General features: G+C 70.9%; 102 protein-coding genes, 11 tRNA genes, 1 other RNA gene, 3 pseudogenes and 1 riboswitch (2 of these 118 only partly in view). Of the genes and pseudogenes, 60 read left to right on the forward strand and 57 right to left on the reverse strand.

The genetic code is table 11. The features are described 5' to 3' along the window. Positions 1-815, reverse strand: the 5' portion of a protein-coding gene (locus ABT137_RS11850; RefSeq protein WP_351706311.1) for a PA14 domain-containing protein. Its footprint begins 1,237 nt before the window's first position; 815 of the gene's 2,052 nt are visible here — the first part of the coding sequence; it begins with the start codon at positions 813-815; its stop codon lies beyond the left edge, outside the window. Between the two features lie 324 nt (positions 816-1,139). Between ABT137_RS11850 and ABT137_RS11855 the strand changes: the two genes are divergently transcribed. Then, a complete protein-coding gene (locus ABT137_RS11855) occupies positions 1,140-1,460 on the forward strand; it encodes a GYD domain-containing protein (protein ID WP_351706313.1) in 321 nt (106 codons plus the stop codon). A gap of 107 nt (positions 1,461-1,567) precedes the next feature. On the opposite strand, the gene ABT137_RS11860 is transcribed toward ABT137_RS11855, so the two are convergent. Continuing rightward, entirely contained in the window at positions 1,568-2,059 is a 492-nt protein-coding gene (locus tag ABT137_RS11860) for a MarR family winged helix-turn-helix transcriptional regulator (protein ID WP_351706316.1), read from the reverse strand. A 143-nt stretch (positions 2,060-2,202) separates the two neighbouring features. Between ABT137_RS11860 and ABT137_RS11865 the strand changes: the two genes are divergently transcribed. From ABT137_RS11865 to ABT137_RS11900, 8 genes are all read left to right on the forward strand, one after another. Next, positions 2,203-2,571, forward strand: coding sequence for an HGxxPAAW family protein (locus tag ABT137_RS11865; protein ID WP_351706319.1), 369 nt, complete (start codon positions 2,203-2,205; stop codon positions 2,569-2,571). Between the two features lie 207 nt (positions 2,572-2,778). Beyond that, positions 2,779-3,651 carry a DUF2797 domain-containing protein gene (locus ABT137_RS11870; protein WP_351706322.1) on the forward strand — a complete coding sequence of 291 codons (873 nt, stop codon included), beginning with the start codon at positions 2,779-2,781 and terminating at the stop codon, positions 3,649-3,651. Positions 3,652-3,916: 265 nt separating this feature from the next. Beyond that, a complete protein-coding gene (locus ABT137_RS11875; protein WP_150134013.1) occupies positions 3,917-4,657 on the forward strand; it encodes a response regulator transcription factor in 741 nt (246 codons plus the stop codon). Then, complete coding sequence (locus ABT137_RS11880; protein ID WP_351706324.1) at positions 4,654-6,342, forward strand: sensor histidine kinase; 1,689 nt, start codon at positions 4,654-4,656, stop codon at positions 6,340-6,342. The genes ABT137_RS11875 and ABT137_RS11880 overlap by 4 nt, the downstream gene beginning before the upstream one ends. Before the next feature lie 14 nt (positions 6,343-6,356). Next, positions 6,357-7,850: a bifunctional glycosyltransferase family 2/GtrA family protein gene (locus ABT137_RS11885; protein ID WP_351706326.1), complete on the forward strand. Its 1,494-nt coding sequence runs from the start codon at positions 6,357-6,359 to the stop codon at positions 7,848-7,850. Beyond that, positions 7,847-10,114 carry a glycosyltransferase family 39 protein gene (locus ABT137_RS11890; RefSeq protein WP_351706329.1) on the forward strand — a complete coding sequence of 756 codons (2,268 nt, stop codon included), beginning with the start codon at positions 7,847-7,849 and terminating at the stop codon, positions 10,112-10,114. The genes ABT137_RS11885 and ABT137_RS11890 overlap by 4 nt, the downstream gene beginning before the upstream one ends. 110 nt (positions 10,115-10,224) lie before the next feature. Next, a complete protein-coding gene (locus ABT137_RS11895) occupies positions 10,225-11,607 on the forward strand; it encodes an MFS transporter (RefSeq protein ID WP_351706332.1) in 1,383 nt (460 codons plus the stop codon). A 162-nt stretch (positions 11,608-11,769) separates the two neighbouring features. Next, positions 11,770-12,504: a TetR/AcrR family transcriptional regulator gene (locus tag ABT137_RS11900; RefSeq protein ID WP_351706335.1), complete on the forward strand. Its 735-nt coding sequence runs from the start codon at positions 11,770-11,772 to the stop codon at positions 12,502-12,504. A gap of 218 nt (positions 12,505-12,722) precedes the next feature. Here ABT137_RS11900 and ABT137_RS11905 read toward each other — a convergent pair whose 3' ends face one another. The 4 genes from ABT137_RS11905 to ABT137_RS11920 form a co-directional block, all read right to left on the reverse strand. Next, a complete protein-coding gene (locus tag ABT137_RS11905; RefSeq protein WP_351706338.1) occupies positions 12,723-13,196 on the reverse strand; it encodes a PPOX class F420-dependent oxidoreductase in 474 nt (157 codons plus the stop codon). Between the two features lie 54 nt (positions 13,197-13,250). Next, positions 13,251-14,072 carry a YceI family protein gene (locus tag ABT137_RS11910; RefSeq protein ID WP_351706341.1) on the reverse strand — a complete coding sequence of 274 codons (822 nt, stop codon included), beginning with the start codon at positions 14,070-14,072 and terminating at the stop codon, positions 13,251-13,253. A gap of 130 nt (positions 14,073-14,202) precedes the next feature. Next, positions 14,203-16,686: an MFS transporter gene (locus ABT137_RS11915; protein WP_502984505.1), complete on the reverse strand. Its 2,484-nt coding sequence runs from the start codon at positions 16,684-16,686 to the stop codon at positions 14,203-14,205. Positions 16,687-16,793: 107 nt separating this feature from the next. Next, on the reverse strand, positions 16,794-17,378 hold the full coding sequence (locus ABT137_RS11920; protein WP_351706347.1) for a MarR family winged helix-turn-helix transcriptional regulator: 585 nt from the start codon (positions 17,376-17,378) through the stop codon (positions 16,794-16,796). 205 nt (positions 17,379-17,583) lie between these two features. On the opposite strand from ABT137_RS11920, the gene ABT137_RS11925 reads away from it, so the two are divergent. After that, the gene (locus tag ABT137_RS11925; RefSeq protein ID WP_351706350.1) at positions 17,584-17,787 is read left to right on the forward strand and encodes a hypothetical protein; all 204 of its coding nucleotides are present in this window, start codon (positions 17,584-17,586) and stop codon (positions 17,785-17,787) included. A gap of 114 nt (positions 17,788-17,901) precedes the next feature. On the opposite strand, the gene ABT137_RS11930 is transcribed toward ABT137_RS11925, so the two are convergent. Then, a complete protein-coding gene (locus ABT137_RS11930; protein WP_351706353.1) occupies positions 17,902-18,144 on the reverse strand; it encodes a hypothetical protein in 243 nt (80 codons plus the stop codon). A gap of 172 nt (positions 18,145-18,316) precedes the next feature. On the opposite strand from ABT137_RS11930, the gene ABT137_RS11935 reads away from it, so the two are divergent. Next, positions 18,317-18,499 (forward strand): hypothetical protein, encoded by a 183-nt coding sequence (locus tag ABT137_RS11935; protein WP_351706355.1) that lies wholly within the window; start codon positions 18,317-18,319, stop codon positions 18,497-18,499. A 289-nt stretch (positions 18,500-18,788) separates the two neighbouring features. Here the strand turns inward: ABT137_RS11935 and ABT137_RS11940 are convergent, their stop codons facing one another. The 4 genes from ABT137_RS11940 to ABT137_RS11955 form a co-directional block, all read right to left on the reverse strand. After that, positions 18,789-19,715 carry an RNA polymerase sigma factor SigF gene (locus tag ABT137_RS11940; protein ID WP_351706358.1) on the reverse strand — a complete coding sequence of 309 codons (927 nt, stop codon included), beginning with the start codon at positions 19,713-19,715 and terminating at the stop codon, positions 18,789-18,791. Positions 19,716-20,043: 328 nt separating this feature from the next. Further along, positions 20,044-20,946, reverse strand: coding sequence for an RNA polymerase sigma factor SigF (locus ABT137_RS11945; protein WP_351706656.1), 903 nt, complete (start codon positions 20,944-20,946; stop codon positions 20,044-20,046). Between the two features lie 184 nt (positions 20,947-21,130). Further along, the gene (locus ABT137_RS11950; protein ID WP_351706361.1) at positions 21,131-21,424 is read right to left on the reverse strand and encodes a Dabb family protein; all 294 of its coding nucleotides are present in this window, start codon (positions 21,422-21,424) and stop codon (positions 21,131-21,133) included. A 17-nt stretch (positions 21,425-21,441) separates the two neighbouring features. Further along, positions 21,442-21,618, reverse strand: a complete 177-nt coding sequence (locus tag ABT137_RS11955) for a hypothetical protein (protein WP_351706364.1) — start codon at positions 21,616-21,618, stop codon at positions 21,442-21,444. A gap of 233 nt (positions 21,619-21,851) precedes the next feature. Between ABT137_RS11955 and ABT137_RS11960 the strand changes: the two genes are divergently transcribed. Beyond that, the gene (locus tag ABT137_RS11960; protein ID WP_351706367.1) at positions 21,852-22,055 is read left to right on the forward strand and encodes a PLDc N-terminal domain-containing protein; all 204 of its coding nucleotides are present in this window, start codon (positions 21,852-21,854) and stop codon (positions 22,053-22,055) included. Positions 22,056-22,101: 46 nt separating this feature from the next. On the opposite strand, the gene ABT137_RS11965 is transcribed toward ABT137_RS11960, so the two are convergent. From ABT137_RS11965 to ABT137_RS11980, 4 genes are all read right to left on the reverse strand, one after another. After that, positions 22,102-22,186, reverse strand: a tRNA-Ser gene (locus ABT137_RS11965). 100 nt (positions 22,187-22,286) lie between these two features. Then, positions 22,287-22,718, reverse strand: coding sequence for a tRNA adenosine(34) deaminase TadA (gene tadA, locus ABT137_RS11970; protein ID WP_294006499.1), 432 nt, complete (start codon positions 22,716-22,718; stop codon positions 22,287-22,289). Positions 22,719-22,774: 56 nt separating this feature from the next. Continuing rightward, a complete protein-coding gene (locus ABT137_RS11975) occupies positions 22,775-23,302 on the reverse strand; it encodes a tRNA adenosine deaminase-associated protein (RefSeq protein ID WP_351706370.1) in 528 nt (175 codons plus the stop codon). 419 nt (positions 23,303-23,721) lie between these two features. Next, positions 23,722-23,928, reverse strand: a complete 207-nt coding sequence (locus ABT137_RS11980; protein WP_351706373.1) for a hypothetical protein — start codon at positions 23,926-23,928, stop codon at positions 23,722-23,724. Positions 23,929-24,044: 116 nt separating this feature from the next. Here ABT137_RS11980 and upp point away from each other — a divergent pair, with 116 nt between their 5' ends. Further along, the gene (gene upp, locus ABT137_RS11985; RefSeq protein WP_351706376.1) at positions 24,045-24,680 is read left to right on the forward strand and encodes a uracil phosphoribosyltransferase; all 636 of its coding nucleotides are present in this window, start codon (positions 24,045-24,047) and stop codon (positions 24,678-24,680) included. A 263-nt stretch (positions 24,681-24,943) separates the two neighbouring features. On the opposite strand, the gene ABT137_RS11990 is transcribed toward upp, so the two are convergent. Both ABT137_RS11990 and ABT137_RS11995 read right to left on the reverse strand, forming a co-directional pair. Continuing rightward, on the reverse strand, positions 24,944-25,612 hold the full coding sequence (locus ABT137_RS11990; protein WP_351706379.1) for a LytR C-terminal domain-containing protein: 669 nt from the start codon (positions 25,610-25,612) through the stop codon (positions 24,944-24,946). A 111-nt stretch (positions 25,613-25,723) separates the two neighbouring features. Next, entirely contained in the window at positions 25,724-26,020 is a 297-nt protein-coding gene (locus ABT137_RS11995) for a type II toxin-antitoxin system VapB family antitoxin (protein WP_003999914.1), read from the reverse strand. 115 nt (positions 26,021-26,135) lie between these two features. Between ABT137_RS11995 and ABT137_RS12000 the strand changes: the two genes are divergently transcribed. After that, the gene (locus tag ABT137_RS12000; RefSeq protein ID WP_351706382.1) at positions 26,136-27,683 is read left to right on the forward strand and encodes a helicase HerA-like domain-containing protein; all 1,548 of its coding nucleotides are present in this window, start codon (positions 26,136-26,138) and stop codon (positions 27,681-27,683) included. Between the two features lie 41 nt (positions 27,684-27,724). Here ABT137_RS12000 and ABT137_RS12005 read toward each other — a convergent pair whose 3' ends face one another. The 4 genes from ABT137_RS12005 to ABT137_RS12020 form a co-directional block, all read right to left on the reverse strand. After that, a complete protein-coding gene (locus ABT137_RS12005) occupies positions 27,725-27,853 on the reverse strand; it encodes a hypothetical protein (RefSeq protein WP_351706385.1) in 129 nt (42 codons plus the stop codon). Between the two features lie 68 nt (positions 27,854-27,921). Beyond that, positions 27,922-28,266 (reverse strand): hypothetical protein, encoded by a 345-nt coding sequence (locus ABT137_RS12010; RefSeq protein WP_351706388.1) that lies wholly within the window; start codon positions 28,264-28,266, stop codon positions 27,922-27,924. A 297-nt stretch (positions 28,267-28,563) separates the two neighbouring features. Further along, positions 28,564-29,214: an HdeD family acid-resistance protein gene (locus ABT137_RS12015; RefSeq protein WP_351706390.1), complete on the reverse strand. Its 651-nt coding sequence runs from the start codon at positions 29,212-29,214 to the stop codon at positions 28,564-28,566. A 141-nt stretch (positions 29,215-29,355) separates the two neighbouring features. Then, positions 29,356-29,964: an HhH-GPD-type base excision DNA repair protein gene (locus tag ABT137_RS12020; RefSeq protein ID WP_351706393.1), complete on the reverse strand. Its 609-nt coding sequence runs from the start codon at positions 29,962-29,964 to the stop codon at positions 29,356-29,358. 147 nt (positions 29,965-30,111) lie between these two features. Between ABT137_RS12020 and ABT137_RS12025 the strand changes: the two are divergent. From ABT137_RS12025 to ABT137_RS12050, 6 genes and pseudogenes are all read left to right on the forward strand, one after another. Beyond that, positions 30,112-32,224, forward strand: a pseudogene (locus ABT137_RS12025) (penicillin acylase family protein). Beyond that, positions 32,217-32,855 (forward strand): GNAT family N-acetyltransferase, encoded by a 639-nt coding sequence (locus ABT137_RS12030; RefSeq protein WP_351706396.1) that lies wholly within the window; start codon positions 32,217-32,219, stop codon positions 32,853-32,855. The pseudogene ABT137_RS12025 and the gene ABT137_RS12030 overlap by 8 nt, the downstream one beginning before the upstream one ends. Further along, positions 32,809-33,315, forward strand: a complete 507-nt coding sequence (locus ABT137_RS12035; RefSeq protein WP_351706399.1) for a cupin domain-containing protein — start codon at positions 32,809-32,811, stop codon at positions 33,313-33,315. Before ABT137_RS12030 ends, ABT137_RS12035 begins: the two co-directional genes overlap by 47 nt. Continuing rightward, positions 33,312-34,082 (forward strand): SDR family NAD(P)-dependent oxidoreductase, encoded by a 771-nt coding sequence (locus ABT137_RS12040; RefSeq protein ID WP_351706402.1) that lies wholly within the window; start codon positions 33,312-33,314, stop codon positions 34,080-34,082. The genes ABT137_RS12035 and ABT137_RS12040 overlap by 4 nt, the downstream gene beginning before the upstream one ends. A gap of 224 nt (positions 34,083-34,306) precedes the next feature. Beyond that, on the forward strand, positions 34,307-36,100 hold the full coding sequence (locus ABT137_RS12045) for a copper resistance CopC/CopD family protein (protein WP_351706659.1): 1,794 nt from the start codon (positions 34,307-34,309) through the stop codon (positions 36,098-36,100). Between the two features lie 267 nt (positions 36,101-36,367). Further along, complete coding sequence (locus ABT137_RS12050) at positions 36,368-36,823, forward strand: YflT domain-containing protein (RefSeq protein ID WP_351706405.1); 456 nt, start codon at positions 36,368-36,370, stop codon at positions 36,821-36,823. Between the two features lie 73 nt (positions 36,824-36,896). Here the strand turns inward: ABT137_RS12050 and ABT137_RS12055 are convergent, their stop codons facing one another. Beyond that, positions 36,897-37,406, reverse strand: a complete 510-nt coding sequence (locus ABT137_RS12055) for a DinB family protein (RefSeq protein WP_351706408.1) — start codon at positions 37,404-37,406, stop codon at positions 36,897-36,899. Next, positions 37,403-37,636 carry a hypothetical protein gene (locus ABT137_RS12060; protein ID WP_351706411.1) on the reverse strand — a complete coding sequence of 78 codons (234 nt, stop codon included), beginning with the start codon at positions 37,634-37,636 and terminating at the stop codon, positions 37,403-37,405. The genes ABT137_RS12055 and ABT137_RS12060 overlap by 4 nt, the downstream gene beginning before the upstream one ends. 120 nt (positions 37,637-37,756) lie before the next feature. On the opposite strand from ABT137_RS12060, the gene ABT137_RS12065 reads away from it, so the two are divergent. The 4 genes from ABT137_RS12065 to ABT137_RS12080 all read left to right on the forward strand — a co-directional run bounded on the left by ABT137_RS12065 (position 37,757) and on the right by ABT137_RS12080 (position 43,632). Then, entirely contained in the window at positions 37,757-38,554 is a 798-nt protein-coding gene (locus ABT137_RS12065) for a bestrophin-like domain (protein ID WP_351706414.1), read from the forward strand. A 301-nt stretch (positions 38,555-38,855) separates the two neighbouring features. Continuing rightward, positions 38,856-42,050, forward strand: coding sequence for an FG-GAP repeat domain-containing protein (locus ABT137_RS12070; protein WP_351706417.1), 3,195 nt, complete (start codon positions 38,856-38,858; stop codon positions 42,048-42,050). 346 nt (positions 42,051-42,396) lie between these two features. Then, positions 42,397-42,726, forward strand: coding sequence for a hypothetical protein (locus ABT137_RS12075; protein WP_351706420.1), 330 nt, complete (start codon positions 42,397-42,399; stop codon positions 42,724-42,726). A gap of 372 nt (positions 42,727-43,098) precedes the next feature. Continuing rightward, a complete protein-coding gene (locus ABT137_RS12080) occupies positions 43,099-43,632 on the forward strand; it encodes a hypothetical protein (RefSeq protein ID WP_351706423.1) in 534 nt (177 codons plus the stop codon). A gap of 443 nt (positions 43,633-44,075) precedes the next feature. On the opposite strand, the gene ABT137_RS12085 is transcribed toward ABT137_RS12080, so the two are convergent. Together ABT137_RS12085 and ABT137_RS12090 are read right to left on the reverse strand one after the other, a co-directional pair. Continuing rightward, positions 44,076-44,336 (reverse strand): hypothetical protein, encoded by a 261-nt coding sequence (locus tag ABT137_RS12085; RefSeq protein WP_351706426.1) that lies wholly within the window; start codon positions 44,334-44,336, stop codon positions 44,076-44,078. Positions 44,337-44,567: 231 nt separating this feature from the next. Continuing rightward, positions 44,568-44,867 carry a putative quinol monooxygenase gene (locus tag ABT137_RS12090; protein WP_351706429.1) on the reverse strand — a complete coding sequence of 100 codons (300 nt, stop codon included), beginning with the start codon at positions 44,865-44,867 and terminating at the stop codon, positions 44,568-44,570. Positions 44,868-45,138: 271 nt separating this feature from the next. Here ABT137_RS12090 and ABT137_RS12095 point away from each other — a divergent pair. Further along, a pseudogene (locus tag ABT137_RS12095) lies at positions 45,139-46,140 on the forward strand (tyrosine-type recombinase/integrase); the annotation flags it as partial. 79 nt (positions 46,141-46,219) lie between these two features. On the opposite strand, the gene ABT137_RS12100 reads toward ABT137_RS12095, so the two are convergent. After that, positions 46,220-46,307: transfer RNA gene (locus ABT137_RS12100), tRNA-Ser, on the reverse strand. A 72-nt stretch (positions 46,308-46,379) separates the two neighbouring features. Between ABT137_RS12100 and ffs the strand changes: the two genes are divergently transcribed. The 6 genes from ffs to ABT137_RS12130 all read left to right on the forward strand — a co-directional run bounded on the left by ffs (position 46,380) and on the right by ABT137_RS12130 (position 55,067). Further along, an RNA gene (gene ffs, locus ABT137_RS12105) (signal recognition particle sRNA small type) lies at positions 46,380-46,478 on the forward strand. Between the two features lie 45 nt (positions 46,479-46,523). Beyond that, on the forward strand, positions 46,524-48,734 hold the full coding sequence (locus tag ABT137_RS12110) for a DNA polymerase III subunit gamma and tau (protein ID WP_351706435.1): 2,211 nt from the start codon (positions 46,524-46,526) through the stop codon (positions 48,732-48,734). A 145-nt stretch (positions 48,735-48,879) separates the two neighbouring features. Then, entirely contained in the window at positions 48,880-50,133 is a 1,254-nt protein-coding gene (purD, locus tag ABT137_RS12115; protein WP_351706438.1) for a phosphoribosylamine--glycine ligase, read from the forward strand. Positions 50,134-50,410: 277 nt separating this feature from the next. Further along, complete coding sequence (locus ABT137_RS12120; RefSeq protein WP_351706441.1) at positions 50,411-52,255, forward strand: M48 family metalloprotease; 1,845 nt, start codon at positions 50,411-50,413, stop codon at positions 52,253-52,255. A 254-nt stretch (positions 52,256-52,509) separates the two neighbouring features. Beyond that, on the forward strand, positions 52,510-54,006 hold the full coding sequence (locus ABT137_RS12125) for a N,N-dimethylformamidase beta subunit family domain-containing protein (RefSeq protein WP_351706444.1): 1,497 nt from the start codon (positions 52,510-52,512) through the stop codon (positions 54,004-54,006). A 107-nt stretch (positions 54,007-54,113) separates the two neighbouring features. Then, on the forward strand, positions 54,114-55,067 hold the full coding sequence (locus ABT137_RS12130) for a phosphoribosylaminoimidazolesuccinocarboxamide synthase (protein ID WP_351706447.1): 954 nt from the start codon (positions 54,114-54,116) through the stop codon (positions 55,065-55,067). Between the two features lie 92 nt (positions 55,068-55,159). Here the strand turns inward: ABT137_RS12130 and ABT137_RS12135 are convergent. The 8 genes from ABT137_RS12135 to ABT137_RS12170 all read right to left on the reverse strand — a co-directional run bounded on the left by ABT137_RS12135 (position 55,160) and on the right by ABT137_RS12170 (position 59,676). Next, positions 55,160-55,232: transfer RNA gene (locus ABT137_RS12135), tRNA-Gly, on the reverse strand. Positions 55,233-55,254: 22 nt separating this feature from the next. Beyond that, the gene (locus ABT137_RS12140) at positions 55,255-55,869 is read right to left on the reverse strand and encodes a response regulator (protein WP_351706450.1); all 615 of its coding nucleotides are present in this window, start codon (positions 55,867-55,869) and stop codon (positions 55,255-55,257) included. After that, a complete protein-coding gene (locus ABT137_RS12145; RefSeq protein ID WP_351706453.1) occupies positions 55,866-57,137 on the reverse strand; it encodes a sensor histidine kinase in 1,272 nt (423 codons plus the stop codon). The genes ABT137_RS12140 and ABT137_RS12145 overlap by 4 nt, the downstream gene beginning before the upstream one ends. Before the next feature lie 25 nt (positions 57,138-57,162). Further along, positions 57,163-57,930 (reverse strand): ABC transporter permease, encoded by a 768-nt coding sequence (locus ABT137_RS12150; protein ID WP_351706456.1) that lies wholly within the window; start codon positions 57,928-57,930, stop codon positions 57,163-57,165. Next, complete coding sequence (locus ABT137_RS12155; protein ID WP_351706459.1) at positions 57,927-58,850, reverse strand: ABC transporter ATP-binding protein; 924 nt, start codon at positions 58,848-58,850, stop codon at positions 57,927-57,929. The genes ABT137_RS12150 and ABT137_RS12155 overlap by 4 nt, the downstream gene beginning before the upstream one ends. Positions 58,851-58,993: 143 nt before the next feature. Next, positions 58,994-59,069 (reverse strand) — tRNA-Gly (locus tag ABT137_RS12160). An 81-nt stretch (positions 59,070-59,150) separates the two neighbouring features. Continuing rightward, a tRNA-Gly gene (locus ABT137_RS12165) sits at positions 59,151-59,222 on the reverse strand. A 136-nt stretch (positions 59,223-59,358) separates the two neighbouring features. Then, positions 59,359-59,676, reverse strand: coding sequence for a histone-like nucleoid-structuring protein Lsr2 (locus ABT137_RS12170; protein WP_351706462.1), 318 nt, complete (start codon positions 59,674-59,676; stop codon positions 59,359-59,361). 384 nt (positions 59,677-60,060) lie between these two features. On the opposite strand from ABT137_RS12170, the gene purS reads away from it, so the two are divergent. From purS to purL, 3 genes are read left to right on the forward strand one after another with little or no spacing between them, the layout of a single operon-like run. Beyond that, a complete protein-coding gene (gene purS / locus ABT137_RS12175) occupies positions 60,061-60,324 on the forward strand; it encodes a phosphoribosylformylglycinamidine synthase subunit PurS (RefSeq protein WP_351706465.1) in 264 nt (87 codons plus the stop codon). Beyond that, positions 60,321-61,001 carry a phosphoribosylformylglycinamidine synthase subunit PurQ gene (gene purQ / locus ABT137_RS12180; protein ID WP_351706468.1) on the forward strand — a complete coding sequence of 227 codons (681 nt, stop codon included), beginning with the start codon at positions 60,321-60,323 and terminating at the stop codon, positions 60,999-61,001. The genes purS and purQ overlap by 4 nt, the downstream gene beginning before the upstream one ends. Next, a complete protein-coding gene (gene purL / locus ABT137_RS12185) occupies positions 60,998-63,256 on the forward strand; it encodes a phosphoribosylformylglycinamidine synthase subunit PurL (RefSeq protein WP_351706471.1) in 2,259 nt (752 codons plus the stop codon). The genes purQ and purL overlap by 4 nt, the downstream gene beginning before the upstream one ends. Before the next feature lie 57 nt (positions 63,257-63,313). On the opposite strand, the gene ABT137_RS12190 is transcribed toward purL, so the two are convergent. From ABT137_RS12190 to ABT137_RS12200, 3 genes are all read right to left on the reverse strand, one after another. Beyond that, on the reverse strand, positions 63,314-63,892 hold the full coding sequence (locus tag ABT137_RS12190) for a Uma2 family endonuclease (protein WP_351706474.1): 579 nt from the start codon (positions 63,890-63,892) through the stop codon (positions 63,314-63,316). A 126-nt stretch (positions 63,893-64,018) separates the two neighbouring features. Further along, positions 64,019-64,489, reverse strand: a complete 471-nt coding sequence (locus ABT137_RS12195) for a Clp protease N-terminal domain-containing protein (protein WP_351706477.1) — start codon at positions 64,487-64,489, stop codon at positions 64,019-64,021. A gap of 1 nt (position 64,490) precedes the next feature. Then, positions 64,491-64,694 (reverse strand): helix-turn-helix domain-containing protein, encoded by a 204-nt coding sequence (locus ABT137_RS12200; protein ID WP_351706480.1) that lies wholly within the window; start codon positions 64,692-64,694, stop codon positions 64,491-64,493. An 88-nt stretch (positions 64,695-64,782) separates the two neighbouring features. Here ABT137_RS12200 and ABT137_RS12205 point away from each other — a divergent pair, with 88 nt between their 5' ends. From ABT137_RS12205 to purM, 4 genes are all read left to right on the forward strand, one after another. Beyond that, positions 64,783-65,580: a maleylpyruvate isomerase family mycothiol-dependent enzyme gene (locus ABT137_RS12205; RefSeq protein WP_351706483.1), complete on the forward strand. Its 798-nt coding sequence runs from the start codon at positions 64,783-64,785 to the stop codon at positions 65,578-65,580. Positions 65,581-65,631: 51 nt separating this feature from the next. Continuing rightward, on the forward strand, positions 65,632-66,078 hold the full coding sequence (locus ABT137_RS12210; RefSeq protein ID WP_351706486.1) for an META domain-containing protein: 447 nt from the start codon (positions 65,632-65,634) through the stop codon (positions 66,076-66,078). 243 nt (positions 66,079-66,321) lie between these two features. Beyond that, a complete protein-coding gene (gene purF / locus ABT137_RS12215; protein WP_351706489.1) occupies positions 66,322-67,851 on the forward strand; it encodes an amidophosphoribosyltransferase in 1,530 nt (509 codons plus the stop codon). 31 nt (positions 67,852-67,882) lie between these two features. Continuing rightward, entirely contained in the window at positions 67,883-68,953 is a 1,071-nt protein-coding gene (purM, locus tag ABT137_RS12220) for a phosphoribosylformylglycinamidine cyclo-ligase (protein WP_351706492.1), read from the forward strand. Between the two features lie 82 nt (positions 68,954-69,035). On the opposite strand, the gene ABT137_RS12225 is transcribed toward purM, so the two are convergent. Both ABT137_RS12225 and ABT137_RS12230 read right to left on the reverse strand, forming a co-directional pair. Beyond that, entirely contained in the window at positions 69,036-69,299 is a 264-nt protein-coding gene (locus ABT137_RS12225) for a DUF3073 domain-containing protein (RefSeq protein ID WP_046733692.1), read from the reverse strand. A 300-nt stretch (positions 69,300-69,599) separates the two neighbouring features. After that, positions 69,600-70,691: a Leu/Phe/Val dehydrogenase gene (locus ABT137_RS12230; protein ID WP_351706495.1), complete on the reverse strand. Its 1,092-nt coding sequence runs from the start codon at positions 70,689-70,691 to the stop codon at positions 69,600-69,602. 266 nt (positions 70,692-70,957) lie between these two features. Here ABT137_RS12230 and ABT137_RS12235 point away from each other — a divergent pair, with 266 nt between their 5' ends. Beyond that, positions 70,958-71,800 (forward strand): DUF8083 family protein, encoded by an 843-nt coding sequence (locus ABT137_RS12235; RefSeq protein WP_351706498.1) that lies wholly within the window; start codon positions 70,958-70,960, stop codon positions 71,798-71,800. A 631-nt stretch (positions 71,801-72,431) separates the two neighbouring features. Then, the gene (gene bldC, locus ABT137_RS12240; protein WP_003949541.1) at positions 72,432-72,638 is read left to right on the forward strand and encodes a developmental transcriptional regulator BldC; all 207 of its coding nucleotides are present in this window, start codon (positions 72,432-72,434) and stop codon (positions 72,636-72,638) included. Positions 72,639-73,152: 514 nt separating this feature from the next. Here the strand turns inward: bldC and ABT137_RS12245 are convergent. The 5 genes from ABT137_RS12245 to ABT137_RS12265 form a co-directional block, all read right to left on the reverse strand. Further along, the gene (locus tag ABT137_RS12245; RefSeq protein ID WP_351706501.1) at positions 73,153-73,344 is read right to left on the reverse strand and encodes a DUF6274 family protein; all 192 of its coding nucleotides are present in this window, start codon (positions 73,342-73,344) and stop codon (positions 73,153-73,155) included. A gap of 154 nt (positions 73,345-73,498) precedes the next feature. Further along, positions 73,499-73,573 (reverse strand) — tRNA-Asp (locus ABT137_RS12250). A gap of 94 nt (positions 73,574-73,667) precedes the next feature. Then, complete coding sequence (gene hrpA, locus ABT137_RS12255; protein ID WP_351706504.1) at positions 73,668-77,612, reverse strand: ATP-dependent RNA helicase HrpA; 3,945 nt, start codon at positions 77,610-77,612, stop codon at positions 73,668-73,670. Between the two features lie 189 nt (positions 77,613-77,801). Beyond that, positions 77,802-78,095, reverse strand: coding sequence for a hypothetical protein (locus ABT137_RS12260; protein ID WP_351706507.1), 294 nt, complete (start codon positions 78,093-78,095; stop codon positions 77,802-77,804). Positions 78,096-78,163: 68 nt separating this feature from the next. Then, positions 78,164-81,055, reverse strand: a complete 2,892-nt coding sequence (locus ABT137_RS12265; RefSeq protein ID WP_351706510.1) for a PKD domain-containing protein — start codon at positions 81,053-81,055, stop codon at positions 78,164-78,166. Positions 81,056-81,239: 184 nt separating this feature from the next. On the opposite strand from ABT137_RS12265, the gene ABT137_RS12270 reads away from it, so the two are divergent. Continuing rightward, entirely contained in the window at positions 81,240-81,722 is a 483-nt protein-coding gene (locus ABT137_RS12270) for a PH domain-containing protein (RefSeq protein ID WP_351706513.1), read from the forward strand. 52 nt (positions 81,723-81,774) lie between these two features. Here ABT137_RS12270 and ABT137_RS12275 read toward each other — a convergent pair. The 4 genes from ABT137_RS12275 to ABT137_RS12290 form a co-directional block, all read right to left on the reverse strand. After that, a tRNA-Phe gene (locus ABT137_RS12275) sits at positions 81,775-81,848 on the reverse strand. A 24-nt stretch (positions 81,849-81,872) separates the two neighbouring features. Further along, positions 81,873-81,947 (reverse strand) — tRNA-Asp (locus tag ABT137_RS12280). Between the two features lie 37 nt (positions 81,948-81,984). Beyond that, positions 81,985-82,057: transfer RNA gene (locus ABT137_RS12285), tRNA-Glu, on the reverse strand. An 81-nt stretch (positions 82,058-82,138) separates the two neighbouring features. Next, the gene (locus tag ABT137_RS12290) at positions 82,139-83,818 is read right to left on the reverse strand and encodes a metallophosphoesterase (RefSeq protein ID WP_351706516.1); all 1,680 of its coding nucleotides are present in this window, start codon (positions 83,816-83,818) and stop codon (positions 82,139-82,141) included. A gap of 106 nt (positions 83,819-83,924) precedes the next feature. Here ABT137_RS12290 and ABT137_RS12295 point away from each other — a divergent pair, with 106 nt between their 5' ends. The 10 genes from ABT137_RS12295 (at position 83,925) to ABT137_RS12340 (ending at position 96,504) form a co-directional block, all read left to right on the forward strand. Further along, positions 83,925-84,278, forward strand: coding sequence for a metallopeptidase family protein (locus ABT137_RS12295; protein ID WP_218162377.1), 354 nt, complete (start codon positions 83,925-83,927; stop codon positions 84,276-84,278). An 86-nt stretch (positions 84,279-84,364) separates the two neighbouring features. Then, entirely contained in the window at positions 84,365-84,889 is a 525-nt protein-coding gene (locus ABT137_RS12300; RefSeq protein WP_351706519.1) for a hypothetical protein, read from the forward strand. Positions 84,890-85,454: 565 nt separating this feature from the next. Continuing rightward, on the forward strand, positions 85,455-87,671 hold the full coding sequence (locus tag ABT137_RS12305) for a DEAD/DEAH box helicase (RefSeq protein ID WP_351706522.1): 2,217 nt from the start codon (positions 85,455-85,457) through the stop codon (positions 87,669-87,671). 178 nt (positions 87,672-87,849) lie between these two features. Beyond that, positions 87,850-89,973: an FG-GAP repeat domain-containing protein gene (locus tag ABT137_RS12310; RefSeq protein ID WP_351706525.1), complete on the forward strand. Its 2,124-nt coding sequence runs from the start codon at positions 87,850-87,852 to the stop codon at positions 89,971-89,973. A gap of 101 nt (positions 89,974-90,074) precedes the next feature. Beyond that, complete coding sequence (locus tag ABT137_RS12315; protein WP_351706527.1) at positions 90,075-91,601, forward strand: amino acid permease; 1,527 nt, start codon at positions 90,075-90,077, stop codon at positions 91,599-91,601. 109 nt (positions 91,602-91,710) lie between these two features. Continuing rightward, positions 91,711-91,783, forward strand: a tRNA-Lys gene (locus ABT137_RS12320). Positions 91,784-92,475: 692 nt separating this feature from the next. Continuing rightward, on the forward strand, positions 92,476-94,080 hold the full coding sequence (locus ABT137_RS12325) for a sensor histidine kinase (protein WP_351706530.1): 1,605 nt from the start codon (positions 92,476-92,478) through the stop codon (positions 94,078-94,080). Continuing rightward, on the forward strand, positions 94,071-94,754 hold the full coding sequence (locus tag ABT137_RS12330; RefSeq protein WP_351706533.1) for a LuxR C-terminal-related transcriptional regulator: 684 nt from the start codon (positions 94,071-94,073) through the stop codon (positions 94,752-94,754). The genes ABT137_RS12325 and ABT137_RS12330 overlap by 10 nt, the downstream gene beginning before the upstream one ends. A gap of 239 nt (positions 94,755-94,993) precedes the next feature. Then, complete coding sequence (locus tag ABT137_RS12335) at positions 94,994-96,040, forward strand: alpha/beta hydrolase family protein (protein WP_351706536.1); 1,047 nt, start codon at positions 94,994-94,996, stop codon at positions 96,038-96,040. Between the two features lie 161 nt (positions 96,041-96,201). Continuing rightward, on the forward strand, positions 96,202-96,504 hold the full coding sequence (locus ABT137_RS12340) for a 5'-methylthioadenosine/S-adenosylhomocysteine nucleosidase family protein (protein ID WP_351706662.1): 303 nt from the start codon (positions 96,202-96,204) through the stop codon (positions 96,502-96,504). Positions 96,505-96,763: 259 nt separating this feature from the next. Here ABT137_RS12340 and ABT137_RS12345 read toward each other — a convergent pair whose 3' ends face one another. Together ABT137_RS12345 and ABT137_RS12350 are read right to left on the reverse strand one after the other, a co-directional pair. Continuing rightward, positions 96,764-98,239: a sensor histidine kinase gene (locus ABT137_RS12345; protein ID WP_351706539.1), complete on the reverse strand. Its 1,476-nt coding sequence runs from the start codon at positions 98,237-98,239 to the stop codon at positions 96,764-96,766. After that, complete coding sequence (locus ABT137_RS12350; RefSeq protein ID WP_351706542.1) at positions 98,226-98,906, reverse strand: response regulator transcription factor; 681 nt, start codon at positions 98,904-98,906, stop codon at positions 98,226-98,228. Before ABT137_RS12350 ends, ABT137_RS12345 begins: the two co-directional genes overlap by 14 nt. A gap of 128 nt (positions 98,907-99,034) precedes the next feature. Here ABT137_RS12350 and ABT137_RS12355 point away from each other — a divergent pair, with 128 nt between their 5' ends. After that, positions 99,035-100,567, forward strand: a complete 1,533-nt coding sequence (locus ABT137_RS12355; RefSeq protein WP_351706545.1) for a glycosyltransferase family 39 protein — start codon at positions 99,035-99,037, stop codon at positions 100,565-100,567. Between the two features lie 338 nt (positions 100,568-100,905). Here the strand turns inward: ABT137_RS12355 and ABT137_RS12360 are convergent, their stop codons facing one another. Together ABT137_RS12360 and ABT137_RS12365 are read right to left on the reverse strand one after the other, a co-directional pair. Beyond that, positions 100,906-101,247: an alcohol dehydrogenase catalytic domain-containing protein gene (locus tag ABT137_RS12360; RefSeq protein WP_502984504.1), complete on the reverse strand. Its 342-nt coding sequence runs from the start codon at positions 101,245-101,247 to the stop codon at positions 100,906-100,908. A 106-nt stretch (positions 101,248-101,353) separates the two neighbouring features. Continuing rightward, positions 101,354-101,554, reverse strand: a pseudogene (locus ABT137_RS12365) (SDR family oxidoreductase); the annotation flags it as partial. A gap of 203 nt (positions 101,555-101,757) precedes the next feature. Between ABT137_RS12365 and ABT137_RS12370 the strand changes: the two are divergent. After that, positions 101,758-102,243 carry a MarR family winged helix-turn-helix transcriptional regulator gene (locus tag ABT137_RS12370; RefSeq protein ID WP_351706551.1) on the forward strand — a complete coding sequence of 162 codons (486 nt, stop codon included), beginning with the start codon at positions 101,758-101,760 and terminating at the stop codon, positions 102,241-102,243. A 103-nt stretch (positions 102,244-102,346) separates the two neighbouring features. On the opposite strand, the gene ABT137_RS12375 is transcribed toward ABT137_RS12370, so the two are convergent. Further along, positions 102,347-102,997 (reverse strand): FMN-dependent NADH-azoreductase, encoded by a 651-nt coding sequence (locus ABT137_RS12375; protein ID WP_351706554.1) that lies wholly within the window; start codon positions 102,995-102,997, stop codon positions 102,347-102,349. A gap of 149 nt (positions 102,998-103,146) precedes the next feature. On the opposite strand from ABT137_RS12375, the gene ABT137_RS12380 reads away from it, so the two are divergent. Beyond that, on the forward strand, positions 103,147-103,815 hold the full coding sequence (locus tag ABT137_RS12380) for a nitroreductase (protein ID WP_351706557.1): 669 nt from the start codon (positions 103,147-103,149) through the stop codon (positions 103,813-103,815). A gap of 90 nt (positions 103,816-103,905) precedes the next feature. Here ABT137_RS12380 and ABT137_RS12385 read toward each other — a convergent pair whose 3' ends face one another. The 3 genes from ABT137_RS12385 to ABT137_RS12395 form a co-directional block, all read right to left on the reverse strand. Beyond that, positions 103,906-104,493 (reverse strand): O-methyltransferase, encoded by a 588-nt coding sequence (locus ABT137_RS12385; protein WP_351706560.1) that lies wholly within the window; start codon positions 104,491-104,493, stop codon positions 103,906-103,908. A 54-nt stretch (positions 104,494-104,547) separates the two neighbouring features. Continuing rightward, complete coding sequence (locus ABT137_RS12390) at positions 104,548-105,189, reverse strand: GTP cyclohydrolase II (protein WP_351706563.1); 642 nt, start codon at positions 105,187-105,189, stop codon at positions 104,548-104,550. 151 nt (positions 105,190-105,340) lie between these two features. Further along, a complete protein-coding gene (locus ABT137_RS12395) occupies positions 105,341-105,865 on the reverse strand; it encodes a MarR family winged helix-turn-helix transcriptional regulator (RefSeq protein WP_351706566.1) in 525 nt (174 codons plus the stop codon). 130 nt (positions 105,866-105,995) lie between these two features. Between ABT137_RS12395 and ABT137_RS12400 the strand changes: the two genes are divergently transcribed. Beyond that, the gene (locus tag ABT137_RS12400) at positions 105,996-107,126 is read left to right on the forward strand and encodes a dihydrofolate reductase family protein (protein WP_351706569.1); all 1,131 of its coding nucleotides are present in this window, start codon (positions 105,996-105,998) and stop codon (positions 107,124-107,126) included. Positions 107,127-107,202: 76 nt separating this feature from the next. On the opposite strand, the gene ABT137_RS12405 is transcribed toward ABT137_RS12400, so the two are convergent. Then, the gene (locus ABT137_RS12405; protein ID WP_351706572.1) at positions 107,203-108,129 is read right to left on the reverse strand and encodes a helix-turn-helix domain-containing protein; all 927 of its coding nucleotides are present in this window, start codon (positions 108,127-108,129) and stop codon (positions 107,203-107,205) included. A 149-nt stretch (positions 108,130-108,278) separates the two neighbouring features. Between ABT137_RS12405 and ABT137_RS12410 the strand changes: the two genes are divergently transcribed. The 5 genes from ABT137_RS12410 to ABT137_RS12430 all read left to right on the forward strand — a co-directional run. After that, a complete protein-coding gene (locus ABT137_RS12410) occupies positions 108,279-109,229 on the forward strand; it encodes a nuclear transport factor 2 family protein (protein ID WP_351706575.1) in 951 nt (316 codons plus the stop codon). 57 nt (positions 109,230-109,286) lie between these two features. Beyond that, positions 109,287-110,081 carry an MBL fold metallo-hydrolase gene (locus tag ABT137_RS12415; protein WP_351706578.1) on the forward strand — a complete coding sequence of 265 codons (795 nt, stop codon included), beginning with the start codon at positions 109,287-109,289 and terminating at the stop codon, positions 110,079-110,081. 93 nt (positions 110,082-110,174) lie between these two features. Continuing rightward, positions 110,175-110,248 (forward strand) — tRNA-Met (locus ABT137_RS12420). Positions 110,249-110,658: 410 nt separating this feature from the next. After that, a riboswitch (cyclic di-AMP (ydaO/yuaA leader) is annotated at positions 110,659-110,817 on the forward strand. A gap of 9 nt (positions 110,818-110,826) precedes the next feature. Then, positions 110,827-111,864, forward strand: coding sequence for a M23 family metallopeptidase (locus tag ABT137_RS12425; protein ID WP_351706581.1), 1,038 nt, complete (start codon positions 110,827-110,829; stop codon positions 111,862-111,864). A gap of 190 nt (positions 111,865-112,054) precedes the next feature. Next, positions 112,055-112,626, forward strand: partial view of an aldo/keto reductase gene (locus ABT137_RS12430; protein ID WP_351706584.1) — the 5' portion only. 391 nt of this gene lie beyond the right edge of the window; the window shows 572 of its 963 coding nt (coding positions 1-572); its start codon is at positions 112,055-112,057; the stop codon falls past the right edge of the window.

Genomic DNA, 112,626 nt, shown 5'->3' on the forward strand with positions numbered 1-112,626 from the left:
GGCGTCGCCGGCCCCGTGCGGTCCACGGTCACGGCGGCGGCGTCGAGGCTGCCGGCGGACTCGCGGCCCGCCTTGTCGACGGCGCGGACCTCGTACAGGAAGGTCTGGCCCGTGGCGGGTGTCGCGTCCACGAAGGAGGGCGAGGTGAGCAGCGACGAACCGCTGACCTTCGCCCACTGGGTGGTGCTCAGCCGGCGGTAGACGCGGTAACCGGCGAGGTCCATCTCCTTGTTCGCGGCCCAGCGCAGGGTGGTCTTCCCGGTGCCCCGGTTGTAGGCGGCGGTGAAGCCGGTCGGGGCGAGCGGCTTGACCGTGTCGACGGCGGCCTCGGTGCGCGGAGCGTACGTGAACGCGGCGTTGGCGGTGCCGGTCCAGGCGATGTAGTCCACGCGCAGCGTGTGCTTGCCGGCCGGGACGGTCAGGTCGACGGTCCTGCGGGCGGTGGCGGAGACGTTCTTCCACAGGTCGATCTTCCGCACACCGTCGACGTAGACGCGCATGCCGTCCTGCGTGGCGGCGGAGAGCCGGAAGGGACCGCCGGATCCGAAGTCCCGGGTGAGGGACCAGCGGACGGAGAAGTTGTCTTTGGGGAGCGTGACGCCGGGCGGGTCGCCGTAGCCATAGTTCTCGGCGATGGCGGAGTCGCAGGCGGTCAGCTTCGGCGTACCGCTGAAGGTGGAGTTGCCGAAGTACTGCGCCTTCCAGACGGGAGAGGCGCAGGTGACGGCCGCGGAGGCGGGGGAGGCCGTGATCAGGCCGCCGGTAGCGGCGAACGCGGCCGTCGCGGCCAGCACGGTCAGCCGGGTACGAGTCATCACAGGGAGTGGGCCCCTTTCGGGCCTGTGAGAAGCATGTGAAACAGGTGGCGCCTGTGTGACCCATGAGGCGGGGACAGGGTTGCCCTGCGGACGTCGTCGATGGTCACGCCTTCATTCCGCCGCCTCTCTTCTCCTCAAGCGGTTGTCCGCCGTGGAGTCGGGTGTCGACCATCCGCCGCACAGCCCCGTGAGCCGGCGAGGCGGCACGCGCACGTGCCGATGTGGCTTACGAGTGAATTCAGCCGTTCGCCGGTCGGCCTGCGGCGCAGTGGCGGGAAGGCCCTTCTGCACACCGGACAGATCACGGGCAGGGAGCGCCCCATGCCGAAGTTCCTCATCCAGGCCACCTACACGCCCGAGGGCACGAAGGGCTTGCTCAAGGAAGGCGGGAGCGGCCGTCGCGCCGCCGTCGAGGATGTCGTCGCCGGCCTCGGGGGGACGGTCGAGGCCATGTATTTCTCCTTCGGAGAGGACGACTTCGTGTGCATCCTCGACTTTCCCGACGCGGTCTCCATGGCCGCCGTCAGTCTCGGCGTCAAGGCCAGCGGCGCGCTCCGCACCCGGGCCACGCCCCTCCTCACTCTCGACGAGATCGACGAGGCCGCCCGCCGCCAGGTCACCTTCCGCCCTCCCGGCGCGTAGGCCGAGACGGCGTCCGCGACGGCGGACGTCCCGGACGTGGACCGGCTCCGGGCCGTCCTGGACCGGAATCTGAGGCGGCTCTGGGCGGCGAACGGCTTCGTGCGGGCTCAGCAGGGTTCCGTCGGGTCGCTCCTGTTGAGCTTTTCCAGGTATGCGTGGGCGAGGGTGGTCGCGCGGGTGAACCAGTCGGTGAGGATGGCGAGTTCGTCGGGGGTGTAGTCGGCGAACAGGTTGGTGAGGCGGGCGTAATGGCCCGCGTAGACCGCCTCGACGCGGGTGACGGCTTCCGGGACCGCGGCGACGCGGACCCGGCGGCGGTCGTCGGGGTCGGGGCGGCGGGTGACGTATCCCGCGCGTTCCAGGCGGTTGAGGATGCCCGTCACCGCGCCGGTCGTCACGTGGGCGCGGGCGGCCAGGTCGCCCGCGGTCAGCAGGTCGTCGCCCGCCTCCAGGACGAAGGCGAAGCACGTGAGGTCCGTGACGTTCACCCCGAGCCGCCGGGCCAGTTCCTGCTGGCCGATCACGTGGGCCGCGATGAGGTGGTCCATGGCGGACAGCGCCCGGGCCGGGTCCGCGGGAGGTCGCGGCTTGCCGTGCATGGTCGTTCCCGTTTCCCTGGAGATCCGCGGATTCCCTTAGCGCGTGAGAGGTATGGGGAGTAAATTTCTCACTCGGTGAGGGATTCTAGTCGCCCTCGCGTCGGACTGGGTGTTTCCGCTGCCTATGAGGGGGAGACGGGTACGTGAGTCAGCACGACGAAGGCCACACGGTGGCAGGGTGGACCGGTACCGCGATCGCGACCGTCGGAAGCGGTCTGCTGGGACTGGGCGTCTGCACGGTCTCGGCCGCCGCCCTGATCGCGGGGCTCGCGGTGTGTGCCGTGAGCGTCCTGGTCACCTGGTATCTGCATCTCGCGGGGTGGGGCAAGCCGCCGGGCCCGCGGCCCCGGGCGCAGTGGCCCCTCCGGGTGCGGGACGCCGGCGCCCGCGACGGCCACCCCGGATGCGTCTCGTGCCGGCTGGCGGGCCGGGGACGGCGTACCGCGTCCGCGCTCCAGCCGGTGTCCGTCACCGGCGAGGCGGAGCCGGCGACCGCGGAGGCCGGCGGCTGATCGGGAGGAGGGCTCAGGATCCCGTCGCTCAACCGGCCTGAGGGTCCCTCCTGCCCGACTGGCTTGGGGGTCCCTCCTGTCCGACTGGCTTGGGGATCCCCCCGCCCAACCGGCCTGGGGATCCTCCCTGTCCAACCGGCCTGAGGATCCCCGGCCGCCGTCGGCTGCCCGGGCCGTTGTCAGTGCCGCCGTCTACCCTCGCGAGTGATGGCACAGGTGTGGAAGTGCTCGGGGCTGCGGTGGTCGGACGACGGACCCGTGCTGTGGTGGAGCGGCGGGCGGTGCAGTCCGCTCGCCCGGGGGAAGCGGGTGGCCTTCGGGATCGCGGAAGGGGGTGTGCGGGAGTGTGTGGGGGCGCGTGGGCATGCCTGTCCGACCCGGACCCCCGTCTCCGGCCGGAGTACCGGAGCCCGGTGCGAGGAGTGTGCGCGCCTGGACCGGGCGCACTCCGTGGCCGCCGACACCGTCGCCGACGATCCCCGGCCGTACCACGTGTATCTGGCGTGGTTCGGGCCCGGCATGGTCAAGGTGGGGATCACGGCGGTCGAGCGGGGGTCGGCCCGGCTGCTGGAGCAGGGGGCCGTGTGCTTCAGCTGGCTGGGCGCCGGGCCGCTGATGGCCGCCCGGCGGGCCGAGGAGCTGTTGCGGGCCGCGCTGCGGGTGCCGGACCGGATCCCGTACGGCGACAAGCGTGTCGTGCGGGCTCTGCTGCCGGCGGCCCGGGCCGAGCGGGCGGCCGAGATCGAGGGACTGCACGCGCTTGCTGTCGCGCTCGGCGGCTGGCCCGAGTCGCTCGTCCCGGAGCCGTGCCAAGTCGTCGATCACATGGGGGTGTTCGGGCTGGACGGGGTGGCCGCCGCCGTCGGTGAGGTGGCCCAGCTGGTGCCGGGCGGCGTGGTGAGCGGTGAGCTGCTCGCGGCGGCCGGGCCGGATCTGCATCTCGCCACCCGGCGCGGTGTCGTCGTCCTTGACACGCGCTTGCTGCCCGGGTGGGAACTGACCGCTGCCCGGGTCGGGGAGGAAGGCCAACTTCTGGTGCCGGTAAGGGAGTTCGAGGCTCCCCAGGACGGGCTCTTCTGAGTGCCGGCAGCCCCCGGAAGCCCTCCCCGTGCGGGAACCGCTCCGCGTGGGTACGCTCTCATCAGCGGCTCATCGGCGCTTCATCAACGGTCCGGGGCGTGGCCCGGACGTACATGATCCGCACAGCCCGGCGCGAGCGCGGTCACGAGTTCATGCACGCGTGATGGGATTCCCAGGTGTTCCCTGAGAGGCGCCTGTGTGTTTCTTAGGGAAATCACAGATTAGTGAAAGCGTGTTCTCAGAGGACCCCGACAAGGTGTCCACCATGACCACGACCTCGCCCCAGGGGCGCACCGAACTGCTGAGGCCGGACGGGAGCCCCGTCCGAGTGCTTGTGGTGGACGACGAGCTGTCGATCACCGAACTCCTTTCCATGGCCCTCCGATACGAGGGCTGGCAGATCAGGAGTGCGGGCGACGGCCAGGGCGCCATCCAGACCGCCCGGGAGTTCCGCCCCGACGCCGTCGTTCTCGACATGATGCTGCCCGACATGGACGGCCTCACCGTGCTGGGGCGCCTGCGGCGCGAACTGCCGGACGTGCCGGTGCTGTTCCTGACCGCGAAGGACGCGGTCGAGGACCGGATCGCGGGTCTCACGGCCGGCGGCGACGACTACGTCACCAAGCCCTTCAGCCTGGAAGAGGTCGTGGCCCGGCTGCGCGGGCTGATCCGCCGCTCCGGTGCGGCCGACCGGCGCTCCGACTCCGTGCTCGTCGTCGGTGACCTCACCCTGGACGAGGACAGCCACGAGGTCTCGCGGGCCGGGGAGTCGATCCACCTCACCGCCACCGAGTTCGAGCTGCTGCGCTTCCTGATGCGCAACCCGCGGCGGGTGCTCAGCAAGGCCCAGATACTCGACCGCGTGTGGTCGTACGACTTCGGCGGGCAGGCCAACGTGGTCGAGCTCTACATCTCGTACCTGCGACGGAAGATCGACGCCGGCCGGGAGCCGATGATCCACACCCGGCGTGGCGCCGGCTACCTGATCAAGCCAGCCGCGTCATGAGCGGGCGACGACGGCCGCGTACGCAGAAGCTACGAGCGGGAAAACCGCGCACCCTGCGGACCCGGCTCGTCGTCGCGTCCGTGGTGCTGATCGCCGTGGTCTGCGCGGTGATCGGCACGGTGACGACGCTGGCGCTGCGCTCTCATCTCTACGACCAGCTCAACGGCCAGCTCGACGAGGTGTCCGCGCGAGCGGCCGGCGGGTTCGGCGACCAGCCGCCGGACGCCATCAAGAACGGCAGCAAGCTGCCCGGCCAGCAGGGCACGGACGGCAGTTCCGGCTCCTCCGACACGGACGCGGCCGCCAGGAAGAAGCCCGACACCACGCCGACCAACCTGGGCCAGTTCGTCACCAAGGGCCCACAGCCCCCCGGCACCCTCGTCGCCAGCGTCGAGAACGGCTCGATCACCGACGCCAAGGTCGGTGACAAGACGAACGACGACCTGAACATCCCGCAGATGAACGCGCAGAGCCTGACGGAGGCTCAGCTCAAGGTTCTCGGCTCGGTCGCGCAGGTGGAGGGCAAGAAGTACACCGTCGACATCCCGGGCATGGGCAGCTACCGGGTCGCCTACGTGCACGGGAACAAGGGCTACTACTACGTCGGTATTCCGACCGCGGACGCCGACAACACCATCAGCACGCTGATCCTCGTCGAGATCAGCGTCACCGCCGCCGGCCTCATCGCCGCCACCCTCGCCGGCACCGTCATCGTCGGCGTCGCCACCCGCCCGCTGCGTCGCGTCGCCGCCACCGCCACCCGGGTCTCCGAACTCCCGCTGCACACCGGCGAGGTGAACCTCAGCGAGCGGGTGCCGGAGTCCGAGTGCGACCCGCACACCGAGGTCGGCCAGGTCGGTTCCGCGCTCAACCGGATGCTCAACCACGTGCACGGCGCCCTGCACGCCCGCCAGCAGAGCGAGATGCGGGTACGGCAGTTCGTCGCCGACGCCAGTCACGAGTTGCGGACCCCGCTCGCCTCCATCCGCGGCTACGCCGAGCTGACCCGGCGCGGCAGGGAGCAGGTCGGGCCCGACACCCGGCACGCCCTCGGCCGTATCGAGTCCGAGGCCGGGCGGATGACCCTCCTCGTCGAGGACCTGCTGCTGCTCGCCCGGCTGGACGCGGGGCGGCCGCTGCAGTTCGAGCACACCGACCTCATCCCGCTCGTCGTCGACACGATCAGCGACACGCGTGCCGCCGGCATGGACCACAACTGGCGCCTCGACCTGCCCGACGAGCCGGCGCTGGTCGCCGCCGACGCGGCCCGTATCCAGCAGGTGCTGATCAACCTGCTCGGCAACGCGCGCAAGCACACCCCGCCGGGGACCACCGTCACCGCCCGCATCGAGCGGCGCGGGCCGTGGATGTGCGTGGACGTCGAGGACAACGGGCAGGGCATCCCGCCGGATCTGCTGCCGCACGTCTTCGAGCGGTTCGCGCGCGGTGACTCCGCGCGGTCGCGGTCCACGGGGTCCACCGGACTCGGGCTCGCCATCGTGCAGGCCGTCGCGACCGCACACGGCGGCGCCGTCACCGTGGACAGCGTGCCCGGCCGTACGGTGTTCACCCTCTATCTGCCCGCGCTTGCCCCGGCGGCTCCCCAGCCTTCCCCCGAAACGAATTGGCAATCGCACTCACAGGCACAGCACAGTGCCACCACATGGGTGCAACAGGGCGCTTGACGAGAGTCGATGCCATGCGAACCGACTCTTCTCCCGGCACCCTGCCGGCGCGGGAGCACCTCCCGGCCGGCAACGCCGGAACGCCTGTCCTGGACGTAGTGATCCCCGTCTACAACGAGGAGAAGGACCTCGGCCCATGCGTCCTCAGACTGCATGAGCACCTCAAGCACACCTTCCCGTACGCGTACCGCATCACCATCGCGGACAACGCGTCCACGGACACCACCCCCCAGGTGGCGAGGCAGCTTGAGGCGGAGATCGCCGAGGTGAAGTCGTTCCGGCTGGAGCAGAAGGGCCGCGGCCGTGCGCTGCGGACCGTCTGGTCGGCCTCGGACGCGCCGATCCTCGCGTACATGGACGTCGACCTGTCGACCGACCTGAACGCGCTGCTGCCGCTGGTGGCACCGCTCATCTCCGGCCACTCCGACCTGGCGATCGGTTCCCGGCTGGCCCGCTCGTCGCGCGTGGTGCGCGGCGCCAAGCGGGAGTTCATCAGCCGCTCGTACAACCTGATCCTGCGCGGCTCGCTGCAGGCGCGCTTCTCGGACGCGCAGTGCGGCTTCAAGGCGATCCGCCGCGATGTCGCACAGGTACTGCTGCCGATGGTCGAGGACACCGGCTGGTTCTTCGACACCGAGATGCTGGTGATCGCCGAGCGCGCGGGCCTGCGCATCCACGAGGTGCCGGTCGACTGGGTCGACGACCCGAACTCGACCGTGCACATCGTGAAGACGGCGACCGAGGACCTCAAGGGCGTGTGGCGGGTCGGCAAGGCCCTGGCCACCGGTTCGCTGCCGCTGGACCGGGTCGCCCGGCCGTTCGGCGACGACCCGCGCGACCGTGACATCCAGGACGTGCCGAAGGGCCTGGCCCGCCAGCTCGTCGGGTTCTGCGTGGTCGGCGGTCTGTCGACCCTCTTCTACCTGGTCCTCTACAGCCTCTTCCGGGAGTTCTCCGGTTCGCAGATCGCCAACGCGCTGGCGCTGCTGGTGTCGGCGGTGGCGAACACGGCCGCCAACCGGCGCCTCACCTTCGGGGTGCGCGGCCGGGGCGGGGCGGTCCGGCACCAGGCGCAGGGCCTGGTCGTCTTCGGCATCGGCCTCGCGCTGACCAGTGGCTCCCTCGCCGCCCTGAACGCGGCGAGCAGCGACCCCGCGCACTCCACCGAGCTGGCGGTGCTGATCGCCGCCAACCTCGCGGCGACCGTGCTGCGCTTCCTGCTCTTCCGCGCCTGGGTCTTCCCGGACCGCGACGGCACCGGCCGGCCGGAGTCGACGGTGGTGGCCCAGCACACGCCGTCGTCCCCGACGTACACGACCGGCGGATACCAGCCGTACCAGCCCCAGGGCCCGCTCCCGCAGCGCCCGACGCAGACGCCGTACGCCCAGAACGGCACCACGACCACTCAGTTCCGCGCCGGTGAAGCCGCGGACGGCACCTGGAGGGACAGCACCATGCAGCTGCAGCCGGTGCGCCCCCACGACACCGAGCCGGGGGACCCCCGATGAGTACCAACACCGACCACACGACCCAGTGGGGCCCGCCCCCGACCGCGCCCCCCACGGCTCCCCCGCAGCCGCAGCACGCGCCCGACGCCCAGGCCGCCGCACCGGCACCGGCACCGGCCCCCGGGGCGGGTGAGCCGAAGCAGCCCTTCGTACGGAGACTGTGGCGCGGCCGCCCCGAGGACCCCCGCTGGGTGCGCCCGGCCTTCTTCGGCCTGCTGCTCGCCACCGCGGTGCTGTACTTCTACAACCTGAGCGTCAACGGCTACTCCAACTCCTTCTACTCGGCCGCCGTCCAGGCCGGCACCAAGAGCTGGAAGGCGATGTTCTTCGGCTCGCTGGACGCGGGCAACGCGATCACCGTCGACAAGCCCTCGGCGTTCATGTGGCCGATGGAGATCGCGGCCCGGATCTTCGGCCTGAACTCCTGGACGATCCTCGGCCCCGAGGTCCTCATGGGCGTCGGCACGGTCGCGGTCGTCTACGCCTCCGTGCGCCGCCGGTTCAGCCCCGCGGCCGGCCTGATCGCGGGCGCCGTGCTCGCGCTCACCCCCGTCGCGGCGCTGATGTTCCGGTTCAACAACCCGGACGCCATGCTGGCCCTGCTGATGGCGCTGGCCTGCTACTTCGTCGTCCGTGCCGTCGAGGACGGCAAGACGAAGTGGCTGGTGTGGGCGGGCGTGGCGATCGGCTTCGCCTTCCTCGCCAAGACGCTCCAGGCGTTTCTGATCCTGCCGGCGCTGGCCTTCGTGTACGCGGCCGTCGGCCCGCACACGTGGAAGAAGCGGATCGGGCAACTGGCCCTGGCGACGGTCGCGCTGGTCGTCGCCGGCGGCTGGTGGGTGGCGATCGTCGAGCTGTGGCCGGCCTCCTCCCGCCCCTACATCGGCGGCTCGCAGGACAACAGCTTCCTGTCGCTGACCTTCGGCTACAACGGCCTCGGCCGCATCAGCGGCGACGAGACCGGCAGCGTCGGCGGCGGTGGCGGCACCGGCACCGGGCGCTGGGGCGCGACCGGCTGGAACCGGATGTTCAACGACGAGATCGGCAGCCAGATCTCCTGGCTGATCCCGGCCGCGCTGATCCTCCTGGTCGCCGGTCTGGTGGCGACCCGCAAGCTGAAGCGGACCTCGGTGACCCGGGCCTCGTTCCTGGTCTGGGGCGGCTCGCTGCTGATGACCATGATCGTGTTCAGCTACATGGCGGGCATCTTCCACCAGTACTACACGGTCGCCCTCGCCCCCTACATCGCCGCCGTGGTCGGCATGGGCGCGGGACTGCTGTGGGAGAAGCGCGCCGAGCTGTGGGCGTCGATCACCCTCGCCGCCGCGGTGGTCTCGGCCGCGGTCTGGGGCTACGTCCTTCTCAACCGCACCTCCACCTACCTGCCCTGGCTGAAGTACCTGGTCCTGATCGGCGGTCTGGCCGCCGCGCTCGGCCTGGTCTTCGCGGGCCGGATCTCGCGGCAGCTCGCCCTCGGCGCGGCCGCGGTCGGCCTGCTGGCCGCGCTGGCGGGCCCGACGGCGTACACCCTCAGCACGGTGAACTCCGCGCACACCGGCTCCATCCCGACGGCCGGTCCGGCGGGCGCCAGCATGATGGGCTTCGGCGGCGGTGGCGGTCCCGGCGGCGGCCGGGGCGGCTTCGGCGGCGCCACGGGCGGCGGCACCACGCAGGGCCAGGGCCAGGGCCAGGGTCAGGGTCAGGGTCAGAACGGCACCGGCGGCTTCCCGGGCGGTGGCACCGGTGGTACCGGGGGCTTCGGCGGCGGTATGCCGGGCCAGAACCAGCAGGGCGGCAACGGCACCACGCAGAACGGCACCGGCGGCTTCCCCGGCGGTGGCCGGATGGGCGAGGGCGGCGGCATGGGCGGCGGCGGTGGCGCCGGCGGTCTGCTGAACGGCGCGACCGTCACCTCCGAGGCCAAGGCGCTGCTGCAGAAGAACTCCTCCCAGTACACCTGGGTCGCGGCGGCCATCGGCGCCCAGAACGCGGCGAGCTACCAGCTCTCCACCGGTGACGCGGTGATGGCGATCGGCGGCTTCAACGGCACCGACCCGTCCCCGACGCTGGCCCAGTTCGAGAAGTACGTGGCGGACGGCAAGATCCACTACTTCATCTCCTCCGGCACCGGAGGCGGCGGCATGGGCGGCAGCAGCAGCGGCACGGCCTCGCAGATCACCTCGTGGGTCGAGAAGAACTTCAAGAAGGTGACGGTGGGTTCGTCCACCTTCTACGACCTCACACAGAAGGCGAGCACCAGCTGACGGACTCCTGAACAGCGGCGCAAGGGCGGTGACCTCCATGGTCACCGCCCTTTGCCGTGCCCCGGAAACTGCGTTGTACGCCGTATAGGAACTGCCTTACGGTGTACAACATGACTTCTCAGGGCCACCCCCAGCGCTGGCTGATCCTCGGTGTCATCTGTCTCGCCCAGCTCACCGTGCTGCTCGACAACACCGTCCTCAACGTGGCCATCCCCTCCCTCACCCGGGAGCTGCACGCGGCCACCGCCGACATCCAGTGGATGATCAACGCGTACTCACTCGTCCAGTCCGGCCTGCTGCTCACCGCGGGCAGCGCGGCCGACCGCTACGGCCGCAAGAAGATGCTGATCGCGGGCCTGGTCCTGTTCGGCGCGGGTTCGCTGGCCGCGGGTCTGGCCAACTCGACGGGCCAGCTGGTCGCGGCGCGGGCCGGCATGGGCGTGGGCGGCGCGCTGCTGCTGACGACGACCCTGGCCGTGGCGATGCAGATCTTCACCGCCGACGAGCAGCCCAGGGCCATCGGCATCTGGAGCGCGGTCAACGCGCTGGGTTTCGCCGCCGGACCGCTGATCGGCGGGTTCATGCTCAACCACTTCTGGTGGGGCGCGATCTTCCTGATCAACCTCCCGGTGGCGGCGCTGGCCCTGGCGGCCGTCATCGCCCTCGTCCCCGAGTCGAAGAGCCCCCAGGGCGACCGCCCCGACCTGCTCGGCGCGCTGCTCTCCACGGTCGGCATGGCCGCGCTGGTCTTCGCGATCATCTCCGGCCCGGAGCACGGCTGGACGTCGGTGCGGGTGCTGGGCACGGCCGCCGTGGCGGTACTGGTGCTCAGCCTCTTCGCGTACTGGGAGAACCGGATCCCGTACCCGATGCTCGACCCGCACTTCTTCCGGGACCGCCGCTTCATGGGTGCCGTCGCCGGGGCGGTCCTCATCACCTTCGGCATGGGCGGCGCGCTGTTCCTGCTCACCCAGCACCTGCAACTCGTTCTCGGGTACGGCCCGTTGGAGGCCGGCCTGCGCACGGCGCCGCTCGCGCTGACGGTCGTCGCCCTCAACTTCAGCGGTCTGTCGGCCAGGTGGGCGACGCGGCTGGGGACGCCGGTCGCGATCGCGCTCGGCATGCTGCTGATGTCACTGGGCCTGGTGTCCATCGCCGTACTGGACGCGAGCGGTTACGGCGGCACGCTGCTCGGGTTGCTGCTGATCGGCGCGGGGTGCGCGCTCGCCAACCCGGCGATGGCGCACGCCATCATGAGCGCGATTCCTCCGGAGAAGGCCGGGGTGGGCGCCGGGATCAACGGCACGCTGGCGGAGTTCGGGAACGGGTTGGGGGTGGCCGTGCTGGGTGCGGTGCTCAGTTCCTGGGTGGCGTCGGGGAAGTCGTTGTCGGCGGGGTTGGGGGCGGGGCAGTTGGTGGGGGCGGCTGCGGTGGTGGCCGGAGGGTTTGTGGCGGCGGGGCTCCTCAGGAGGGCGGAGAAGAATGTCGCCTGAGGGGGAGGGGGGGGGTACTTGTCCAGCGGCGGGTGCGGGTGGATTGTGGCTGGTCGCGCCCACGCGGCGGAGCCGCATATCGGACACAGCCCCGCGCCCCTAAAAGCGGGACGCACTGCAGCCTTAGCATCTTGAGAAGTGATGGTGGAGGAAGGTGTCGTGATGGCGCGGGCCAGTGTGTGGCTGGAGGAGAAGGTCGGCAAGGGCGGTCGTAGTGGTCAGCCGTCCGGGCTCGACCGGGCCCGGATCACCTCCGTCACCGTCCGGCTCCTCGATGCCGACGGCCTCGACAAGTTCTCCATGCGGCGGCTGGCGGCCGAGCTCAACGTGACCGCCATGTCCGTGTACTGGTACGTCGACACCAAGGACGACCTGCTCGAACTCGCCCTGGACGCGGCCTTCGGCGAGCTGACCCTGCCCGATGCCGCCGTCGGCGACTGGCGGGAGCAACTGCGGGCGCTCGCCACGGAGTACCGCGCCCTGCTGGTCCGCCACCCCTGGCTCTCCCCGCTGGCCGGCCGCTACCTCAACATCGGCCCCCACTCGCTCGCCTTCTCCCGGGTGGTCCAGCAGGTGGTCCGCCGCGCCGGCCTGCCCGCCCACGGCGTGACCGGCGCGATCTCGGCCGTCTTCCAGTTCGTCTACGGCTACGGCACGATCGAGGGCCACTTCGCCGAGCGCGTGGCGGCGGCCGGCATGACCCAGGACGAGTACTTCAACACCGCGATGAACGCGGTGACCGAGGCCCCGGCGACGGCACAGATCATCGAGGAGTCCAGGGACCTCATGGCGGCGAGGGGCGGCGACACCGTCGCCGAGATGCTGGACAGGGACTTCACGTTCGCGCTGGATCTGCTGATCGCGGGCATCGAGGCGATGGTGGCGAAGGGCACCTAAGCGGGTCCGGCGAAGGGTGCTGCGGCTGCGGGCGCTGCGGTTCGGCAGCGCCCCGTACGGGGCGCTGGGGGAGGAACTGCGCGACCAGCCACGACGGCGCCCACCGCTGGCTCCGCGACACCGTCCGCCGGGCTCTGTGCACACCGGCAGCGGCTGCCGAGATCACCGCGGCGGACGCCGTCGCCCCCGAGTAGCCCGACCTGCGAAGCGAACTGCGCTTACGCGTCCGGCGTAGCCAACCGCGCCGGGAATCCCCCGGTGGCCACCGGCCCCCACTTCTCCGGGGTCACCCGGATGATCGACTTACCCTGCTTCACCATCGCCGCCCGGTACTCGTCCCAGTCCGGGTGCTCTCCGGCGATGTTCCGGTAGTACTCCACCAGCGGCTCCACCGACTCGGGGGAGTCGATCACCTCGGCGCGTCCGTCCACCTGCACCCACGGCCCGTTCCAGTCGTCGCTCAGGACGAGCAGGCTCACCCGCTCGTCCCGCTTGGCGTTCCGGGTCTTGGCCCGTTCGGGGTAGGTGGAGACGACGATGCGTCCGGAGTCGTCGACCCCGCAGGTCAGCGGCGACCCCTGCGGGCTGCCGTCGGCGCGTCGGGTGAGCAGGATCGCGCGGTGGCGGGGTCGTACGAAGTCCAGCAGTTCGTCGAGGGAGACGGCGGTGTTCGTCGCGATGTTCGGTGCCATGGCGTCAGCCTAGGGCCGCGGGGCCCGCTCAGCCTGTCCCTGCCGGGCTCATGTTCACGCCTGCGGCAGCGACTCGCCCTGGACCGCCTGGATCTCCAGCTCGATCTTGAGGGTCGTACCGATGGCGGCGATGCCCGCCTGGACCACCTGGTTGTAGTTCATGGCGAAGTCCTCGCGGTGCAGCTCGGTCGTCGCGCGGAACGCGGCGCGCGTGCCGCCCCACGGGTCGGCGCCGGTGCCGAGGTAGGCGAGGGCGAGGTCGACCGGTCGTACGACACCGTGCAGCGAGAGCTCGCCGTGCACCGTCCAGCGGTCGGAGCCGGCCGCCGTCAGGCCGGTCGAGGTGTAGATGATCTCGGGGTGGCGTTCGACGTCGAGGAAGTCGGCGGAGCGCAGGTGGGTGTCGCGCATGCCGTTGCCGGTGTCGATGGAGGCGGCACGGATGACCGCCTGGACGCGGGACTTGGTGACGTCGTCCGGGGCGATCTCGATCCCCGCGCTGAAGTCCGTGAAACGGCCGCGGACGCTGGAGATGCCCAGGTGCTGGGCGACCGCGCCCACGGTGGAGTGCGCGGGGTCCACCGTCCACGGGCCCGGCGGGGGCAGCTCGGTGCCGCCCTGCCGTGCCAGCGTCACCGTGCCGATCTCGGCGCGGCCGCTCGCGGTGACGATGGCGCTGGAGGCGGCGGGCGCGTAGCCCAGGGCCGTGATGATGACGGTGTACGCCCCCGGCGCGAGGGGGTTCGGGTCGCGCACCGTGCCCTCGTCGTCGGCCTCGGCGCGCAGCACCTGGCTGCCGGTCATGTCGGTCACCGTGACGACCGCGTGCGACACGGCCCATCCGTCCCGGGTGCGGATCCTCGCGGTCAGTCCCATCCCGTTTCTCCCTGCGAACACTCAGACGCTCATATGGTCAGACAGTCAAACGATTACAAATTGGCCTTATGGGACCGGCCCGTGGCGGACGCCTCCTTGTGGGCGCGCCCGCCACGGGCCGGAGTGCGAACTACTCGCCCGGGTGGGAGAGTTCGATGTCGTGGCCGTCGACACCGGCACCGTTGACGTTCAGGGCGGTGGCGACCGGCGGGTAGCCCGTCGCGATCACGGTGTAGTCACCGCCGTCCAGGTCGGCGAAGGCGTACGCGCCGTCCAGGCCGGTGGTGGACGTGCCGACCACGTTGCCCGCCGCGTCCACGAGGGTCACGCGGGCGTCGGCCAGCGGGCCGTGCGGGGCCCGTACGACACCCTGGAGCTGGGCGCCGGCGTCCAGGTCGACCTCGATCCGGGTGACCCCGGTGCTGCCGATCTCGACCGGCAGGGCGCGGGGCCGGTAGCCGGCCGCGTTCACCGCGACCGTGACGACACCCGGCACCAGTTCGCCGAAGCGGAAGTCGCCCTGATCGCCGGTGGCCGCGGTGGCCAGCAGGTCGCCGCGCACGTCGGTGACGATGACCATCGCGTCCTTGACCGGGAGCGCGCTCCCGGCGCCGCGGACGACGCCGCTCAGGCCGCTGGTGCCGCTCAGCAGAATGTCGTAGGGCACCGGCTCCTCGCCCACCACGACCGTGGCGGCCTGCGGCTGGTAGCCGTCGGCGGAGGCGATCAGCACGTACGAGCCCGCACCGGGCGCGTCCAGCCGGTAGGAACCGTCGAAGCCCGCGACCGAGCGGCCCAGCTGGCGGCCGGACAGCGAGATCAGGGTGACCGCGGCCTGCGCGACCGGGGCGCTCTCGGCACCGCGCACGTAGCCGTGCACCGGGGTGGAGCCGGAGCCGGCCGACTGCGCGGGAGCGGCGATGGTGGCCACAGCGGTGAACTGATCGGTGGCTTCCAGCGCGGCGGCGGCCTCCGTGGTGCTGCCCGCGACCGGGGCGGCCCAGCTGGGGACCTGCTGCTCCTCGACGGGAGTCGCGACCGGTGCGGCGACGGCGGCGGGCACGGTCTCCGGGCTTCCCGCGTTCTCGCCCTCGGCGGCCTGGGCGAGCCCGCCCTTGGTCCGCAGCGGGACCTCCTTGATGAACAGGCTGATCAGGAAGGCGAGGGCCGCGAGGCCACCGGCGATCATGAAGACGTCGGCGATGGCGTGGCCGTAGGCGCTCTCGACGAGGGTGCGCAGCGGCTTCGGGTACTTGCTCAGGTCCGGGATGCTGTCGGTGGACGAGCTGGAACCGGCCAGCGCGGCCTGGTACTTGGGGGAGAGGGAGGCGATGCCGTCCGTGATGTAGTGCGTGATCCGGTTGGCCATCACCGCGCCCAGCGCGGAGACGCCGACCGCACCGCCGAGGGACCGGAAGAAGGTGACCGTGGAGCTGGCCGAGCCGAGGTCGGCGGGGGAGACCTGGTTCTGCGTGCACAGCACCAGGTTCTGCATCATCATGCCGATGCCGAGACCCATCAGCGCCATGAAGATCGACATCTTCCAGTACGCCGTGTCGTACCGGATGGTCCCGAGCAGGCCCAGACCGGCCGTCACCAGCACACCACCGCTGACCAGCCACGCCTTCCAGCGGCCGGTGCGGGTGATGAACTGACCCGAGACGGTGGAGGAGACGAACAGACCGCCGATCATCGGGATCGTCAGCACACCGGACATCGTCGGGGACTTGTCGCGGGCCAGCTGGAAGTACTGGCTGAAGAACACCGTGCCGGTGAACATCGCGACACCGACGAACAGGGAGGCCAGGGAGGCCAGGGTGATGGTGCGGTTGCGGAACAGCCGCAGCGGGATGATCGGTTCCTTGGCCTTCGACTCGACCAGGATGAAGATCAGACCGAGGACGATCGAACCGCCGACCATCGCGAACGTCTGCCAGGACATCCAGTCGTACTTGTCACCGGCGAAGGTGACCCAGACCAGCAGCAGCGACACGGCGGCGGCGACGAAGAACGCGCCGGCCCAGTCGACCTTGACGTCCCGCTTCACGACCGGCAGGTGCAGGGTCTTCTGCAGCACGATCAGCGCGATGACGGCGAACGGGACGCCGACGTAGAAGCACCAGCGCCAGCCCAGCCACGAGGTGTCGGTGATGACACCGCCGAGCAGCGGGCCGCCGACGGTGGCGACGGCGAAGGTCGCGCCCAGGTAGCCGGAGTAACGGCCGCGCTCCCGCGGCGAGATCATCGCGGCCATGACGATCTGGGCGAGCGCCGAAAGGCCGCCGACGCCGACGCCCTGGACGACACGGCAGGCGATCAGCATCTCGGGGTTCTGCGACAGACCGGCGATCACGGAGCCCGTGACGTATATGACCAGGGCTATCTGGACGAGCGCCTTCTTGCTGTACAGGTCGGAGAGCTTGCCCCACAGCGGGGTGGTGGCCGTCATGGCCAGCAGCGAGGCGGTGACGACCCAGGTGTAGGCGGACTGGCCGCCGCCGAGGTCGCCGATGATGTGCGGCAGGGCGTTGGTGACGATAGTGGACGACAGGATCGCCACGAACATGCCGAGCAGCAGGCCGGAGATGGCCTCCATGATCTGCCGGTGGGACATCGGGGCCTGCTCGACGGCACTGCTGCCGGAGTCGCCTCCCCCGTGCTTGGCGTGAGCCCGCACACCGGCTGGTGTGGTCGTTGCCATGGGCTTCCTTTTCTTACGTCTTATGCGGGTGTACGGGTGGTCGTCGGTTCGAGTACGGGCGTGGGGGCGCGGGCGGCGGAGGTGACCGTGACCTTGTCCGTGGCCTCGGCCGTGGCCTTCGGGGTGCCCGGGGCGGGCGCCGTGCCGACGGCCGGCCGGGGGTGCGGGGCCGTGGCCCGGCAGTCGCCGAAGCTGTCCCGGAGCCGGGTCATCAGCCGGATCAGCTGGTCGACCTCCTCGTCGCTCCAGTCGCCCAGCCGCTCGGCGAGCAGCTGGGTGCTGCGCCGGGACAGGTCCACGAGGGTCGCCTCGCCCGCGGGGGTGAGGTGCAGGATGCGGGAGCGCTTGTCCGCCGGGTCGGGGGAGCGCTCGATCCAGCCGCGCTCGGCGACGTGCGCCACGTGCCGGCTGGTCACGGACATGTCCACGGCGAGCAGCTCGGCGAGCTTGCTCATGCGCATGGAGCCGTGACGGCCGAGCAGCGTCAGTACCGCGGCCGAGCCGGTCGGGCACTCGGGCGGCAGAATGCGGCCCAGGTCCCGCTTCACGGCTCCGACGGCGCTGAGCTGACGCGCCAGCTCCTCGAACTGCGCCTGCTTCGCCATCCCGCACACCTCCTCACGACCGTATTCGTTGCTTGGGGCAACCATAGAACTGCTTGGTTGCCACAGGCAAATAAGTCGGCGGGGGTGGGCATAAAAACTTGGCAAAGGCAAGTATTGCGAACGTAAACACGCAGGTGGGACGAGGTGGGTGCACAGGAGGCCCCCCACTTGGGCCGGACCCCCGGATTCGCTAGTGTCTCGGGCCATGGCTAACACCCAGGGCCCCCAGGGCAACTACGACCCCGCCGGCAACACCCAGATGTTCCGCGCGTTCGTCGACGAGGCCCCGCAGACTCCTCAGCAGACGTCGACCACCTACTCCTCCTCCGGCCCCCGCCTCGGCCTGATCCTCGGCGTCGTCGCCGTGGTGGTCGTGGTGGCGGCGGTGGCCTGGCTCGCGCTCATGTAGCTCATGCAGCTGAGGTAAGAGGGCTGCCGAGACGGCCGGTACGGCGGTCACACCGGCGGGCCGGCGGTACGACGAAGAGAACCCGGGGTCGCGCGCCCCGGGCTTTCGTCGTGCTCAGCTCCAGTCGACGGTCACGACCCGGGTCTCGACGTGCATGCCGAGCGGCACCCGCCAGTCGTCCACGCAGACCGTCCAGGTCCTGCTGATGCGGGAGCCGGGTGCGACCGGGGCCGGCAGGGGCTCCGTCGACGTGACCGTCGACCAGTCGATGCCCAGCAGGTCGATGATGTGCGTGCCGAGCGTGACCGTGCCGGAACGGACCGCCGTGCCGCCGGAGTTGGCGAAGGTGACGGTCACCTTCTCGCACCAGCGCTGGTCCGTGGCCTCGCGGGTGGGGGTGCTCCAGGCGAGGGCGGCGGGCGAGGGGGAGGCCGAAGAGGCGCCGGGTTGCGGGGAGTTCGGCGTCGCCGGATCGCCTGGCGACGGCTGAGCGCCGTTGCGGCGGGAAGAAGCGCCGGGGGAACTCGTCGTGAGGGACGGCGAGGTGGCCGTGGCGGCTGTGGTGGCCGTGGTGGCGGTCGGGGTCGGCTCGCGCACCGGAACCGTCGGTCTGTCCGCCCCCTTCGCCCCGTCCAGCGGGACCAGCGTCACCGACCCCGTCGGCCGTGCCGACGTTCTCGGTGCGCCGCCCGCCGCACCCACCGCCGTATAGCCGCCGTTGCCGCCGCCCGCGCACGCCGTGAGTGCCGAGGCCAGGCACGCGGCGACCGCCGAGGCCGCCGCGACGGCGCCCCACCGGCCGCCCGGTGCCCCGCGTGGACGCGCGGGGCCGGCCGCCGGTGCCGCGGGGGCGTCGGCCCCGCGGCCACTCGGTGTCCTGCGGATCGGCGTTCTGCGGACCGGTGTTCTGTGGATCTGCGTCCCAGGGATCTGTGTCCGGCGGAGAGGCATCGCGCCAGTGTGGCTGACACTCCGTCAGTAAGGAACCCGTAGGCGCGACTTCAGTCCGAGATCAGGCCCTCGCGGAGCTGGGCCAGGGTGCGGGTCAGCAGGCGGGAGACGTGCATCTGGGAGATGCCGACCTCCTCGCCGATCTGGGACTGGGTCATGTTCGCGAAGAAGCGGAGCATGATGATCCGGCGCTCGCGCGGCGGGAGCTTGGCGAGGAGCGGCTTGAGCGACTCGCGGTACTCGACGCCCTCCAGAGCCGTGTCCTCGTAGCCGAGGCGGTCGGCCAGGGAGCCCTCGCCGCCGTCGTCCTCGGGGGCCGGGGAGTCGAGGGAGGAGGCGGTGTACGCGTTGCCGACGGCGAGGCCGTCGACCACGTCCTCCTCGGAGACGCCCAGGACGGCCGCCAGCTCCGTCACCGTCGGCGAGCGGTCCAGCTTCTGGGAGAGCTCGTCGCTGGCCTTGGTGAGGGCCAGGCGCAGCTCCTGGAGGCGGCGCGGGACGCGGACCGACCAGGAGGTGTCCCGGAAGAACCGCTTGATCTCGCCGACCACGGTCGGCATCGCGAACGTGGGGAACTCCACGCCCCGTTCGCAGTCGAAGCGGTCGATCGCCTTGATCAGGCCGATGGTGCCGACCTGGACGATGTCCTCCATCGGCTCGTTGCGGCTGCGGAAGCGGGCCGCCGCGTAGCGCACGAGGGGGAGGTTGAGTTCGATCAGGGTGTCCCGGACGTAGGCACGCTCGGGGCTGTCCTCTTCGAGTGCGGCAAGGCGCAGGAACAGGGAGCGGGACAGGGTGCGGGTGTCGAGGCTCTCCGAGACCACCGGGAGTTCCGGGGCCGGAGGGGCCTCCAGCGCCGGGGCGCCGTCGATCGCGCCATCGATGCTGTCGAGCACGTCGATGGCGTCGAGCTCCTTGGGCGCTGCCTCGCTTTTCGTGGGCGTGAGCACCTTCGAGCTGCCCTGGTCTGCGGACATGCCACCCCCTTTGGGTCGCGGGACGGTAGCGGCGGCGTTCCCTGCTGGGAACGATGCCTTCACCTGAATACCGGAGCCGGAGCCCCGGCAAACGCGCTTCCCGCAGAATGTCACATGTCGGCAACACGCTGTAGTGACATGTCGACATGCGAGACGCGAATCCGCCCTGGAAGAAGGGGGTCTGACGCTTTTTCGACCCTCAACTGTCGGGAAGTGCGCTGGTGAGCGATTCGCTCGCGATGGTGATGGCTCGATCCTGTTTGCGGTTACGGTCTCACCAAGTCGCCCAAGGTGGATCTCGGACCGGTAACGGGCCCCCGGGACGGGCCTAGGCCTCGATGCGGTTGGCCGAGCGCAGGCGCTGGAAGCTGCGGGCCAGGAGGCGCGAGACGTGCATCTGGGAGACGCCGAGCTCCGCGCTGATCTGGGACTGGGTGAGGTTGCTGTAGTAGCGCAGCAGGAGGATCCGCTGCTCCCGTTCGGGGAGTTGGACGAGCAGGTGGCGGACCAGGTCGCGGTGTTCCACGCCGTCCAGAGCCGGGTCCTCGTAGCCGATGCGGTCGAGGAGGCCCGGCAGCCCGTCGCCCTCCTGCGCGGCCTCCAGGGAGGTCGCGTGGTACGACCGGCCGGCCTCGATGCAGGAGAGCACCTCCTCCTCGCTGATCCGCAGCCGCTCGGCGATCTCGGCGGTGGAGGGGGAGCGGCCGAAGGCGGTGGTCAGGTCCTCGGTCGCGCTGTTGACCTGGACCCACAGCTCGTGCAGCCGGCGCGGTACGTGCACGGTGCGGACGTTGTCCCGGAAGTAGCGCTTGATCTCCCCGACGACGGTCGGCATCGCGAAGGTCGGGAACTGCACGCCCCGGTCCGGGTCGAAGCGGTCGATAGCGTTGATGAGCCCGATGGTGCCGACCTGGACGACGTCCTCCATCGGCTCGTTGCGGGAGCGGAAACGGGCGGCCGCGTAGCGCACGAGCGGGAGGTTCGCCTCGATGAGCGCCGCGCGCACCCGGTTGTGCTCCGGCGTGCCCGGCTTGAGGTCCTTGAGCTGACCGAAGAGCACCTGGGTCAGCGCCCGGGTGTCGGCGCCCCGCCGCTTCTCCGGGGCGGGGGCGGCGGCTTGGGCGGGGGCGGCGGGGGTCTGGGCGGGGGTCTGAGGGAGGGCCTGGGCGGGAGTCTGGGCTGGGGCGGGCGCCTCTTCCTGGGGCGGCGCAGAACTGGCCGACACGGTCAACGCCACCTCTTCATCGGTCAATCATCCGTCAAAAGCGGTCATAGCATCACAAGACATGTGCACTGTGTGCAAGCACCTGGTAACGTCGTGTTGGGTATTAATACCGGCAAGTTGGGGCATGATGTGCAGAAAAGCCCCCCGCCTGACAGGCGAGGGGCTCGGGATCCGGAAGCCGCCGTGCGGCTCAGAACTCGTAGTCGGCGATCACCCATGTGGCGAACTCCCGCCACTGCGCCGCGGCCGCCTGGTGGGCCGGGTGCTCCAGGTACCGCTTGAGCGCGTCCTGGTCCTCGACCGCCGAGTTGATCGCGAAGTCGTGCGCGATGGGGCGGTCGGTGATGTTCCAGCCGCACTCCCAGAAGCGCAGCTCCTCGATCTGGTCGCCCAGTGCGAAGAAGGCCTCGGCGCCCGCGACGGCCCGCGGATCGTCGCGCCCGACGCCCTCGTTGAGCTTGAAGAGGACCAGGTGGCGGATCATGAGTACTCCCGGTGCGTCTACTTCGCCCCGTCGGCCAGCCAGGTGAAGAAGTCACCGACGGCCTTCGCGGCGTCCGATATGCCCTGAAAGACTATCTGGACCCAGTCCGCCGCCTTGGGTGGGTCCGTGATGATCACATAGAGCGCGAAGATCACGAGTACGTAGACGGCGATCTTCTTGGCGTTCACCGCCACCTGGCCTCTCCCCTGTCACTTCCCCCGGGTTCCCCCGGTTGCCGGGCGCGAGTGTAACCCTCCGATCGTTTTGTATGACCAACGGCGCGATGGGTGCCGGATTTTTTTCTCCGAATCTCCGAATCTCCCAAGCAGGAGCCGACCGCGTGAACCGATCGCGGGGGCCGCTCCGATGAAGGGCCGAGGCAACGGAGGCGAACCCGGGTCGACCGGGGGCGAGAGGGAGAACGCGGATGTTGATGACGACGATGGCCTTCGGGCTCGTCACCCTGCTGATCGTGCTCGTCGTGGCGGCACTGCTCGACTGTGTCCGCACGCCGGCGGAGCGGGTCAGGTACGTTCCGAAGTGGCTCTGGCTGCTGTTCCTGCTCCACGCCCCGGTCTTCGGGGCCCTCGTCTGGAACTACGCGGGCAAGCGCCCCGAGCCGCTGGGATAACCGAAGGAAGGGCGGCTCCGATGCGGAGCCGCCCTTCCTTCGACAGCGGTAGCGGAGGGATTTGAACCCTCGGTGACTTGCGCCACACTCGCTTTCGAGGCGAGCTCCTTCGGCCGCTCGGACACGCTACCGAGGGAGACCTTACAGCACGGGGGGCCGTGCTCTGAAATCGGTATTCGGGGGCCGGGGAAGGCCCCGGCGGGTGTGTCGGCGGGTGCCTCGGCGGGTGTGTCAGCGGGTGCGGAAGAAGTCCGTGAGGAGGCGGGCGGATTCGTCCGCCAGGACGCCCTCGACGACCTCGGGGCGGTGGTTCAGGCGCCGGTCGCGGACGACGTCCCAGAGGGATCCCGCGGCGCCGGCCTTCTCGTCGCGGGCGCCGTAGACGACCCGGTCCACCCGGGACTGGACCAGGGCGCCGGCGCACATCGTGCAGGGTTCCAGCGTGACGACCAGGGTGCAGCCGGTGAGCCGCCACTCCCCCAGCGCCGCGGCGGCCCGGCGCAGGGCGAGGACCTCGGCGTGCGCGGTGGGGTCGCCGGTGGCCTCGCGTTCGTTGTGCCCGGCCGCGAGGACCGTCGTACCGTCCGGGGACAGCACGACGGCGCCGACGGGGACGTCTCCGCCCCGTACGGCCCGGCCGGCCTCGTCCAGGGCGAGCCGCATCGCGGCCCGCCAGCGGTCACGTACCGGGTCGGGGGACCCGGGGGCCTCGTGGAGGGTCAGCGGACGGTCTCCAGGACGTCGGAGGCGCCCAGGGCCTCGGCGATCTCGCCGAGCGCGTCCTCGTCCAGGGTCAGCAGCTCCTTCGCGCTCACGCCCAGGTCGTCCAGGATCGCGGCGTCGCCGACCGGGCCGGCCGGCACGGCGGAACCGTCCGCGTCGTCGTCCTCCTCGGCGTCCGGCTCACCGTCCTCGGTGCCGTCGAGGTCGAGGGCGTCCAGGTCGTCGTCTTCGTCCTTGGGCTCCCTTCCGAGCAGTTCGTCGGTGAGCAGGAGCTCGCCGTACGAGCTGCGGGCGGCGGCGGCTGCGTTGGAGACGAAGACCCGGGGGTCCTCCTCCCCGTCGACGCGCACGACGCCGAACCACGCGTCTTCCTGCTCGATGAAGACGAGCACCGTGTCGTCGGCCTCGGAGGCCGATTCCCGGGCCAGGTCGGCCAGGTCCGACAGGGTCTCCACATCGTCGAGCTCTGTGTCGCTCGCTTCCCACCCGTCTTCGGTGCGCGCGAGCAGTGCGGCGAAGTACACCGTGACTCTCCCACTGGTCTTAGGCGTGCCGGTTGGGGGTCCCCCCGGCGGAGGTTCTGGGCGGGGAGAGCTGTGCTCCGAGCCCCGCCCACTCGGAATCGTGGCAGAAACAAGGCCTTCAGGGGACGTCTTCGGCTCCCTGTGTCTGGCAGTTTTGATCGCACGTATGCAAAGAGCCATCCATGCGTCCGTCAACGCAGTCACCAGCGCACTCGTTGCCGCCACCTGCGGATCGTACGCGGGTTTTCCCGTGGCCCACGCACGGCCTTCCCCATGACGGACCGCAACGCGCCACAAGGAGTGGATCTTTGCCGAAGGATCGGCTTTACGACTCTTGCCGAGTCTTGCCAACTCTTGGCGAGTCCTGCGGACTCCTGCCGGTCTTGTGGGCTCCTGCCGGTCTTGTGGCCTACCGATTCCTACCAGCGGAACGTCCGCATGCGCAGCGCGTGCCGCAGCCGGGCCGCCTTGGCACGGCGGGGCTGGACCCGGTCGCGCAGCGCCCGCGCCTCGGCGAGCTCGCGCAGGAACCGGGCCCGGCGGCGCCGCCGCTCGGCCTCCGTCTCACCCTCGGGCGCGCCGTACGCACGGTCCGGCCGTTCGGGCGGCTCACGAAGCTCGGGCACGGTCGCATCACCCCCAGTCCGACACCTCCACTTTCCCCCGGATGGGGGGTTTGATGCCAGGCTGGGGAGGCGCCGGCCTGCGCGAGGTGTGCGGGGGCGCGGTTACTGTTGTGGACATGCGTCTCCACGTCGTCGACCACCCCCTGGTCGCCCACAAGCTCACCACGCTGCGCGACCAGCGCACCGACTCCGCGACGTTCCGGCGGCTCGCCGACGAACTGGTCACCCTGCTCGCCTACGAGGCGACGCGGGACGTGCGGACCGAGGCCGTCGACATCCAGACCCCGGTGTCCGCCACGACCGGCGTCAAGCTCGCCCGTCCGCGCCCGCTGGTGGTGCCGATCCTGCGGGCCGGGCTCGGCATGCTGGACGGCATGGTCCGGCTGCTGCCGACCGCCGAGGTGGGCTTCCTGGGCATGATCCGCAACGAGGAGACGCTGCAGGCGTCCACGTACGCCTCGCGGATGCCGGAGGACCTCTCCGGGCGCCAGGTGTACGTCCTGGACCCGATGCTGGCCACGGGCGGCACGCTGGTCGCGGCGATCCGCGAGCTCATCAGGCGCGGCGCGGACGACGTCATGGCGGTCGTCCTGCTGGCCGCGCCCGAGGGCGTCGAGCTCATGGAGCGGGAGCTGGCGGGGACTCCGGTCACGGTCGTGACGGCGGCGGTGGACGACCACCTCAACGAGCACGGGTACATCGTGCCGGGGCTGGGGGACGCGGGGGACCGGCTGTACGGGGCGGCCGAGTAGCCGACGGTTCGTCCCTGTGGGGCGTTCGCCCGGGCGCCGTAGGGGTGCGGGTGCGTCGGCGGCTGCGGGTTCGCCGTGGCTGGTCGCGCAGTTCCCCGCGCCCCTTTGGGGCGCCGTGGCGGTGTGGGTGCGTCGGCGGCTGCGGGTTCGTCGTGGCTGGTCGCGCTGTTCCCCGCGCCCCTTTGGGACGCCGTGGAGTCTCGTGTCTTTGACCGCCGCCAGGGTGATCAGCCACGACGGCGGAGTTCGGCGGTGACCTGCTCTCAGCAGGTCTTCTTCGACGTCGATGCCGTTGGCCTGGGGGCGGACAGGGCCGTGATGGCCTTTGCGGCCGTTGCCTGAGGGGTCAGGGTCTTGAAGGCGTTGCCGATGATCAGGTCCACGGCGGTGCCCTTGCGGCCTGCCTCCGTGCGCTGGTCGGCCGCCGTCACCTGGGTGGCGAGGACCGGGAGCGAGGTCTTCAGGGCCGTGGCCGGGCCGAGCAGTATCGCCGTGCCCTTGACCTTCTGGTCGAACTTCGCCGGCGCGTTGCCGACGTCGCCGATCTTGAAGCCGCGCTTCTTCAGTTCGTCCGCGGTGTCCTTGGCCAGGCCCGTGCGGGTCGTGGCGTTGTAGACGTTCACCGTGATCTGGGCCGGCTTCGGGAACACCGCGGCCGTCGTACCGGCGGACGCGCCGGCCGCGGGGCTCGCGCTGGCGGCGGCCTGCTTGACGCAGTCTCCCGCCGCGCCGGCCGCCGAGGCCGTCCCGCCGTCGCCCGTGAAGACGTCGATGAGCTGCAGGGTGCCCCAGCCGACCAGGCCGAGCGCGGTGACGGAGGCGACCACGGAGAGGACGAGCCGGGCACGCCGCCGGCGCGGGCGCATGCGAGGGTATTTGTCCCCTGTGATCCGGTACTGGCCGCCCATGCCGGGGGGAGTCAGCATGCTCATGAGCGCAGCGTAGTGCGCCACGGGGGCGTTGACTAATAGATGATCATCTGACGGTCCACGGTCCAACCCGAAAGGGCCAACCGGCGGCAAATGCCCGATGGCCTACGGGTGTCAGTCGAGTTCGAGCACGCGCGCGTGCAGCACCTGACGCTGCTGCAGGGCGGCGCGGACCGCGCGGTGCAGCCCGTCCTCCAGGTACAGGTCGCCCTGCCACTTCACGACGTGCGCGAAGAGGTCGCCGTAGAACGTCGAGTCCTCGGCGAGGAGGGTCTCCAGGTCGAGCTGCCCCTTGGTCGTCACGAGCTGATCGAGGCGGACCGGGCGCGGTGCGACGTCCGCCCACTGCCGGGTGCTCTCCCGGCCGTGGTCGGGGTACGGTCGGCCGTTTCCGATGCGCTTGAAGATCACACGGAAAGCCTACCGGTCCAGACGTTCCGGGCGCAGCCATGGCGACCGAGTGCGACGCTGGAAAAGACACCGTAAAGGTCATCAAGTGGGCTAAACGGGAACAGGGGGTCCGATGATGAGTGCCGGTGACGCCGACGAAGCGGGCGCCAAGGACCCCGCGGGCGCCGCCGATCCCGTGGTCGCCGAGATCGCCGCCGGGTACGCCTTCGCCGGTCAGGCGCTGGATCTCGGCGCTGTTCTCCGGGACGGCCGGTGCTTTCCCGGCGCGCAGGTCCGCATCCCGCTCCCCATGCTCAACCGCCACGGCCTGGTCGCCGGCGCCACCGGCACCGGCAAGACCAAGACGCTCCAGCTGATCGCCGAGCAGCTCTCGGCGCACGGCGTCCCGGTGTTCCTGGCGGACGTCAAGGGCGACCTGTCCGGTGTCGCCAGGCCCGGGCAGGCGAACGACAGGGTCGAGGGCAGGGCGGCCGAGGTCGGCCAGCAGTGGACGGCGACCGGCTTCCCCGCCGAGTTCCTCGCGCTCGGCGGCCTCGGCCACGGCATCCCCGTCCGCGCGACGGTCACCAGCTTCGGCCCGCTGCTGCTCGCCAAGGTGCTCCAGCTCAACCGGACCCAGGAACAGTCCCTCGGCCTGATCTTCCACTACGCCGACACCAAGGGCCTGGAGCTGATCGACCTCAAGGACCTCAGGGCGGTGGTCGCCTTCCTCACCTCCGCGGAGGGCAAGGCGGAGCTGAGGGACATCGGAGGCCTTTCGACGGCCACGGCCGGGGTGATCCTGCGCTCGCTCACCGCATTCGAGGCCCAGGGCATGGCGGACTTCTTCGGCGAGCCGGAGTTCGACACGGCCGACCTCCTGCGCACGGCACCGGACGGCCGCGGCATCGTCTCGGTGCTCGAACTCCCCACCGTCCAGGACAAGCCCCTCCTCTTCTCCACCTTCCTGATGTGGCTGCTCGCCGACCTCTTCCACGACCTCCCCGAGATCGGCGACGCCGACCGGCCCAGGCTGGTCTTCTTCTTCGACGAGGCGCACCTGCTGTTCGACGACGCCTCGAAGGCCTTCCTGGACTCGATCACGCAGACCGTGCGCCTCATTCGCTCGAAAGGGGTCGGCGTCTTCTTCGTCACGCAGACCCCGAAGGACGTACCGTCCGACGTCCTCGGCCAGCTCGGCAACCGCGTCCAGCACGCGCTCAGGGCCTTCACGCCGGAGGACCAGAAGGCGCTGCGCGCTACCGTGCAGACCTTCCCGAAGTCGTCGTACGACCTGGAGGAACTGCTCACCGTGCTCGGCACCGGCGAGGCCGTGGTGACCGTGCTCGGCGAGACGGGCGCCCCGACGCCGGTCGCGGCGACCCGGCTGCGGGCTCCCGAGTCGCTGATGGGGCCGGTGGACGCGGCGGAGCTGGACGCGGCGGTGCGCGGGTCCGCGCTGCACGGACGTTATGCACAGGCTGTGGACCGGGAGTCGGCGTACGAGAAGCTGCAGCGGACGCCGGCCGAGCCGCAGGCCCCCGAAGTCCGCAGAGAAGAACCGTCGCTGGTCGAACAGGTGGTCGGCAGCGGGATGTTCAGGTCCCTCGCCCGGTCGGTGGGTACGCAACTCGGCCGTGAGATCACCCGGTCGCTGTTCGGCACGGCCCGCCGACGCAGGTGAGCCGGGCGCCCGCACGGGGCACCCGGCTCAGCTCCGCGGGATCAGCCGCGCTTCTGCTCCTGCGGCCGCGGCTGTGGCGGTTCGGCCGTCTTCGTCTCCGGCTTCGGTGTGCTGCGAACGGCTTCCGCGCGCAGCAGGGCGCGCAGGACCGCGTACGGGTCTGAGGACATGACTGTGTTCCTTGCGTAGAGCTGACTGAGCTGGACTGACCTGGGGGAGTGCGGGACAGGCCGGTCGGTCAGCAGCGCAGGACCACGGTGCGCAGGAGGGGCGTGGCGTACGGCGGACACGGTGCCGTCGGGCGGGGACGGTGGCGGTCCGACGGGCCGGCGGGAGCCGGGTCGGGGAGCGGCGCGGGGCGCTGGGGTACGTCGGCGCGGTGGACGGTGCGGGCGGGTGGCCGTAGCGGGATGTCGAGGACGTCGTGCTCGACGGTCTCCGCCGAGACGGCCGGGGCGGCCGCGGCGAGCGCCTCGGCCGCCGTCGGGACGCCGGCCAGCAGCAGGACGAGCAGCAGCACGAGCGCCCGCGGCCAGGCGGGGCCTGACCGCGGGCGACGTCCGGTCGAGGGACCGCTGCTCATGCCGGTCATCTCCCCACGGAGTGGGCGCTGTTCATCGTGCGGGGCGCGAGATCCGCTCGCTCGGCGTACCTGCGGGGCGCGAGGTTGACGAAGCGGACGGGGACGGGGTGATGCCGACGGGGCCTGCGCCCACCGAGCAGCCCGCGCTGCTCGCGTAGCCCGCGCCGCTTACGAAGCCTGCGCTGCTCGCGAAGCCCGCGCCGCTCGCGAGGCCTGCTCCGCTTACGAAGCCCGCCCCCATGAGGCCCGCGCACGCGAGGCCCGCGTCCACGAGGCTCGCGCTGACGAGGCCGGCGTTCACAGGGCCTGCGGAATCTGCTTGGCGCGGCCGCGGATGCCGAACGCCGTGACGATCTCGACGATGCCGACGACCACCAGCCAGATACCGGCGACGAGGGTGAGCACCGCGACCGACCTGAACGGCGAGACGATCAGCACGATGCCTGCGATGAACGTGACGATCCCGAGGAAGATCTGCCAGCCCCGCGCGGGCATCCGGGAGTCGGAGACGGCGGCCATGGTCTGGGTGATCCCGCGGATCAGCCAGCCGATGCCGATCCACAGGGCGAGCAGCAGGATCGACTCCAGGGGGCCGCGGAAGCAGAAGAGGCCCAGCATGATCATCAGTGCGCCGCTGATGAAGGCCAGCACGCGCAGCGAGGTCGCCCGGTGCGTGCCGAACGCGGCGACCAGTTGGAAGACGCCGGCGATCAGCAGGTAGATGCCGAAGAGCACGCCGGCGGCGAGCAGCGAGGCGCCGGGCCAGACGAGGACCAGGACGCCGAGGATCAGGGAGGCGATCCCGGTGAGCAGGACGATCTGCCAGGCGGCCTGGGAGAGGGCGTGCAGCGGTCCCTCGAAGGGCGGTTCGGGCTCGTGCCGAGCGGTGCCGGTGGCGTGCGCCTTCCGGTCGTCGTCGGCGGGGCCGGTGCTGGGGGGCTCGGTCATGGTTCCAGCTGAGACCGAGGGAGGCGGACGTGCCAGCAGGGAGGGGCTGATCGGATGACGCCCCGAGAACCACGGCCGCCCTGCCCGTCACGTGCCCCTGCGTGCCCCTACGCGTAAGTGCTACTACGCGGCACCCACCGGCTACTTGGCCCCGCCCTTCGCGGCCTTCGCCGCCGCCTTCATCTCCTGCTTGTGGGCCCGCACCTTCGCCAACGACTCGGGTCCGGTGATGTCGGCCACCGACCGGTACGCCGCGGCCTCCCCGTACGCGCCTGCCGCGTCCCGCCACCCCGTCGGCGTCACCCCGAGCTGTTTGCCCAGCAGCGCCAGGAAGATCTGCGCCTTCTGCTTCCCGAACCCGGGCAGTTCCTGGAGCCGTCCGAGCAGCTCCGCCCCGCTGTCGACGTCACGCCAGATGCCCTCGGCGTCACCGTCGTAGTGCTCGACGAGGTACTGGCACAGCTGCTGGATTCTCTTGGCCATGGAGCCGGGGTACCGGTGCACGGCCGGCTTCTCGGAGAGCAGCGCGGCGAACGCCTCCGGGTCCTGCGCGGCGATCTCGTGCGCGTCCAGGTCGTCCGTGCCCATGCGCCGCGCGATGGTCGCCGGCCCCTTGAACGCCCACTCCATCGGCACCTGCTGGTCGAGCAGCATGCCGGTGAGCGCGGCGAGCCTGCTGCGGCTGAGGAGTCGGTCGGCCTCGGGGTCCTGGGCGAGGTGCAGGGCGGGGGAGTCGGCGTTGGCGTCCATGGCTCGATGATCCCGCGCCCGGACCGGCACCGCGCGCTCGCCGCCCCGCCCGCGCTCCCCCGGCCTCCTCGGCTCTCTCACCCCTCACGTACGATTCCTCCGCGATTTGACTTAGGTAAGGCTAACCTCAGACAAGGGGGTCACCGGGTGACCATCGAGACGTACCGCGATGCCTGGGGCATCCCGCATCTGCGGGCGGCCGACGCCCTCGAACTCGCCCGCGCGCAGGGCCGGGTCACCGCCCGGGACCGGGCCTGGCAGCTGGAGGTGGAACGGCACCGCGCGCAGGGCACGTCGGCGTCCTTCCTCGGCGCCCCGGCCGTCGCCTGGGACGTCTTCGCCCGCCGGGCCCGCCTGGCGGACACGGCGAGACGCTGCTTCGGGGCGCTGGAGAGACGGGACCCGGAGACGGCTCAGTGGGCACGGGCGTACGTGGCCGGCGTCAACGAGGGCCTGCCGGCCGGCGCCGCCCGCACGCCCGAGTTCACCCGCACCGGCCTGGCCCCCGGCACCTGGGAGCCCTGGCACCCCCTGGGCGTCTGGCTGACCACCCACATCCTGTTCGCCGGCTTCCCGGCCAAGCTGTGGCGCGAGGAGGCGATACGGCACCTGGGCGAGGAGGCGATCCCGCTCTTCGCCACGGACGGCCCCACCACCGCAGGCAGCAACGGCTGGCTCCTCGCGGGCCCCCGCACCACCACCGGCCACGCCCTCCTCGCCGGTGACCCGCACCGCTTCATCGAAGCGCCCGGGGTCTACCAGCAGGTCCACCTCTCCTGCCCGGAGTTCGACGTCATCGGCCTGGCGGTCCCGGGCGTCCCCGGCATCGCCCACTTCGCCCACACGGGCACGGTCGCCTGGTCCATCACCAACGCGATGGCCGACTACCAGGACCTCTACCGGGAGCGCCTGCGGCGCACGGAGACCGGCGTGGAGGCCCTCGCCCCGGACGGCACCTGGACCCCGGCCGACCGCCACACGGAGACGATCGAGGTCTCCGGCAACCCCCCGGTACGGATCGAGGTGCTCGAAACACCCCGGGGCCCGGTCATCGCCGGGGGGCCGGGGGAGGAAGGTGGTGCGGGTGGGACAACATACGCCGATGGCGAAGCCGAGGCGTTGGCGCTCAGGTACCCGCCCCGTGTCACCGAAGACCTCGGCTTCAGCGCCCTCCTCCCGCTCCTCCGCGCCCGCGACACCGCCGATGTCGACCGCGCCTTCGACGCCTGGGCCGAGCCCGTCAACGTCGTGCACGCCGCCGACACCGACGGCGGCCTCCTCCACCGCGTCGCCGGCCGCGTCCCGGTCCGCTCCCACACCAACCGCACCCGCCTCGCCCCCGCCTGGCTCCCCGGCCACGACTGGCAGGGCTGGCACGAGATGCCGTACGGCGACCTCACCGACGGCGTGGCCGTGATGGCGAACCAGCGCGGCCCCGCCGCCCCCCCTCGGCGTCGAGTTCGCCCCGCCCCACCGCGCCGACCGCATCCGCGCCCTCCTCGACGAGCGCCGCACCTGGTCCGCCGCCGGCCTGCCCGCGATCCACACCGACACCCACCTCGCCTCCGCCGCCCCCCTCCTCGACTACCTGGCCGCCCTCCACGACCTCACCCCCGAGGCCGGCGAGCTCCGTGACCGTCTCCTCGCCTGGGACCGCCGGATGGACGCCGACAGCACCGACGCCGCCGCCTACGCGGCCGTACGCTCCGCCGTCGTACGGCAGCTCGCCGCCCACCCCGCCTTCGCCGCGCTCGCCGAACCCCCGGCCCACCCCGAGGTCCTGCTCCCCTGGCTGGAGCTCACCCCCCGAATCGCCTTCGCCCTCGAACACCTCCTGAGGGCGGCGGAGTTGTACGGCGTCGACCGTCCTGCCGTCGTCCGCGCGGCCGTGGAGGAGGTCGCGGCCGACCCGCCCGCCGGCACCTGGGGCGACACCCACCGCCTCGCCACCTGGCAGGCGCTGCCCGAGCCGTCGTACGAGGGACCCGCCCTGTCCGGCGACCACGACTGCGTGCTGTGCACCTCCGCCGTCCCCGGCCTCACCGACCGCTCCGCGCGCGGCCCGGCCGCCCGCTACGTCTGGGACCTGGCCCGTCGCGACGACAGTCTCTGGGTGGTCCCGCTCGGCGCGGACGGCGTCCCCGGTGCCCCCCACCACACCGACCAACTCCCCCTGTGGCTCAGGGGAGAACTGGCCCCGGTCGTCACCGACTGGGCCCGACTGGAACGCGCAGACCTCACGGAGGACACCGATGGCTGAGCACCACCCCGTCTTCGAGCACACCCTCGTCGGCTTCGGCACCGTCCGGCTCCGCCCCCTCGACCCCGGGCGCGACGCGGCCGTCGTCCACACCTGGGTCGACGCGGAACGCGCCGTCTTCTGGGGCATGACCGGCCTCACCCGCGCCCAGGTCGCCGAGATCTACGCCCACATGGCGACCCTCGACACCCACCACGCCTACCTCGCCGAGAAGGACGGCGCCCCGGTCGGGCTCCTCCAGACGTACGAACCGGAGGCCGACCGGGTGAGCGAGTGCTACGACGTCCGCCCCGGCGACATCGGCGTCCACGTCCTGCTCGCCCCGGCCGGACCCGAAGGCCCCCGCCCCGGTTGGACGGAGGCCCTGCTGACCGCCTTCACGGCGTACGTCCTGCGCGCTCCCGACCGCCACCGCATCGTCGTGGACCCGGACGTCCGCAACGAGAAGGCGATCGCCCGCTTCCGGCGCCAGGGTTTCGAACTCGGCCCGGCCGTCGTCCTCCCCGAGGTCGGCCTCCCCGACGTGCACCTGCCCGAAAAGCGCGCTCAACTGGCTTTTCTCCCCCGACCGGTAGCCTTCCCCAATGTCCTCCCCGAGCCCGATTCCGAGCCCGAAGCCGACCCCCGATGACCTCATCGCCCACTACGGTCTGGAGCCGATCCCCCGCGAGGGCGGCCTCTTCCGGGAGACCTGGGCCGGTCCCGCACGCGCCGACGGCCGCCCCGAGGGCACCGCGATCGTGGTCCTCCTCACCGCCGACGACTACTCGGCCCTGCACCGCCTCCCCACCGACGAGATCTGGCACTTCTACCTGGGCGACCCGCTGGACCTCCTGCTCCTCGCCCCCGACGGCACCACCCGCACCCCCGTCCTCGGCCCCGACCTCCGGGGCGGCCAGCACATCCAGCTGACCGTCCCGGCCGGCACCTGGATGGGCGCCCGGGTGGCAGCCCCCGGCGCCTGGACCCTCTTCGGCTGCACCATGGCCCCCGGATTCACCTTCGAGGGGTACGAGCACGGGAACGCGGCCCACCTCACGGCGCGTTACCCGTCCGAGGCCGCCCGCATCACGGAACTCTGCCGTCCATGACGAACCACCTCCTGGCAGGACAGACCGCCCTGGTCACGGGCGCGAGCGGCGGTATCGGCCGGGTCATCGCCCGGCGCCTGGCGGAGGAGGGCGCGGCGGTGGCCGTGCACTGCCGTACGGCGGTACGGGCGGCGCGGGAGGCGGCCGCGGGCATCGCGGCGCTCGGCGGCAGGGCGACGGTCGTACAGGGAGACCTGAGCGACGAGGAGACCTGCCACCGCGTCGTCCGGGAGGCCGCGGAGTGGGGCGGCGGACGGCTGACGGCCCTGGTCAACAACGCGGCCGTACAGCCCGTACAGCCCCTGCCCGGCATGACCGCGGCCGACTGGCGCGCGGTCGTCGACACCGACCTCACCAGCGTCTTCGCCTGCACCCAGGCCGCCGCCGAGATCATGCGGGACCAGCCCGGCGGCGGCACGGTCACCCACATCGCCTCCATCGAGGCGACCCACCCGGCCGTCGGCCACGCCCACTACAGCACGGCGAAGGCGGCGGTGGTCATGCACGCGCGGGCGGCGGCCCTGGAGTACGGCCGCTCCGGCATCCGCGTCAACTCCGTCTCCCCGGGGCTGATCGACCGGGAAGGGCTGGCGGAGGCCTGGCCGGAGGGGGTGCGGAGGTGGCAGGAGGCGGTGCCCACGGGCCGGTTGGGGAGCGCGGAGGACGTGGCGAACGCGGTGGTCTTCCTGGCCTCGCCGCTCGCGTCCTGGATCACCGGCCACGACCTGGTGGTAGACGGCGGGGTATCGGCGCGTCCGACGTGGTAGGGGGGTACCCCCCCCCGCCGAAGGCTGGGGGAGGAACTGCGCGATCAGCCCCCACCCAGCCGCAGACAAAATGAGTGCTACAGGCTTCCCAACCGTATGACCCAAGAACGCGTGTTGCCGAACTCGGAGCGGGTGACGTGAGCGAAGGACACGACAAGCGGCACGTGCCGACCGGCAACCAAAGGAACCAAAGGAACCAGAGGAACCACAGGAACCACAGGGCCCTGCGCGCCCTCGCACTCCTCGGCACCCTCCTCGCCGCCCTCCTCCTCGCGTCGGCCGCCCCCGCCTCCGCGCACGCCGCCCTGCGCGGCAGCGACCCCGCCGACGGCGCCGTACTCAAGTCGTCGCCGGGATCCGTCACCCTCACCTTCACCGAGGCCGTCGGCCTGCTCGACGACTCGTTCCGGGTGTACGACCCCACCAACCACCGGGTGGACACCAGCGAGGCCGAACACGGCCCGGCCGGCTCGGACACCGCCCGGATCACCTTCCCGAAGAAGCTGGGCACCGGCACCTTCACCGTGGCGTGGCGGGTCGTCTCGGCGGACAGCCACCCCGTCTCCGGCGCCCTCACCTTCTCCGTGGGCAAGCCGTCGGCGACCACGGCGACCGTCTCCACCGGCCCCGTCGAGAACCCGGTCACCGGCAGCCTCTACAACATCGGCCGCTACGTCGCCTACCTCGCCGTGGCCCTGCTGATAGGCGCCGTCGCCTTCATGGCGGTCTGCCGTCCGCCGGACCCCGCCCCCCTGCGCACCCCGGTCCGCACGGCGTGGTGGGCCCTCCTCGCCGCCACCCTCTTCCTCTTCGTCCTGCGCGCCCCGTACGAGGAGGGCACCTCCCCGGCGACGGCCTTCGACCTCTCCGCCCTCGCCAAGTCCGCGACCGGCCGCCCCGGCCTGGCCCTGCTGGCCAGGGTGGCCCTGCTGGCGCTCACCGCGGCCCTCCACCTTCTCCTCCGCAAGCGCGTGAGCCGCGAGCGCCCGTCCCGCCCCCTGCTCGCCACGGCCGCCGCCCTCTCCGTCGCCCTGGCCCTGACCTGGGCGGCGGCGGAACACGCCTCGGCCGGCATCCAGGTCCCGCTGGCGATGACGTCGTCGGTCCTGCACCTCCTGTCGATGGCGCTCTGGATGGGCGGCCTCACGGCCCTCCTCATCACCCTCCAGCGCTCCGCGACGCCGCTGCCCGCCGCCGTCGTCACCCGCTTCTCCCGCGTGGCCTTCGCCTCGGTGACAATCCTCGTCGTCACCGGCGTCTACCAGTCCTGGCGCGGCCTCGGCTCCTGGCAGGCCCTCACCGACACGTCGTACGGCAGGCTCCTCCTCGTCAAACTCGCCGCGGTGACCCTGCTGCTGGCGGCCGCCTCGCAGTCCCGCCGCTGGACGGCGAAACTGGCGCCGGCCCCGGCCGTGACGGCCCCCGACCGGGTCCCCCTGCCGGTCGGGGGCCCGGCGGACCCACCGGCCGAGGGGGAGGACGCACCGCCCCTCGACGAGCCCCCCGCCACCCCGGCCGGTCGCCACCAGGCCGCCCTGCGCCGTTCGGTCCTCGCCGAAGTGGCCGTCGGCGTCGCCGTCCTGGGCATCACCACGATCCTCACCGGCACCCTGCCCGGCCGGGCCGCGGCCGAGGCGGCCGGGTCGGGAACGGCGTCGGACGCGGTCGGCATCCCCGCGACCTCCGTCTCCATGGTCCCCTTCGACGTCGGCACCCCGAACGGCCACGGCAAGGTGCAGATCACCCTGGACCCGGGCCGGGTCGGCGGGAACTCCGTGCAGGCGGTCGTCTTCGGCCCCGACGGCGGCATCTCCACCGTCCCCGAACTCCGGCTCTCCTTCACCCTCGCCGCCCAGAAGATCGGTCCGCTCCCCGCCAACGTGACCGACCGCGGCGGCTATTGGGCCGCCGACTCCGTCAACCTCCCCATCGCGGGCGAGTGGACGATGACGGTGACGGTACGGGTGTCCGACCTGGACCAGGTGACGGTGACGAAGAAGGTACGGATCGCCGCCTGAGAGCTTCGCTGGAAGTGCCACGATGTGTCGTCTGCCGAGTGCGGCGCCGTCGTGGCTGGTCGCGCAGTTCCTCCCCCAGCCAGACCTCGTGCTGCAGACCTCGTGCCAGGGTCGGAAGACCGGCTGCTTCTCGGCGCGGGCGGAGCCGGCCTCGATGCCGCCGAGCCCTCGGCCCGTCACCGTGTGCGTCCGGCGCGTTCCGCCTTGCGGGGACCACCGCCTCGCAGCAGGCTGTTCGACGGGGGCGGCGAGGAAGGGAGTCCCGCGATGACCCAGCAACCGCCCACGGCGCCGCTCGACCGGCCGGTGGTCGGCTCGTATCCGACCTACGAGGGCGCGCAGCGTGCGGTCGACTTCCTCTCCGACAGCAAGTTCCCGGTGGAGCACACCGCGATCATCGGCTCCGACCTGCGGATGGTGGAGACGGTGCTCGGCCGCCTCACCCGCGGCCGGGCCGCCTTGGCCGGCGCCGGCTCGGGTGCCTGGTTCGGGCTGCTCGTCGGCCTGCTCCTGTCGCTGTTCGCCGCGGGCAACCATCACGTCCTGGTGCTGATGATCAGCGGCCTGTTCTACGGCGCGATCTTCGGCGCGCTCTCCGACGCGGCCGGCGCCCGCTACGCGCTCCTGCTCGGCGCCGCCGGTTGCCTCTGCGCCGCCGTCCTCGGCAGCCGGCCCACCCGGGCCGCCGCGGCGCACCCCGCACCGCCGACACCCGGCTGCTGACCGTCACGGCACCCGCCCCGCGGGCTTCGACCGCGCGGAGCGGGCCCGGGAACGCGGCAGCCGGCCCGGCCGCTCAGGCGCCCACGGTCCCGTCGACGCCCTCGCGCAGGAAGTCGGCGTGCCCGTTGTGGCGGCCGTACTCCAGCAGCACGTGCAGCATCACCATCCGCAGCGACACCTCCTCCTCCCACCTCGGCTGGTATCCGGCCTGGTCCAGGGAGCCGGCCGCGCGCTCGATACGGCGCGAGGCCGCCACCTCGGCCTCCCAGGCGGCGAACGCCTCTGCCCTGGTCGACCCGCTCGCGTCGTACGCCGCCTGGAAGTCGATCTCGTCGGACCACACCATGGGCGCGTCCTTGTCCTCGAACACCCGGCGGAACCAAGCGCGTTCCACTTCCGCCATGTGCCGCACCAGACCGAGCAGCGACAACGTGGACGGCGGCATCGACCGCTGCCGCAGCTCCTCGTCGGTGAGCCCTTCGCACTTCATCGCGAGGGTCGCGCGGTGGTAGTCGAGGAAAGCCCGCAGCATGTCGCGTTCGCTGCCGAAGCTGGGCGGTCCTGTGCGGTCGTCGCTGGTCACTGGCCGTACTCCTCATCCGTTCCGCTCGTCCGCTCCGGCATCCGGGCGCAGCAGCAGTATCCAGTCCACCGCACCCGCTCCTGCACCTGCCTGCTCATGCCGGCGGAGACCAGCAGCGCCGAGATCGGATTGTCCAGCGCGTCGCGGAGAAATTCCCGGACGTCAGGTCGGGCCGCATCGGCTGTTCGGCCGACGAAAAGAGATGCCGTGCCGGGCGTCGCGAGCGTCAAAGGTCTTCGCCCTGTGATCATGGAGCGGTCATTAAAAGTGATCGATGTGGAGCTCCAGGTCGCGGTGCCCGATGTGCCGCCGCCGTGGGACGCTCGCGGGAACGCGCTGTAGGTGATGTGGTGAACTGGTTGACCTCGCTGCCGGCGGCGGTGCTGGTTGTGGGCGGACTCTTACTTGCCCTACTGGTTGCGGCGGTGGCGCGGGTCGGCGTCCGGGCGCTCGTACCGGTCGGGGAACGGGATCGGGTGCCGCAGATCGCCACGCCCCTGATGCCGACACTCGGCGCTGCCTTCGCGATCTTTGCGGCACTCTCACTGGCCAGCGAGGCCGGCTACCTGCGCGCAGCCGAGGGGTTGGTGAGCGATGAGGCGGCCGCGGCCTCCCGCCTGGCATGGGCGGCGACAAGTCCGCAGGTCCAGTCGGAGCCGATTCATGCGGCACTGCTGGACTACTTGCAGACCACGCGGGCCAGGGAGTGGGAAGGTACGGCAGCGGCGTCCGGTGACGACCCGGCCACCGCTCGTGCGATCGCACGGTTGGAGCGGAGTGTGCGGACCGAGGCGGCCCGGCCCGCCGTGGGTATCCCGACAGGCGCGGAGCTGGTGCTTTCCCTGGACGGTGTCACCAGTAGCCGTCGCGCCCGCGTCGCGGCCGCCTCGCGCGACGTTCCCGCGCTCTACGTCGTCACGCTCGTGGTCAGCGGTGTGGCTCTGATCGTGAACTCCGGCGCACTCGTCTTCCGCAGCAGTCTGCGAACGTCGCTGCTCATCGTGGGGGTCGCGAGTGTGGTCGGGTTGAGCCTGGCGTTGCTCTTCGCACTCAGCGCGCCCTGGAGCGGACCGTTCATCGTCAGTGGGCATCCGCTCGACGCCATCGTCGGGGACCTGAAGTCCGGCTTCTTCGACGGCGGACCCTAGGCGGCGGGCGCGATCAGTGCGCTGTGGACAAGAACCAGGACAACGAGGTTCCTCCATGGGGTACGCAGTCGGGCTCCGGCCGCGCCTTCGCATGGTCGCTCCCTGGCCGCCCCGCAGGGGCGTCGTCGGGTTGTCTGATCGTAATCCCGTCGGGGCGGACCGGGACTTCGTTGATCGGCTAGCGTCTACCGCACAAGCGGCCGACAAGATCCACCGCGGCCACCGGGGGTGACGCGACAGCGCGTCCGGCCACGGCGGGGCGCCGCGTGGCGGCAGATCATCACATCAATGAGGGGGAGACGTGAGGGCATTGACCCGGACGTCGACTGAACCACTGCGCGGAGGCCGCCGCCGCAGAGGTGGCGCGGGCCTCGCGGCCGGTGCGGCCGCCACGATTCTGGCGGTCGCGGGAACGGCCGTCCCGCTCGCCGTGGACGCGCCGCCCGCGTGGGCCGCTCAGGCGGCGGCCGCGGCGGACTCGTCCCAGGAGGTCGTGATCCCGCCCGCCGAGCGGGCCACACCCCGTGTGGACACCCCGCTGGCGGTGGGCAGCACCGGTTTCCTGCACCAGCAGGAGGGCCGGGACGGCTACACCTGGACCGACTTCGCGAGCGGCACCTCGACGCAGGTGCCCGGCCTGCAGACCCTGCCGGCCAACGCGCTCGTACGCCCCGTCGGTGCCGACGGAGACCTGCTCGCCGTCTCACCGAGCCCGGCCCGCGGCACCGCCTGGTACACCCTGCTCGATCCGCACACCGGTGAGCGCCGGGAGGCGCAGCTCCCGGCCGGCTACACGTTCCGGGGGACCGTCGCGGGCAAGGTGCTGGCCCTGGAGTCCGCGACCAGCACCACCAGCTCCGCCGGTGTGCTCCTCGACACCGGCACCGATCCCGCGCAACCGCTGCAGATCAACGGCCTGCCCGCGGGCGCTCAGCTGAACAGCCTCTCCCTGCAGCAGGGCGCCACGGACGACCGCGGCGCGGTGATCTCCTTCCGGCAGGACGGCGCGTACCGCTACGGCCTGCTGGACCCGGCCACCGCCGAGATCACCCCGCTCCCCGAGACGATGAGCGGCCAGGGCCTGCGCATCCTGCTGAGCGCCGACCGCGTCGCCTGGTGGAAGCAGGGCTTCACCGGGCTGCGCTGGCTGCCCCGCGGTGACGTCTCCTCCGGGGCGCAGGAGTTCCCGCTCCCCGACGACGCGGCTCCCGTGACCCTCCTCGGCGGCACCCTCCTGACCTCGGAACCCGACGCCACCTCGGGTACCACGCTCGGCCGGCGGCTGACGTCCCGGCCGCTCGACGGCGGGGAGCCGAGCACCGCACTCGACCACATCGCGCTCGTGTCGGACGACCCACCGCAGACGGCGGACGGGAGCGCCCTGCTCGTCGGCGGCTCCGGCACCGGCGACTGGGCGGTGCACCGCTTCGCCGCCGGCTCCGACGGGTCGCCGGCGCACGAGGTGGTCCAGCCGCTGCCCTCGGTGATCGCCAAGGTCGTGGGACTGAACCTGTACCGGGGCACCCTCAATCGGGTGGACAGCATGGAGGGCAAGCTCTCCCTCTACCAGCAGGACGTCGGTACCGGGCCGGTCCCCGTCGCGGGAGCGGCCAAGCCCCCCGCGGGCATGCCCCCTTCCGCCGTGCGCTGTGCGACGGGTGAGGACTGCGTGCGGATCGTGGAGGGCAACTGGTACGGCCTGTCCTTCCTGTCCGAGACGGGAGGGCGGACGTACCTGGAGACCCGCGTGGACGCCTACACGTCGCACGTGCAGGTGCCGTTGCCCGGCAGCGGCGGCGAGGTCAGGGACGCGTCCTCCTCGTACGTGGTGGTGGACGGCGGGTCCCCGAGAACCCAGTACCTGATCGATCCGGGCTACGAGAAGGTGGTGCGCAGCCGCCCGGTGCAGGCCGCGGCGCTCTGGTACTCCACCCTGTGGAGCGCGACCCCCGGCAGCCCCGGCACGCTGACCGCGGAGCGGCTGACCTCAAACGCGGCCACTCCCGGCAAACCCTTCCGCACCGTGCGGACCGGTGCCGCCTGCGTGCCCACCGAACTGCAGGCGACGGCGCGTTGGCTCTACTGGTCCTGCGGTGCCGACAAGCAGGCCGGGGTGTACGACCTGACGAACAACCGCGGCTTCGCCGTGCCGTCGGGCCCCGCCATGCTCGGTGACGGCTACGTGGTCCGGCACGACCGGGACGCGGGCGAGCTCAAGCTGACGGACTTCCACACCGGCAGCCCGCTCGCGGAGCGCTCCATAGCCGCCCTCCCGGCCGGAACGCTCGCGGACGACCGCAGGATCACGTGGACCGTGGACAAGTACAGCGGCCACATCGCCTACGTGGACGCCGATCGCCGCGTGCATGTGAGCGCGGACGGGGTACCGGACTCCGCTCCGGTGATAGGGGAGGCGTACACCTCCGGGAGCGTCGCGCCGAGGACCACTTCGTCCATCTACTCGACCTGGACGGCCTCGTTGCTGCTGAGCCGCCCCGTGGACTCCTGGGAGCTGGGCATCGTCCAGAAGGCGACCGGGCGCCGGGTGGCTGTGGTGCGCGGTGGGGCCGAACGCGGTCTCAACGGCATCTCGGCCTCGTGGAACGGCCGGGAGTCGAACGGTGCTCCCGCCCCGAGCGGTCTCTACACCTGGCAGCTGACCGCCAAGTTCAACGGTGGAACCGTGCCGGTGCGGGTGGGAAGCGGCGGCCTGGACGTGATGTGCGGCGCCTTGCCGACCCATGTCTACGACTGCGACGGGTTTCCGGACATGGTGGCGGTCCGGAAGGACGGCCGGACCGACTCATGGGAGGGGCATTCCAAGGGGTACTTCTACAACCGCAGCTACACCGCGGACTGGCCGACCTCCTCCACCCTGGTGCCGGCCGGCGACCTCAACGGCGACGGGTACGCGGACATGCTGGTCCGCAACTCCACCGGCGAACTGCGTGCGTACTGGGGCTTCGGGCAGGTGTACTTCGCCCGGGGAACCAACAAGTCCACCGTCATCGGCAAGGGCTGGAACACGTACAACCTGCTGACGTCGTCCGGGGACCTCAACCGTGACGGCAGGTCCGACCTGCTGGCCCGTGACCGGTCCGGAGTCCTGTGGTTCTACGCCGGCACCGGAAAGGGCACGTTCAAGGCCCGGGTGCGCATCGGCACCGGGATGTCCGGTTATACGGCGCTGGTGGGCGTGGGCGACCTCAATGGCGACGGAACCGGAGACCTTCTCGGCCGGGACAAGGCCGGGAACCTCTATCGCTGGTACGGCACCGGAAAGGGCCGCTTCGGGGGTCGCGTGAAGATCGCCTCGGGCTTCAAGGCCTACAACGCCCTGGTCGGTGTCGGCGACCTGACTCAGGACGGGCGCAACGACCTCGTCGCCCGCGATACCGCGGGCAACCTGTACCGCTGGGCGGGCAACGGCAAGGGCGGCTTCGGCGCACGCGTGAAGATCGGCAGCGGCTGGGGCGGCTACAAAGCGCTGTACTGACGGTCCGGAACAGCAAACAAAAACCAGGACAACGGGGGGTCTGAGGACAACGTCGAAGGGCCCCCTGTTTCCAGGGGGCCCTTCGACATCGTGCCCGGTGAGGCACTGGCGGAGGATACGAGATTCGAACTCGTGAGGGGTTGCCCCCAACACGCTTTCCAACTGTGGTGGTGGGGTGGTGCGTAACGTTCGGGGCCGTTCACCTGCGTTCATGGACGGCCAGTCATCTGGGCGGCTACCGCCTCCGGTCCTGTCTGAACGGCCGCGAACGGCGCTGAATGAGACGGAAACTGAGACGGACGGCGCGGCTGGGCTCCTTAGCATCTTCGCTATTGGAGGGGGTGTCATGGCGCTGGTCCGCAAGGGATCACGACGGATCGTTGTCGATGGCAGGGCCTATCGCTGGCGGCTGCGAGGCAGGCCGACGTACCCCGAGGGCCTGGCCTGGTCGCCGTGCACATTCGCGGTCGAGCATGCGGACAACCCGGGTACGACCCTTGTGGTCACCACCAATCAGCCGCATCCGAGCAACTGGATCGGTCGTGAGGCCGAGCCTGTACTGCCGTCCGGTGTTGCTGCGGCTGTTCGGCTCGCCCTGCGAGCGGGCTGGACTCCGACGGCTCCTGGCTCCGCATTCCGCCTCGACCAGTCCACCGGCTTCACGCCCGGGTACTGAGCGATCTAGAGAGTGAGCACCGCTTTGGGAGCGATGTTGGGCAGATGCTCGGGTGACCAGCGGCTTTGCCGTGTCGGGCGGGTCTTGCGCTGAGTGACGTGCCGTACCGCGATTCCCCGTGAGTCCCCGTCTGTTCTGACACGAGAGTGGCACGGCCCGCGGACCGTGCCACAGCTCCTCGACGCGAATATCGGCAGGGTGGTTGCTGAGGTCTGCCGAGCGCGTCAGACGGCCACTCAAGGCCCTAGTTTTCGAACTGGGCTGAGCGTGTGAGATCGGGTGTTCGCACGGTGTGGTTGTTGCGTTCCGATGTGGGCGCCATCCGAGGGTGGGTGCGTTCGACAGGCATCTCCCATTCGGCAAAGGACCCACATGCCCCAGCTGCCCCCCATCGGCGCTGAAATCCCGTGCAGCATGCTCGCGATCAACAGCCCCCTCCAGATCCGGACCTCGCTGCACACCGTGGACTTCAGAGGCGGCATCAAGCACCGCATCGACGTCAACCCCAACGACCCCATCAACAGCGTGCGGATGAGGGTGGTCGGCTTCAAGCTCAGCGCCGAACTGCCCAGCGAGAACGGGGGCCGCGGAAGCATCGTGATCGAGCAGAACGATATCGACGTAGATGCGAAGAGTCTGCTGCGGATGACCCAGAGCTTCCCGCCTAAGTACGAGCACATCATGGTCCTGGACTTCACCATGGTCATCGAACAATCAGGAAACGGCGACGAGCCGCTGATCCTGACGACGAAGGACTCGGCGAAGCTCGTCGGCAACCTCACCCAGTACCCGCCGAAGGGTGACATGTACCAACTGGTGGAGCCGGTCAACCTGGTCAATCTGGAGGACCCTGACACCGTGGTCGCCACGCTCCAGAAGCTTCCGGTAAAGATCGGCGGCCTCTGAGCAACACAGCGAGACGCCCACCGCTGACCTCGTCCGCACCCGCCTGCGCCGGCACCTGGCCATGTGATCGATGGAGTCTCAATGACCGTGGCAAGGCGAGGGGGCCGTTCAGCGGTTGAGGACGGCCCTCTGCCTCTTTGCGTCACGCTACCCCTCGATGTGAACTATGGGCGGGACGGTCGGTGAGGTCTGCTCGGTTGGTCAGACGGTCATGTGGGGCTGCTGACGGTTAGGTCCGGTCGCGATGGTTGCTGTACCTCGCTGCTGTACAGCCAGACCAGAGGTCCGCGATCCCCGTTTTAGGAGCGAGGGCGGGTGATCCGGCCGCTGACCTGCGGTAGGAGCCAATCCGACAGACTTGGGGTGCATGCACCGCCGACGTCTGCGGTTCCCCGTGGCTCCCCGCTCGTTCTGGCACGGTTGTGGCACGGCCGTGCGGGGGATCAGGACGCGGGCTTAACGGTGTGGCCAAGGGCGACCAACCCGAGCCCGATCACGAACAGTGTGCCGCTGCCGAAGCCGAGACAGGAGACGAGCACCACGCCGACTCCCCAGAGTCTGGGCTGTCGGACCCACCTTGCGAGGCGTTGGCCCGGCAGGCGTCCGAGTAGAAGGGCGTGGATGCCGAGAACAGTGCCGGTGAGGCAGAGCCCACCGACGATCACAATCAGCGGCAGGAGCATTGTTGCGAACGACGACGACATGGCTCCCCCTCCGTACCTCCCGGTTCTGTTGGTCAGCTTAGAACTGGGGGCAGGCGGGATGAGGCCGGTCTGGCCTCATCCTTATCAGGTCGATCACAGGGGCTTATCAACGTCGACCAACGGCCCCTGCGCCTCGGTCGATCGTCCACTGAGGTCCAGCGCCGACCGCTGCTGTTCGTGCTTGTTGGTGTCAGCCGCTGGTGTCAGCGACTGATGCGGTCTTGACAACGTCTAAAGTCCCAGCCCGCCCACAACAGACAACTCCTGCCTGGTGAACTCTCCCGTCAGCATCGGCATTGCCTTGCCGATGGCAGCCTTTGTCTCCGGCAGCTCTAGCGAAGCATCGTGATGCCCCTTGCTCTCCCAGACCTCGGTCACCCAGATCGTCGCGTCATCGTCGGCGGACACGCTGACGACGTAGAGGTGGCATCCCGCCTCGCGGAGACCGTCCACACCACTCAGCAAGATGGAGACGACTTCGTCGCGGGAACCGGGCTGGGTCTTCATCGAGGCGATGTAGCCGTAAGTCATCGTGGCTCTCTCCCAGGGATGGGTCGGTTTGCCTGGACCAGGACCCTGCCATCGGCGGTCTGGAGACACAAGGACGGGAGGTCACGGTCGAACGCGCACAGACGCTCCGCGCCCCAGCATCTCCACCCGGCCCAACCCACCGCTCGCCGGCACTCGCGAACGGCGCCCCCGCCATCCCGGAGCCTGAGCGCCCCCGCCGGAGGCTGGTTCTGACCGTGGCCGCTTCTCTACGGTGATCGACTCATGGCCCGGCGGAGCGGAGCGCAGCCGGCTTGAGCACTGGGTTGAAAACATCGCCAAGCCGTACGTCTCCGAGAACACGTACGACGGCTACGAGGTCGACGTCCGTGTTCACCTCGTCCCTGGCCTGGGGGCCCACAAGCTTGACCGCCTGGAACCGGAGCACCTGGAGCGCTTCTATCGAAAGATGCAGGCTTCCGGGAGCTCCGCCGGCACCGCTCATCACGCGCACCGCACGATCCGGGTCGCCCTCGGTGAGGCCGTGCGACGTGGGCATGTCGCCGCCAACGTGGCCGAGATCGCCAAGGCGCCGCGTCTCGAAGAGGAGGACATCGAGCCGTACACGATCGAAGAGGTTCAGAGCCTCCTCGTCGAGGCCGCCAAGCTTCGCAACAGCGCTCGCTGGGTCGTCGCCCTGGCCCTGGGCCTCCGCCAGGGGGAGGCGCTCGGTCTGCACTGGGAGGACGTCGACCTCGACGCGGGATACGTCCGGATCCGCAAGAACCGGCTGCGTCCCAAGTACGCCCACGGCTGTGGAGACAACCCGTGCGGTCGGAAGGCCGGCTACTGCCCTCAGAAGCAGCAGACCCGCCGCGAGCACAAGTCCACCAAGTCCCGCGCCGGGCGGCGCACCATCGGCCTGCCCGATCCGCTCATCAAGATTCTCCGCCAGCACCAGGAAGCCCAGGAGCGGGAGCGGATCACGGCCGGTACCGATTGGGAGGGCAAGGGGTACGTCTTTGCCTCACCGACCGGCGGGCCCCTGAGCCCGAACACCGACTTTCACACCTGGAAGCGGCTGCTTCGGGATGCCAGTGTCCGGAACGGCCGTCTTCATGATGCTCGCCACACCGCCGCGACCGTCCTCCTGATCCTCGGTGTCCCGGACGTCGTGATCGACTCGATCACGGGTTGGGAGCCCGGGGGAGCGGCCCGGATGCGCGCCCGGTACATGCACGTGACGGGGACCATGCTCCGCAAGGTCGCGCAGCAAGTCGGCGATGCGCTCTGGGAGCTCCCGAAAGCGAACTGAGACGGAAACTGAGACGGACAACGTCGAAGGGCCCCACCACGAATGGTGGGGCCCTTCGACATCGTGCCCGGTGAGGCACTGGCGGAGGATACGAGATTCGAACTCGTGAGGGGTTGCCCCCAACACGCTTTCCAAGCGTGCGCCCTAGGCCTCTAGGCGAATCCTCCGCTGGGAACATTACATGACCGAGAGGAGTGCTCGCGAACTCGTTCCCACCCGCTGACGTCGGGTACTCTGTGCAGAGCCCCTCACGCGGCGCTATCTGACTGAACTCCCCCAGGGCCGGAAGGCAGCAAGGGTAGGTTGGCTCTGGCGGGTGCGTGGGGGGCGCTTGCGTTTGCGGGCGGGTCGGGTTGTCAGTGGGCGCCTATAACCTCGTATGCGTGTCGTCTCTCGCGCTGTACCGCCGCTATCGCCCGGAGTCGTTCGCCGAGGTCATCGGGCAGGAGCATGTCACCGACCCGCTGCAGCAGGCGCTGCGGAACAACCGGGTCAATCACGCGTACCTGTTCAGCGGCCCGCGTGGATGCGGCAAGACGACCAGCGCGCGGATCCTCGCCCGGTGTCTGAACTGCGAGCAGGGCCCGACGCCGACCCCGTGCGGGGAGTGCCAGTCCTGCCAGGACCTCGCGCGCAACGGCCCGGGGTCCATCGACGTCATCGAGATCGACGCGGCCTCTCACGGTGGTGTGGACGACGCCCGTGAGCTGCGCGAGAAGGCCTTCTTCGGGCCCGCCGCCAGCCGCTACAAGATCTACATCATCGACGAGGCCCACATGGTCACGTCGGCCGGCTTCAACGCGCTGCTCAAGGTCGTCGAGGAGCCGCCGGAGCACCTCAAGTTCATCTTCGCCACGACCGAGCCCGAGAAGGTCATCGGGACCATCCGGTCGCGGACCCACCACTATCCGTTCCGGCTGGTGCCGCCGGGCACGCTGCGGGACTACCTCGGCGAGGTCTGCGGCAAGGAGAAGATCCCCGTCGAGGACGGCGTGCTCCCGCTCGTCGTGCGGGCCGGTGCCGGGTCCGTGCGTGACTCCATGTCCGTCATGGACCAGCTCCTCGCCGGGGCCACCGAGGAGGGTGTGACGTATGCCATGGCCACCTCGCTGCTCGGCTACACCGACGGGTCGCTGCTCGACTCCGTGGTCGAGGCCTTCGCGACCGGGGACGGCGCCGCCGCCTTCGAGGTCGTGGACCGAATCATCGAGGGCGGTAACGACCCGCGCCGCTTCGTCGCCGACCTGCTGGAGCGGCTGCGGGACCTGGTGATCCTCGCCGCCGTGCCGGACGCCGTGGAGAAGGGGCTGTTCGACGCCCCCGCCGACGTCCTCGAACGGATGCAGGCCCAGGCCGGCACCTTCGGCGCCGCCGAGCTCAGCCGCGCCGCCGACCTCGTCAACGAGGGCCTCACCGAGATGCGCGGCGCCACCTCCCCGCGCCTCCAGCTGGAGCTGATCTGCGCCCGCGTGCTGCTCCCGGCGGCGTACGGCGACCAGCGGTCCGTGATGGCTCGCCTCGACCGCCTGGAGCGGGGCGTCAACTTCTCGGGCGGCGCCGGCGCGCCCGCCATGGGGTACGTCCCCGGGCCCGAGGCGCACGTGCAGCCTCCGGCGCCCGTGCAGCAGGGAACCGGTCCGGCGGCGGCCCGGGCGGCCGTACGAGGGGGAGCGGCCCTGGCCCCGGTACCGGCCCCAGCGCCAGCACCTGCGCAGACTCCAGAGCCTCCGGCTCCGGCCCCGACTCCGGTCGCCGTGCCCACCCCGCCTCCGGCCGCACCGCCCGCTGCCGCCGCTCCGGCTGCTCCCGCGCCCGGTGCCTGGCCGACGGCGGCCCCCGCAGGTGGCGGCGGCACCCGCCGCCCCGGCGGCTGGCCCACGGCCACGGGCGGCGGCGCTCCGGCGGCCCAGCAGGCCCCGGCACCCTCGGCGCCTCCGGCAGCCACCCCGGCTCCGGCCCCGACTGCCGCTCCCGCCCCGGCACCCGCAGCCACCCCAGCCGGTGGCCTCGACCCCCGTGTGCTCTGGCCGAACATCCTGGAAGCGGTGAAGAACCGCCGCCGCTTCACCTGGATCCTGCTCAGCCAGAACGCCCAGGTCGCCGGTTTCGACGGCACCACCCTCCAGATCGGCTTCGTCAACGCCGGCGCCCGCGACAACTTCGCGAGCAGCGGCAGCGAGGACGTGCTGCGGCAGGCGCTGGGCGAGCAGTTCGGCGTGCAGTGGCGGATCGAGGCGGTCGTCGACCCGACGGGCGGCGGTGGCGCGGCTCCGCCCGGCACCGGGTACGGCGGCGGCACGCCCGGCGGCTACGGTGCGCCCGCGACGCCCGGCTACGGCAGCGCGGCCCCCGCGGCCCCGGCCCGTCCCGCGCCCGCCCAGCAGGCCCCGGCGGCCGCCCCGGCCCAGAGCCCGCCGCCCACCCAGAGGCCGGCGGCCCCCGCGCCCGCCGCCCCGGAACCGCCGCCGGTGTCCCCCGAGGACGACATCCCCGAGGAGGACGACCCCGACCTCGACGAGTCGGCCCTCTCCGGCCACGAGCTGATCGTGAAGGAACTGGGCGCGACGGTGGTGGAGGAGATCCAGAACGAGTGACGCGGGCGAGCGCCGACGGCTCGGAGGCCGAGGGTCCGCTTGTCGGACGGCTGCGGGCCGGCGGGGGTTGCCCGCGCAGTTCCCCGCGCTCCCCCGAACCCCTTGGAGGAACCTCCAGTCGGCCCGCCCGGCTACGCTGGCCCCCGTGAAGGTCCTCGTCATCGGCGGCGGCGCCCGCGAACACGCCCTGTGCCGCTCTCTGTCCCTCGATCCCGACGTCACCGCGCTGCACTGCGCCCCCGGCAACGCCGGCATCGCCGAGGTGGCCGAGCTGCACCGGGTCGATGCCCTGGACGGCGGGGCCGTGGCCGCGCTGGCCCTGGAACTCGGTGCCGAGCTGGTGGTCGTCGGCCCGGAGGCCCCCCTGGTCGCCGGGGTCGCCGACGCCGTGCGCGAGGCGGGTGTCCCGGTCTTCGGCCCCTCCGGGGAGGCCGCGCAGATCGAGGGGTCCAAGGCGTTCGCCAAGGACGTGATGGCGGGCGCCGGAGTCCCCACCGCCCGTTCGTACGTCTGCACAAACGCCGAGGAGGCCGCCGAGGCGCTGGACGCCTTCGGCGCTCCGTACGTCGTGAAGGACGACGGCCTCGCCGCCGGCAAGGGCGTCGTCGTCACGGACGACCTGGACGCCGCCAAGGCACACGCCGCCGCCTGCGACCGCGTCGTCATCGAGGAGTTCCTGGACGGCCCCGAGGTCTCCCTCTTCGCCATCACCGACGGCGAGACGGTCCTCCCGCTCCAGCCCGCGCAGGACTTCAAGCGCGCCCTGGACGGCGACGAGGGACCGAACACGGGTGGCATGGGGGCCTACTCCCCGCTGCCCTGGGCCGACCCCAAGCTCGTCGACGAGGTCCTGGAGACCGTCCTGCAGCCGACCGTCGACGAGATGCGGCGCCGCGGCACCCCCTTCTCCGGTCTCCTCTACGCCGGCCTCGCGATCACCTCGCGCGGCGTGCGGGTGATCGAGTTCAACGCCCGCTTCGGCGACCCGGAGACCCAGGTGGTCCTCGCCCGCCTGAAGACCCCGCTGGCCGGCGTCCTGCTCGCCGCCGCGAACGGCACCCTCGCCGACCTTCCGCCGCTGCGCTGGCGCGACGACGCGGCCGTCACCGTCGTCGTCGCCTCGCACAACTACCCGGACACCCCGCGCACCGGCGACCCCATCACCGGCCTCGACGCCATCGCCGCCGAGGACGCGCCGCACGCCTACGTCCTGCACGCGGGGACGAAGCGGGCCGGTGACGACGTCGTCAGCGCGGGCGGCCGGGTCCTCTCCGTCACGGCGACCGGCGCGGACCTGACCCAGGCCCGTGAGCGGGCGTACGCGGCGGTGGCGCGGATCGGCCTCGACGGCTCCCAGCACCGTACGGACATCGCCGCGAAGGCGGCGGCGGAGGCCTGACCTCTCTTTCCCCGCAGACCCGTCCCTGATCAGGCCCCGGACCCGAAATCCGGGGCCTGATCGTTGCTGTCTGTCGATCACCTCTGACCAAAGCCATTCCATCGAGTGACCGATGCCGTATCCGGCTGACGGGGGCCGAGGCCCCAACTAGGGTGCGGCGCAGGCGTTCCGGCACTTGGCCCACCGGCATTGCGATGTCGGTGGCGGGTGCCACAGTGGGGGAGTGAGCAACAGCCAGGACAGGCCGAGGACAGCAGGGAGGGGGTGAGGTCCGGACGTGACCAGTACCGGTATCGGTGCGGAGGCGGGAGCGCAGGCAGCGCGTACCCGGGCCCTCGCCGTGCTGCGCATCCGCGGCCGGGCTCTTGCTGTGGCGCTGCTGCCCGCCGCGGCCACGGTGATCCTGCTGACCGGCGGTTCCACCGGCCACTTCGTCGGCCGCAGCTGGGACACCGCCCGCTGGATCGTCGGCGCCGTCGCGGTACTCGTGCTGCTGGCCGCCGCCGGCGTCGCCCTGGTCGTGGCCCGCGCCCGCCCGGCCGTGAGCCCCACGGTCGCGATCACGGAGGAGTCCGCCCCCGACCTGTACCGGATGGTGCGCGACCTGGCCGACCGCCTCGACGTGCCGGCGCCTTCCGCCATAGCGCTCACCCCGGACTGCGACAGCTGGCTGGAGGACCGCACCCACCCGGCCCACGGCCCGCCCGCGCCCAAGGGCGGCGACGAGCTCGGCACCCCCGGCTCGCACCGCCGCACCCCGGCCGCCCCCGTCCTCGTCATCGGCTCCCCGTTCCTGTGGTGGATGCGCGTCGGCGAGCTCCGCGCGGTCCTCGCCCCGGTCGTCGCCGGTACGGGACCCTCGGCGCACCCGGACATAGCGGCCGCCCGCCGGTTCGTCAGGGGCCTGGACGCGGCGGTGGCGGTCTCCGCGGCGCCCGCCCGATGTCCGGCCACCCGCCTGGTGTGCGCGGGCGTCGCCTGGGTGGCCCGGCTGCTGCTGCGGGGCTGCCGGGAGCACGCTGCGCTGATGGAGCGCGGGGTCGCCGCCGCGGCCGCCGAGCGGGCCCAGGCCGTGGACTACGGACTGCGGATCGTCGCCCAGGAACAGGTCGGCCTGGCCTACGCCGGCTGGGACCGGCTGCTCACCCGGGTCGCGCTGCCCGCCTGGCGGATGGGCCGTTGGCCCTCCCGGCTGGACGCGGGCGTGGTCGCGGCCCTCACCGAGCTCTCCCGGCGCGACCGGCTGGCCGAGGGCTTCGCCTCCCGGCTGGGCGAGCGGCCCGCCTGCGACCTGCTGGAGGAGCCGGGTGTTGTGGACGAGGCCGCCTCGCTGCTCGCCGCCCGCCTCTTCCACGGCGGCCCCGCCGAGCCCGGCCCGGCCTGGTCGCCGGTGGCCTGGCAGGAGTACCCGGACGAGGTCGTCGACCGCACCTGGCGCACCGAGGCGGCCCGCCTGCACCGCGTCCTGGACGCCCTCGGCGTCCGTGCCACCCTCGCCCCCGGCGCCCCCGACCCCGGAGGCCCCACCCTGGCCCGGGTCCTGGACCACCTGACCGACCCGACCGCCCCCGGCAGGCGCCGGCGCCTCCCGGCGTACGACGACGACCCCCGCACCCCGGGCTACGACCCCCGCACCCCCGGCTACGACGACGAGGCGGACGGCGAGCCCACCGGCACCGAACGCAGCGCCGCCCTCGCCGCCGGCCTCACGGCGGCCCTCGCCCGCGAGGAGCACGAGGGAGCGCACGCGAGCACGGCCGACACCGCGCGCCCCGGCTGCCCCGCGGCAGCCGGACAGGCCGCCGGACAGGGCGGCGGCCCCGGCAGCCCCCTCTGGGACGACGGCGCACTGCCCCTCTTCCCGCTCCAGCCCCCGCGCACCGCCCGCGAACTCCTCGCCGACCACGTCAAGGCGATGGTGTGCTGCGCGGCCGTGGACACCGCTGGAGCCACCCCCGGCCTGGACTGGCTCGACGGCCCGGCCCTGCTGGTCGACGGCGAGCGGGCCGCCGACCTGACGCCCAGAGTCCTCAGCCTCATCGAGGAGGGAGACCCGGCCCCGCTGCGGGCCTGGCTGGTCGAGTCCGGAATACGTCCCGAGAAACCGGTCCGACTCGTCTGACCTCGCTGTTTCGGCGCTTTCGCGGAGCAAACTGTTCCACTTCAGGCAAATTCGCAACGAACCGTGACCGGACGCGTGCGTTATGTGATGTGCTGGGACCGTTGTCGGATGTGGCAAGCGCATCCGACATAAGACAGACGCCACAGTCGCGGCGCGGCACGGCACAGCGCGGCAGTACGCAGCACGGCAGGACACACATCGCACATCGGCTCGTATCAGCACATTTCACGGGGGCACGAGGGAGGGGAGCCACCATGGCATCGGACCAGATCCGCCGCTGGGAGTCGGGAGCACTCGCGCACGCCGTCACGGACCCCTTCGGCCAGGGGCCCGTTCCCTGGCTGCGCGGCAGCGAGACCTATTTCGACGACACCGGTCATGTCGTCCCCTGGTACGTGGACCCCAGCCGGCCACAGCCCACCGGCGAGAACCCCCGGGTCCCGGCGCCGCGCACCGCCGTCGGCGGCCCGCGCTCCGCGGACGACGTGCACCGCCAGATCAAGGGGTTCACCTCGACCGGCGCGGTCACCCCGGGCGAGGCCGTCGACTTCCACATCACCGTCGACCCGCCGCAGGAGTTCAGCGTCGACATCTACCGCATCGGCCACTACGGCGGCGACGGCGCATCCAAGATCACCACCAGCCCCCGGCTGTCCGGCATCGTCCAGCCCCCGCCGCTGGCCGCCGACCGCACGGTCTCCTGCCACCACTGGTGGCTGTCCTGGCGGCTGCAGGTCCCGTCGTACTGGAGCGTCGGCGCGTACGTCGCCGTGCTCACCACGGCCGACGGCTACCGGTCCCACGTGCCCTTCACGATCCGCGACAACCACCCGGCCGACCTGCTGCTCCTGCTGCCGGACGTCACCTGGCAGGCGTACAACCTCTACCCGGAGGACGGCCGCACCGGCGCCAGCCTCTACCACGCCTGGGACGAGCGGGGGCGGCTGCTCGGCGAGGCCGACGCGGCGACCACCGTCTCCTTCGACCGGCCGTACGCGGGCGCCGGCCTGCCCCTGCACGTCGGCCACGCCTACGACTTCATCCGCTGGGCCGAGCGCTACGGCTACGACCTCGCCTACGCCGACGCCCGCGACCTGCACGCCGGCCGCGTCGACCCCGCCCGCTACCGGGGCCTGGTCTTCCCGGGCCACGACGAGTACTGGTCGCCGCAGATGCGCCGCACGGTCGAGCTGGCCCGCGACAGCGGCACGAGCCTCGTCTTCCTCTCCGCCAACACCATGTACTGGCAGGTGGAGTTGGGCCCCTCCCCGTCCGGGGTCGCGGACCGCCTGCTGACCTGCCGAAAACGCAGGGGCCCGGGAAAGCCCGTGCTCTGGCGCGAGATCGACCGGCCCGAACAGCAGACGGTCGGCATCCAGTACGCGGGCCGGGTGCCCGAGCCGTACCCCCTGATCGTGCGCAACGCGGGGCACTGGCTCTGGGAGGCCACCGGCGCGCACGAGGGCGACGAACTCCCGGGCCTGGTGGCCGGCGAGGCCGACCGCTACTTCCCGCGCACCGCGCTGCCCGAGCACGAGGCGCGCATCCTGCTCGCCCACTCCCCCTACACCGACAACGACGGCGCCCTGCGCCACCAGGAGACCTCCCTCTACCGCGCCCCCTCCGGCGCCCTTGTTTTCGCCGCCGGCACCTTCGCCTGGTCCCCGGCCCTGGACCGCCCCGGCCACATCGACCCCCGTGTCCAGCGCGCCACCGCCAACCTCCTGGACCGCATCTGCAAACACGACTGATGCGAGCGCGACCGCCCCGTACAGGTGTCCGCGCGGCCCCGCTGTCCATGCGCAACCCGGCATACGGGAGAATCGAGGGCACCTGTACAGAACCACGGGGAGGAACCGTGTCCGGATTCGTCGAAAAGCCCGAGCCCGTGGAGGTGCCGGGCCTGGTGCATCTGCACACCGGCAAGGTGCGCGACCTGTACCAGAACGCGGCCGGAGACCTCGTGATGGTCGCCAGCGACCGCATCTCCGCGTACGACTGGGTGCTGCCGACCGAGATCCCCGACAAGGGCCGGGTGCTCACCCAGCTCTCCCTGTGGTGGTTCGACAAGCTCGCCGATCTGGCCGCCAACCACGTCATCAGCACCGAGCTGCCCGAGGGCGCCCCCGCCGACTGGGCCGGCCGCACCCTCGTCTGCAAGTCCCTGAAGATGCTGCCGGTCGAGTGCGTGGCCCGCGGCTACCTCACCGGCTCGGGCCTCGCCGAGTACCAGGAGTCCCGCACGGTCTGCGGCCTCGCCCTGCCCGAGGGTCTGGTCGACGGCTCCGAGCTGCCCGCCCCGATCTTCACCCCGGCCACCAAGGCCGAGGTCGGCGAGCACGACGAGAACGTGTCGTACGAGGAGGTCGCCCGCCAGGTCGGCGCCGAGACGGCCGCCCAGCTGCGCCAGGCCACCCTCGCCGTGTACGGGCGGGCGCGGGACATCGCCCGGGACCGGGGGATCATCCTGGCCGACACGAAGTTCGAGTTCGGCTTGGAATTCAATACGGCGGGCCGAAGGCCCTCGGACGAGGGTGGTGGTGGGCGACGGGTGGGCGACAGCCTGGTCCTCGCCGACGAGGTCCTCACCCCGGACTCGTCCCGGTTCTGGCCGGCCGACGAGTGGCAGCCGGGCCGCGCCCAGCCGTCGTTCGACAAGCAGTACGTGCGTGACTGGCTGACCTCGGCCGAGTCCGGCTGGGACCGGAAGAGCGAGCAGCCCCCGCCGCCGCTGCCGGAGCGGGTCGTCGAGGCGACCCGCGCGAAGTACGTCGAGGCGTACGAGCGGCTGACGGGCAACACCTGGTCCTGACGGAGGCGTCTCTCCCGGGCCCCCGGGCCCGGGAACAGGCAAGGCCGCGTACGCGGAAGGCCCCCGGCACAAGCCGGGGGCCTTCTCTCCTGAGCGGACGACGAGGCTCGAACTCGCGACCTCAACCTTGGCAAGGTTGCGCTCTACCAACTGAGCTACGTCCGCATGCGCCGTGGCGCGAGAGCAACTATACCCAACCTCGCTCCCGCGCGAGACGCACTGCGGCATGACGGTTCTCCGCACCGAGTTTGGTGACGGCGGAGGAGAGGTAGTTCCGCACGGTCCCCGGCGACAGCGCGGCCCGCTCGGCGATCTCCGCGACCGGCGCCCCGTCGGCCGCCAGCTCCAGCACCTCCGCCTCCCGCGCGGTCAGCGGCGAGTCACCGGCGGAGATCGCGTCGGCGGCCAACTCCGGGTCGATGTACCGGTTTCCCGCGTGCACGGTCCGGATGATCTCGGCGAGCCGCTGTGCACTCACCGTCTTCGGGACGAACCCCCGCACTCCGGCGGCCAGCGCCCGCTTCAGATGACCGGGCCGCCCGTGCCCGGTGACGATCAGCACCCGGCAGTCAGGCAGTTCGGTCCGCAGCGATGTGGCGACCCTCACACCGTCGGCGCCCGGCATCTGCAGATCCAGCACCGCCACATCGGGCCGGTGTGCCTGTGCCATGGCCAGTGCCTCGGGCCCGCTCGCCGCCTCCGCGACGACGACCAGATCGTCCTCGAGCCCGAGCAGCGCGGCCAGCGCACCCCGGATCAGATGCTCGTCGTCCGCGAGCAACAGCCGTACCGGAGGCGTCATGAAGTGACTCCACTCACACTCGTATCAGCCGACGTACGACCGGTCAGCGGCACCGAGGCCACCACCCGGAACCCGTCCGCCCCGACCGGCCCGGCTTCCAGCGTCCCGTCGACCACCGCGAGCCGCTCCCGCAGCCCGGCGAGCCCGGACCCACCACCTCCGCCACTTCCGTTACTTCCTCCACTCCCGCCACTCCCGTGCACCACGACTCCGTCGTTCTCCACCGTCAGCACCACACATCCCTCCCGCACCCGCAGCCCCACCGCACACCGTCCCGCGTCCCCGTGCCGCAGCACGTTGGTGGTCGCCTCCCGCACCACCCACCCGAGCGCCGACTGCACCTCGGCGGGCAGCCCGGCGGCGTCGCCTGTCACCTCGCAGGTGAATCCCGCGGCCGTCAACACGCTTTGAGCACCAGCGAGTTCGGCGCCCAGGTCGGCGTCCCGGTAGCCCCGTACGACATCGCGTACCTCCCGCTGGGACTCCTGCGCGATCCGCTGCACCTCGATCATCTGGTCGACGGCCTCGGGCCGTTCACGCCGGGCCAGCTGGACCGCCAGTTCGCTCTTGAGGGCGATGACGGCGAGGTTCCGGCCGAGGACGTCGTGCAGATCGCGGCCGAACCGCAGCCGTTCCTCGGCGACGGCGAGCCGGGTGCGGGTCTCGCGGGCCTCGTCGAGTTCGTAGACCGCGTCCAGCAGCCAGACGGAGAAGATCGCGGTGACGGCGAGGAAAGCGCTGCCGAGGAACACCACGAGCGCGGTGACCAGCGCGGTCGGGACGGGATAACCCAGCGGGAAGGAAATGGCCCCGGCTGCGCACGCGAAGCCCGCGACGAGCGACAGCACGCGTCTGCGGTTGCGCACGCCGAGCGTCATGGTCCCGGCGCCGAAGGACTGCACCCCGGTGAAGACGCTGCCGGCGGCGGCGTCCAGGTCCGGGCCGGAGCCGTGCCTGCGCAGGACGAGTGCGACGACGGCGATGAGGTAGGTCGCCGTGGCGAGCGTCCAGAGCAGCCGCACCGGCTGCTCCCGGCGGCCCCGCGTCCAGTCCAGCGCCCGGGAGGCGGTCACCGCGCAGAGCAGCGCGTGGACGACGACCAGCGCCATCAGCGGGCCCGCGACGTCCGCCCCCGTCTGTGCGAAGACCGGCAGCCCGATCGCCGTGACCTCGATCAGCGCGAAGAAGTGGAACGACCAGCGCGTGTACGTCTCGACCTTGGCCGGCGTGGTCTTCCCCCGCCACCAGCCGCCTGCTGCCCCGCTCATCCCGGTCCCGTTCCCCTCGTTCCCCTCAGCGCCGGGGTTCCCAGCGGAACCACCGCCGTACAGCAAACACCGCGACCACGGTCCAGGCCAGCGCGGTGAGGACGGTGCCCAGGGCCTGGTACGCGCTCAGCTCTCCGGTCCAGCCGGCCCGGACCAGGCGGACCGCCGGCGAGAGCGGGAGGAGTTCACAGACCGCGGCGACCCGGTGCGGCAGGACGTCCGCGGGAACGGCGATGCCCGAGCCCATCATGGACACGAGGACCAGGGGCGCCGCGGTGATCTGGGCGCTCTCGGTGGTCCGGGTGACGGCGGCGGTGAGCGCGGCGAGCACGGCACTGAGCAGCAGGCCGAGGACGAGTCCGAGCAGGGTGAGGTACGGCGCTTCGGGCGTGCCCGCGTCGAGCAGCACCGTGCAGCCGACGGCCAGCAGCAGCGCCTGGGCCAGGCCGAGACAGAGGGCGGGCAGGGCGGTGCCGGTCAGGATCTCCGCGTCGGACAGCTCGCCGGTGCGCAGCCGTTTGAGGACGAGTTCCTCGCGGCGGGCGACGAACGCGCCGACCAGTGAGCTGTAGACGGCGAACAGGAAGGAGAACCCGATCGCGGCGGTCAGCGTCAGCGTGCCGATGTTCAGCCCCTTCTCCTTGAGGTCGAACTGGTCGATCGCGGGCCGCACGGTGATCGGCAGTACGAGCGGCATGAGCAGCGCGGTGAGCACGGCACTGCGATTGCGGCCGAAAAGGAGCAGCTCGGCGCGGGAGAGGGCGCGCAGCCGCGCCGTGACCATGGCATTCATGCGGCCGCCTCCTTGGCGATCCCCAGGAACGCCTCCTCCAGCGAGGCGGACCGCACCTCCAGCCGGTTCAGTTCGACCCCGGTCCGCTCGGCCCACCCCAGCACCCCGGCGGCGGTCCGCTGCACCTCGCGGGTCCGCAGCCGTACGAACCTGCCGTGGAGCTCGTGTCCGCACACGCCCATCGCGGCGAGGGGCGGCAGGTCTCCGAGGAAGTAGCCCGTGGGCAGTTCGAAGGACATCCGCGCGGGCCGGCCGGCGGTCACCTCGCCCGGTGTCCCGGCGGCCGCGATGCGCCCCTCGTGCAGGATCGCGAGCCGGTCGGCGAGGTCCTCGGCCTCCTCCAGGTAGTGGGTGGTGAGCAGGACGGCCGTCCCGTCGTCGCGCAGTGTGCGCACCAACTCCCAGGTGTCCCGGCGGCCTTCGGCGTCGAGTCCGGTCGTCGGCTCGTCCAGGAACAGCACCTCGGGCCGGCCGAGCAGCGCGAGTGCCAGGTCGAGGCGGCGCCGCTCGCCGCCGGAGAGCTGCTTGACCCGGACGTCCGCCCGGCCGCCGAGCCCGACCAGGCCGAGCGCCTCGGCCGTGGGCCGGGCTCCCGTCGTACAGCCGGCCCACATCCGTACCGTCTCGCCGACGGTCAGCTCGGAGGGGAAGCCGCCCTCCTGGAGCATCACGCCGGTGCGCGGGCGTACGGCGGCCCGCTCCCGGTGCGGGTCGTGGCCCAGCACCCGTACCCGGCCGCCGTCGGGCGGCGCGAGTCCTTCGAGCAGTTCGACCGTCGATGTCTTTCCGGCGCCGTTGGTGCCGAGCAGCGCGAAGATCTCCCCGCGGCCCACGGAGAAGGTGATTCCGCGGACCGCCTGGAACCCGCCCCCGTAGACACGCCGGAGATCTGTGACCTCAATCACGTGTTCGTCGTCCATGACTCCAGCGTCCCGGCAGCCGGATCCCGGGAGCAGTGCGCGGTGTCATCACTCGCCATGACAAATGTCAGAGGGATGCCCGGCAGCTGCACGTGGGCGCACGAAAAAACCCCAGTCATATGACTGGGGTTTCCTCTATGAGCTGGAGCGGACGACGAGGCTCGAACTCGCGACCTCAACCTTGGCAAGGTTGCGCTCTACCAACTGAGCTACGTCCGCACTGCTCCCGACCGGCTCCCACCGATCGGTGCGAGCACCAGCCTACCTGATCCACAAGCATGCTCAGGACCGGCGGTGCAGAGCGGGTGACAGGAATTGCACACTGCGCCTTCCCCCTGGAAGGGGGATGTTCTGCTACTGAACTACACCCGCATGTACTCCGTGGGCTTCGGCTTTTCGGCCGGGCCCGTCGGCGTGCTCCAGACATTAGCTGATCAGCAGGGGGGTAGCGCAAGTCGGCTGCCCCCAGGGGTGGCTGACGCACCCTGAGGGCAGCCGGCCGCCCTTGTCACTGGGCGGCGCTGAACGCCTCGTACACCTTCTTCGGGATGCGGCCGCGGGCCGGGACATCCATCTTGTTCGCCTGCGCCCAGGCGCGGACGGCCGCCGGGTCGGGGGCGACCTCCGTCTGCTTGTACGCCTTGCCCGACTTCGACCGCTTGCGGCCGGCCACCACGTAAGGCTCCAGGGCCCTGCGCAGTTTCTTGGCGTTGGCTTGATTCAGATCGATCTCGTACGACTTGCCGTCGAGTCCGAAGGCGATCGTTTCCGCCGCTTCCGAGCCGTCGATGTCGTCAAAGAGAGTGACCACGACCTTCTGCGCCACGAATATTCGGTCCCTTCGTGTGGCACGTCTATACAGCTCATCGACAGCTCATCGGCGATGACCGCGACGGCGGAAGATGACGTGCCGAGTATCGGCTATTGCCAATTCATTTGTACAGTGCCTGGCAATACAAAGTGAAGCCCGACTAAATCCGTCCGCGTGTCCCCAGCGCAATAGATGTCGTGGACGAACCCGGGGAACTTTCCCAGAACTTTTCGTGAGGATCTGCGACTGTCACCCGATCGTGATGCGGCTCACGTAGTTTCCTACAACTCTACCCGCGTAGAAATTTTGTGCGGGTAGTCTGAAGACACCGGTCGGAGACCACCGACGGGTATCACGGGTATCTGCTCAGCAGTCAGCACCACAACACCGGGAGTGCCAGTGGCACGCGTCGTAGTCGACGTCATGCTCAAGCCGGAGATCCTCGACCCCCAGGGCCAGGCGGTCCAGCGTGCGCTGCCGCGCCTGGGTTTCGAAGGCATCTCCGATGTACGTCAGGGAAAGCGATTCGAACTGGAAGTTGACGGGCCGGTCGACGAGGCCGCGCTCGCCCGCATCCACGATCTTGCGGAATCCTTCCTCGCCAACACCGTGATCGAGGACTTCACGGTTCACGTCGACGAAGTCGCGGAGGCGGCGAAGTGACCGCTCGTATTGGCGTCGTCACTTTCCCGGGAAGCCTCGACGACCGTGACACCCAGCGCGCGATCCGTCTCGCGGGCGCGGAACCGGTCGCCCTCTGGCACAAGGACAAGGACCTCCACCAGGTCGACGCGGTGGTCCTTCCCGGTGGTTTCTCCTACGGCGACTATCTGCGGGCCGGCGCCATCTCCCGCTTCTCGCCGGTGATGGAGACCGTCATCGAACAGGCGAAGGCCGGCCTCCCGGTCCTCGGTATCTGCAACGGCTTCCAGGTCCTCACCGAGGCGCACCTGCTCCCCGGCGCGATGCTCGGCAACAACCACCTCCACTTCATCTGCCGCGACCAGAAGCTGCGGGTGGAGAACACCTCCAGCGCCTGGACGACGGACTACAGCGCGGGCCAGGAGATCCACATCCCGCTGAAGAACATGGACGGCCGGTACGTCGCCGACGAGTACACGCTCGACAAGCTGGAGGCCGAGGGGCGGGTGGCGTTCCGGTACCTCGACCTGAACCCGAACGGCTCGCTCCGTGACATCGCCGGCATCACCAACGAGGCCGGGAACGTCGTCGGCCTCATGCCGCACCCCGAGCACGCCGTCGAGCCGCTGATCGGCACCGGCCGCACGGACGGCCTCCCCTTCTTCACCTCGATCCTCAAGAAGCTGGTCAACGCATGAGCCGGACGCCTCTGGACACGGTCGAGCACGCGGCCGCGACCCCCGACGTCGAGCTGCCCTGGGCCGAACTCGGCCTGAAGAAGGACGAGTACGAGCGGGTGGTGGAGATCCTCGGCCGCCGCCCGACCGGCGCCGAGCTCGCCATGTACTCGGTCATGTGGTCCGAGCACTGCTCGTACAAGTCCTCCAAGGTCCACCTGCGCCAGTTCGGGGAGAAGGCGCCCCAGTCGGACGCCCTGCTCGTCGGCATCGGCGAGAACGCGGGCGTGGTCGACGTCGGCCAGGGCTACGCGGTCACCTTCAAGGTCGAGTCGCACAACCACCCGTCGTACGTCGAGCCCTACCAGGGCGCGGCCACGGGCGTCGGCGGCATCGTCCGCGACATCATCGCGATGGGCGCGCGTCCGGTGGCCGTGGTCGACCCGCTGCGCTTCGGCGCGGCCGACCACCCCGACACAAAGCGCGTGCTGCCCGGCGTCGTCGCCGGCATCGGCGGCTACGGCAACTGCCTGGGCCTGCCGAACATCGGCGGCGAGGTCGTCTTCGACGCCTGCTACCAGGGCAACCCGCTGGTCAACGCCGGTGCCATCGGCGTCATGCGGCACGAGGACATCCACCTCGCCAAGGCCTCCGGCGCGGGCAACCAGGTCATCCTGTACGGCGCCCGGACCGGCGGCGACGGCATCGGCGGCGCCTCGATTCTGGCCTCGGAGACCTTCGACGACGCCAAGCCCTCCAAGCGCCCCGCCGTCCAGGTCGGCGACCCCTTCCAGGAGAAGCTCCTCATCGAGTGCACCCTGGAGGCGTTCCGGGAGAAGCTGGTCGTCGGCATCCAGGACCTCGGCGCGGCCGGCCTGTCCTGCGCCACCTCCGAGCTGGCCTCGAACGGCTCCGGCGGCATGACCGTGACCCTGGACGACGTTCCCCTCCGCGACTCGACCCTCTCGCCCGAGGAAATCCTCATGAGCGAGTCGCAGGAACGCATGTGCGCGGTGGTCGAGCCGGCCAAGGTCGCCCGCTTCCTGGAGATCTGCGAGAAGTGGGACGTCATCGCCACGGTCATTGGCGAAGTCACCGACGGCGACCGTCTTGAGATCTTCTGGCACGGCGAGAAGATCGTCGACGTCGACCCGCGCACGGTCGCCCACGACGGCCCGGTCTACGAGCGCCCCTACGCCCGCCCGTCCTGGCAGGACGCCCTCCAGGCGGACGACGCGAACAAGCTGCCGCGGCCCGGGACGGCGGAGGAGCTGAAGCAGCAGGTTCTGAAGCTGGTCGGCTCCCCGAACCAGGCCTCAAAGAAGTGGATCACCTCCCAGTACGACCACTTCGTGCAGGGCAACACGGTGCTGGCCCAGCCCGAGGACTCCGGCATGATCCGCGTCGACGAGGCGACCGGCCTCGGCGTCGCCATCGCCACCGACGGCAACGGCCGCTACGCCAAGCTCGACCCCTACACGGGCGCGCAGCTGGCCCTGGCCGAGGCCTATCGGAACGTGGCGACGACCGGCGCCAAGCCGCTCGCCGTCTCCGACTGCCTGAACTTCGGTTCGCCCGAGGACCCGGCGGTGATGTGGCAGTTCGCCGAGGCGGTCCGCGGCCTCGCCGACGGCTGTCTCCAGCTGGGCACCCCGGTCACCGGTGGCAACGTCTCGCTCTACAACCAGACGGGCGAGGTGGCCATCCACCCGACCCCGGTGGTCGCCGTCCTCGGCGTGATCGACGACGTGGCCCGCCGCACGCCGGTCGCCTTCCAGGAGGAGGGCCAGCTGCTCTACCTCCTCGGCGACACGCGTGAGGAGTTCGGCGGTTCGGCCTGGTCCCAGGTCGTCCACGACCACCTGGGCGGCCTGCCGCCGAAGGTGGACCTGGAGCGTGAGCGCCTCCTCGCCGAGATCCTGATCTCCGCCTCCCGTGACGGCATGATCGACTCGGCGCACGACCTGTCCGACGGCGGCCTCGTCCAGGCCGTGGTCGAGTCCGCGCTGCTCGGCGGCAAGGGCGCGCGCCTGGTCGTACCCGACGGCCTCGACGCCTTCACCTTCCTCCTCTCCGAGTCGGCCGGCCGCGCGATCGTCGCGGTACCGCGCTCGGAGGAGGTCCGCTTCAACGACATGTGCGGCGCCCGGGGCCTCCCGGTGACCCGCATCGGCGTCGTGGACGGCGACTCGGTGGAGATCCAGGGCGAGTTCAGCCTCACCCTGTCCGAACTGCGCGAGGCGCACGAGGGCACGATCGAGGCGCTGCTGGCGTAGCCGGTCGCACGACGACGAAGGCCCCGCCCGGATGTGTCCGGGCGGGGCCTTCTCGGCTCATCGGACGTAGTTCTTGAGGATCTCCGTGTCGAGCTCGATGCCGATCGGATCGGGAAGGAGCACCTTCTCACCGAACTTCGCGGTACGGACGACGCGGTAGCCACCGACCTTCCGGTCCGGCGAACTGTGCACGGTGACCGTGCAGGAGTCGCGGTCGATCAAGAGGTAGAGAGGGATGTCCGCTTGGCCGTATGCGGCCGGCTTCTCGTGCCGGTCCCGCCGGTCGGTGTCCGAGTCGTACGAGGTGACCTCGACGACCATGAGCGCGCCATCCGGGTCGGCCCACTCGCCGTGCCCCGCGAAGTGCGCCTCGGGCGCGAGCACGGCATCAGGTTTCGCCCTGCCTTCTCGATATGCCTCCACCCGTAGCCCTCGGCCCTGGTACAGGTCCAGGTCAGGCCTGGCCTGCATACAGCGCCGGGCCAGCCAGGTCACGATGGTGCTGTGGTCCCCGTCCGCCGCCTTCTTGACCTCGATCCGTCCGTTGGCGAACTCCAACGCGACGGTCTCGGGAGCGGCAGAGGCGATCGTTTCGAACTCCTCCACCGACATCTGAGATGTGCGCTCGGCCGTCATGCTGCACCCCCTTCCAGGCGAAGACCAGTGTCGCCAGGCTCCGGCGGTGCGGTGCGGGTTTCGCAGCGGATCACACCCACGGGTGATCACCCCGGCTTCCGACCTCGCCCCCTGACCGCTACGGGCTCAGCCGCCCGGCTGCCGGATGCGTGCCCGGACCGCGGTGCGGTCGATGTCGAGTTCGGCCAGGAGTTCCGCCACCGGATCCGGGCGCTCGCAGTCGAGGAGGGCCAGCAGCAGGTGTTCCGGGGTGATGCGGCGGCTGCGGGACTTCTTCGTCTCGGCCAGGGCGCGGGGGAGGACGGCGCGGGCGCCCGAGGTGAAGGGGGTCCGCTTGCGGGACGCGGGAATCGGTGCCCGCTCGATCCCTCGGACGTCGATGCCGACCACGGCCAGCGCGGACCGGTCGAGGGAGTCGAGGGCGGCGCGTGCGGTCTCCAGGTCGGTACCGAGGGTGCGGACCGCGCCGGGATCGTGCAGCACTCCCAGCAGGAGGTGCTCGGTACCGATGCGACGGTCGCCGCGCAGCGTGGTCTCTTCGAGCGCCGACGTGACGGTCGCCCGGGCCTCTGCCGCGAACTGTTCGAACATGGTCATCTCACTTCCCGTACTTGGCGTGGACGGACTGCCGGGACACGCCGAGGGCGTCCCCGATCTGCTCCCAGGACCAGCCCTGTGCGCGGGCGCGCACGACCGCCGCCGCCTCGACCTGCTCGGCCAGACGGTGCAGGGCACCCACCGCCCGCAGTCCCACCGCGGGGTCGTGCGACCTGAGGCGTTCCGAGAGCTCTTGCGTTTCCATGTCTGTCAGTCTGGGTTGACAGTCCCCTGCTTGTCAACCCAGCCTGACAGGCACTCGCCTGTCGGACCGAGGCAATACGCTCACCGCCATGCCTCCCGCCAAGAAGCGCCCCCGGACGTACGACCCCGGCAAGATCCGTACGGCGGTTCTCGCCCAGCTCGCGAACGTGCGGGACGCCGCCCGCACCCTCACCCCCGAGCAGCTCGCACTCCCCACCCGGCTGGAGGGATGGACCGTGCGGGACCTCGTCGCCCACATCGGCATGGCGGTCACCGCCGTCCACCGGGCCCTGGACCAGCCCGAGCCCGCGAAGGCCGACGCGGTGCTGCTCGACTGGCCGTTCGGGACCTCCGGCAACGCCGCCGCCATCGCCGACTTCACCCGGCGCCTCGCCGCCGACCACCCCGACCTCGACGCCTACCTCGCCGACGTCGACGCCGGCCTCCGCGGCCTGCTCGACGCGCATCCCGGCACCCGGCTGCTCGCCACCAGCGCCGGCGCGCTCTCCCTCGACGACTACCTCGTCACCCGGGCCGTCGAGCTGGTCGTCCACACCGACGACCTCGGCGCGGCGGTCCCGGGACTCGACATCCCCTACGACCGGCAGGCCCTGGCCGCCTGTACCCGGCTGCTCGCCGACGCGCTCGCGGTCAAGGCGCCCGGCGGGTCGACCGAGGTACGGGTGCCGCCGTACGCCGTGGTGCAGTGCGTCGAAGGGCCCCGGCACACCCGCGGCACCCCGCCCAACGTCGTCGAGACCGACCCACTGACCTGGATCCGGCTGGCCACCGGACGGCTGGCGTGGAAGGAGGCCGTGGCGGACGCCAGGGTCAGCGCCAGTGGCGAGCGGGCGGACCTCGGGGCGTACCTGCCCGTCATGGGATGAGGGAACCGATCACCCGGTGCGCACCGTCGAAACGGTATGTACGGGTACGGGTTGAAACAGCGCACGCGCCGTATGACCCTGACGACGGCGGTGGCCGCCGCCCTGCTGCTTCTGCTCGCGGTGGCCTGTGGCGGTGAGAGAGGCGGAACCGTGGGGACTGGGCCGGACGTGACCGGGATCGACTGGACCGTCGACAGCGTGACCGTCGACGGCACCATTCATCGCGCCCCGGCGCACGCCCACATGAAGATCGAGGACGGTCGCGCGGCCGGCACCTTCGGGTGCAACCAGTTCAGTGGCACGGCACAGATCACCGGCGACCAGATCCGGCTGAGCCACGTCCGCACCACGCGGATGGCCTGCGACAACGCGCGGATGACCTTCGAGCGCGCTCTCTCCCGCACGCTCACCTCCGGACCGCTGACCATGACGGGTGAGGGCGGGAAACTCACCCTCACCGCGACCGGCGGCGACCGCGTCCAGCTGTCCAGGACGTGACCGCGACGCGGGCGCGACACCCCGCGTGACCCCCCGAATGATGTGCGACACCTCACTCAGAGATACGGTGTGAGGGGGTTGCGCGGGCACCGGTCCGCCCGAACCGGCGCCGCCTGGAGAAACCTCCTACCTCGCTGACCTGCGGGAATGGAGAAACCCACAACCGCGTCCGCGGCCGTAGATCCATTACGGCTGTGTATCCCCAATTCGGACCAGTGGTCGATCTCGCCTACACTCGGTTCCGTGCCACGTGGTGACGGTCTCCTCAATCACGATCTGCTCCCCGGCGAGAAGGGCCCCCAGGACGCTTGCGGCGTCTTCGGAGTCTGGGCCCCCGGTGAAGAGGTCGCCAAGCTCACGTACTTCGGGCTCTACGCCCTCCAGCATCGGGGCCAGGAATCCGCGGGTATCGCGGTCAGCAACGGCTCCCAGATCCTCGTCTTCAAGGACATGGGCCTCGTTTCCCAGGTCTTCGACGAGACCTCGCTCGGTTCGCTCCAGGGTCACATCGCGATCGGTCACGCCCGCTACTCGACCACCGGTGCCTCCGTGTGGGAGAACGCCCAGCCGACGTTCCGCGCCACCGCGCACGGTTCGATCGCGCTCGGCCACAACGGCAACCTCGTCAACACGGCGCAGCTCGCCGAGATGGTCGCCGAACTCCCCAAGGACCACAACGGCCGGTCCACCCGGGTCGCGGCCACCAACGACACCGACTTGCTGACCGCCCTCCTCGCGGCCCAGACCGACGAGGACGGCAAGCCGCTGACCATCGAGGAGGCCGCGCACGCGGTCCTGCCGAAGGTCCGGGGCGCCTTCTCCCTCGTCTTCATGGACGAGCACACCCTCTACGCGGCTCGTGACCCGCAGGGCATCCGCCCGCTGGTCCTCGGCCGCCTGGAGCGCGGCTGGGTCGTCGCCTCGGAGTCCGCGGCGCTCGACATCTGCGGCGCCAGCTTCGTCCGCGAGATCGAGCCGGGCGAGTTCGTCGCCATCGACGAGAACGGCCTGCGTACCTCGCGATTCGCGGACGCGAAGCCCAAGGGCTGCGTCTTCGAGTACGTGTACCTGGCCCGCCCCGACACCGACATCGCCGGGCGGAACGTCTACCTCTCCCGCGTGGAGATGGGCCGGAGGCTCGCCAAGGAAGCCCCGGTCGACGCCGACCTGGTGATAGCGACCCCGGAGTCCGGCACCCCGGCCGCCGTCGGCTACGCGGAGGCCTCCGGCATCCCCTTCGGCAACGGCCTGGTCAAGAACGCCTACGTCGGCCGTACCTTCATCCAGCCCTCGCAGACCATCCGGCAGCTCGGCATCCGCCTGAAGCTGAACCCGCTGAAGGAAGTCATCAAGGGCAAGCGCCTGGTCGTCGTCGACGACTCGATCGTCCGCGGCAACACCCAGCGGGCCCTGGTGCGGATGCTGCGGGAGGCGGGCGCGGCCGAGGTCCACATCCGGATCTCCTCGCCGCCGGTCAAGTGGCCGTGCTTCTTCGGCATCGACTTCGCCACCCGCGCCGAGCTCATCGCCAACGGCATGACCATCGAGGAGATCGGCACCTCGCTCGGCGCCGACTCCCTGGCGTACATCTCCATCGACGGCATGATCGAGGCGACCACCATCGCCAAGCCGAACCTGTGCCGCGCCTGCTTCGACGGCGAGTACCCGATGGAGCTCCCGGACCCCGAGCTGCTCGGCAAGCAGCTCCTGGAGACCGAGCTGGCAGCCGGTCCGGCAGCCACGGCCGCGGCCGACGCGATCCGTCGCCCGTAAGCCCCGTCATCAACCCGAAAGATCCCAGGCAATGTCTGAGAGCCCTGTTTCCGGTGCTTCCTACGCGGCTGCCGGCGTCGACATCGAAGCGGGCGACCGCGCCGTAGAGCTGATGAAGGAGTGGGTGAAGAAGACGCAGCGCCCCGAGGTCCTCGGCGGCCTCGGCGGCTTCGCCGGTCTCTTCGACGCCTCCGCCCTCAAGAACTACGAGCGCCCGCTGCTCGCCTCAGCGACGGACGGCGTGGGCACCAAGGTGGACATCGCGCGCCAGCTCGGCGTGTACGACACCATCGGGCACGACCTCGTCGCCATGGTCATGGACGACATCGTGGTGTGCGGTGCCGAGCCGCTGTTCATGACCGACTACATCTGCGTCGGCAAGGTCCACCCGGAGCGGGTCGCCGCCATCGTCAAGGGCATCGCCGAGGGCTGCGTGCTGGCCGGGTGCGCCCTCGTGGGCGGCGAGACGGCCGAGCACCCGGGCCTGCTCGGCGCGGACGACTTCGACGTCGCCGGCGCCGGTACGGGCGCGGTGGAGGCCGACCGGCTGCTCGGCGCGGATCGTATCCGTACGGGTGACGCGGTGATCGCCATGGCGTCCTCCGGGCTTCACTCGAACGGGTACTCCCTGGTCCGGCACGTGCTGCTGAACCAGGCGGGCCTCGCCCTCGACGCGCACATCGAGGACCTGGGCCGCACCCTCGGCGAGGAACTCCTGGAGCCGACCAAGATCTACTCGCTGGACTGCCTGGCCCTGATGCGGACGGCGGAGGTCCACGCCTTCAGCCACATCACCGGCGGCGGACTCGCCGCGAACCTGGCCCGGGTGATCCCGGACCACCTGCACGCGATCGTCGACCGCGCCACCTGGACCCCTGGTCCGATCTTCGACCTGGTCGGCCGCACCGGCAGCGTCGAGCGGCTCGAACTGGAGAAGACGCTCAACATGGGCGTCGGCATGATCGCGATCGTCCCGCAGGAGTCGGTGGACGTGGCGCTGACCGCACTGGCCGACCGCGGGGTCGAGGCGTGGGTCGCCGGCGAGATCACCGAGCGCGGCGCGCACACCACCGGGGCGGACCTGGTGGGGGACTACGCGTAAGGCTCGGTGAGGCCAGCACAAAACCCGGTCCGGCTATGGAACCCCGGACCGGGTCAGTGAAGCGGCTCAGCAGCCGCCGGCGTCAAGCACCGCGACGATGCTGGGAGTGCGGACCGGACTGGTCGTCCTCGTCCTCGTCCTCATCGTCGTCGTTATAGAGATCCGCGTACTGGGCGTACGGGTCGTCATCCTCGTCGTCGTCCTCGAACGGCTCGCCATTCGGCGGCTGGCTCGAAGTCGATGCGCCCAGCTCGCTGGCCAGACGTGACAGGTCAGTCCCACCGCTGTTGTACTTCAGCTGGCGGGCGACCTTCGTCTGCTTGGCCTTGGCCCGGCCGCGCCCCATGGCTCGACCCCCTCGGTGACGGGGCTCGACGGCCCCAGAGTCTGACACGCGTTCATGATCCGGAACGGGCTCTCCTCGGAGAGACCGGTCCGTAGGGCTTCCACGGTACCTGAGCCCGCGCCCATACGGTACGTCGCCCGCACCACGCGCCTGGCTGCACGACCCGCGAGGTGCCCCGTCCCCGCTGGTCAACCACGATTTTAACCACTTCCTGGCGGACGACCCGCCGACGAACGTGAGAGTTCTCTCCAAGTGCCCGCCGGCAGGTACCGGAAATCCGTCCGGAAACCCGGTGTTCGATCAGTGGCCGCCCGCCGTTACGGCTTCGTGCATCCGCTGTTCGGCGATCCGGTCGGCCGCCGCGGCCGGCGGAATCCCGTCATCCTTCGCACGTGCGAATATGGCCAGCGTGGTGTCGAAGATCTTCGCCGCCTTCGCCTTGCACCGGTCGAAGTCGAACCCGTGCAGCTCGTCGGCGACCTGGATGACCCCGCCGGCGTTCACCACGTAGTCCGGCGCGTAGAGGATCCCGCGGTCGGCGAGGTCCTTCTCGACGCCCGGGTGGGCGAGCTGGTTGTTGGCCGCGCCGCACACCACCTGGGCGGTCAGCACCGGCACGGACGCGTCGTTCAGGGCGCCGCCGAGCGCGCACGGGGCGTAGATGTCGAGGCCCTCGACGCGGATCAGGGCGTCGGTGTCCGCGGCCACCTGTACCTGGGGATGCCGGTCGGAGATCCGGCCGACGGCCTCCCGGCGCACGTCCGTCACGACCACCCGGGCGCCCTCCTCCAGGAGGTGCTCCACCAGATGGTGGCCGACCTTGCCGACGCCCGCGATGCCGACGGTGCGGCCGCGCAGCGAGGGGTCGCCCCACAGGTGCTGGGCGCTGGCCCGCATGCCCTGGTAGACGCCGTACGCGGTGAGCACGGAGGAGTCGCCGGCGCCGCCGTTCTCCGGGGAGCGGCCGGTGGTCCAGCGGCACTCGCGGGCCACCACGTCCATGTCGGCGACGTACGTGCCGACGTCGCAGGCGGTGACGTACCGGCCGCCGAGGGAGGCCACGAACCGCCCGTAGGCGAGCAGCAGCTCCTCTGTCTTGTCGCGGTCCGGGTCCCCGATGATCACGGCCTTGCCGCCGCCGTGGTCGAGCCCGGCCATGGCGTTCTTGTACGACATCCCGCGGGCGAGGTTGAGGGCGTCGGCGACGGCCTCCTCCTCGTTGGCGTACGGGTAGAAGCGGGTGCCGCCGAGGGCGGGGCCCAGCGCGGTGGAGTGGATGGCGATGACGGCCTTGAGGCCGCTCTTGCGGTCCTGGCAGAGCACGACCTGCTCGTGACCGCCCTGGTCCGAGTGGAACAGGGTGTGCAGGACGCCGGTGGAAACGTCGGTCACTGTGGTGACTCCCGGTTGTGTCGCGTGTGTCGCGGCGGGTGGAAGCGGGGGGCTCCCGTAAGGGTGGCGGGGGCCTGGCATGAGCGTAGAGCCATTGCCCGTACACCATCCGCGCAGTGTTCAGCATCACTCTCCCGTGCCGTGTGCGCACGCATGAGCGTGGGACGATTTGCTGTGGTTTCCGCGGCCGGCCCCGGCCGGCTCTGTCATGGCTCCGCCGTGGGTTCCGCTGGTTTCGAGCCCGGTCCGATGGGGAGGGAGCAGGCGTGCCCAAGGTGTCCTCGGTGGTCGTCCCCTACGCGACGTACCTGCGTGTGTACGAGCCGCTGGCCGCCTTCCCGGACCGGGAGCGCGACCACTGGACGCGCTACGCCCGCCGTCCGGAGCGCCCCTCCTACCAGGACGAACTCCGGCGCTCCCTGGCCGACTTGCTGCCCACCCCGCCGATTCCGGTGCCGGTGCAGGAGAGCGGCGACGCCTTCGTCCTGGAGGCCGACGGCGTCGTGTGCGTCTGCCCGTGGCGGACCCGGCTGCGCGGCTGGCAGGCCCTGCAGGAACTCTCCGACGAACTGCCGGCGTCGGTCCTGGACGCGATGCTGCCGCCGGTCGTGCGCCGGCAGGCCACGACGGACTACGAGCGCTGGCTGGCCCGCAACCCCGACTGCCGGCCCTGGATCCGCACTGCGACCTGGCAGGTGCCGCTGAACTGGTTCGTGCTGGTCTCCGACGAGGAGCGCCGGTACGAGAAGGGCACCGCCGAGATCCCGCCGATGCTGCGCTACCGCACGCCCATGGTGCAGGCCCGGCGCCGGGTGGCCCGGGCGCTGCGCACGCTCAAGGACACCGTGGAGGAAGGGCCGCTGATCGACGGCCTGGTGGACGTCGGCCGCTGGCTGGAGGAGTTCCATCCGCGTTCGGTGGTCGAGCTGGACTACGGCGGTCTCGTGCACACCCTGCCGGCCGGGGACCTGGAGGGCGACCATTCGGCGGCCGACGTGGCGGCCGGCATCGAGGCGCTGCGCCAGGGCGACGGGGCCGCGGCCGGGGAGGCGTACGGGCGGCTGGTGGAGCGGTGGCGGACGGTACGGGACCGCCGTTCGGCGAACTGAGTGCCGGTCTGCGTGCCGGTCTGAGCGCGGATGCCCGGTGATCCGTACTGACTGACGGGGCGTCCGATGCGGTTTACCACCGGATGACACCTGCGTGACGTGTGTGTGGTGAGTGATGCACGTCACGGCCCAGAAGGCATGAAACAACGTACGTTGACGGCACTTCAGTGAACGCACTGGACGTTGGATCCCGATCCGGGCTTTTGCGTCAAGGGTGACGGATAGCACTTACACGGCTCTTGCGCCTCTTGCCACTCCTCGTGCCAAAATAGGACAAGGAGTCCGGGGAGGGCTCCATCCGTCCAAGTGTGGTGCACTGTGGGCGGATTCTCAGCATTACGTGCTTTGGGGGGTCTGGTGACTCCTGATCGTCCTGTGACTGATCGTCACAGTGGCGTGACTGTCCGCTATGGCATGGTCCATCGGCTTCCGCGGCTGATGCCTACCTGGGAGGGCAATTCCATCGGTTTGGCCGACGCGGCTGGACAGATGGTGTAGTTGTAGTGCCGAGGACAAGCCGTTCGTCCTATAACCGACTCGACTCGCGTCCGCCATTTCGGGCAACGCGGGTCAAGGTGCAGAATTTAGAGGAAAGAACCGAGAAGGTTCGGTTCTCCCGAGGAGGCCGCTCATGACCGCTCGCACCCCTGATGCCGAGCCGCTGCTGACCCCGGCTGAGGTCGCCACGATGTTCCGCGTCGACCCCAAGACGGTCACGCGGTGGGCGAAGGCCGGCAAGCTCACGTCGATCCGCACGCTCGGCGGACACCGCCGCTACCGCGAGGCTGAGGTGCGCGCCCTGCTGGCGGGCATCCCGCAGCAGCGCAGCGAAGCCTGACCCAACTGAATAGCGGGCAAACCGACCGGTCCCCCAACTGGCCGAGACGCCCGAAACCCTAGCTCCAAGCGACGCGGGACCTGCCCCAACAGGGCCCACGCCCAGGCCGACCAGAACTTCTCAGGCAAGCGACACAGGGTGCGTCGTAGATCGCGCTGGACTCCGCCGGGTCCAGCGCGATCTTTTTTGTGCGTCCATGGGGTCCCGTGGGGGCTTCGCCCACCGTAACCGCCGCCTCTGTGAGCAGCCTTGTCGGAGTCTGGGGATCACTGTCGGATCTGCTGTGCGGGCACCCGGAGGGGGTCCGGGGCGGGTCCACAGGGTGGTGCAATTGCACATATTAAATTGACCAGTTGTAGGAAGGGGGTAAGTACCGCCGTTTCGGAAACTCATGCGGTGACACCCGTCACATACCGCACGGGTTGTTTGTACTGCCCCGGGTGCGCTAGAGGAGTATCGCGCTCCACCGGCCCTTGAGGGGACGGCGGTTGGGGCCGGCGCGGGTCGCGTACCGTCATGGGCCGGCGGGGCCCTGGTCCTCCGCGGCGTCCTCGGGGGCCTCCGCGGTGTGCGGGGCGGAGTCCATGGCCAGCCGCAGCAGCTGATGGCAGACCGCACAGCGACGGGTCAGATGCCGGTACGACGAGGCGGCCGCCAGGTGGGCCCTCAGCAGCGCCCGCGTCTCGTGCCGCACCGAAGCCGCCATACGCCACCTCCAGAGGGGGCCGACAGCAACCAAGCCCTCCCTCCTGGGTAGCCAGCGAATGTGACGCCGTCAAGGGCGGGGACCGCTCCCTGTGGGCCGCGCGGGCATGCAAAAGGCCCGCTTCCCTTGCGGGATGCGGGCCTTGCTGGTTGTGCGGTCCTGACGGGATTTGAACCCGCGGCCTCCACCTTGACAGGGTGGCGAGCACTCCAAGCTGCTCCACAGGACCAAGTTTCGCGGCACTTTGTCTTGCGTTGTGCTGCGAGAAGGACTGTACAGGAGGGGGTGGGCCCTGGTCGAACTCACCCAGCGTGCCCGGTCGGTTACGGAGCTGCCGTGTCGATCGCCTTCACGATCCGCTTGTCCGAGATCGGGTACGCCGTGCCCAGCGCATGCGCGAAGTAGCTGACCCGCAGCTCCTCCAGCATCCAGCGGATGTCCAGGACCTGCTGCGGCACCGGCCGGCCCTTCGGGAGCTGCTCCAGGAGCCAGGCGTACTCGTCCTGCATCTCGTGGACCTTCTCCATGCGGGTGGTGTCCCGCTGGACGTTCGTCGGCATCTGCTGGAGGCGGCGGTCGGCGGCGACCAGGTAGCGCATGAGGTCGGGGAGGCGTCGTATACCGGCCCAGGTCACGAAGCCCGGCTTCACGAGCGCGTCCAGCTGCTTGCGGACGTCGGTCAGGTTCGCCAGCAGCGCGGGGCTCCGTACGCCCTTCAGGCGGCGCTCACAGGCCTGCCAGGCGGCAAGCACCTGCTGCACCTGCCCGACCGTCCGGACCGTCGTGTCGACGATCTCGGCGCGCACCTTGTCGAACAGCTTCCGGTACGACTCCTCGTCCCACGCCGGACCCCCGAAGTCGGCGATCAGCTTGTCCGCCGCCGCCATCGCGCAGTCGTCGAACAGGGCCTGGATCGTGCCGTGCGGGTTCGCCGACAGCGCGAGCTTCTGGGCGTTCGTCAGCTTCTCCGACGCGAACTTCGCCGGGTTCACCGGGATGTTGCGGAGGATGAGCCGCCGGGTGCCCTTCCACATCGCCTCGGTCTGCTCCTCCTCGGTGTCGAAGAGGCGGACCGAGACCGTGTCGCCGTCGTCGACCAGGGCCGGGTAGGCCTTGACCGGCTGGCCCGCCCGGCGGGTCTCGAAGACGCGGGTGAGGGTGCCGATCGTCCAGTCCGTGAGGCCCTTGCGCTCCAGGGACTCGCCGCCCTGGCGCTCCGCGGTGGCCGCGGCGGCCTGGGAGAGGGCCTGGCGTGCCTTCGGCTTCAGCCGGAGCTTCAGCGCCTCCAGGTCCTTGTCCTCGGCCAGCTTGCGGCGCCGCTCGTCGACGATCCGGAAGGTGATCTTCAGGTGGTCCGGGACCTTCGCCCAGTCGAAGTCCTCGGCCTCGAAGGGCACGCCGACCATCCGCTTCAGCTCGCGCGCCATGGTCGTGGTGAGGGGCTCCTGAAGGGGGACCGCGGTGTCCAGGAAACGCTTCGCGAAGTTCGGCGCGGGCACGTAGTTGCGGCGGATCGGCTTGGGGAGGGTACGGATCAGCTCCGTGACCACCTCCTCCCTGAGGCCCGGGATCTGCCAGTCGAAGCCCTCGTCCGTCACCTGGTTCAGGACCTGGAGCGGGATGTGGATGGTCACACCGTCCGCGTCCGCGCCCGGCTCGAACTGGTACGTCACCCGGAACTTCAGCTGCCCCTGCTGCCAGGAGTCCGGGTAGTCGGCCTTGGTGACCGCCTCCGCCGACTCCCGGATCAGCATCTCCCGCTCGAAGTCCAGGAACTCCGGCTGTTCGTGCCGCTTGTGCTTCCACCAGGAGTCGAAGTGGGCGCCGGAGACGACGTGTTCGGGCACCCGCTGGTCGTAGAAGTCGAAGAGGGTGTCGTCGTCGACGACGATGTCCCGGCGCCGCGCCCGGTGCTCCAGCTCCTCGACCTCGCTCAGCAGCCTGCGGTTGTCGGCGAAGAACTTGTGGTGGGTCCGCCAATCGCCCTCGACCAGTGCGTTGCGAATGAAAAGCTCGCGGCTGGTCTCCGGATCGATCCGGCCGTAGTTCACCTTCCGGTCGGCGACGATCGGCACGCCGTACAGTGTGACCTTCTCGAACGCCATCACGGCCGCCTGGTCCTTCTCCCAGTGCGGTTCGCTGTACGTCCGCTTGAGGAGGTGCTCGGCGAGCGGCTCGACCCACTCCGGCTCGATCTTCGCGTTGACCCGGGCCCAGAGGCGCGAGGTCTCCACCAGCTCCGCCGACATCACAAACCGGGGAGTCTTTTTGAACAGCGCGGAGCCCGGGAAGAGCGCGAACTTCGCGCTGCGCGCCCCCAGGTACTCGTTCTTCGCGCCGTCCTTCACGTCCTTCATGCCGATGTGGGACAGGAGGCCGGCCAGGAGGGAGACGTGCACGCGGTCGGCGGGGGCGTCGTCCTCGCTGAGGTGGATGCCCATCTGCTTGGCGACCGTGCGCAGCTGCATGTAGATGTCCTGCCACTCACGGATGCGCAGGAAGTTGAGGAACTCCTGCTTGCACATCCGCCGGAAGGAACTGGAGCCGCGCTCCTTCTGCTGCTCCCTGACGTATCTCCACAGGTTGAGGAAGGCGAGGAAGTCGCTGGTCTCGTCGCGGAAGCGGGCGTGCTGCTGGTCGGCCTGGGTCTGCTTCTCGGCCGGGCGTTCGCGCGGGTCCTGGATGGAGAGCGCGGCGGCGATGACCATGACCTCGCGGACACAGCCGTTCTTGTCGGCCTCCAGGACCATGCGGGCCAGCCGCGGGTCGACCGGCAGCTGGGCGAGCTTGCGGCCGGTGTCGGTGAGCCGCCTGCGCGGGTCCTTCTCGGCCGGGTCGATCGCGCCGAGCTCCTGGAGCAGCTGCACGCCGTCCCGGATGTTGCGGTGGTCCGGCGGGTCGATGAAGGGGAACTTCTCGATGTCGCCGAGGCCGGCCGCGGTCATCTGCAGGATGACGCTCGCCAGGTTCGTGCGCAGGATCTCCGGGTCCGTGAACTCCGGCCGGGAGACGAAGTCGTCCTCGCCGTACAGCCGGATGCAGATGCCGTCGGAGGTACGGCCGCAGCGGCCCTTGCGCTGGTTCGCGCTGGCCTGGCTGATCGCCTCGATGGGCAGCCGCTGCACCTTGGTGCGGTGGCTGTAGCGGGAGATCCGGGCGAAGCCGGGGTCGATGACGTACTTGATGCCCGGGACGGTGAGCGAGGTCTCGGCGACGTTGGTCGCCAGAACGATCCTGCGACCGGTGTGCGGCTGGAAGACCCGGTGCTGCTCGGCGTGCGAGAGCCGGGCGTAGAGGGGGAGGACCTCCGTGAACCGGTACTTCTTCTTCTCCAGCGCGTCCGCGGTGTCCCGGATCTCCCGCTCCCCCGAGAGGAAGACGAGGATGTCGCCCTGCCCCTCGCCCTGGAGCTCCTCCACGGCGTCGCAGATGGCGGTGATCTGGTCCCGGTCGGCGTCCTCCGCGTCCTCTTCGAGGAGCGGCCGGTACCGCACCTCGACCGGGTACGTCCGACCGCTCACCTCGACGATCGGGGCGTCGCCGAAATGCCGGGAGAACCGCTCGGGGTCGATGGTGGCGGAGGTGATGACGACCTTGAGGTCGGGCCGGCGCGGCAGCAGCTGGGCGAGGTAGCCCAGCAGGAAGTCGATGTTGAGGGACCGCTCGTGGGCCTCGTCGATGATGATCGTGTCGTAGGCGCGCAGCTCGCGGTCGGTCTGGATCTCGGCGAGCAGGATGCCGTCCGTCATCAGCTTGACGAAGGTGGCGTCGGGGTTCACCTGGTCGGTGAAGCGGACCTTCCAGCCGACGGCCTCCCCGAGGGGTGTCCGCAGCTCCTCCGCCACCCGTTCGGCGACGGTGCGGGCGGCGATCCGGCGGGGCTGGGTGTGCCCGATCATGCCGCGCACGCCCCGGCCGAGCTCCAGACAGATCTTGGGGATCTGGGTGGTCTTCCCGGAGCCGGTCTCGCCGGCCACGATCACGACCTGGTGGTCGCGTATCGCCTCCGCGATCTCGTTCTTCTTCTGGCTGACGGGCAGCTGCTCGGGGTACGAGACGGCGGGCACGACGGCGCGGCGGCCGGCCATCCGTTCCTCGGCCCGGGCCACCTCTGCCTCGATCTCGGCGAGGACGGCGGCCCGGGCCTCCGGCTTACGGATCTTGCGCGCGCCTTCCAGCCTGCGCCCGAGCCGGTGCGCGTCGCGCAGTGAGAGCTCGGTCAGGCGAGGGGCGAGGGGGCCGAGGGCGGGGGCGGGATGCGTAGACATACGCGGTCCAGGATCTCACCTCGGGGAAATCCATGGCGAACGCTTTTGCCTCCGGCGGTTCGGCCGAGGGCTGGGGGCGGACGTAGTACTTCGGGTGCGGGTGCATGGGGGGCTGGTCGCGCCCGCGCGGCGGAGCCGCATATCAGCTGGGGCCCCGCGCCCCTGAAGGGGCGCTTCCCGGCCCTGTCCCTACGGGGTTCGCTGGGCCGGAGGCGTGGGGGTTTGGGCCGGGGCCGGGGCGGAGGCTGCTGCCATGGACTTCGCCGTGTTCGATACGGCCTTGATCCCCAGGTACGCCGTGGTCATGCTGCTCACCGCCGTGAAGGCGGCGGTCAGGACGCCGATGATCACGGACTCGTTGCCGTTGAGTCGCCAGACGCCGAAGACCGCGACCGCGGCGATCGCGAGGTTGCTGACGACGATGGCGAGGAGGCCGTAGCGCGCACGGTCCTTCTCCAGCTGTATGTCCTGATCCCGGCTCATCTTCTCCACCCTGGTGACGTGTTGACCCGCCAGAACCTAGCGGCGGCGGGCCACGCCGCCAAGGAGATTCAGGACGTGGCGGGGAAGACGTCGTAGTCGCCCAGCAGGTCCGCGTACACGTCCACCGAGGTGGTACCGGCGTTGTAGAGGTCGATCTCGCCGTCGGTGCCGACCTTGACCAGCGCGCGGCCGGCCGCGGTGTGTCCCTTGGTGAAGTTCAGCGAGTAGACGCCGGGGCGCGAGGTGCCGTCGGGGTAGGCGACGAGGTAGCCGTTGCCGGACGGGGCGGGCACCGTGAGGTTCAGGTCGGCGGCGGTGACTCCGGTCGCGGGGACGCCGTGGGCGCCGGTCACCTTGAGCTTGAGCGTGCCGTGGGCGGCGAGCCTGGCGACCTTGCCGGTGCCGGTTCCGGTGCGGGTGTTGAGGATGCGGGCCGGGGTGACGGGCAGGAACTCCGAGCCGCCCGTGGCGGTGCCGTACCAGCCGGCGAGGTCCACGACGAGGTTCGCCGACGCCTTGCTGTCGTTGTGCAGGACGACCTTGCCGTCGTACACGGGGATCACGACCTGGGTGGTGGCGGTCTGGCCGGTGGTCCAGTAGGGGCCGCTCACGACGGAGTCGTTGGTGCTGTGCGTGGCGACGGTGAGGTCGCCGGACGCCTTGGTGGTGGTCGCCGTGACGTCGAGGACCACCGCGTGCGCGTCGGCCGGGACGCCGTGGGTGCCGCCGACGGCGAGGGTGACCGAGTGGCCGCCGGCGACCGGAGCCCGCGTGCCGCCGGTGCCGGTGCGGGTGTCGAGCAGGCGGGCCGGGGTGACCGGGTGGTAGGTGTCGGCGTACTGGGCGTGGGACTGGAGGCCGACCGTGGCGACGTCGACCGTCACCGCGCCGGAGCTGCCGTTGTAGAGGTCGACCGAACCGGTCGGGGTGACCTTCACCGTGGTCTCCGCGGTGGCCGTACGGCCCGGCTCGAAGGCGATGGCGGCGGTGCCCGGGCGGGTGGTGCCGTGGGTGTAGAGGGTGAGCGCGCCGCTCGCCTTCGCGTTGCTGGTGACGAGCTGGAGCTGCACCGCGTCCGCGCCGTTCGAGTCGGCCCGCAGCGTGGCCGCCGAGAGCGTCAGGACGCCGTGCGCGGCGATCGTCTTCTCGGTGTCGTACTGCGGGGTCACGGCGACGAAGGCGTCCGCCGCGTGGAAGACGGTTTTGGCGGTGGTGGTCCGGCCGAGCAGGTCGGTCTGCGTCAGGGTGGCGGTGTAGGTGCCGGGGGCCGCGTACTGGTGCGTGGGCTGCGTCGGCTCCTGGGCGTCGGTGGGCAGGTTGTCCTGCGTGCCGTCGCCGAAACTCAGGGTCCGGTACTCGACCTCCCACGGGTCGGCCGGTGCCGGCACCGTGAACTGCGCGAGCCCGGCGGCGACCTGTCCGGTCGCGGTGTCCGGGGCGACGGACAGGGCGGCGGCGGGCGGGGTGGCCGTACCCGCCGCCACCCCGGCGTAGGACTTCTCGGCGCTCGTCCCGTCGGGTTCGGTGAACGTGATGCGCGTGGTGTACAGCCCCGGCGTGGTGTACGTGTGGCTGACCGGGGTGCCGGGCGTGCCGGTGGCCGGGTCGCTGCCGTCGCCGAAGTCGACCGAGTAGGCGAGGGCCGCGCCCCAGGAACTGGTGGCGTCGGTCTTCATGGAGATGCCGAGCGGCGCGAGCCCCTTCGGGGGTGTCGGAACGTCGCCGGAGGCGATGGCGAGGGTGTCCTGCCGTTCCAGGGCGCCCCGGTCGGGGTGGGCCGTGGTGCCGGTCCCGGTGTTGTCGACCAACAGGTCGTCGACCCGGGCGCGCCCCTGGGAGTCGGTGCTGAGCTCGCCCGGCGCGGTGGCGTCGGCCGAGTCGATCAGGGGGGAGTGCTCGGCGGGCGTCGCCGGGTACGCGTTGATCCCGTCGATGTCATGCGTGCCCTGGCCGGTCCCGTCCCGGAAGGCCGCGCTGGTGGCGTAGGAGGTGCCGGCCCAGGAGTACTCGGTGCGGGCGGGGGCGGAAGAGGACACCTCGTGCGCCGCCACGTTGTAGTCGGCGGTGACCCGGCTCGCGGAGTCGGCCGACACCGCATAGAACGGAGCGGTCGGCGCCTGGCAGGAGCTGGTCTGCATCGAGCCGTTGGTGACGTTGAATGCCACGTTGTTCTCCACCACTCCGGAGCTCCCGCCGTCCAGCGAGATCGCGGTGGCGCAGGGCGCGAAGACGGTGTTGCTGGTCACGTCCGCGTCGGCTGTGCCCGACACCGCGATGCCGGCCTGCTGCTGCGTGAGGATCACGTTGGTCGTCACGGTGACCCGGGCCGCTCCCGGCGCCACCCGCACGCCGTACGCGGTGCTGGGGTTGATCGTGTTCCGTGACACGGTCACGTCCGAGGACGTGCCGTCCACGCCGATCGCCGTCCCGGTGACGGGGACCGTCGGGGCGGCGTTGTCGACCGTCAGCCGGTCGAGGGTCACATGGTCGGACCCGGTCACCGCCACCACGTCCGAGTGGTGCTCGTCAGTGAAGGCCAGCGACTCGACCCGTACGTCATGCACGCCCTTCAGCGTCAGCGCCGGTGCGGAGGCGGGAGTGGCGAGCACCGTCCTCAGACGACTTGAGGGGAGGGGCGCTCCGCTGAACGTGATCGGCTTGTCGCTGGTCCCCGACCGGGTGAGGGTCACCGCTTCGGGGTGCGGGGACAGGGAGTAGTCCCCCAGGATCCGGACCGTGTCCCCCGGCTCGACCACGTCCGCGGCGGCCTGCACGGTGCAGAAGGGCCGGCTCTCCGTCCCCGTACCGCTGTCACTGCACACCGTGCTGTAGCCCTCCACGTACAGCGTCCTGCCCGGCCCGGGGTCGGCCATGGCCCGCCCGGTCCCCCAGCCGCTCATCGCTCCCACCACGACGATCATGGCGAGGGACAGTCCTACGGCGGGGCGGGATCTGTGCATGGGGTCTCCACGGAGCGTTCACGGGTGCGGTCACGAGAACGCCGGAGGAGGCAGGTCGGCTCAGCGTTGTCATGCAGTCGTCATGATCGCAGTCCGACTCCAAAGGAACGCCATACTCCGCCCTGGTCTTGCTCAAAACGCGGCCCGGCGGAGTGGGTTGGCGGGCCGCTGTCAGACTGCGCGGATGAATGAGACGGTCTTTCGGTACACGCGCAGACAGCGCTTGGCGATGTGGGCGTCCGCGTTGGGGATGGCGGTCTGGGCCGGGGCGGTGAGCGTGCGTGCCGCCAGGTACCTGGCTGACGGCCAGACCGGCTCCGCCGTGGGTCTGTGGCTCATGTTCGGGCTGATACCGACCGTGCTGTTCGTTCCACTGGCGGGGATGCCGACGGGCTGGACGCGCATCGGCGCGGAGGGCCTGCGCACCCGCGGGATGACCGGGCGCCGACGCGTGGCCTGGAGAGACATCGAGAGTATCCACGAGCTCTCGGGCCGTGGGCGCAACGGGAGCATCACCCAGATCGGAGTCACCCGGACCGACGGTAAGTCGTTCCTGCTGCCCATTCCCTTCACCTCCGGGACCATCGCCGAGGATCCCGATTTCTACGACAAGCTGGAGCTGATGCGCCGGGAGTGGAAGAAGCACGGCGGGGCGGGCGAGGTATGAGAGGCGAGGCATGAGAACAGCCCCTCCGGAATTCCGGAGGGGCTGTCTGTTGTGGCTGGGGCCGGGGTCGAACCGGCGACCTATCGCTTTTCAGGCGATCGCTCGTACCAACTGAGCTACCCAGCCACGAGGTTTCACGTGAAACCCCAGCGGTCCTGACGGGATTTGAACCCGCGGCCTCCACCTTGACAGGGTGGCGAGCACTCCAAGCTGCTCCACAGGACCAAGCTGTGCGTGCAACAGTGTTGCACACGATCTTGCGTGCCCCCAACGGGATTCGAACCCGTGCTACCGCCTTGAAAGGGCGGCGTCCTAGGCCGCTAGACGATGAGGGCTATCGGCCCGCCTGGGCGCTTCGTCAGCGCGTCGGGGACGTGAGAAGCATATGGGATGGCGGGGAGTATCGCCAAAACGGTTTACGGCGCCGAGGACGAGGGTGTGCTGGTCGTGCCTCCTGAGGGTGACGGGCTCTGCGAGGGCGACGGGGTCGCGCCCGGTTGGTTGTCTTCCGGGAGGTGACGGCTGACCTCGGCCGTCGTCTCGCCCAGGCCGCCCAGTTTGATCTCGTCCCAGGCCTGGAGCCGGTGGCTGTCCCGGTCGAAGTAGAGGATCGAGGCCTCGATCGGGTCCGGGTACCTGCCCTCGACGGCCCGCAGCCCGCTGCCGCCCGTGGAGCCCTCCACGCGGAGCCGGGTGCCGTGCGCGAGAAGCTCCGTCTGCTCGTGGTGGAGGTGGCCCGCCAGGACCAGGGGCACCTCGCCGTCCGTCATCCGGGCCGCCGACGGCTCGTGGACGATCGCGACGTCCACCGGAGTGTCCGCCGCCCGCTGCTCCCGCAGAGCCGTGGCGAGGCGGTCCCCGGCCAGCTCCTCGGCCGCGTCGCCGCCGGGGACGGAGGAGCGGTCGGGGGTGAACTGGGGGTCGCCGATCCCCGCGAAGCGCAGCCCCGCGATCGTCTCGGCGCGGCCGTCGTCCAGGACGTGCACGTTCTTCATGCGGGAGAGGTGGCGCTGGGTGGTGCGGGAGTCGTGGTTGCCCCGGACCCAGATGTACGGCACGCCCAGGTCGGCGATGGGGTCCAGGAAGCCGTTCTCGGCCGCGGTGCCGTGGTCCATGGTGTCGCCGGAGTCGACGATCACGTTCACCTTGTACTGCTCCACCAGCGAGGCGATGATCTTCCAGCTCGCCGGGTTCAGGTGGATGTCGGAGACGTGCAGGACGCGGAGGGTGGCCGGGTCCGGGGAGTAGGCGGGGAGCGTGGACGTGACGTCGTACAGCTTTGTCACGTTCGTCACCAGGCGGGCCAGTTCCTTCTGGTAGACGTCGAATTCGGTGACGATGCTGCGCGCGTTGCCGACCAGTGCCGGGGCGGAGGAGAGCAGGCCGGAGAACCTCGGCTCCAGGACCGACTCGGGGTTCCAGGTGGCGAACGCGGTCGCGCCGGACGAGGCGAGCAGGGCGAGGGCGAGGCCGCCGGCGGTCAGGGCGCGGCGCGGGCGGCGGTAGACCGCGAGGCCGAGGGCGGTGGCGCCGGCGACGACGGCCACGCAGGAGCGTACGGCCAGGTCGAGGGTGCCGTGCTCGACGTCGTGGGCGACCTCGTCCTGGAGTCCGGAGAGGCGCTCGGGGTGGTCCACCAGCGCCTGGGCGCGGACCGGGTCGAGCTGGTCGACGTTGACGTCGAGGCGGACGGGGCCGGCGTGGGTGTCCAGGTAGAGGGCGCCCAGCGGGGAGACGTTGATCTTGGTGCCGCCGGTGAGGGACGGGCGCAGCGTCATCGTCGTGTCCATCGGGCCGACCTGGGCGCGGACGTTCCCGACGATCAGCAGGCCGAGCCAGGCGCCGACGAGGACGACGGCGGCCAGACCGAGGACGCGGCTCCAGGCGGGCGGCCGGTGTGCTTCGGGGGCCAGTTCCAGGACGGGCAAGGGGGTCCGGACTCCGGCCCGGACTCCGGCCCGGCCTGCGAGCGCCCGGAGACGGGTTCGGGCTCCGGTTCGGTCCCCGGTCCGGTCTCCGCCCCGGGCTCTGGTTCGGGTCTCGGCCTGGGCTCGGGTTCGGGACTGGGCTCGGGTTCGGGTGCGGACGCGGGCCATTGGTGCCGTATGCCCAGGCTTGGGGGCTGATATGCGGGGGCCCGTGGCATGCATGTCCGGGGGTTCACGACTCTCGTACGGGCGTTCCGTACCGGACAATGGGCCTGTGCTGGAGATGACGCGCGAGGAGTTCGAGGAACTGGTCGCCGAGGCGCTCGACCGGATCCCGCCGGAGCTGACCCGGCTGATGGACAACGTGGCGGTGTTCGTCGAGGACGAGCCCGACGATCCGTCGGACCCCGAGCTGCTCGGGCTCTACGAGGGGACTCCGCTCACCGACCGCGGGGAGTGGTACGCGGGCGTGCTGCCGGACCGGATCACCGTCTACCGCGGGCCGACGCTGCGGATGTGCGCGTCGCGCGAGGAGGTCGTCGCGGAGACCGAGGTGACGGTGGTGCACGAGATCGCCCACCACTTCGGCATCGACGACGCGCGGCTGCACGCGCTGGGGTACGGCTGACGGGTGCCGTGCCGGTTGCGTGTCCTCTTGTGGGCGGCGGGAGTTGGGCAGGTTGACTCCTTTCTCCGCCTCCGGAGGTGGCCGCCGTGCGCCCCTTGTACGTACCCGTCCGTCTGGCCGTCACGGTGATGGCGGTCGCGGCCGCCGCCGGCTGCGTGAACGTGGGGGACGACGCGGGCAAGGCCAAGCCGTCGCACTCGGCGGGGCACCGGGACGGTGACGTGGTCGACGGCGGATCCGGGGTGTCCGGCGACGGCGGCGCCGGGTACGGCGGTGCGGTGGCCGACGGGAAGCGCGGGCACGGGGAGAAGGCGAAGCCGGGGGAGTCGGCGTCGGCGTCCGCGAAGCCGGCGAAGGGGTCGAGCGCGGCGCCTGCCGTACCGGCGAAGCCGGGCGGGAGCGTGCTGCCGGGGGTGCCGGCCGGTCCGACGGGGGCCCCGACGACGCCAGTGCCGCCGGCGGCCTCGCCCACCCCGCCGCCGGATTCCCCCACCCCGCCGCCCCCGGCGACGGACCCGCCGTCGGCCGAGCCGTCCTCGTCGGCGCACGAGGACACGGGGACGCAGCTGGTGCAGCGGGAGCCGGCACCGGCGGCGGGGACGCCGGCGTAGAGGGTGCCGGTGCTGACGGCTGGACGCCGGTGTAGGGGTGCCGGGGGTTTCGGCACCGCCGGGACGCGCCGTGGGGGCTGGGCGCCGCTGCGGTGGGAAAAAACTTTCGGGCGGCGGGCGGGAGTCCCGGGCGGAGGACGAGAGTCTCAGGTGGTGGACGAGTCCGGTCGGCGGGCGAATTCAGGGCGGTCGGGGAAGGCGATGTCGGGCGGGGAAGAAGATGGGTGGGGTCGGGTGTTGGGGGGTCTGTAGGGCTGCGCGTCCGGTCTGTCTGATCCGGTGTACGTGATCTGTGTGGGATCTGTGCGTCGATGGATTGGCGTGAGCGTCGATGGGGTTGTGGTGAACCTGCTGTGAGCTGCGAGGTTGTGGCTCGGTTTGCCTTCGTGGGTGTTGGGTGCGTATGGTGGTAGATCGTTTGATCCCATTTGCCCGGCGCCACCGCAGAGCGCGCCGTGTGGCGCGTACTCTCCCTTGCCGTGGCGGACCGCATTGAGGCGGTCGTGAGCGAATCACGGAGTTGACGGGCGCGTGCCGAAGAGACTCCGGAAGGTTTCGCATTCGCATGTCCGTGTCCAGTAATGATCAGATCGTCGTGCCCGAGAACATCCAGGACGACGAACTGGTGACCCAGGTCTCCGAAGAGACCGCTGACACCACCGACACCACCCCCCAGACCACCTTCGCCGACCTCGGCCTCCCCGAGGGCGTCGTGCGCAAGCTCGCGCAGAACGGCGTGACGACCCCCTTCCCGATCCAGGCCGCGACCATCCCGGACGCCCTGCTCGGCAAGGACATCCTCGGCCGTGGCCGCACCGGCTCGGGCAAGACCCTCTCCTTCGGTCTGCCCACCCTGGCCACGCTGGCCGGCGGCCGCACCGAGAAGAAGCGGCCGCGTGCCGTCATCCTCACCCCGACGCGCGAGCTGGCGATGCAGGTCGCCGACGCGCTCCAGCCCTACGGTGACGTCCTCGGCCTGAAGATGAAGGTCGTCTGCGGCGGTACGTCCATGGGCAACCAGATCTACGCCCTGGAGCGCGGCGTCGACATCCTCGTCGCCACCCCGGGCCGCCTGCGCGACATCATCAACCGCGGCGCCTGCTCCCTCGAGGACGTGCAGATCGCCGTCCTCGACGAGGCCGACCAGATGTCCGACCTGGGCTTCCTGCCCGAGGTCACCGAGCTGCTCGACCAGGTCCCGGCCGGCGGCCAGCGCATGCTCTTCTCCGCCACCATGGAGAACGAGATCCAGACCCTCGTCGGGCGCTACCTGAACAACCCCGTCTCCCACGAGGTGGACGCGGCCCAGGGCGCGGTCACGACCATGTCCCACCACATCCTCATCGTGAAGCCCAAGGACAAGGCGCCGGTCACCGCGGCCATCGCCTCCCGCAAGGGCCGCACGATCATCTTCGTCCGCACCCAGCTGGGCGCCGACCGCGTCGCCGAGCAGCTGCGCGACGCCGGGGTGAAGGCCGACGCGCTGCACGGCGGCATGACCCAGGGCGCCCGCACCCGGACCCTGGCGGACTTCAAGGACGGCTACGTCAACGTCCTGGTCGCCACCGACGTCGCGGCCCGCGGTATCCACGTCGACGGCATCGACCTGGTCCTCAACGTCGACCCGGCCGGCGACCACAAGGACTACCTGCACCGGGCCGGCCGTACCGCCCGCGCGGGCCGCACCGGCACGGTCGTCTCCCTCTCGCTGCCGCACCAGCGCCGCCAGATCTTCCGCCTCATGGAGGACGCGGGCGTCGACGCCGGGCGTCACATCATCAACTCCGGTACGGCCTTCGAGCCCGAGGTCGCCGACATCACCGGCGCCCGTTCGATGACCGAGGTCCAGTCCGAGTCCGCGGCCAACGCGGCGCAGCAGGCCGAGCGCGAGGTCGCCCAGCTCACCAAGGAGCTGGAGCGGGCGCAGCGCCGGGCCGCCGAACTGCGCGACGAGGCCGACCGCCTGGTCGCCCGGGTCGCCCGCGAGCGCGGCGAGGACCCGGAGGCGGCGGTGGCCGAGGCCGCCGCCGTGGCCGAGGCCGAGGCCGTGGTGGCGGAGCAGCCGGTCGCCGAGGCGCAGGACCGTCAGGAGTCCGCCTCGTACGAGCGTCCGCGTCAGCAGCGTGACGAGCGGGGCAACTACGAGCGCCGTGACCGCCGTGACGACCGTCCGTCGGGCGGCTTCCGCCGGGACGACCGCCGTGACGGTGGTGACCGTGGTGGTTTCCGCCGCGATGACCGTCCGTCGGGCGGCTTCCGCCGCGACGACCGCCGTGATGACCGCGGTGCCCGTTCCTTCGACCGTCGTGACGAGCGTCCGTCGGGCGGCTTCCGCCGCGACGACCGCCGTGATGACCGCGGTGCCCGTTCCTTCGACCGTCGTGACGAGCGTCCGTCCGGTGGCTTCCGCCGCGACGACCGCCGTGACGAGCGCCGTGACGACCGTGGCGGGTTCCGCCGTGACGACCGCGATGGCCGTTCCTTCGACCGGGACCGTGACGACCGTGGCGGCCGCTCCTTCGAGCGCCGTGACGAGCGTCCGTCCGGTGGCTTCCGCCGGGACGACCGTCCGTCCGGTCACCGTGGCAGCGACCGCCCGTTCAACCGCGACCGCCGCGACGACCGCCCGGGCTTCCGCAGCGGTGGCCACAGCGGCCACGACCGCCCGTTCGGCCGTCGTGACGACCACCGCGGCTCGTCCTCCGGCTCCTCCGGCTCCTCCGGCTCCACCGGCTCCTTCGGCCGCCGCGACGACAAGCCGCGCTGGAAGCGCAACGGCTGACACCGAGTGAGGTGACGAAGGGCCCGTACGACGACCTGTCGTACGGGCCCTTCCGCGTTCCGGACCGGGACGGTACGGACGGACCCCGCCAACTACCCCCTGTTCACGGTCAATTCACTGTTGATGCCTGTGTGCCGGTTGTTAACATCCTTTGACTTTTGACTTCCTGGGGGGTTCCTTGAGCCGGCATGCCCGGATCGCACTCACGCTCGTCGGACTGGCCGCCCTCGGCGCCGGTTCGCTGACCACCGCGGGCACGGCCGCCGCGGACACCACCCCGACGCCGATCACGACGGGCGGCGTCTGGGGTATCGACTACGCGGGCGGCTTCCTGGCCACCGCGGAGAACGCGCCGAACGGCGACCAGTGGGTGATCGGCCGGCAGATCTCGGCCGACGGCACCACGGTGCTGGAGAGGACGACCCGGGGATTCGCCGGCACGGACGCGGTCGGCAACCATGTCCAGCGGGTGCCCTGCGACCAGGGCGCGCCGGGCTGTGTGCCGCTGCGCACCTTCGGCAACACCTACGTCGGCGACTTCATGGACGACGGCACCGGCAAGCAGACGGCCCAGATCTACCTGACCGACGACAGCATGGACGGCGGGCCCGATCCGGTCGTCACCGGCGGCCGTTTCGTCGACGCCACCGGCCGCTTCTACGTCTACCAGGCGTCCTCCACCGGCAAGCAGTACGTCGACGCGGTGCCCGCGTACCAGACCCAGAACGTCCGGCTGACCCGGTCCATCACCGCCGCCTCCGTGTGGGGTTCGACGCTGTGGACGCCGGGCACCGGCAACGGCGTCGTCACCGGATACGACCTGAAGGCGAAGAAGACGGTTGCGACCGTCTCCACCGGTGCGCCCTGCACGGTCAAGGAGCTGGAGGTCGTCGGCCGCTGGATCTACTGGAACTGCGGCCCGACGGGCGCCGCGGGCGTGTACGACCGGACGGCGAAGAAGAACATCAAGGTGCCCTCCGGCCCGGCGCTGGTCGGCGACGGCTACCTCGTCCAGCACGACCGGACCGCCGGCAAGCTCATGCTGACGGACTTCCACACCGGGACGGCGGCCGCGGCGCGCGCGATCGCCGACCTGCCCGCCGGGCAGACCGCCGACCAGCGGCGGCTGACCTGGTCCGTGGACAAGTTCGGCGGCGACATCGCCTACGTCGACCCCGAGATCCGGATCCGGATCGTGCCGAGCGGGGTGCCGACGCAGCCCCTGACGGCGATCGAGTCGGAGGTGGCCGACTGGGACGAGGACGCCCGGGAAGGCGCCACCGGCAACACCATCTGGGGCAGCGTCTGGCAGCTCAGCAAGCCCGCCAAGTGGACCTTCACCGTGAAGGACACCCACGGGCACGTCGACCGCACCATCAAGGGCAGCGGTACGTCGGTCGACATCGGCTGGGACGGCACGAACGACGCGGGCGGCTATCCGCTCAACGGTCCGAAGACCTGGACGCTGACCGCCACCGCCGTCGAGGGCTCGGGCACGTACACGACGGGCGGGAAGTTCGGCTACACCGGCGGCACGCAGGGCTTCCACGACCAGAGCGGGTACAGCTACGGCGACCTGGCCACCCTCAGCTCCTCCGGCGGCCTCACCCTGCACTCCACCACGGGCGACGGCAGGTTCAGCGGCAAGTGGGCCGCCTTCGGCTGGGCGGCGGGCACGGTCGCCGTGCCCTTCGGGGACATGACCGGCGACCGGTGCGCCGAGATGCTGGTGCGGATGCCGAACGGGGAGCTGCGCCGGTACACCGGCAAGTGCGGCGGTTCGTACAAGCCGTCCGACAAGCACGTCTCCCTCGGCACCGGCTGGAACGGGTACAACGTCCTCACCGCCCCCGGCGACCTCACCGGCGACGGCCGCACCGACCTGCTGGCCCGCAAGGCTTCCACCGGGGACGTCTACCTGTTCGCCGACGACGGCACCGGCAGGCTGAAGGCCGGGGTCAAGATCCGCACGTGGTCGGCGTACACGAAGATCGTCGGTGCCGGAGACCTGAACGGCGACGGTTTCGGGGACGTGCTCGCGGTCGACAAGGCCGGGACGCTGTGGCGCTACGACGGCACCGGGACGGGCCAGGTGAAGGAGCGGGTGAAGGTCGCCGCGCACTGGAACGCCTCGTACAACGCGGTCGTGGGCGTCGGCGACATCACCGGGGACGGCAAGAACGACCTGCTGATGCGCGACACCGCGGGCAACCTGTACCGGCAGACGGGTACGGGCAAGGGATCGTTCGCGGCGCGCGTGAGGATCGCGACGGGCTGGCAGGGCTACAAGGCGCTCTTCTAAGGCCTGTTCAGGCTTCTGAGGTCTGTTTCAGGGCCGTTCCAGCCTGTTTTCGGCCAAGCTGTGACGCATGTCACGCCCCCGGTGAGGGAATCGCTGGGGGCATGACAGATGACGCGACGGCCAAGTCGCCCTCCGGCGCACTCTCCGACGAGGAACGGCTCGCCCAGCTCGGCTACACCCAGGTCCTGGCCCGCCGTATGTCGGCCTTCTCGAACTACGCGGTCTCCTTCACGATCATCTCGGTCCTCTCCGGCTGTCTCACCCTCTACCTCTTCGGCATGATCACCGGCGGTCCGGCCGTGATCACCTGGGGCTGGGTGGCCGTAGGCCTGATGACCCTCTTCGTCGGCCTCTCGATGGCCGAGATCTGCTCGGCCTACCCGACCTCGGCCGGCCTCTACTTCTGGGCCCACCGCCTGGCCCCGCCGCGCAGCGCGGCCGCCTGGGCGTGGTTCACGGGCTGGTTCAACGTGCTCGGCCAGGTGGCGGTGACGGCGGGCATCGACTTCGGCGCCGCGTCCTTCCTGGGCGCGTACCTGAACCTGCAGTTCGACTTCAAGGTCACCCCGGGCCGGACGATCCTCCTGTTCGCGGGGATCCTCGTCCTGCACGGCCTCCTCAACACGTTCGGCGTCCGCATCGTCGCTCTGCTCAACAGCGTGAGCGTGTGGTGGCACGTCCTGGGCGTCGCGGTCATCGTCGGCGCGCTGACCTTCGTCCCCGACCACCACCAGTCGGCGTCCTTCGTCTTCACGAAGTTCGTGAACCAGACCGGCTGGAGCAGCGGGCCCTACGTGGTCCTCATCGGCCTCCTGATGGCCCAGTACACCTTCACGGGCTACGACGCCTCGGCGCACATGACCGAGGAGACGCACGACGCGGCGACAGCGGGCCCGAAGGGCATCGTCCGCTCGATCTGGACGTCCTGGATAGCCGGCTTCGTCCTCCTCCTGGGCTTCACCTTCGCGATCCAGTCGTACGGCGACGAGCTGGCCTCGCCGACGGGCGTACCCCCGGCCCAGATCCTCCTGGACGCGCTCGGCGCCACCACCGGCAAGCTCCTCCTGCTCGTCGTGATCGGCGCCCAGCTCTTCTGCGGGATGGCGTCGGTGACGGCCAACAGCCGCATGATCTACGCCTTTTCGCGCGACGGGGCGCTGCCGTTCTCCCGTGTCTGGCACACGGTCAGCCCGCGCACCCGCACCCCCGTGGCCGCGGTCTGGCTGGCGGCCCTCGGCGCCCTCGCCCTGGGCCTCCCGTACCTGATCAACTACGCGGCCTACGCCGCCGTGACGTCGATCGCGGTGATCGGCCTGTACGTGGCCTACGTCATCCCGACACTGCTGCGGGTGCGGAAGGGCGACGCGTTCGAGCGAGGCCCCTGGCATCTGGGCCGCTGGTCGATCGTCATCGGCGTGATCTCGGTGACGTGGGTAGTGGTCATCACCGTCCTCTTCATGCTCCCGCAGGTCTCCCCGGTCACCTGGAAGTCCTTCAACTACGCCCCGGTCGCCGTCCTGGCCGTCCTCGGCTTTGCCGCGGTCTGGTGGCAGGCCTCGGCCCGCCACTGGTTCCTCAACCCCGACAGAGCGCGTGCGGAGGACCCCGCCAAACTGGTCGATCTCTGACCCACCGGACCACGTCCGTCCCACTTCCGCCACGCGACGCGGCCACGACCCCGATACCCGATCGGCGAGACGCCTCCGTCCGGCTATGCTCGGGGAGGCAACATCGCCTGGGCCGTTAGCTCAATTGGCAGAGCAGTGGACTTTTAATCCATTGGTTGTGGGTTCGAGTCCCACACGGCCTACCGGTGGTGGTCGGGGGTTTGACCTCTGACCTGCTGTGCAGCGCCCGGGTCGACTTCGGTCGGCTCGGGCGCTGACTCGTTTTCGGGCCCTTGCGTGAGCGGATGTGCCGGGGGCGCTCAGCCTGCAGAGCCCCCGGCTTGCTCATGCCGTCAGATCGAACTGCTTGAGCCAATCAGGATCGCCGTCGCCGGCCGTCGCCACCAGGCCGCCGCAGAGCGTCACCATGTACAGGGTGGACTTGATCGGGTCGGCCCCCCATAGTGCTCGATCGCCTCGTTGAGTGTCAGATTCGGCGCGTCCGGATGGCCGATGAACCCTGCCGCTTGGACGAGGTCATCGTGCGTGATTCCCAAGCTGTCGGAGACCCACCTGACGGCGTCGCGCGCCTGCTCCTCGGTGATCTGTTCCCATGCCGCGGCAAGCCAGCCGATCAGGGATGTTCCGCGAGGCACTTCGCAGGGCCCATCCGATCGAGAGGTGCTCGGGTGGGACGTGACACGCCCTGGCGGCCGGGCGCTCTGCCGGGGTAGGTGTTTGCCTACCTCGGAAGTAGGTTTCGGCCCATGGCGCTTGCCGGTCCCCTCGCAGCAGCATGATCTCCAGGTCACAGCGCGTGGCCTGGAAGACGAGACGGGGGGCGGATATGTGGCCGTTTCCGGTGGACGGGGGGCCCTGGCCGGAGGGCGTGCTCGTGGCATTGACCGCGGTCTGCGCCGTGCTGGCCTTCAGGGCGGAGCAGGCGCGGGACCGGCCGGTGCGTACCGTGCGACCGGCTGGGCGGATCGGCTGGCCGATCGTGGCGGGACTGCTGGGTACGGCCGCGTACGGCAGTGTGCCGGCTCTGCTGCTCGCGCTGCACAACACCGCCGGAACGGGTGGCTACATCGTCACTGTGCCGGATCTCCACCCCGACGGGCTGCTCGCGGCGGCGCTGCTGACGGCCGGTCTGCTGGCCACCACGCTGCTCCCCTCGGCGCGCGTGCCCAGGCGGTGGGTACTGCCCGTGGTCGCAGCGGTGACCGGCGAACTGCTGGAATGGACGTACTGGCTCACGCATGCGCTCTCGCGTTCCTCTGTTGCCTACGGCCTGACACCCCTGAATGTCCTGGTGGGCTGTGTGAGCATCCCGGTGCTTGCCGCCTTCGCCGGTGCGGCTCTGCGTCGGCCGGCGAACGGCAGGCCCGAGCGCCTGGCCGGAGCCGATGCGCTCAGGTCCGCGCGTTGGGCCCTGCTGCTGCCCGCCGTTGTGGTGATGACCGGCGACCTGCTCGGCCTCGATCTGTGGCAGCCCGTGTCGCTGGGCACCGGGATCTGGCCGGCCGTGATGAGTTACCTGGCCGGGCTGGCGCTGCTGGCGGCCGTCGTGGCCGGGCTGGTGCGGTGGCCGAGGGCAGCGGCGGACCTGGCGGCCCTGGGGCTGGTGGGGATCGGGGCGTACGACGTCGCCCAGAGCGGGTTCGGGCAACACCTGGTGGAGGTGCGGAAGTTCGGCTCCCCACGCATGCCGGCGCCGTCCGGCCCCTTTGAGATGGTGGCTCACCATGCGTCGGTCCTCGGCGGCATCCAGGGGGCGGCACTGCTGGCCTTCGGGCTGTGGCTGCTGCCGAGGACCGTGCTGGCGGATGCCGGTCGGCTGCTCGGCCGGGGGCCGGACCCGGCGCTGACCCGGCGGGTGCGGGAGCTGACCGAGACGCGGGCCGACGCGGTCAGTTCCGCGGCCGCGGAGCTGCGCAGGATCGAGCGGGACCTGCACGACGGCGCACAGGGACGGCTGGTCACCATCGGGATGAACCTCCGGGTCGCGGAGGAGATGATCCACAGCGATCCGCACGAGGCCGCCGCACTCGTCGTGGAGGCCCGCGTCGCCTCGGCGGCGGCACTGGAGGAACTGCGCGGCCTGATCAGAGGGATGCACCCGCCGATGCTGGCCGACCGGGGCCTGGGGGAGGCGGTCCGGGCGCTCGCACTGGACCTGCCGCTGCCGTGTGAGACCGAGATCGATCTGCCCGAACGGCTCGCCGCCCCGTTGGAGTCGGCCTGCTACTTCGCCGTCGCCGAGGTGGTCACCAACGCCGTCCGGCACGCCTCGGCACACGGCCTCCGGATCCGCATGGCCCGGACGGACGGACTGCTGCGCATCGAGGTGGTCGACGACGGAGTGGGCGGAGCGGATCCCGCCCGGGGCACCGGGCTGGCCGGGGTGGAGCGACGGCTGGCGGCCTTCGACGGCATCCTGGCGGTCAGCAGCCCGCCCGGCGGGCCGACGATCGTGGTCATGGAGGTGCCGTGCGCGTAGTCGTCGCGGAAGATCTCTTCCTGCTCCGGGAGGGGCTGGTCAGGCTCCTCAAGGCACGTGGGTTCGAGATCGTGGCGGCCACCGACAGCGCGCCGGGCCTGCTCGACGCGCTGCTCGAGTTCCGGCCGGACCTCGCGATTGTGGACATCAGGTTGCCGCCCACCCACACCGACGACGGCCTCCGTGCGGCGCTGACCGCCCGGGAACGGATACCCGGGCTGCCGATCCTGCTGCTCTCGCAGTACGTCGAGCAGATCTACGCCCAGGAGCTGCTCGCCGACCGGGCCGGAGGGGTCGGCTACCTGCTCAAGCACCGGGTGTTCAGCGACGACCAGTTCGTCGACGTGATCCGTACGGTCGCCGCGGGCGGCACGGTCATGGACCCCGAAGTGGTCACCAAGCTGCTCGGCCGCCGCAGCCGCGGCGAACCCGAACCCCTCTCCAGGCTTACCGAGCGGGAACGCCAGGTGCTGGAGCTCATGACCGAGGGACGCTCCAACAGCGCCATCGCGAACCGCCTCTTCATCAGCGAGAAGGCCGTGTCCAAGCACAGCACCAGCATCTTCACCAAGCTGGAACTCGCACCCTCCGACGACGACAACCGTCGCGTGCTGGCCGTGCTCGCCTACCTCATGTCCGCGCCAGGTGAAGGCCGCATTCCACCAAGCCAGTGAACTGATCAAGACCGAAACGTTGCCGGGCTGGGCCGACGGCCCAAGCGCCGGACGCAGCTCAGTGCTGCCCAGAAACCCAGGGAGGGTCCGTGACGACCTCGTTCATGAACCAAGAAGGAATGACGCGCCGTCGCATGCTCGGAGCCGCGCTGGCAGTCGGGGTCACCGTGCCGATCGGCGTCGCAGGCCAGGCGAGGGCGGCTTCGACCGCTCCGGGCCCGGTGCAGCTCACTCTGCCCGTGCCCACCGGACCATACCCGGTGGGCACGGTGCCCCTGCACCTCGTCGACACTTCACGTCCCGATCCCGTGGCAGGCCCCGGGCATCACCGCGAGTTGATGGCCGCCGTCTGGTACCCCGCCCGGGGCGTCGAACGGTATCCACTGGCCCGCTGGACGTCCCCCGCCGTGGCGCGGGCGATCCTCACGTCGGTGGGCTGGCCGGCCGATGTCGCGGTGGCGCCGCTCACGGCCGGTCACGAGGGCGCACCGGTGCAGCGAGCGGGCGGACGACTGCCCGTCGTCGTGTTCTCGCACGGCGCGCACGATCACCGTGCGGACACCACCATCGTGGTGCAGGAGCTTGCCAGCCACGGGTATGTGGTGGTCACGGTGGACCACACGTACGACGCGTTCAGCGTGTTCCCCGACGGCCGGTTCACGGTCCCGCTCGACGTACCCGCCTTGGGAGCACGGGACTTCGCCACGGACATCCGGTTCGTGCTCGACCGCATCGAGGACCTCGCCGCCGGGCGCAATCCCGACGCCGAACACCGGCCGCTGCCGGCCGGCCTGCTCGACGCCCTCGATCCGCAGCGCATCGGCATGTTCGGCTGGTCGAAAGGCGCGACGGCGACCGCCCTCGTCATGAGCGAGGACCAGCGCGTCCGGGCCGGGCTGAGCTTCGACGGGCCGATGCAGCCGACGGTCACCACCGACCTGGACCGGCCGTTCATGCTGATGACCGCCGAGTTTCCGCGGGCCACGCAGCCGAGCGTCGCCGAGTTCTGGTCCCACCTGCGGGGGTGGCGGCTCAACGTCCAGGCGGAGGGCGCGGTGCACTCGTCGTACTGCGACGTACAGTTCCTGATCCCGCAACTGGCGCAGGCCGTCGGGATGAGCGACGCGGACCTCCAGGGCTGGATCGGCACACTCGATCCGGCCCGGGCGGTGCGGATCCAGCAGGCGTACCCGCTCGCCTTCTTCGACCTGCACCTACGCCACCACCGAGGGCACCTGCTCGACGGCCCGTGCCCGGCCTTCCCGGAGGTGACGTTCATCCCATGAAGCGACGAACCGCGTCACTCCCAGTCGGCTCGCCGCCGTGACAACCGACATCCCTTGCGGTCAGGGACTCCGCGTCGGCATGCGCGCGCGGTGGCGTCCTGCTTCGGGGCGGGTATCTGCACTGTTCAAACTCACCGTCTGCGCGAGTGATGCGTGAGCGGATGTTCGGGGCTGCAAGCCGGAATGACTCCGCAGCCGTGATCACTGAGCGGGCCATCAATTTCGTACGTCCCCAGGCTGTCTTCTTCGTCGGTATCGCGGGATCGCTCAAACCCGATGTGTCCCCAGGTGACGTGGTCGTGGCTTCTGAGGTGTATGCGTACCACGGAGGCAAGGAAAGCGCGGAAGGGTTCAAGGGACGTCCCCGCAGCTGGGAAACTACCCATCACCTCCAGCAGGTGCAGGTCGACGCGTACCTGCCTGCCAGCCCAGCAAATCCGGGCGAGGGTCGGCGTCCTGGATGAGCGGCGGCACCATCTCCGGGGAGACGCTGGAGGCCAGGCCAGGGTCCGTGGCGGTGGTGGTGGGCCGGTCGATGTCACGGATCCAACCATGGGCATCAAGGGCGGTGAGCACCGCGTCCGGCCTCCTGAAGCCGGGGTCAGGCGCCTGACGGTCGATAGCGACCAGGAGGTCGGAGAGTGCCTTGTACGGACGCCGGCGGTGAAGTACGCGTTCCACTCCGTCATCACGGAAGCGGCGCGCGGACCGCGGTGAAGCGCGTCATTTCTCGGCTGGGGTGGGGGCCCGGGGAAGGCGTAGCTGGAAGCATGCTCCGAGGGTCCGGGGGGTGAGGGTGAGTGTGCCTCGGTGGCGGTGGGCCAGGTCGCGGGCGATGGCGAGGCCCAGGCCGGTGCCGCCGTGGTCGCGGGAGCGGGCGTCGTCGAGCCGGACGAAGCGTTCGAAGATGCGCTCGGCGTCCTCGGTGGGCACGCCCGGTCCGTCGTCGTGCACCGTGAGGACGATCCAGTCGTCCTGGTTTCGGATGGTGATCTGGATGCGGTGTGCGGCGTGGCGGGCGGCGTTGTCGATGAGGTTGCGCAGCAGCCGTTCGTATTCGTCGGGGTTTCCGCGTGCGGGGGCGGGGGCGGTGCTGTCGCAGGTGAGGGTCAACGGTCGTTCGGTGAGGGGGTATTGCTCGGTCAGCCGGGAGGCGAGGGCTGTCAGGTCGACGGTTTCGGGGCCGGCTATGGGGGTGCGGGTGTCGAGGCGGGCGAGGAGCAGCAGGTCTTCGGCGAGGGCCTGGAGGCGGCGGGTCTGTCGTGCGGCGGTGGTGGCCGCGGCGGGCCAGTCGGTGCGTTCCGGGTAGGCGAGCGCGACTTCCAGGCTGGCCAGCAGTGTGGTGAGGGGGCTGCGCAGTTCGTGGGCGGCGTCCGCGACGAAGCGGCGTTGCTGGGCGGCGGCGTCGTCGAGGCGTTGGAGGGTGCTGTTGATGGTGGCGGCCAGGGCGGCGATCTCGTGTCCCGTGGCGGGGACCGTGACGCGTTCGCGGGGGTCGTTCGCGGTGACCGAGGCGGTGAGGACGCGGATGGCCTCGACCGGCCGCAGCGAGATGCGGACGGTGAAGTAGACGGCGGCGGCGATCAGTACGAGGCCGACGAGCGCGGCCCGCAGCAGCAGGAGGTCGGTGGTCCTGGCGATCTCCTCGGCCGTTTTCGGGAGCACCACCACATAGACCCGCAGGTAGGCGTCCGCGGCGACGCCCAGAGCGGCGACTTTGTCCCTGCTGAGTTCATCGACGCCGACGTCGGCGAACATGACCGTGAAGGTCCCGCCGGCCAGGCCGAATCTGTCCCTGGAGTGGGAGCCGCGCTCCGGTATGCGGAGGGGAAGGATCGTCAGGACTCCGGGCTCCCTGGCCTCCGATGGGGCGGGCAGCACATGGCGGGTGCCGGGATCGAGGGCTTCCATGCCTCCGCCGTAGGCGACAGCGGTGCGCCGGCCGCTCGCGACGACCTCGTACGGCAGCACGATGCTTTTGTGAGCGGGAAGCACACCCCCGTTCAGCTGATCGACGAGAGCCCAGACCTGTTGCTCGGCTTGTCCTTCGGCGATCCGTGTGCCCTGGCGGTAGACGTCGTGGTGCAGCCACCAGCCGATGCCGACCAGGATGACGGCGGCGGCCGAGGCGGCGGCCAGGGCCGTGCGGGCTCGTACCGAACGCGGCCACCAGCGGCGTCGCGGCTCAGTCGCGTTCACGGTCGTCCACCAGCCGGTAGCCGGTACCCCGTACGGTCTGCAGGGACCGTCGGCCGAACGCGGAGTCCACCTTCTTGCGCAGTGCGCTGACGCGCGCCTCCACCAGGTTGTGATCCCGGGCTTCGTCGGGCCACGCGTGATAGAGCAGATCCGATTTGGAGACCGCCTGGCCCGCTCGGCGGGCCAGCAGTTCAAGGACGGCGAACTCCCGAGGGGTGAGTTCCACCCGGGCCCCGGCCCGGCGGCAGACGCGGCTCGCGACATCCAACGAGAGGTCGCCCACGGCAAGGACGGGCGGGGCGACCGTGGCGGCCCGTCTGACCAGGGCCCGCAGCCGTGCGACGAGCACCATGTAGGAGAAGGGTTTGGCCAGGTAGTCATCGGCCCCCGTGTCCAGGGCCTCTGCCTGATCCCAGTCCCCGTCCTTGGCGGTGAGTACCAGGATGGGGGTCGCGTTGCCCTCCCGGCGCAGCTGGGCGCAGACCTTGTAGCCGTTGAGCCCGGGCAGCATCAAGTCCAGTACGACCAGGGCGTATTCGCCGGTCCGGGCCATCCACAGTCCCTGCCGGCCGTCATGGGCGAGGTCGACGCTGTAGCCCTCGGCGGTCAGACCGGTGTGCAGGGTGCGGGCAAGGTCCACCTCGTCTTCGACCACCAGGATGCGCATGCGGTGCAGCCTCGCACAGCGCCGGACCGCCTTCCTGATCGGCCGGTCAGGTTGGGTCAGCCTCCGGTCAACGAGGTCCGGGCACGCTGGCGCAGTGTCTTCGCCACTGCTGAAAGGCCCTGTCGCCGATGTCCATTGATGTACTAGGCCCCGCCGTGGCCAGGACGGTTTCCCCTCCCGTACCCGCCCGTCGACGATCACCGGGCCCGGCCAGAGCCGTTGTCGTCATCGCGCCCTTGGCACTGACCATCGCTCTGGGGCTCTGGGGTATCCGCAGGAAGAACACCATGTGGGGGGACGAGGCCGTCACCTATCAGCTCGCGCACCGCGATCTTTCGCAGATATGGCTCACCGCCCAGCATGTCGATCTGGTCCATGCTCTCCATTACGCCGTGATGCATGAGCTCTTCGGTCTCTTCGGCGGAGGGCTGCTGACGTTGCGGCTGCCGTCCGTGCTGGCAATGTCCGCGGCGGCGAGCGGAGTCGGGCTGCTGGGGCTACGCCTGGCGGGACCCCGTGCCGGGCTGCTGGCCGGGCTGGTGTTCGCGCTCCTTCCCCAGGTACAGAAGTACGCGCAGGAAGGCCGCTCGTATGCCATGGTCTGTGCCCTGGTCACCTGGGCCACCTATGCGCTCGTGGTCGGCGTCCCGCATCGCGCCCGGTGGCGGTGGGTGGTCTATGGCTCCACCATGCTGCTGGCCTGTCTGCTCCATGAGTTCGCGGTCCTCGCCCTGGTTGCACACGGCGTCACACTGGTCGTCTCCCGTGTTCCACGACCGGTGCTGAGGGCGTGGAGTGTGGCCGCCGCGGGCGTGGTGGCCGGGCTGTTGCCGCTGGCGATCTGTAGTGCGGGGCAGTCGGGGCAGGTGTCCTGGATCGGCGGACCTGTGCGGCTTCCTGGTGTCCTGGCTATGGCGGTCGTGGGCGTGGCGTGTGCCCTGGCGCCCCTCGGGGTGAGGGGGCCCGTGCGGCTTTCCGTGCTGGCTGTGCCGATTGTTGTGCTTCCGGGCCTGCTGCTGCTGATCGCCTCACTGGTCAAGCCCCTCTTCGTCGACCGGTATGTGCTCTACAGCAGCATCGGAATCGCGTTGCTGCTGGGCGCTTGGATGGACTACTTCCTCCGGCGGCAGCGGTCTTCCCGCATCGCGTGGATCGCGGCGGTTGCCGTACTGGCCGCGCTCGTCCAGCCGAGCATGTCGCTGAGGACTCCCGAGAGCCGGAGCAATGACGTCACCGCCATCGGCGCCACCGTACGCAAGGAAGGCCGTCCCGGCGACGGACTGCTCTATCTCTCCGACCGGTACCGGGCCTGGACCGCGGCCATCCCCGAGGACACCCGTTTCCTGACGGATCTGGCCCTGGCACAGGATCCCGTTTCGTCGAACACACTTGCCGGTGTCGAGGTTCCCGCCCAGGACATCGCGGCACGCATGCTGGAATTCGACCGGATCGTCGCGGTCCGCGACCCGGCGGGTGCGCACTCGCCGACCGACCCGCAGGAGGACGCGAAGACAAGCACCCTGCGGCGCCACTTCCGCGCGTACGGAACAACCCATGTCAACGGGGCGCGAGTCACCGTCTATGTCCGAGACCACGACCCCTCTCCGAAGGCCGGTCCTGGATCCAACAGCCCGGGAGCGAGCGGTGAGGTGATGAGGTGACCGCGACTGGTGCCGGCCCGGCCGGCACCACCGCCGTCACGCTGTCTCGCCCCGGAAGCCACGGACCTCGGCTTGCCGGTCGCTGCTGCCGTGGGAGGCCGCGGCCGTTCTCCGCCGCTCCCCAACTCATCGCGACCGCACGCCAACGGCGCCCGCGATGCGCCCGCCACCGGCCATGGACGGAAGGGATCACCGACACGATCAGTCGGCTCGGCACCTTCCAGACGCGGACGGATCTGCCGCAGACTGAGTCCGGCAGGCGGCAGCGACGTCAAAAGCGCTGTTCAATCGGCCTTTCTGCGTGAGCGATGAGTGAGCGGACGAGATGGCACCGGCCGTCAGGGATCGGACCGAAGATCACGCGGAACCTGTCCTGACCAGGTACGCCCTCTGACCTGCTGTGCAGCGCCTGAGTCGGCTTCGATCGGGTCGGGCGCTGCTTCGTTTTCGGGGCCTTGCGTGAGCGGTTGTGCTCGCGCGATCCGCAGAGGCTCTTCCACCAGGTCGCTCACCACGACCTCGGCGGCACCCTCGTGGCCCAGCACCATCGGCTCCCGCACGGTGAAGTCGCCGACGCGGCCGTGGCGGTAGTAGTGCAGGTCGGATCCGCAGATACCGCCGAAGGCGACGGAGACGGCCACCTCGCCGGGGGCGGGCGCGGACGGCGTGAACTCCTCCACACGGAGGTCTTGCACCGCGTGGAGGACGCAGGCGTGCATGGGGGCTCCCTTCCGGTAACGGAGGAACAGAGGGCTTCCTTCGGGACGTGCGGGTTTCCTGCCGGGCTCAGAGGACGGAGAGCATGCCGCCGTCGACGTACAGGATCTGTCCGTTGACGAAGTCGGAGGCCGGGGACGTGAGGAAGACGAGGGCGCCGATGAGGTCCTCGACCCTGCCCCAGCGGCCGGCAGGGGTGCGCCGGCGCACCCAGGCGCTGAACTCCTCGTCGGCGACCAGGGCCGAGGTCCGCTCCGTGTCGAAGTAGCCGGCGACCGCCGCCGGATCGGTGACGTCGAAGGCGACGGCGTGGACCCGGTCGCCGTGCCCGGCGGCGAGTTCGGAGCGTGTCCTCTCCAGCGCGTCGGCGTCCCGCCTACGACCACGATGCCGAGGACCGTACGGCGCCGGCGCCCGACGGCCGGGCCGTTTAGTTTCGAGCGATACCGTATCGAATGAAGTAAATTGGGCTCATGGTCGCCGACACCTCCCGCCACCCCGCCGCCTCGCACGCGACCGACCGTCCCGGGGACACGTCGCCGTTCGCCCTCGGCCTGCTGCTGCGCCGGGCGCACTGGCACGCGGCCGCGGTGATGGGGGAGGCGCTCCGGCCGCTCGGTATCGAGCTGCGGCATTTCGCGGTGCTGATCGAGCTGGTCAATCACGGGCCCACGGTGCAGCGGGATCTGGTGGCGGCGACGGGGTCGGACAAGGCGGGCATCATGCGGGTCGTGGACGACCTGGAGCGGAAGGGGCTGGCCGTACGCAAGGCCGTTCCGGGGGACCGGCGGGTGCGGGCGGTGGAGATCACCCCGCAGGGGCTGGAGCTCTTCGACGCGGTCCATGCGGCGGCGGAGCCGCTGGCCGAGCGGCTGGTTGCCGAACTGGGGCCCGGTGAGCCCGAGCGGCTGACGGATCTGCTGACCCGGCTCGCCCATCCGGCGGACGGCGAGGCGTAGGCGCGCGGGCGTTGCGGACGCCGTACCCGCCTCCCGGGCGGGGCGCCGTGGAAGCCGTGCCATCTCCCGGGCGGGGCGCTGCGCGGCGTCCACGACCCCGGGATCACGCGGCGAGGCGCTCCGCGAGTTCCTTGGCCCTGCTGGTGGCGTCCTCGAAGGCGCGCCTGCGGGAGGCCTCGAAGCGGGGGATCAGGTCCGACATGGCCTGGTTGCGGGGGGCCATGGTGAGTTCCGGGACGATGAATTCGAGGTCCAGGCCGAGCGTGTCCCTGAGGACGGCCTCCAGGTAGTTCTGCACGAACTCGAAGCCCGCACGCGGGGTGCCCGGTGCGTAGGAGCCGCCGCGGCTGGCGACGACGACGGCCGGGGTGCCCTGGGCGGAGGGGTTCTCGCCCGCGGTGCGGCCGAGCAGGAGCACGTTGTCCAGCCACGCCTTCAGGGTCGAGGGGATCGAGAAGTTGTACATCGGGGCGCCGATCAGGACGGTGTCCGCCCGCTCCAGCTCCTCGATGAGCGTCACGCGCGCGGCGAACGCGGCGGACTGTTCCGGGGTGCGCTCGGACGCGGCGGCGTAGCCGGCGGACCAGGCGTCGGCGCTGATGTGCGGGACGGGGGCGGCGGCGAGGTCGCGGTAGATCACCGTGCCCTCCGGGTGCTGTTCCTCCCAGGTCCTGCGAAAGGCGGCCGTGACCGGACGGGACGAGGACGCCTCGCCGTGGAACACGGACGAGTCGATGTGCAGCAGCGTGGCCATGGGCTCTCTCCGAGGTGCGGGGCCCGAGGCGGCAGACCAGGGGCTGGGGGTGGTTCCTGCGGCGAGATAGTTTCACTCGACACGGTATTGAGTGATACCATAACGAGTGCAACGAAGACAGGTCCACTGATCAGGAGAGGCGGGCGATCATGGACGTCTACGAGGCGGTCACGAGCCGTCGGGCGGTGCGTGCGTTCACCGACCGGCCGGTTCCGAGGGAGGCCCTGGAAAGGGCGCTGTCCGCTGCGAAATGGACGCCGTCCGGATCGAACATCCAGCCCTGGCACACCTACGTACTGACCGGCGCACCGCTGGCCGAACTCAAGAAGCGCGCCGACGAGCGCCTGGCTCTGGGCGACCCCTGGGACGAGCCGGAGTACGAGCAGTACCCGCCCGTACTCAAGTCCCCGTACCGCGAGCGCCGGTCCGCCTTCGGGGAGCAGCGCTACGGAGCGCTCGGGATCGCGCGCGAAGACCTGGAGGCGCGCCAGCGGGCCGCCGCCGCGAACTGGAACTGCTTCGGCGCGCCCGCCGCCCTGTTCTGCTACGTCGACCGTGACATGGGCCGGCCGCAGTGGTCGGACGTCGGCATGTATCTGCAGACCGTCATGGTGCTGCTCCGCGCCGAAGGCCTGCACAGCTGCCCGCAGATGGCCTGGGCGAAGTTCCACCGGACCGTCGCGGAGATCCTGTCACCGCCGGACGGGCTCATCCTCTTCTGCGGCATGTCGATCGGGTTCGAAGACATCATGGCGAGCGAGCCGCGGACGACCCGGGCGCCACTGGAAGAGACGGTCACGTTCGTCGACGGCCGCTGACACCACTCGGCAGCGCCGGTCGACGCAAGCCGAGCGGTGTGGCGATCGGGAGGGCCGCCCCCGGTCGCCGCTCGTCGGTCGTCGGGGTCGTCAGCGCACCCGGATCCCGGTGAGTACGCCGTCCCCCACTTCGTGGAGGGCGACGGCGAACCCCTTCTCCACGGTGAGCAGTTCATGGAAGGCGGCCACCTGCTCCCGGTGGCTCACCGCGTTGTCGACGGCCAGGATGCCGTACGGCTTCAGGACGCGCCGCAGGTGCCGCCAGTAGGCGACGTACGCCGGCCGCTCGGCGTCGAGCACGACCAGGTCGACGGATGCGTCCGGGGTGCCGGCCAGGGTCTCGGCGCCGTCGCCGTGGCGGACGTCCACGTACTCCCGTACTCCCGCCCGCTCCAGGTTGGCCAGCGCCGCGGTGACGCGGTCGGCGTCGATGTCCACCGTCGTCAGGCGGCCGCCGGTGTCGCGGAGGGCGTCGGCGAACCAGATCGCCGAGTAGCCGTTGGAGGTGCCGATCTCCAGGACGGACGTGGCGCGCCGCGCCCTGATCAGCGTCGAGATCAGCCGGGCCGCGTCCGGAGTCATGTTGCGCAGCCTCAGCAGCCGGTCGGCCAGCGGGCCGTCGTGTGCCCGCCCCTCCTGGTAGAGGTCGTCGAGAACGCGCGCCAGCCGGTCGTCCATGGAGGCTCCCCTAGTCGGTGCCTGTAGTTGCTGGCACACCGCGCCCGGCGGTGCTCAGCCCGCGTTGAGCTCCGTCAGCTCGGACAGGGGCAGCGTGTGCTGGGTGTGCAGGACCTTCGCGCGCAGGTAGCGGACGTTGTGGGCGGTGCTGAAGACGCCGGTCGGGACACGGTCGCGGACGGTGACGCCGAGGCCGCGCAACTGCTCGGCCTTGTCGGGGTTGTTGGAGAGCAGGTCCAGGTCGGTGATGCCGAGGGCGGCCAGCATCTGGGCGGCGGCGGTGTAGTCGCGGGCGTCCTCGGGCAGGCCGAGGGCGGCGTTCGCCTCGTAGGTGTCGAGGCCCTGGTCCTGGAGGGCGTAGGCGTCGAGCTTGTTGTAGAGGCCGATACCGCGGCCCTCCTGGCGCAGGTAGAGCAGGACGCCGCCGCGCTCCGCGATGCGCTCGACGGCCTCGCGCAGCTGGGGCCCGCAGTCGCAGCGGGCCGAGCCGAAGACGTCGCCGGTCAGGCACTCGGAGTGCAGGCGCACCAGCGGCAGGGTGCCGGGGGCGGGCTCGCCCAGGACGACGGCGACGTGCTCCTGGCCGTCGGTCAGGCCATGGAACGTGACGAGTTCGGCGTTGACGCTGTAGCCGTCGTTGAAGCGCAGCGGGACCCGGACGCGGGCGCGCTGGGTGGCGGCGGGGAAGTCGGTCATCGGGTTCTCCAGTGTCCGGGTGCAGGACGGCAGTCCCGGTACGGGACGTCGCGGGCCCTGCTTCAGATTTGAAGCAGATCCACGGTTGGAACCCTACCTCATGTTTTAAATTTGAAGCAACAGATTTCCGTACGGTTTCGGGAAATCGAGTTCACGATCCGGAACAGGGGGACGAACGCCGCCGCCACGGCAGCTCGTCCGGCGTCGGCCGCGGGGTCGACTCGTCGCCCTCCAGCGCCCGCGCGATCACGGAGCTGATCTCCTCCAGCTGCTCCACCTGCTCGGCGGAGAGATGGTCGAAGACCGCCGCCCGCACCGTCTCCACGTGACCCGGCGCCGTGCGCTCCAGCACCGCCATGCCCTCGTCCGTCAGGATCGCGAAGCTGCTCCGCTTGTCCCACTGGCAGTCCTCGCGCCGGATCAGCCCGTCCCTCTCCAGCCGGGTCACGGCGTACGTCAGCCGGCTCCGGGTGATCTTCGACTTCTCGGCGAGGTCGGTCATGCGCAGCTTGCGCTCCGGCGCCTCGGAGAGGTTGGCCAGGATGCCGTAGTACAGATGGGGCATGCCGGCGTCCTGCTGGAGCTGCCGGTCGATCGCGTCCTCCAGGAGGTGCGTCGCCGCCATGTAGGCGCGCCAGGCGCGCTGCTCCTTCGGAGTGAGCCAGCGAGTCGTCATGGCACCAGTGTAGGTTTGTTTCAAACTTTAACCAAGCGTCCGTGTCAGAGCAGTCCGGCCGACCCCGTCAGCCCTACGGCCAGTGGGTCAGCCGGCCCGCCAGCCCGCCCGCCGAGAGTGAGCGCGTCCGATGCCGTACCCCTACGTCCTGCTGTCCGCCGCCGTCTCCCTCGACGGCTTCCTCGACGACACCGGCCCCGACCGGCTCCTGCTCTCCTCCCCCGCCGACTTCGACCGCGTCGACGAGGTACGGGCCTCCGTCGACGCCATCCTGATCGGCGCCGGCACCATCCGCGCGGACAACCCGCGGCTCCTGGTCAACTCCCCGGAGCGGCGTGCGGCCCGGACCGCCGCGGGCCGGCCCGAGTACCCCCTCAAGGTCACGGTCACCGCGACCGGCGACCTCGACCCGGACGCGAAGTTCTGGCACACCGGCGGCGCGAAGATCGTGTACACGACGGACGAGGGTGCGCGGCGGGCCCGTGCCCTCGGGATCGCCGCCGACCTCGTCCCGCTCGGCGCCGACCTCGACTGGCGGCTGCTCCTGGAGCACCTGCACGACGTACGGGGCGTACGGCGGCTGATGGTCGAGGGCGGCGGCACCGTCCACACCCAGCTCCTCCAGCGGGGCCTGGCCGACGAGCTCCAGCTGGTCCTGGCGCCCCTCTTCGTCGGCGACCCGAAGGCACCGCGGCTGTTCGGCCCCGGCGGGTACCAGGCCGGGCGGCTGCGGCTCCTGGAGACCCGCCGTATCGAGGACGTCGTCCTCATGCGCTACGAGCCCACGGCCCCCGGCACGGGCGGGTCGGCGTCCGCCGCGGACCGGCACTGGCTACGGCTCGCCTGCGAGCTGGCGGCCGAGTGCCCGCCGTCCCGGACCGCGTTCAGCGTGGGCGCGGTGGTCGTCGCGGCCGACGGCACGGAACTGGCCCGCGGTCACTCCCGGGAGGCCGGCGACCCCGTGGTCCACGCGGAGGAGGCGGCCCTGCCCAAGATCCCCGCGGACGACCCCCGGCTGGCCACGGCCACGGTCTACACCAGCCTCGAACCCTGCACCCACCGCGCCTCCCGCCCGCACCCCTGCGCCGAGCTGATCCTCCGGGCCGGGGTACGACGGGTGGTGACGGCGTGGCGCGAGCCGGACACGTTCGTGGCGGCGGCCGACGGGACGGGGATGCTGCGCGAGGCGGGGGTGGAGGTGCTGGTGCTGGGGGAGTACGAGGAGCCGGCGAAGGCGCCCAACGGGCATCTTCTCGGCTGAGGTGAGCAGGCTGCCGTGTCGGCGGGGCTGGATCGGCCGGCCTGGATCGGCTGGGCTGAATCGGCGGGGCGTCTGCTCACCTGAGCCGGTGATGCAGCGGTTCCGCCGGGGCCGGAGCCGGGGCCGGAGCCGGAGCCCCGGCCCCGGCCGAGCCGTTCGGTGTCCCGGCCGCGGTGAGGCTGGCCAGCAGGGCGAGGCGCTCGGCCGACGGACTGCCGGGCTCGGCGTGGAAGCACATCATGGTGAGGCCGTTCGTGCCCAGGACCGCCAGCTTCTCGATCCGGAGGTCCAGCTCACCGACCTGCGGATGCCGCAGCAGGGCCCGTCCGCCCTGCTTCGGGCGGACGTCGTGGCGGGCCCACAGATACCGGAAACGCTCGCTGTGCACGGACAGTTCGCCGACCAGGGCCGACAGCCGCGGGTCGTCCGGATCCTCCCCGGCCGCCACCCGCAGCGCCGACGCGAGGCCGGCGGTGGCGAGGTCCCAGTCGCGGTGCAGGGTGCGCACCGCGTCGTTCAGGAACACCTCCCGGGCCAGGTTCGCCCCCGGCCGGTGCGCGGGGGAGAGGGCGACGGCCAGGGAGGTCGCCGCCCGTACGTCGCACAGCCGCCCGGCCACCACCACGGGCAGCGCGGACCACGTCTCCAGGAGCATCCGGATACCCGTCGGCACCTGCTCACCGCGCGGCCGGGAGCGCCGGGGCTGGACGGGGGCCGCGAGCTGATGGAGGTGGGCGGTGCCCTCCGCGTCCAGATGCAGGGCGTTCGCGAGGGCCTCGACGATCTGCGGGGACGGATGGCGGTTGCGGCCCTGCTCCAGCCGGGTGTAGTACTCCGTGCTCACCCCGGCCAGCAGCGCCAGCTCATGGCGGCGCAGCCCCGGCACCCGCCTGCGGCCCGCGTCCGGCAGCCTCAGCAGCTCCGGGCTCAGCAGGGCGCGGCGCGCGCGGAGGTACTCGCCGAGCGGCCCCGGCGCGTGCTTGTCGCTGCTGCCCTGTGCCATGAGGTCAGGCTAGGCGGCGCGGCCCCGGCGATCCTGTCCCCGTGAGTACCACCCTTCACAGGGCGACGACGGATCGGCCCGGCGCTCCTAGTGTCGGCCCCGCCGACCTGCCGCCGGGGCGGGCGGGTGTTCCGAGTCAGGAGACCGCGATGACGATGAGCAGACAGCACGCTGTACGGATCGGTGCGGCCGTGGCCGCCGTCGCGGCCGCGACGGCGCTGGCGACCGGTCCCGCGACGGCGGTTCCGCGGTCCGCCGGACCCACGGAGACGAGCGCGGCGGCCACCGGCTCGGTGTCCGCCCGCGAGACGGCGGCCAACAAGGCGCTGGTCACGTACGTGTACAAGCAGCTGTTCACCTACTACGACACGTCCGTGATCGACAAGTACGTCTCTCCCGACTACATCCAGCACAACCCCAACGTCGCCAACGGCCCGGAAGCGCTGCGCCAGTTGGTCGAGAACCTGAAGGCGACGGCCACCCCCGGCAGCAGCTCGGTCACCACGCACGTGATCGCGCAGGGCGACCTCGTCCTGCTCCAGACGCACGCGGGCACGTCCGACACCTTCAGCGGCATCGGGCTCGTCGACGTGTTCCGGGTCGAGAACCACAAGATCGTGGAGCACTGGGACACCATCCAGCAGGTCCCCGCCACCACGGCCAACGGCCACGACATGTTCTCCACGCTCACCTCGCCGCAGACCGACGCGGCCGGCCCGGCCTCGCACACGGCCGCGAGCGAGCGGGTCGTACGCGCCTACGTCCAGCAGCTGACCGGGCGGAAGGACGTGACCGCGGTCGACCGCTACGTCGCGCCGAACCTGCTCCAGCACGACCCGACGCTCGCCGACGGCGCGGCCGCGACCAAGCAGGCCTACGCGGCCCTGTTCGCCGCGCATCCGCAGTACCAGGCCACCGTCGCCAAGGTCGTCGCCGAGGGCGACCTCGTCGCGGTCCACCTCCACGACCAGAACAGCCCCTCGGACCTGGGCACCTCGGTGTACGAGATCTTCCGGGTGCGCCACGGCAGGATCGTCGAGCACTGGGCGCTCACCCAGGCCGTCCCGGCCACCTCGGTGAACGGCAACAGCATGTTCTGAGCAGCCCGTTCACGATCCTCCCCCGTCGTCCATCCCCCTTCCCGAGAGCAGAGCGCCATGCGCCAGTCCCGCCCCCGATCCGCCCACCCCGGCGCCGGCCCGGAGGTCGCTCCAGGCGTTGTCCGGCTGGGTGACCCCCTCGTCAACTTCTACCTGGTGGATCACCCGGACGGGCTGACCCTCGTCGACGCCGGCCTGCCCGGACAGCGGCGCACGCTCCTCGACCACCTGGCCGCCGCGGGACGGAGCCCGGCCGACATCCGGGCCGTCCTGATCACCCACGCGCACCCCGATCACACCGGTCTCACGGCGGAGCTCCAGCAGGCCGGCGCGGAGGTGTGGGTCCACGAGGACGACCGGGCCATGCTCATGGACGGCCCGCGCAAGGCCATGCGGCACGCCAAGTCCGAACGCTCCCCGCTGCCGTACCTCGTCCGCCGTCCCGCCGCGCTCGCCACCATGGTGACCATGGCCCGCCAGGGCGCCTTCACCGCACCGCCGCCCGCCCGGGCACGCACGTTCGGCGACGGTGCGCGGCTGGACGGCGTGCCCGGGCGGCCGCAGGCGGTCGCGCTGCCCGGCCACACCCCCGGCAGCACCGGCTTCCACTTCCCCGACCAGGGCCTGCTCTTCACCGGCGACGCCCTGGTCACCCAGGAGGCCTTCACCGGGCACACCGGCCCCTGCCTGGTCTGCCGTGCCTTCACCCACGACTCCGCCGCCGCCCTCGCGTCGCTGGACGGCATCGCCGGCCTGTCCAAGGACACCGTCCTGCTGCCGGGGCACGGTCAGCCGTTCGACGGCGGCCCCCGCGAGGCGGTCGCCCAGGCCCGGCATTTCGGCGTCCACTGACCCCACGGCGGCCCCCGCCGCCCCTCCGCCGACCCCGTGAGTCTTCACCCGTGTGACTTCCCCTCTTCCGATGGCGTATGCTGGTGTCACCGACGCGGGGTGGAGCAGCTCGGTAGCTCGCTGGGCTCATAACCCAGAGGTCGCAGGTTCAAATCCTGTCCCCGCTACTGAAACTCAGGGCCGGAATCCAAGAATTCGAGGATTCCGGCCCTGAGTCATGCCCAGGTCTGTGTTCCTCATCACGCACGTCCACCGGCCGCGTTCCTGCGCGCCACCGGCGGCGGCATGGCGGACGACATGGCACTGCTCGCCGTACGACGGCCCTGAGCGGGGTGTGGTCACGGTCGGTGTCCGGATGACCGCCCTGCGCATAACAACTGAGTCGCCATCAAAACCTGTGTGACTCCTGAGCTGAGCGGTGGGCACCGTCGACTCGACCGTTTTTGACCGGTCGTGGCAGGTAAGTCCAAGCTTTGAAAGCTTAATGATCAAGACGAACGGCTTGGAATCTGGTAGCCGGGTCTATTAACGTTCGATAACGCAGCGCGGTCGTCCCAGCCGTCACCCGCGACGGCTCCGTGCGCACGCGCCGAATCCCGCAAGGGAACCGGGGAACCACCACCTTGGGGTGAATCGCACGGCTACCGCCGGGTACGAAACGGCCGGTATACGCGCGTAGGAGACCTTCCCGCTCCGAACCCGTCAGCTAACCCGGTAGGCGGCGGAAGGAAAGGAGTGCGCCCGCGTGGCGTCCAACCCGCCTGCTCCGACAGCCCCCTTCGTGCCCAGCCAGCGTCAGCCCGACACCTTCGGCTACGGCGGCTACCGCGCCGACGAGGGCCCCTTCGAGGAGTGGAACCCCACCGAGGAGTCCCTCTCCGCGGTACGCGGCCGGCACCGGGTCGCCAAGCAGAAGGGCGGCGGGCTCGCCCGCAGCTCCACGGTTCTCGGCGTCGGCGTCATAGCCGCCGTCGGCGCGGGCGGCATGGCCAGCGCCAACACCGGCAAGCCGCCGGTCTCCATCTCGCTGCCCGACCTGCCGTCCTCCGTCGACTCGCTGCTCGGCGAGGACGGCGGCCACCAGGCCACCCAGACCACGCTCAGCAGCGTCACCACGACGACCGCCACCGACTCGGACTCCTCCTCGTCCGACGCCGGCGAGGCGCTGCGCAGCCGGATCATCGCCCAGGCCGCGCAGCAGCAGAACCAGCTCGACACCAAGGCCAGCGCCAAGGCCGTCGCCGCCGCCGACAAGGCGGTCGCGGACGCCGAGGCCAAGGCGGAGAAGGCGGCCGCGGCCAAGGCCGCCGACGCCAAGGAGAAGGCCGAGGCCTCCGCGAAGCAGAAGGCCGAGCAGGCCCGCCTCGCCGAGCTGGCCAAGCAGTACACGCTGCCCGTCGTCTCGTACACGATCACCGGCACCTTCGGCCAGGCCGGCTCCATGTGGGCCTCCGGCTACCACACCGGCCTCGACTTCGCCGCGCCCACCGGCACGCTGATCAAGGCCGTGCACAGCGGCACGGTCACCGAGGCGGGCTGGGCCGGCTCCTACGGCTACCGCACGATCATCACCCTGGACGACGGCACCGAGCTGTGGTTCTGCCACCAGTCCTCGATCGGCGTCAAGGTCGGCCAGAAGGTCGCCACCGGCGACGTCATCGGCCGCGTGGGCGCCACCGGCAACGTGACCGGCCCGCACCTCCACCTGGAGGTCCACCCGAACGGCCAGGCCACCGCCATCGACCCGATGACCTGGCTGCGCGGCAAGGGCCTCAACCCCTGACCCTGGCCCTGACCAGGACCCGGACCTCACCTTCCGGCCTCCGGCGGCCCTGACGGCAACCCCCCGGCGTCAGGGCCGCCGGTCTGCCTGCCACGCCTCGGGCAGGCGGTGCGCCTTCAGCCGTGCGCCTTTACAAGAACTTCGTGTTGCACCGGCATGGGGTGCCCGGCGACGCGTGTTGAAGTGAAGTATGAGTGCTTCTTCCGCTTCCCCGTCCCTCCGCAAGCTCGGCGCCTCCGACCTGGAGGTCTTCCCGCTCGCCCTCGGCGGCAACGTCTTCGGCTGGACCGCCGACGAGGCCACCTCCTTCGCCGTCCTCGACGCCTACGCCGCCGCGGGCGGCAACTTCGTCGACACCGCCGACTCGTACACGGCGTGGATCGAGGGCAACAAGGGCGGCGAGTCCGAGACGATCATCGGCAAGTGGGTCAAGGCGCGCGGCAACCGCGACGACGTCGTCATCGCGACGAAGGTCAGCCAGCACCCCGAGTACCTGGGCCTGTCCGCCGCCAACATCAAGGCCGCCGCGGACGCCTCCCTGCGCCGTCTCGGCACCGACCACATCGACCTGTACTACACGCACTTCGACAAGCCCGAGATCCCGGTCGAGGAGATCATCGGTGCGCTGGACGAGCTGGTGCGGGCGGGCAAGGTCCGGCACATCGCCGCGTCCAACATCACGCCGGAGCGACTCCAGGAGTCCCTGGACTTCTCCGACCGCGAGGGCCTCGCCCGGTACGTGGCCCTCCAGCCCCACTACAA

Source organism: Streptomyces sp. NPDC001980, assembly GCF_040296885.1.
Lineage (GTDB): Bacteria > Actinomycetota > Actinomycetes > Streptomycetales > Streptomycetaceae > Streptomyces.

What these genes read in the sequence shown, in the direction of transcription:
- ABT137_RS11855 (WP_351706313.1), top strand. Translation starts at nt 1,140, where the DNA reads ATGCCGAAGTTCCTCATCCAGGCCACCTACACGCCCGAGGGCACGAAG.
- ABT137_RS11860 (WP_351706316.1), bottom strand. Translation starts at nt 2,059, where the DNA reads ATGCACGGCAAGCCGCGACCTCCCGCGGACCCGGCCCGGGCGCTGTCC.
- ABT137_RS11870 (WP_351706322.1), top strand. Translation starts at nt 2,779, where the DNA reads ATGGCACAGGTGTGGAAGTGCTCGGGGCTGCGGTGGTCGGACGACGGA.
- ABT137_RS11875 (WP_150134013.1), top strand. Translation starts at nt 3,917, where the DNA reads ATGACCACGACCTCGCCCCAGGGGCGCACCGAACTGCTGAGGCCGGAC.
- ABT137_RS11880 (WP_351706324.1), top strand. Translation starts at nt 4,654, where the DNA reads ATGAGCGGGCGACGACGGCCGCGTACGCAGAAGCTACGAGCGGGAAAA.
- ABT137_RS11885 (WP_351706326.1), top strand. Translation starts at nt 6,357, where the DNA reads ATGCGAACCGACTCTTCTCCCGGCACCCTGCCGGCGCGGGAGCACCTC.
- ABT137_RS11890 (WP_351706329.1), top strand. Translation starts at nt 7,847, where the DNA reads ATGAGTACCAACACCGACCACACGACCCAGTGGGGCCCGCCCCCGACC.
- ABT137_RS11895 (WP_351706332.1), top strand. Translation starts at nt 10,225, where the DNA reads ATGACTTCTCAGGGCCACCCCCAGCGCTGGCTGATCCTCGGTGTCATC.
- ABT137_RS11900 (WP_351706335.1), top strand. Translation starts at nt 11,770, where the DNA reads ATGGCGCGGGCCAGTGTGTGGCTGGAGGAGAAGGTCGGCAAGGGCGGT.
- ABT137_RS11905 (WP_351706338.1), bottom strand. Translation starts at nt 13,196, where the DNA reads ATGGCACCGAACATCGCGACGAACACCGCCGTCTCCCTCGACGAACTG.
- ABT137_RS11910 (WP_351706341.1), bottom strand. Translation starts at nt 14,072, where the DNA reads ATGGGACTGACCGCGAGGATCCGCACCCGGGACGGATGGGCCGTGTCG.
- ABT137_RS11915 (WP_502984505.1), bottom strand. Translation starts at nt 16,686, where the DNA reads ATGTCCCACCGGCAGATCATGGAGGCCATCTCCGGCCTGCTGCTCGGC.
- ABT137_RS11920 (WP_351706347.1), bottom strand. Translation starts at nt 17,378, where the DNA reads ATGGCGAAGCAGGCGCAGTTCGAGGAGCTGGCGCGTCAGCTCAGCGCC.
- ABT137_RS11925 (WP_351706350.1), top strand. Translation starts at nt 17,584, where the DNA reads ATGGCTAACACCCAGGGCCCCCAGGGCAACTACGACCCCGCCGGCAAC.
- ABT137_RS11940 (WP_351706358.1), bottom strand. Translation starts at nt 19,715, where the DNA reads ATGTCCGCAGACCAGGGCAGCTCGAAGGTGCTCACGCCCACGAAAAGC.
- ABT137_RS11950 (WP_351706361.1), bottom strand. Translation starts at nt 21,424, where the DNA reads ATGATCCGCCACCTGGTCCTCTTCAAGCTCAACGAGGGCGTCGGGCGC.
- ABT137_RS11960 (WP_351706367.1), top strand. Translation starts at nt 21,852, where the DNA reads ATGTTGATGACGACGATGGCCTTCGGGCTCGTCACCCTGCTGATCGTG.
- tadA (WP_294006499.1), bottom strand. Translation starts at nt 22,718, where the DNA reads ATGCGGCTCGCCCTGGACGAGGCCGGCCGGGCCGTACGGGGCGGAGAC.
- upp (WP_351706376.1), top strand. Translation starts at nt 24,045, where the DNA reads ATGCGTCTCCACGTCGTCGACCACCCCCTGGTCGCCCACAAGCTCACC.
- ABT137_RS11990 (WP_351706379.1), bottom strand. Translation starts at nt 25,612, where the DNA reads ATGAGCATGCTGACTCCCCCCGGCATGGGCGGCCAGTACCGGATCACA.
- ABT137_RS12000 (WP_351706382.1), top strand. Translation starts at nt 26,136, where the DNA reads ATGAGTGCCGGTGACGCCGACGAAGCGGGCGCCAAGGACCCCGCGGGC.
- ABT137_RS12005 (WP_351706385.1), bottom strand. Translation starts at nt 27,853, where the DNA reads ATGTCCTCAGACCCGTACGCGGTCCTGCGCGCCCTGCTGCGCGCGGAA.
- ABT137_RS12010 (WP_351706388.1), bottom strand. Translation starts at nt 28,266, where the DNA reads ATGAGCAGCGGTCCCTCGACCGGACGTCGCCCGCGGTCAGGCCCCGCC.
- ABT137_RS12015 (WP_351706390.1), bottom strand. Translation starts at nt 29,214, where the DNA reads ATGACCGAGCCCCCCAGCACCGGCCCCGCCGACGACGACCGGAAGGCG.
- ABT137_RS12020 (WP_351706393.1), bottom strand. Translation starts at nt 29,964, where the DNA reads ATGGACGCCAACGCCGACTCCCCCGCCCTGCACCTCGCCCAGGACCCC.
- ABT137_RS12030 (WP_351706396.1), top strand. Translation starts at nt 32,217, where the DNA reads ATGGCTGAGCACCACCCCGTCTTCGAGCACACCCTCGTCGGCTTCGGC.
- ABT137_RS12035 (WP_351706399.1), top strand. Translation starts at nt 32,809, where the DNA reads ATGTCCTCCCCGAGCCCGATTCCGAGCCCGAAGCCGACCCCCGATGAC.
- ABT137_RS12040 (WP_351706402.1), top strand. Translation starts at nt 33,312, where the DNA reads ATGACGAACCACCTCCTGGCAGGACAGACCGCCCTGGTCACGGGCGCG.
- ABT137_RS12050 (WP_351706405.1), top strand. Translation starts at nt 36,368, where the DNA reads ATGACCCAGCAACCGCCCACGGCGCCGCTCGACCGGCCGGTGGTCGGC.
- ABT137_RS12075 (WP_351706420.1), top strand. Translation starts at nt 42,397, where the DNA reads ATGGCGCTGGTCCGCAAGGGATCACGACGGATCGTTGTCGATGGCAGG.
- ABT137_RS12080 (WP_351706423.1), top strand. Translation starts at nt 43,099, where the DNA reads ATGCCCCAGCTGCCCCCCATCGGCGCTGAAATCCCGTGCAGCATGCTC.
- ABT137_RS12085 (WP_351706426.1), bottom strand. Translation starts at nt 44,336, where the DNA reads ATGTCGTCGTCGTTCGCAACAATGCTCCTGCCGCTGATTGTGATCGTC.
- ABT137_RS12090 (WP_351706429.1), bottom strand. Translation starts at nt 44,867, where the DNA reads ATGACTTACGGCTACATCGCCTCGATGAAGACCCAGCCCGGTTCCCGC.
- ABT137_RS12125 (WP_351706444.1), top strand. Translation starts at nt 52,510, where the DNA reads ATGGCATCGGACCAGATCCGCCGCTGGGAGTCGGGAGCACTCGCGCAC.
- ABT137_RS12140 (WP_351706450.1), bottom strand. Translation starts at nt 55,869, where the DNA reads ATGACGCCTCCGGTACGGCTGTTGCTCGCGGACGACGAGCATCTGATC.
- ABT137_RS12145 (WP_351706453.1), bottom strand. Translation starts at nt 57,137, where the DNA reads ATGAGCGGGGCAGCAGGCGGCTGGTGGCGGGGGAAGACCACGCCGGCC.
- ABT137_RS12150 (WP_351706456.1), bottom strand. Translation starts at nt 57,930, where the DNA reads ATGAATGCCATGGTCACGGCGCGGCTGCGCGCCCTCTCCCGCGCCGAG.
- ABT137_RS12155 (WP_351706459.1), bottom strand. Translation starts at nt 58,850, where the DNA reads ATGGACGACGAACACGTGATTGAGGTCACAGATCTCCGGCGTGTCTAC.
- purL (WP_351706471.1), top strand. Translation starts at nt 60,998, where the DNA reads ATGAGCCGGACGCCTCTGGACACGGTCGAGCACGCGGCCGCGACCCCC.
- ABT137_RS12190 (WP_351706474.1), bottom strand. Translation starts at nt 63,892, where the DNA reads ATGACGGCCGAGCGCACATCTCAGATGTCGGTGGAGGAGTTCGAAACG.
- ABT137_RS12195 (WP_351706477.1), bottom strand. Translation starts at nt 64,489, where the DNA reads ATGACCATGTTCGAACAGTTCGCGGCAGAGGCCCGGGCGACCGTCACG.
- ABT137_RS12200 (WP_351706480.1), bottom strand. Translation starts at nt 64,694, where the DNA reads ATGGAAACGCAAGAGCTCTCGGAACGCCTCAGGTCGCACGACCCCGCG.
- ABT137_RS12205 (WP_351706483.1), top strand. Translation starts at nt 64,783, where the DNA reads ATGCCTCCCGCCAAGAAGCGCCCCCGGACGTACGACCCCGGCAAGATC.
- purM (WP_351706492.1), top strand. Translation starts at nt 67,883, where the DNA reads ATGTCTGAGAGCCCTGTTTCCGGTGCTTCCTACGCGGCTGCCGGCGTC.
- ABT137_RS12225 (WP_046733692.1), bottom strand. Translation starts at nt 69,299, where the DNA reads ATGGGGCGCGGCCGGGCCAAGGCCAAGCAGACGAAGGTCGCCCGCCAG.
- bldC (WP_003949541.1), top strand. Translation starts at nt 72,432, where the DNA reads ATGACCGCTCGCACCCCTGATGCCGAGCCGCTGCTGACCCCGGCTGAG.
- ABT137_RS12245 (WP_351706501.1), bottom strand. Translation starts at nt 73,344, where the DNA reads ATGGCGGCTTCGGTGCGGCACGAGACGCGGGCGCTGCTGAGGGCCCAC.
- hrpA (WP_351706504.1), bottom strand. Translation starts at nt 77,612, where the DNA reads ATGTCTACGCATCCCGCCCCCGCCCTCGGCCCCCTCGCCCCTCGCCTG.
- ABT137_RS12260 (WP_351706507.1), bottom strand. Translation starts at nt 78,095, where the DNA reads ATGAGCCGGGATCAGGACATACAGCTGGAGAAGGACCGTGCGCGCTAC.
- ABT137_RS12265 (WP_351706510.1), bottom strand. Translation starts at nt 81,055, where the DNA reads ATGCACAGATCCCGCCCCGCCGTAGGACTGTCCCTCGCCATGATCGTC.
- ABT137_RS12270 (WP_351706513.1), top strand. Translation starts at nt 81,240, where the DNA reads ATGAATGAGACGGTCTTTCGGTACACGCGCAGACAGCGCTTGGCGATG.
- ABT137_RS12290 (WP_351706516.1), bottom strand. Translation starts at nt 83,818, where the DNA reads ATGGCCCGCGTCCGCACCCGAACCCGAGCCCAGTCCCGAACCCGAGCC.
- ABT137_RS12305 (WP_351706522.1), top strand. Translation starts at nt 85,455, where the DNA reads ATGTCCGTGTCCAGTAATGATCAGATCGTCGTGCCCGAGAACATCCAG.
- ABT137_RS12315 (WP_351706527.1), top strand. Translation starts at nt 90,075, where the DNA reads ATGACAGATGACGCGACGGCCAAGTCGCCCTCCGGCGCACTCTCCGAC.
- ABT137_RS12340 (WP_351706662.1), top strand. Translation starts at nt 96,202, where the DNA reads ATGTTCGGGGCTGCAAGCCGGAATGACTCCGCAGCCGTGATCACTGAG.
- ABT137_RS12350 (WP_351706542.1), bottom strand. Translation starts at nt 98,906, where the DNA reads ATGCGCATCCTGGTGGTCGAAGACGAGGTGGACCTTGCCCGCACCCTG.
- ABT137_RS12355 (WP_351706545.1), top strand. Translation starts at nt 99,035, where the DNA reads ATGTCCATTGATGTACTAGGCCCCGCCGTGGCCAGGACGGTTTCCCCT.
- ABT137_RS12370 (WP_351706551.1), top strand. Translation starts at nt 101,758, where the DNA reads ATGGTCGCCGACACCTCCCGCCACCCCGCCGCCTCGCACGCGACCGAC.
- ABT137_RS12375 (WP_351706554.1), bottom strand. Translation starts at nt 102,997, where the DNA reads ATGGCCACGCTGCTGCACATCGACTCGTCCGTGTTCCACGGCGAGGCG.
- ABT137_RS12380 (WP_351706557.1), top strand. Translation starts at nt 103,147, where the DNA reads ATGGACGTCTACGAGGCGGTCACGAGCCGTCGGGCGGTGCGTGCGTTC.
- ABT137_RS12385 (WP_351706560.1), bottom strand. Translation starts at nt 104,493, where the DNA reads ATGGACGACCGGCTGGCGCGCGTTCTCGACGACCTCTACCAGGAGGGG.
- ABT137_RS12390 (WP_351706563.1), bottom strand. Translation starts at nt 105,189, where the DNA reads ATGACCGACTTCCCCGCCGCCACCCAGCGCGCCCGCGTCCGGGTCCCG.
- ABT137_RS12395 (WP_351706566.1), bottom strand. Translation starts at nt 105,865, where the DNA reads ATGACGACTCGCTGGCTCACTCCGAAGGAGCAGCGCGCCTGGCGCGCC.
- ABT137_RS12400 (WP_351706569.1), top strand. Translation starts at nt 105,996, where the DNA reads ATGCCGTACCCCTACGTCCTGCTGTCCGCCGCCGTCTCCCTCGACGGC.
- ABT137_RS12405 (WP_351706572.1), bottom strand. Translation starts at nt 108,129, where the DNA reads ATGGCACAGGGCAGCAGCGACAAGCACGCGCCGGGGCCGCTCGGCGAG.
- ABT137_RS12410 (WP_351706575.1), top strand. Translation starts at nt 108,279, where the DNA reads ATGACGATGAGCAGACAGCACGCTGTACGGATCGGTGCGGCCGTGGCC.
- ABT137_RS12415 (WP_351706578.1), top strand. Translation starts at nt 109,287, where the DNA reads ATGCGCCAGTCCCGCCCCCGATCCGCCCACCCCGGCGCCGGCCCGGAG.